General features: G+C 70.2%; 89 protein-coding genes, 1 tRNA gene, 2 rRNA genes and 2 pseudogenes (1 of these 94 running past the window's edge). 33 read left to right on the forward strand and 61 right to left on the reverse strand.

The features are described 5' to 3' along the window. From ACIBUY_RS07925 to ACIBUY_RS07945, 5 genes and pseudogenes are all read right to left on the reverse strand, one after another. Window positions 1-215: pseudogene (locus tag ACIBUY_RS07925) on the reverse strand (DUF485 domain-containing protein) (its annotated part extends 307 nt beyond the left edge of the window); the annotation flags it as partial. Between the two features lie 73 nt (window positions 216-288). Then, complete coding sequence (locus tag ACIBUY_RS07930) at window positions 289-996, reverse strand: response regulator transcription factor (RefSeq protein ID WP_365576982.1); 708 nt, start codon at window positions 994-996, stop codon at window positions 289-291. After that, a complete protein-coding gene (locus ACIBUY_RS07935) occupies window positions 993-2,150 on the reverse strand; it encodes a histidine kinase (RefSeq protein WP_365576984.1) in 1,158 nt (385 codons plus the stop codon). The genes ACIBUY_RS07930 and ACIBUY_RS07935 overlap by 4 nt, the downstream gene beginning before the upstream one ends. Next, window positions 2,147-2,653 (reverse strand): DUF1453 domain-containing protein, encoded by a 507-nt coding sequence (locus tag ACIBUY_RS07940; protein WP_365576985.1) that lies wholly within the window; start codon window positions 2,651-2,653, stop codon window positions 2,147-2,149. Before ACIBUY_RS07940 ends, ACIBUY_RS07935 begins: the two co-directional genes overlap by 4 nt. 137 nt (window positions 2,654-2,790) lie before the next feature. Continuing rightward, window positions 2,791-4,914, reverse strand: a complete 2,124-nt coding sequence (locus tag ACIBUY_RS07945) for a DNA topoisomerase IV subunit B (RefSeq protein WP_365576987.1) — start codon at window positions 4,912-4,914, stop codon at window positions 2,791-2,793. A gap of 441 nt (window positions 4,915-5,355) precedes the next feature. On the opposite strand from ACIBUY_RS07945, the gene ACIBUY_RS07950 reads away from it, so the two are divergent. Then, the gene (locus ACIBUY_RS07950; RefSeq protein ID WP_127825940.1) at window positions 5,356-5,586 is read left to right on the forward strand and encodes a hypothetical protein; all 231 of its coding nucleotides are present in this window, start codon (window positions 5,356-5,358) and stop codon (window positions 5,584-5,586) included. Between the two features lie 102 nt (window positions 5,587-5,688). Here ACIBUY_RS07950 and ACIBUY_RS07955 read toward each other — a convergent pair whose 3' ends face one another. The 7 genes from ACIBUY_RS07955 to ACIBUY_RS07985 form a co-directional block, all read right to left on the reverse strand. Beyond that, on the reverse strand, window positions 5,689-6,519 hold the full coding sequence (locus ACIBUY_RS07955; RefSeq protein WP_365576989.1) for a serine protease: 831 nt from the start codon (window positions 6,517-6,519) through the stop codon (window positions 5,689-5,691). Between the two features lie 170 nt (window positions 6,520-6,689). Continuing rightward, window positions 6,690-8,228, reverse strand: coding sequence for an RNA polymerase sigma factor (locus ACIBUY_RS07960; RefSeq protein ID WP_399152101.1), 1,539 nt, complete (start codon window positions 8,226-8,228; stop codon window positions 6,690-6,692). Window positions 8,229-8,707: 479 nt separating this feature from the next. After that, window positions 8,708-9,592 carry a FadR/GntR family transcriptional regulator gene (locus ACIBUY_RS07965; protein ID WP_365576993.1) on the reverse strand — a complete coding sequence of 295 codons (885 nt, stop codon included), beginning with the start codon at window positions 9,590-9,592 and terminating at the stop codon, window positions 8,708-8,710. Window positions 9,593-9,755: 163 nt separating this feature from the next. Then, window positions 9,756-11,711 (reverse strand): ATP-binding cassette domain-containing protein, encoded by a 1,956-nt coding sequence (locus ACIBUY_RS07970; protein ID WP_399152102.1) that lies wholly within the window; start codon window positions 11,709-11,711, stop codon window positions 9,756-9,758. 221 nt (window positions 11,712-11,932) lie between these two features. Continuing rightward, window positions 11,933-12,694 (reverse strand): NUDIX hydrolase, encoded by a 762-nt coding sequence (locus tag ACIBUY_RS07975; protein WP_365576997.1) that lies wholly within the window; start codon window positions 12,692-12,694, stop codon window positions 11,933-11,935. 107 nt (window positions 12,695-12,801) lie between these two features. After that, a complete protein-coding gene (locus tag ACIBUY_RS07980; RefSeq protein ID WP_399152103.1) occupies window positions 12,802-14,721 on the reverse strand; it encodes a glycogen debranching N-terminal domain-containing protein in 1,920 nt (639 codons plus the stop codon). Between the two features lie 554 nt (window positions 14,722-15,275). After that, on the reverse strand, window positions 15,276-16,697 hold the full coding sequence (locus tag ACIBUY_RS07985) for a DUF4192 domain-containing protein (protein ID WP_399152104.1): 1,422 nt from the start codon (window positions 16,695-16,697) through the stop codon (window positions 15,276-15,278). A gap of 133 nt (window positions 16,698-16,830) precedes the next feature. Between ACIBUY_RS07985 and ACIBUY_RS07990 the strand changes: the two genes are divergently transcribed. Both ACIBUY_RS07990 and ACIBUY_RS07995 read left to right on the forward strand, forming a co-directional pair. Beyond that, complete coding sequence (locus ACIBUY_RS07990) at window positions 16,831-18,993, forward strand: RecQ family ATP-dependent DNA helicase (protein ID WP_399152105.1); 2,163 nt, start codon at window positions 16,831-16,833, stop codon at window positions 18,991-18,993. 227 nt (window positions 18,994-19,220) lie between these two features. After that, entirely contained in the window at window positions 19,221-19,859 is a 639-nt protein-coding gene (locus tag ACIBUY_RS07995) for a hypothetical protein (protein WP_365577005.1), read from the forward strand. Window positions 19,860-19,940: 81 nt separating this feature from the next. Here the strand turns inward: ACIBUY_RS07995 and ACIBUY_RS08000 are convergent, their stop codons facing one another. From ACIBUY_RS08000 to ACIBUY_RS08010, 3 genes are all read right to left on the reverse strand, one after another. Further along, a complete protein-coding gene (locus ACIBUY_RS08000) occupies window positions 19,941-20,576 on the reverse strand; it encodes a hypothetical protein (protein WP_399152106.1) in 636 nt (211 codons plus the stop codon). Between the two features lie 68 nt (window positions 20,577-20,644). After that, window positions 20,645-21,346, reverse strand: coding sequence for a ribonuclease HII (locus ACIBUY_RS08005; RefSeq protein WP_399152107.1), 702 nt, complete (start codon window positions 21,344-21,346; stop codon window positions 20,645-20,647). Between the two features lie 51 nt (window positions 21,347-21,397). Next, on the reverse strand, window positions 21,398-22,024 hold the full coding sequence (locus tag ACIBUY_RS08010; protein WP_365577021.1) for a TetR/AcrR family transcriptional regulator: 627 nt from the start codon (window positions 22,022-22,024) through the stop codon (window positions 21,398-21,400). 852 nt (window positions 22,025-22,876) lie between these two features. Here ACIBUY_RS08010 and ACIBUY_RS08015 point away from each other — a divergent pair. The 3 genes from ACIBUY_RS08015 to ACIBUY_RS08025 all read left to right on the forward strand — a co-directional run bounded on the left by ACIBUY_RS08015 (window position 22,877) and on the right by ACIBUY_RS08025 (window position 25,945). Then, window positions 22,877-23,455 carry a sigma-70 family RNA polymerase sigma factor gene (locus tag ACIBUY_RS08015; RefSeq protein WP_365577011.1) on the forward strand — a complete coding sequence of 193 codons (579 nt, stop codon included), beginning with the start codon at window positions 22,877-22,879 and terminating at the stop codon, window positions 23,453-23,455. Continuing rightward, window positions 23,436-24,149, forward strand: coding sequence for a hypothetical protein (locus ACIBUY_RS08020; RefSeq protein WP_399152108.1), 714 nt, complete (start codon window positions 23,436-23,438; stop codon window positions 24,147-24,149). The genes ACIBUY_RS08015 and ACIBUY_RS08020 overlap by 20 nt, the downstream gene beginning before the upstream one ends. A 236-nt stretch (window positions 24,150-24,385) precedes the next feature. Then, complete coding sequence (locus ACIBUY_RS08025; RefSeq protein WP_399152109.1) at window positions 24,386-25,945, forward strand: MFS transporter; 1,560 nt, start codon at window positions 24,386-24,388, stop codon at window positions 25,943-25,945. Window positions 25,946-26,127: 182 nt separating this feature from the next. On the opposite strand, the gene ACIBUY_RS08030 is transcribed toward ACIBUY_RS08025, so the two are convergent. From ACIBUY_RS08030 to ACIBUY_RS08045, 4 genes are all read right to left on the reverse strand, one after another. Next, the gene (locus ACIBUY_RS08030; RefSeq protein ID WP_399152110.1) at window positions 26,128-27,036 is read right to left on the reverse strand and encodes an ADP-ribosylglycohydrolase family protein; all 909 of its coding nucleotides are present in this window, start codon (window positions 27,034-27,036) and stop codon (window positions 26,128-26,130) included. Between the two features lie 59 nt (window positions 27,037-27,095). Continuing rightward, window positions 27,096-27,749, reverse strand: coding sequence for a histidine phosphatase family protein (locus ACIBUY_RS08035; RefSeq protein ID WP_365577017.1), 654 nt, complete (start codon window positions 27,747-27,749; stop codon window positions 27,096-27,098). A 101-nt stretch (window positions 27,750-27,850) separates the two neighbouring features. Then, complete coding sequence (locus ACIBUY_RS08040) at window positions 27,851-28,456, reverse strand: YdbC family protein (RefSeq protein ID WP_365576041.1); 606 nt, start codon at window positions 28,454-28,456, stop codon at window positions 27,851-27,853. Between the two features lie 34 nt (window positions 28,457-28,490). Continuing rightward, window positions 28,491-29,312 carry an arylamine N-acetyltransferase gene (locus ACIBUY_RS08045; protein ID WP_365576039.1) on the reverse strand — a complete coding sequence of 274 codons (822 nt, stop codon included), beginning with the start codon at window positions 29,310-29,312 and terminating at the stop codon, window positions 28,491-28,493. 151 nt (window positions 29,313-29,463) lie between these two features. On the opposite strand from ACIBUY_RS08045, the gene ACIBUY_RS08050 reads away from it, so the two are divergent. Beyond that, window positions 29,464-30,000: a TerD family protein gene (locus ACIBUY_RS08050; protein WP_399152111.1), complete on the forward strand. Its 537-nt coding sequence runs from the start codon at window positions 29,464-29,466 to the stop codon at window positions 29,998-30,000. Between the two features lie 62 nt (window positions 30,001-30,062). Here ACIBUY_RS08050 and ACIBUY_RS08055 read toward each other — a convergent pair whose 3' ends face one another. Continuing rightward, window positions 30,063-32,957 carry a vitamin B12-dependent ribonucleotide reductase gene (locus tag ACIBUY_RS08055; protein ID WP_365576035.1) on the reverse strand — a complete coding sequence of 965 codons (2,895 nt, stop codon included), beginning with the start codon at window positions 32,955-32,957 and terminating at the stop codon, window positions 30,063-30,065. Window positions 32,958-33,095: 138 nt separating this feature from the next. Further along, window positions 33,096-33,641, reverse strand: coding sequence for a transcriptional regulator NrdR (gene nrdR, locus ACIBUY_RS08060; protein WP_399152112.1), 546 nt, complete (start codon window positions 33,639-33,641; stop codon window positions 33,096-33,098). A 516-nt stretch (window positions 33,642-34,157) separates the two neighbouring features. On the opposite strand from nrdR, the gene lexA reads away from it, so the two are divergent. Continuing rightward, window positions 34,158-34,943, forward strand: coding sequence for a transcriptional repressor LexA (lexA, locus tag ACIBUY_RS08065; RefSeq protein ID WP_365576031.1), 786 nt, complete (start codon window positions 34,158-34,160; stop codon window positions 34,941-34,943). Window positions 34,944-35,019: 76 nt separating this feature from the next. Here lexA and ACIBUY_RS08070 read toward each other — a convergent pair whose 3' ends face one another. The 5 genes from ACIBUY_RS08070 to ACIBUY_RS08090 form a co-directional block, all read right to left on the reverse strand. Next, window positions 35,020-36,993, reverse strand: coding sequence for an ATP-dependent DNA helicase (locus ACIBUY_RS08070; protein WP_399152113.1), 1,974 nt, complete (start codon window positions 36,991-36,993; stop codon window positions 35,020-35,022). A gap of 40 nt (window positions 36,994-37,033) precedes the next feature. Beyond that, on the reverse strand, window positions 37,034-39,067 hold the full coding sequence (locus ACIBUY_RS08075) for an IucA/IucC family protein (protein WP_399152114.1): 2,034 nt from the start codon (window positions 39,065-39,067) through the stop codon (window positions 37,034-37,036). A gap of 57 nt (window positions 39,068-39,124) precedes the next feature. Continuing rightward, entirely contained in the window at window positions 39,125-39,916 is a 792-nt protein-coding gene (locus ACIBUY_RS08080; protein ID WP_399152115.1) for a GNAT family N-acetyltransferase, read from the reverse strand. 56 nt (window positions 39,917-39,972) lie between these two features. After that, window positions 39,973-42,108, reverse strand: coding sequence for an IucA/IucC family protein (locus ACIBUY_RS08085; protein ID WP_399152116.1), 2,136 nt, complete (start codon window positions 42,106-42,108; stop codon window positions 39,973-39,975). Between the two features lie 106 nt (window positions 42,109-42,214). Next, window positions 42,215-43,654, reverse strand: a complete 1,440-nt coding sequence (locus tag ACIBUY_RS08090) for a diaminobutyrate--2-oxoglutarate transaminase family protein (protein ID WP_399152167.1) — start codon at window positions 43,652-43,654, stop codon at window positions 42,215-42,217. Between the two features lie 632 nt (window positions 43,655-44,286). On the opposite strand from ACIBUY_RS08090, the gene ACIBUY_RS08095 reads away from it, so the two are divergent. Together ACIBUY_RS08095 and ACIBUY_RS08100 are read left to right on the forward strand one after the other, a co-directional pair. Next, on the forward strand, window positions 44,287-45,510 hold the full coding sequence (locus tag ACIBUY_RS08095) for a hypothetical protein (RefSeq protein ID WP_365576021.1): 1,224 nt from the start codon (window positions 44,287-44,289) through the stop codon (window positions 45,508-45,510). A gap of 326 nt (window positions 45,511-45,836) precedes the next feature. Then, complete coding sequence (locus ACIBUY_RS08100; RefSeq protein WP_365576019.1) at window positions 45,837-47,036, forward strand: hypothetical protein; 1,200 nt, start codon at window positions 45,837-45,839, stop codon at window positions 47,034-47,036. A 96-nt stretch (window positions 47,037-47,132) separates the two neighbouring features. Here the strand turns inward: ACIBUY_RS08100 and hflX are convergent, their stop codons facing one another. The 6 genes from hflX to miaA form a co-directional block, all read right to left on the reverse strand. After that, on the reverse strand, window positions 47,133-48,641 hold the full coding sequence (gene hflX, locus ACIBUY_RS08105) for a GTPase HflX (protein ID WP_365576017.1): 1,509 nt from the start codon (window positions 48,639-48,641) through the stop codon (window positions 47,133-47,135). Between the two features lie 224 nt (window positions 48,642-48,865). Then, the gene (locus ACIBUY_RS08110) at window positions 48,866-50,338 is read right to left on the reverse strand and encodes a M1 family metallopeptidase (RefSeq protein ID WP_365576015.1); all 1,473 of its coding nucleotides are present in this window, start codon (window positions 50,336-50,338) and stop codon (window positions 48,866-48,868) included. A 101-nt stretch (window positions 50,339-50,439) separates the two neighbouring features. Further along, on the reverse strand, window positions 50,440-52,563 hold the full coding sequence (locus tag ACIBUY_RS08115; RefSeq protein WP_365576013.1) for an HD domain-containing protein: 2,124 nt from the start codon (window positions 52,561-52,563) through the stop codon (window positions 50,440-50,442). Between the two features lie 139 nt (window positions 52,564-52,702). After that, the gene (dapF, locus tag ACIBUY_RS08120) at window positions 52,703-53,581 is read right to left on the reverse strand and encodes a diaminopimelate epimerase (protein ID WP_399152117.1); all 879 of its coding nucleotides are present in this window, start codon (window positions 53,579-53,581) and stop codon (window positions 52,703-52,705) included. Window positions 53,582-53,615: 34 nt separating this feature from the next. Beyond that, window positions 53,616-54,101: a hypothetical protein gene (locus tag ACIBUY_RS08125; protein WP_365576047.1), complete on the reverse strand. Its 486-nt coding sequence runs from the start codon at window positions 54,099-54,101 to the stop codon at window positions 53,616-53,618. Window positions 54,102-54,208: 107 nt separating this feature from the next. Further along, window positions 54,209-55,147: a tRNA (adenosine(37)-N6)-dimethylallyltransferase MiaA gene (miaA, locus tag ACIBUY_RS08130; protein WP_399152118.1), complete on the reverse strand. Its 939-nt coding sequence runs from the start codon at window positions 55,145-55,147 to the stop codon at window positions 54,209-54,211. Window positions 55,148-55,344: 197 nt separating this feature from the next. On the opposite strand from miaA, the gene ACIBUY_RS08135 reads away from it, so the two are divergent. After that, window positions 55,345-55,605, forward strand: a complete 261-nt coding sequence (locus tag ACIBUY_RS08135; protein WP_399152119.1) for a hypothetical protein — start codon at window positions 55,345-55,347, stop codon at window positions 55,603-55,605. Window positions 55,606-55,628: 23 nt separating this feature from the next. Beyond that, entirely contained in the window at window positions 55,629-55,880 is a 252-nt protein-coding gene (locus tag ACIBUY_RS08140) for an antitoxin (protein ID WP_365576006.1), read from the forward strand. An 82-nt stretch (window positions 55,881-55,962) separates the two neighbouring features. Here the strand turns inward: ACIBUY_RS08140 and ACIBUY_RS08145 are convergent, their stop codons facing one another. Genes ACIBUY_RS08145 through miaB form a run of 3 tightly spaced genes read right to left on the reverse strand, consistent with a single transcriptional unit; the run spans window position 55,963 to window position 58,610 of the window. After that, complete coding sequence (locus ACIBUY_RS08145) at window positions 55,963-56,682, reverse strand: class III extradiol dioxygenase subunit B-like domain-containing protein (RefSeq protein ID WP_365576004.1); 720 nt, start codon at window positions 56,680-56,682, stop codon at window positions 55,963-55,965. A gap of 10 nt (window positions 56,683-56,692) precedes the next feature. Further along, a complete protein-coding gene (locus tag ACIBUY_RS08150) occupies window positions 56,693-57,067 on the reverse strand; it encodes a hypothetical protein (RefSeq protein ID WP_365576002.1) in 375 nt (124 codons plus the stop codon). 19 nt (window positions 57,068-57,086) lie between these two features. Next, window positions 57,087-58,610, reverse strand: a complete 1,524-nt coding sequence (gene miaB, locus ACIBUY_RS08155; RefSeq protein WP_365576000.1) for a tRNA (N6-isopentenyl adenosine(37)-C2)-methylthiotransferase MiaB — start codon at window positions 58,608-58,610, stop codon at window positions 57,087-57,089. 147 nt (window positions 58,611-58,757) lie between these two features. Here miaB and ACIBUY_RS08160 point away from each other — a divergent pair, with 147 nt between their 5' ends. Both ACIBUY_RS08160 and ACIBUY_RS08165 read left to right on the forward strand, forming a co-directional pair. Then, window positions 58,758-59,702, forward strand: a complete 945-nt coding sequence (locus ACIBUY_RS08160) for a TIGR01777 family oxidoreductase (RefSeq protein ID WP_365575998.1) — start codon at window positions 58,758-58,760, stop codon at window positions 59,700-59,702. Between the two features lie 78 nt (window positions 59,703-59,780). After that, window positions 59,781-60,776, forward strand: coding sequence for a TAXI family TRAP transporter solute-binding subunit (locus tag ACIBUY_RS08165; protein WP_365575996.1), 996 nt, complete (start codon window positions 59,781-59,783; stop codon window positions 60,774-60,776). Here ACIBUY_RS08165 and ACIBUY_RS08170 read toward each other — a convergent pair. Next, window positions 60,755-62,191, reverse strand: a complete 1,437-nt coding sequence (locus ACIBUY_RS08170) for a HAMP domain-containing sensor histidine kinase (protein WP_365575994.1) — start codon at window positions 62,189-62,191, stop codon at window positions 60,755-60,757. The genes ACIBUY_RS08165 and ACIBUY_RS08170 overlap by 22 nt on opposite strands. A 21-nt stretch (window positions 62,192-62,212) precedes the next feature. Next, a complete protein-coding gene (locus ACIBUY_RS08175; protein WP_365575992.1) occupies window positions 62,213-62,899 on the reverse strand; it encodes a response regulator transcription factor in 687 nt (228 codons plus the stop codon). A 254-nt stretch (window positions 62,900-63,153) separates the two neighbouring features. Here ACIBUY_RS08175 and ACIBUY_RS08180 point away from each other — a divergent pair, with 254 nt between their 5' ends. The 9 genes from ACIBUY_RS08180 to ACIBUY_RS08220 all read left to right on the forward strand — a co-directional run bounded on the left by ACIBUY_RS08180 (window position 63,154) and on the right by ACIBUY_RS08220 (window position 69,675). Further along, window positions 63,154-63,933, forward strand: coding sequence for an amino acid ABC transporter ATP-binding protein (locus ACIBUY_RS08180; protein ID WP_365575990.1), 780 nt, complete (start codon window positions 63,154-63,156; stop codon window positions 63,931-63,933). A 91-nt stretch (window positions 63,934-64,024) separates the two neighbouring features. Beyond that, window positions 64,025-64,855, forward strand: a complete 831-nt coding sequence (locus tag ACIBUY_RS08185) for a glutamate ABC transporter substrate-binding protein (RefSeq protein WP_399152120.1) — start codon at window positions 64,025-64,027, stop codon at window positions 64,853-64,855. Window positions 64,856-64,953: 98 nt separating this feature from the next. After that, entirely contained in the window at window positions 64,954-65,619 is a 666-nt protein-coding gene (locus ACIBUY_RS08190) for an amino acid ABC transporter permease (protein WP_365575986.1), read from the forward strand. Then, window positions 65,616-66,518, forward strand: a complete 903-nt coding sequence (locus tag ACIBUY_RS08195) for an amino acid ABC transporter permease (protein WP_365575984.1) — start codon at window positions 65,616-65,618, stop codon at window positions 66,516-66,518. Before ACIBUY_RS08190 ends, ACIBUY_RS08195 begins: the two co-directional genes overlap by 4 nt. Window positions 66,519-66,725: 207 nt before the next feature. After that, window positions 66,726-68,336 (forward strand): FAD-dependent monooxygenase, encoded by a 1,611-nt coding sequence (locus tag ACIBUY_RS08200; protein ID WP_399152121.1) that lies wholly within the window; start codon window positions 66,726-66,728, stop codon window positions 68,334-68,336. A gap of 32 nt (window positions 68,337-68,368) precedes the next feature. After that, entirely contained in the window at window positions 68,369-68,458 is a 90-nt protein-coding gene (locus tag ACIBUY_RS08205; RefSeq protein WP_365575980.1) for a putative leader peptide, read from the forward strand. 94 nt (window positions 68,459-68,552) lie between these two features. Further along, on the forward strand, window positions 68,553-69,098 hold the full coding sequence (locus ACIBUY_RS08210) for a cysteine dioxygenase (RefSeq protein WP_365575978.1): 546 nt from the start codon (window positions 68,553-68,555) through the stop codon (window positions 69,096-69,098). Further along, the gene (locus ACIBUY_RS08215) at window positions 69,095-69,499 is read left to right on the forward strand and encodes a rhodanese-like domain-containing protein (protein WP_399152122.1); all 405 of its coding nucleotides are present in this window, start codon (window positions 69,095-69,097) and stop codon (window positions 69,497-69,499) included. The genes ACIBUY_RS08210 and ACIBUY_RS08215 overlap by 4 nt, the downstream gene beginning before the upstream one ends. 44 nt (window positions 69,500-69,543) lie before the next feature. Continuing rightward, complete coding sequence (locus ACIBUY_RS08220; RefSeq protein WP_399152123.1) at window positions 69,544-69,675, forward strand: hypothetical protein; 132 nt, start codon at window positions 69,544-69,546, stop codon at window positions 69,673-69,675. Window positions 69,676-69,745: 70 nt separating this feature from the next. On the opposite strand, the gene recX is transcribed toward ACIBUY_RS08220, so the two are convergent. The 3 genes from recX to ACIBUY_RS08235 form a co-directional block, all read right to left on the reverse strand. Next, window positions 69,746-70,531: a recombination regulator RecX gene (recX, locus tag ACIBUY_RS08225; protein ID WP_399152124.1), complete on the reverse strand. Its 786-nt coding sequence runs from the start codon at window positions 70,529-70,531 to the stop codon at window positions 69,746-69,748. A gap of 3 nt (window positions 70,532-70,534) precedes the next feature. Then, the gene (recA, locus tag ACIBUY_RS08230; protein ID WP_365575972.1) at window positions 70,535-71,656 is read right to left on the reverse strand and encodes a recombinase RecA; all 1,122 of its coding nucleotides are present in this window, start codon (window positions 71,654-71,656) and stop codon (window positions 70,535-70,537) included. Between the two features lie 249 nt (window positions 71,657-71,905). Beyond that, complete coding sequence (locus tag ACIBUY_RS08235) at window positions 71,906-72,526, reverse strand: dihydrofolate reductase family protein (protein ID WP_399152125.1); 621 nt, start codon at window positions 72,524-72,526, stop codon at window positions 71,906-71,908. Between the two features lie 64 nt (window positions 72,527-72,590). On the opposite strand from ACIBUY_RS08235, the gene ACIBUY_RS08240 reads away from it, so the two are divergent. Further along, window positions 72,591-72,908 carry a hypothetical protein gene (locus ACIBUY_RS08240; RefSeq protein WP_399152126.1) on the forward strand — a complete coding sequence of 106 codons (318 nt, stop codon included), beginning with the start codon at window positions 72,591-72,593 and terminating at the stop codon, window positions 72,906-72,908. Window positions 72,909-73,046: 138 nt separating this feature from the next. Further along, window positions 73,047-73,868 carry a hypothetical protein gene (locus ACIBUY_RS08245; protein WP_399152127.1) on the forward strand — a complete coding sequence of 274 codons (822 nt, stop codon included), beginning with the start codon at window positions 73,047-73,049 and terminating at the stop codon, window positions 73,866-73,868. Window positions 73,869-73,943: 75 nt separating this feature from the next. On the opposite strand, the gene ACIBUY_RS08250 is transcribed toward ACIBUY_RS08245, so the two are convergent. Further along, window positions 73,944-75,227: an AI-2E family transporter gene (locus tag ACIBUY_RS08250; protein ID WP_399152128.1), complete on the reverse strand. Its 1,284-nt coding sequence runs from the start codon at window positions 75,225-75,227 to the stop codon at window positions 73,944-73,946. A gap of 59 nt (window positions 75,228-75,286) precedes the next feature. Further along, entirely contained in the window at window positions 75,287-75,481 is a 195-nt protein-coding gene (locus tag ACIBUY_RS08255; protein WP_365575962.1) for a DUF3046 domain-containing protein, read from the reverse strand. Between the two features lie 79 nt (window positions 75,482-75,560). Here ACIBUY_RS08255 and ACIBUY_RS08260 point away from each other — a divergent pair, with 79 nt between their 5' ends. Then, window positions 75,561-76,511: a hypothetical protein gene (locus tag ACIBUY_RS08260; protein WP_365575960.1), complete on the forward strand. Its 951-nt coding sequence runs from the start codon at window positions 75,561-75,563 to the stop codon at window positions 76,509-76,511. Between the two features lie 86 nt (window positions 76,512-76,597). On the opposite strand, the gene ACIBUY_RS08265 is transcribed toward ACIBUY_RS08260, so the two are convergent. Next, window positions 76,598-77,770 (reverse strand): PucR family transcriptional regulator, encoded by a 1,173-nt coding sequence (locus tag ACIBUY_RS08265; protein WP_399152129.1) that lies wholly within the window; start codon window positions 77,768-77,770, stop codon window positions 76,598-76,600. Window positions 77,771-77,961: 191 nt separating this feature from the next. Between ACIBUY_RS08265 and ACIBUY_RS08270 the strand changes: the two genes are divergently transcribed. Together ACIBUY_RS08270 and ACIBUY_RS08275 are read left to right on the forward strand one after the other, a co-directional pair. Continuing rightward, window positions 77,962-79,353, forward strand: coding sequence for an alkyl sulfatase dimerization domain-containing protein (locus ACIBUY_RS08270; RefSeq protein ID WP_365575956.1), 1,392 nt, complete (start codon window positions 77,962-77,964; stop codon window positions 79,351-79,353). Next, a complete protein-coding gene (locus ACIBUY_RS08275) occupies window positions 79,353-80,642 on the forward strand; it encodes an MFS transporter (protein WP_365575955.1) in 1,290 nt (429 codons plus the stop codon). The genes ACIBUY_RS08270 and ACIBUY_RS08275 overlap by 1 nt, the downstream gene beginning before the upstream one ends. Before the next feature lie 6 nt (window positions 80,643-80,648). Here the strand turns inward: ACIBUY_RS08275 and ACIBUY_RS08280 are convergent, their stop codons facing one another. From ACIBUY_RS08280 to ACIBUY_RS08290, 3 genes are read right to left on the reverse strand one after another with little or no spacing between them, the layout of a single operon-like run. Continuing rightward, window positions 80,649-80,957 (reverse strand): AzlD domain-containing protein, encoded by a 309-nt coding sequence (locus tag ACIBUY_RS08280; protein ID WP_365575953.1) that lies wholly within the window; start codon window positions 80,955-80,957, stop codon window positions 80,649-80,651. Next, complete coding sequence (locus tag ACIBUY_RS08285) at window positions 80,954-81,679, reverse strand: AzlC family ABC transporter permease (RefSeq protein WP_365576045.1); 726 nt, start codon at window positions 81,677-81,679, stop codon at window positions 80,954-80,956. The genes ACIBUY_RS08280 and ACIBUY_RS08285 overlap by 4 nt, the downstream gene beginning before the upstream one ends. Continuing rightward, window positions 81,577-82,641 (reverse strand): AraC family transcriptional regulator, encoded by a 1,065-nt coding sequence (locus ACIBUY_RS08290; protein ID WP_365575951.1) that lies wholly within the window; start codon window positions 82,639-82,641, stop codon window positions 81,577-81,579. Before ACIBUY_RS08290 ends, ACIBUY_RS08285 begins: the two co-directional genes overlap by 103 nt. A gap of 88 nt (window positions 82,642-82,729) precedes the next feature. Here ACIBUY_RS08290 and ACIBUY_RS08295 point away from each other — a divergent pair, with 88 nt between their 5' ends. The 3 genes from ACIBUY_RS08295 (at window position 82,730) to ACIBUY_RS08305 (ending at window position 89,119) form a co-directional block, all read left to right on the forward strand. After that, window positions 82,730-87,439, forward strand: coding sequence for an ATP-dependent helicase (locus ACIBUY_RS08295; protein WP_399152130.1), 4,710 nt, complete (start codon window positions 82,730-82,732; stop codon window positions 87,437-87,439). Window positions 87,440-87,478: 39 nt separating this feature from the next. Beyond that, on the forward strand, window positions 87,479-88,282 hold the full coding sequence (locus ACIBUY_RS08300; protein WP_365575947.1) for a DNA-formamidopyrimidine glycosylase family protein: 804 nt from the start codon (window positions 87,479-87,481) through the stop codon (window positions 88,280-88,282). Between the two features lie 63 nt (window positions 88,283-88,345). Beyond that, window positions 88,346-89,119 (forward strand): SDR family NAD(P)-dependent oxidoreductase, encoded by a 774-nt coding sequence (locus ACIBUY_RS08305; RefSeq protein WP_365575945.1) that lies wholly within the window; start codon window positions 88,346-88,348, stop codon window positions 89,117-89,119. Between the two features lie 234 nt (window positions 89,120-89,353). Here the strand turns inward: ACIBUY_RS08305 and ACIBUY_RS08310 are convergent, their stop codons facing one another. The 10 genes from ACIBUY_RS08310 to ACIBUY_RS08355 form a co-directional block, all read right to left on the reverse strand. Continuing rightward, window positions 89,354-89,701: a hypothetical protein gene (locus ACIBUY_RS08310; protein WP_365575943.1), complete on the reverse strand. Its 348-nt coding sequence runs from the start codon at window positions 89,699-89,701 to the stop codon at window positions 89,354-89,356. A gap of 155 nt (window positions 89,702-89,856) precedes the next feature. After that, window positions 89,857-90,330: a DNA starvation/stationary phase protection protein gene (locus ACIBUY_RS08315; protein ID WP_365575941.1), complete on the reverse strand. Its 474-nt coding sequence runs from the start codon at window positions 90,328-90,330 to the stop codon at window positions 89,857-89,859. 162 nt (window positions 90,331-90,492) lie between these two features. Next, window positions 90,493-90,873 (reverse strand): helix-turn-helix domain-containing protein, encoded by a 381-nt coding sequence (locus ACIBUY_RS08320; RefSeq protein WP_164301602.1) that lies wholly within the window; start codon window positions 90,871-90,873, stop codon window positions 90,493-90,495. A gap of 109 nt (window positions 90,874-90,982) precedes the next feature. Beyond that, the gene (locus ACIBUY_RS08325; RefSeq protein ID WP_365575939.1) at window positions 90,983-91,552 is read right to left on the reverse strand and encodes a CinA family protein; all 570 of its coding nucleotides are present in this window, start codon (window positions 91,550-91,552) and stop codon (window positions 90,983-90,985) included. Then, a complete protein-coding gene (gene pgsA, locus ACIBUY_RS08330; protein WP_365575938.1) occupies window positions 91,549-92,238 on the reverse strand; it encodes a CDP-diacylglycerol--glycerol-3-phosphate 3-phosphatidyltransferase in 690 nt (229 codons plus the stop codon). Before pgsA ends, ACIBUY_RS08325 begins: the two co-directional genes overlap by 4 nt. Continuing rightward, window positions 92,235-93,704, reverse strand: a complete 1,470-nt coding sequence (rimO, locus tag ACIBUY_RS08335; RefSeq protein WP_365575936.1) for a 30S ribosomal protein S12 methylthiotransferase RimO — start codon at window positions 93,702-93,704, stop codon at window positions 92,235-92,237. Before rimO ends, pgsA begins: the two co-directional genes overlap by 4 nt. A gap of 72 nt (window positions 93,705-93,776) precedes the next feature. After that, window positions 93,777-94,622, reverse strand: coding sequence for a RodZ domain-containing protein (locus tag ACIBUY_RS08340; protein WP_365575934.1), 846 nt, complete (start codon window positions 94,620-94,622; stop codon window positions 93,777-93,779). Window positions 94,623-94,849: 227 nt separating this feature from the next. Continuing rightward, window positions 94,850-97,606, reverse strand: a complete 2,757-nt coding sequence (locus ACIBUY_RS08345; protein ID WP_365575932.1) for a DNA translocase FtsK — start codon at window positions 97,604-97,606, stop codon at window positions 94,850-94,852. Between the two features lie 115 nt (window positions 97,607-97,721). After that, window positions 97,722-98,402, reverse strand: a complete 681-nt coding sequence (locus ACIBUY_RS08350) for a response regulator (protein ID WP_365575930.1) — start codon at window positions 98,400-98,402, stop codon at window positions 97,722-97,724. A 274-nt stretch (window positions 98,403-98,676) separates the two neighbouring features. Then, window positions 98,677-104,172, reverse strand: a complete 5,496-nt coding sequence (locus ACIBUY_RS08355; RefSeq protein WP_365575928.1) for a HAMP domain-containing protein — start codon at window positions 104,170-104,172, stop codon at window positions 98,677-98,679. Window positions 104,173-104,562: 390 nt separating this feature from the next. Between ACIBUY_RS08355 and ACIBUY_RS08360 the strand changes: the two genes are divergently transcribed. Then, window positions 104,563-107,184: a SpoIIE family protein phosphatase gene (locus ACIBUY_RS08360; RefSeq protein WP_365575926.1), complete on the forward strand. Its 2,622-nt coding sequence runs from the start codon at window positions 104,563-104,565 to the stop codon at window positions 107,182-107,184. Between the two features lie 76 nt (window positions 107,185-107,260). Here the strand turns inward: ACIBUY_RS08360 and ACIBUY_RS08365 are convergent. Together ACIBUY_RS08365 and ACIBUY_RS08370 are read right to left on the reverse strand one after the other, a co-directional pair. Beyond that, window positions 107,261-107,333 (reverse strand) — tRNA-Thr (locus tag ACIBUY_RS08365). 114 nt (window positions 107,334-107,447) lie between these two features. Next, window positions 107,448-108,686 (reverse strand): annotated as a pseudogene (locus ACIBUY_RS08370) (IS701 family transposase). 210 nt (window positions 108,687-108,896) lie between these two features. Between ACIBUY_RS08370 and ACIBUY_RS08375 the strand changes: the two are divergent. Next, window positions 108,897-109,229 carry a type II toxin-antitoxin system PemK/MazF family toxin gene (locus tag ACIBUY_RS08375; RefSeq protein WP_079076564.1) on the forward strand — a complete coding sequence of 111 codons (333 nt, stop codon included), beginning with the start codon at window positions 108,897-108,899 and terminating at the stop codon, window positions 109,227-109,229. A 115-nt stretch (window positions 109,230-109,344) separates the two neighbouring features. Here ACIBUY_RS08375 and ACIBUY_RS08380 read toward each other — a convergent pair whose 3' ends face one another. From ACIBUY_RS08380 to ACIBUY_RS08390, 3 genes are all read right to left on the reverse strand, one after another. Further along, complete coding sequence (locus tag ACIBUY_RS08380) at window positions 109,345-110,007, reverse strand: DegT/DnrJ/EryC1/StrS family aminotransferase (protein ID WP_399152168.1); 663 nt, start codon at window positions 110,005-110,007, stop codon at window positions 109,345-109,347. A gap of 118 nt (window positions 110,008-110,125) precedes the next feature. Continuing rightward, window positions 110,126-110,242 (reverse strand): 5S ribosomal RNA (gene rrf, locus ACIBUY_RS08385). Window positions 110,243-110,330: 88 nt separating this feature from the next. After that, window positions 110,331-111,078 (reverse strand): 23S ribosomal RNA (locus tag ACIBUY_RS08390); the annotation flags it as partial.

Genomic DNA, 111,078 nt, shown 5'->3' on the forward strand with positions numbered 1-111,078 from the left:
CCCGCCGCGCTTCGCTCCCGGTGCGCGGACTGGGCGGGCACGGCGGGTGCCGCTGCACCCGTGCCGTCCCACTCGCCCCACCCCGAGGCCAGCGCGTCGTACCAGGGATCGCCCATGCCTCCGCGATCACCGGCCCGGGGCTGCGCCGTCTCGCGCCCGTCGTGCTTCTCCACCGAACTCTCCTTGTCCGCGGCCCACTTCGGCCGCGTGCCCAAGGATGGACAGACCGGGAAGATCCCGGACTCTCCTCTCAAGCCCTTCACCCCATTAGGTGATGGGCGTCCCCGATCAGGTGATGGTCGTCCCCGGTGGCTTCGCGAGCCCGTGCCGATAGGCGTAACGGACCGCCTGGGCGCGGTCCTTGAGCCCGGTCTTCGCGAACAGGTTGTTGATGTGGGTCTTCACCGTGGCGGTGGAGACCTGGAGCGACCTGGCGATCTCCTGGTTGGTGAGTCCGTCCGCGATTAGGACGAGCACCTCCGCCTCGCGGGCCGTGAGGCCGTCCGGCGGCTCCTTGGGCTCGGGGGCGACGGTCTCGGGCTGCGACAGTCTCTCCAGGAGCCGCCGCTGGATCCTCGGCGAGAGCCCCGCGTCACCGGACAGCACGTCCGCCACGGCCCGGACGATCTCGTCTCCGCCGGCGTCCTTCGTCAGATAGCCGCGTGCTCCCGCCTTGAGGGCCGGGAAGAGCGACTCGTCGTCGGCGTACGTGGTCAGGATGACGACCTGCGTCCCGGGATACTCCGCGCGGATGCGCCGGGTCGCCTCGACCCCGTCGCAGCGCGGCATGCGCAGGTCCATCAGGACGACGTCCGGATCCAGCTGGGCCACGAGCGCGAGCGCTTCCTCGCCGTCACCGCCCGAACCGACCACCTCGAGCCCGGGCAACAGCCCGAGCAGCATCACGATGCCTTCGCGCACCACCGTCTGATCGTCGACCACCACCACACGGGCCGCCGGCCGCGCCCCGTCCGCCCCCGCCTCGGCCCCGCTCACAGGGGCACCTTCAACGTGACCACAAAACCCTCCTCGTACGGACCTGCCTCCAGCACGCCCCCCAACAACTCGGCGCGCTCCCTCATCCCCAACAGACCGTAACCGGAGCCACTGACAGTGAGCTCCTCATGAGGCCGGGACGCCCCCGAGTCCCGTATCTCCAGGGCCACTTCGGCCGGGCCGTATTCGAGACGCATCGCCGCCTTCGCCCCCGGAGCGTGCTTGCGTACGTTCGTCAGGGCCTCCTGTGCGACTCTGCGCACCGCCTGGGACGCCTCCGCGGACAGCGGCCTGCGCTCACCCGCCACGGAGAGCGAGGCCCCGTCCGAGGACGCGACCAGCTCGCGCAGGAAGTCCTCCAGCGGCGTCATGTCGCCGCGCAGCGCGGACAGGGCCTGCCGCGTCTCGGTCAGTCCGTCGCGGGCCATGCCGCGCGCCGCGACGACCCGCTCGAGGATCTGGTCCCGGTCGGCGCCCCGCTCGATCAGCAGCCGTGCGGCCTCCAGGTGCACGAGCTGGGCGGAGAGGCTGTGCGCGAGCACGTCGTGGATCTCGCGGGCGATGCGGGACCGCTCGGCCAGCGCAGCCGACTCGGCCTCGGCGGCCCTCGCCGCCCGCTCCTGCACCAGCAGCCGCTGGGCATTGCCCCTGGCCTCGGCGTCGAGCCGCAGGATGTACCCCGACAGGCACAGCCCCACGACGACGACCGCGGTGGTCAGCCAGGCGTCGTCGTTGACCAGGGCGAACCCCGTGAGGGACACCACCATGGCGGGCGCCGAGGCCGCGAGCGGCAGCCGCTCCAGCGCGGAGACGGCGCAGCCGCACCACAGCACGGTCGCCGGCCCGATGAATCCGGCCCATTGGGCGAGTATCGCGATGGCGACCAGGAACCCGAGCAGCCCGAGGGACGGCCACAGCCGATGGTCCAGGGTGGTGCGGAAGAAGGCCCATGCGGCCCCCGCACAGGCGATCAACAGCACCGGGGCCAGCACCAGCGCCCGGTCGTCGACGCCTTTCTGCGTGACGGCGGTCCACACCAGGATCGCGATCACGCTGAAGCGCACGAGGCGCGCGATCACCCGCCGGGCGCGCGTCAGCCCCTCGCGGGAGAGCGCCTCCCGCGAGGGCCATTCCGTCCAGTGCCTACGGGTCACCTGCGGTCCTCCCACACCGGCTGGCCAACGGGTCCGACGTACGCCGAGCGCTCGCCCTCGGCCCTGAGCATCAGCAGTCCGGAACGGACGAGCAGCGAGAGGGCGAAGCCCAGCATGAGGGTCGACATGCCGAGGTGAATACCTAGCGCCAGGCCGATGCCGACGACGCCCACCCGGGCGACCACGCCCCCGAGCCAGATGCCGGCGGTCGCGGCGGTGCCCTTGGTCCACACGTCGCCCCGATCGTCGCCCCAGACGCGGGTGGTGACGGCCCAGCCGATCCCTATGCCGACGCTGACCAGCAGCTCGACGACGAGCAGGGCCACGGAACCCGACACATGGTGCGCGTCCACCAGGGACCCGTTGTTGACGGCCGAAATGCCGAGAATCACGGGCAGCAGCCACCACTTGCGGTCAGCGGACAGGCGCTGCGTCCTGAACTGACGTACGAGAACGAGCGCGACGACTGCGACGATCACCAGCACGGTGCTCAGCCCGGACATGACGGCCTCCGTAAGGCGCTTGAGGGCGAACGGTTCAACGCCTTCGAAACTACGGAAACCAGCAGCTCAGCGGATCGGAGCCCAGGTGGATCGTGGGTGGATCAAGCGGCTCCACCCGTGGGTGGAGCCGCTTGATGTCACGCGTCGATGCGCGAGCGGTCGAGCGTCGCGGCGGAGCTGCTGATGAACTCCTTGCGCGGCGCCACGTCATTGCCCATCAGCAGATCGAAGACCTGCTCCGCGGCGTCCAGCTCACCGATGTTGATCCGGCGCAGCGTCCGGAAGCGCGGGTCCATCGTGGTCTCGGCCAGTTGGTCGGCATCCATCTCGCCCAGGCCCTTGTAGCGCTGGATGGAGTCCTTGTAGCGCACGTTCTTGCGCTGGAACTCGAGCAGCGTCTCGCGCAGTTCACGGTCCGAGTACGTGTAGACGTACTTGTCCTGGCCCTTCTTCGGCTGGACCAGCTCGATGCGGTGCAGCGGCGGCACGGCCGCGAAGACACGGCCGGCCTCGACCATGGGCCGCATGTAGCGCTGGAACAGGGTCAGCAGCAGGCAGCGGATGTGCGCGCCGTCGACGTCGGCATCGACGAGCAGGATGATCTTCCCGTAGCGCGCCGCGTCGATGTCGAAGGTCCGGCCGGACCCGGCTCCTATGACCTGGATGATGGCGCCGCACTCGACGTTCTTCAGCATGTCCGAGACGGACGACTTCTGAACGTTGAGGATCTTGCCGCGGATCGGGAGCAACGCCTGGAACTCGGAGTTCCGTGCGAGCTTGGCCGTACCGAGGGCGGAGTCCCCCTCGACGATGAACAGCTCGCTGCGCTCCACGTCGTCGCTGCGGCAGTCCGCGAGCTTCGCCGGCAGGGACGACGACTCCAGTGCCGTCTTGCGGCGCTGCGCGTCCTTGTGCTGGCGGGCCGCGATGCGCGTACGGGCCGCGGCGACGGCCTTCTCCATGACGGCGCGGGCCTGCGCCTTGGCATCGCGCTTGGTGGAGGTCAGGAACGCCTTGAGCTCCTTGGCCAGCACGTTGGCGACGATCCTGTTCGCCGCCGAGGTGCCGAGGACCTCCTTGGTCTGCCCCTCAAACTGCGGCTCCGCCAGACGCACCGTGACGACGGCGGTCAGGCCTTCCAGGGCGTCGTCCTTGACGATGTCGTCCTCGGCGACGCGCAGCAGCTTCTGGGAGCGCAGCACCTCGTTCATCGTCTTGGTGAGGGAGCGCTCGAAGCCGGTGACGTGGGTGCCGCCCTTGGGCGTGGCGATGATGTTCACGAACGACCTGATGGTCGTGTCGTAGCCCGTGCCCCAGCGCATCGCGACATCGACGCCCAGCTCGCGCGTCACTTCGGTCGGCGTCATCTGGCCGTGCTCGTCGAGGACGGGGACGGTCTCCTTGAAGGTGCCCTGTCCGCTGAAGCGGAGGACGTCGCAGACCGGCTTGTCCTGGGCCAGGTACTCGCAGAACTCGCTGATGCCGCCGTCGAAGCGGAAGGATTCCTCGCCCTTGCTGCCGCCGTCGCCGAGGCCCAGTTCGTCGCGGACGACGATGGTCAGGCCGGGCACCAGGAAGGCCGTCTGGCGGGCTCGCTGGTGCAGGTTCTCCAGCGAGAGCTTGGCGTCCTTCAGGAAGATCTGCCGGTCCGCCCAGTAGCGGACGCGCGTACCGAGCCGGTTCTTCGGGATCTTCTTGACCTTGCTCAGGCGCGCCGAGGGGTCGAAGGGAGCGTCCGGACCGGGCTTGGAGAAGGCGCCCGGCACACCGCGGCGGAAGCTGATGGCGTGCGTGTGGCCGCCGCGGTCCACCTCGACGTCGAGGCGCGCCGACAGCGCGTTCACCACAGAGGCGCCCACGCCGTGCAGACCACCGGAGGCGGCGTACGAGCCGCCTCCGAACTTGCCGCCCGCGTGCAGCTTGGTCATGACGACCTCTACCCCGGAGAGGCCGGTCTTGGGCTCGACGTCCACGGGGATGCCGCGGCCGTTGTCCCGCACCTCCACGGAGCCGTCGTCGTGCAGCACGACGTCGATGTGGTCGCAGAAGCCACCGAGGGCCTCGTCGACCGCGTTGTCGATGATCTCCCAGAGGCAGTGCATCAGACCGCGGCTGTCGGTCGAGCCGATGTACATGCCCGGGCGCTTGCGTACCGCTTCGAGCCCCTCGAGGACGAGGAGGTGCCGCGCGGTGTAGTTGGAACCGTCCCGGTCTGCTCCGGTCAGCAGCGCTGTGGACGGCACGGACGTTTCGGCGGTCACGCGGTTCGCTCCTCGCTGAATTTCAGATGGGGCCCTTGTGGGTAAAGGGCCGGCGTCGGTCGCCGCTCAGAGGGTACCGAGGCCTGGTAGAGCCGTTGTAACGCCACCCTCACCCTCAGCCCAGACTAGTCCACGGTCGCATGAGTGTTCGATCCCTCGTTGGAGTGAAGCACACATCACGTTCCCTTCCAGGCATGAACCATTTAGGCTCCGGGCACGTCCTCATGAACAACCGGCAACTCGCCGGGGAGGACCGACCTGACAGAACGCGCGAACCCGTAAGACACGTAAGAGACGCAATACGGCACATTCGCCGCCACCCGGTAGCAGCCGACCGGCCTCGAAGAAATTTTTCGAGGAAAAGCCGCGAGCGGGAACGTTTTCGGCCTGGTTGGATGTTGACCCTGGTACGACAGCTCGTCGAGCTAGAGAAGAGGCGACGTGACTACTGTTCTGACCCCCGCGAGCCCGCTGACGGCCGCTGACCGCTGTGACCGTTGCGGCGCCCAGGCATATCTGCGCGTCGTCCTCATCAGCGGTGGTGAACTGCTCTTCTGTGCCCACCACGGGCGCAAGTTCGAGCCGGAACTCAAGAAGATCGCCGCTGAGATACAGGACGAGACGGAGCGGCTCACCGCCGTGCCGGTAAGCGCCGAAACCGAGGAACGCTGACGCCTCGCACCCACGACGAGCCAGCTCCGGCATCAGGCCGGTGATCGGGCGGCCTTCCCCTCACCCGGGGAAGGCCGCCCGTCCTCGTATCCGCCGCGCGCGTCAGCCGTGCCGACGCAGCACCTGGACCACGTCCGAGACACGGGTGTAGACGCCGGGGCTTCCCGCCCGCCCGCACCCGCTGCCCCACGACACGAGACCGACGAGCCGCCCCTGGGCGACCAGCGGCCCGCCGCTGTCGCCCTGACAGGCGTCCCTGCCGCCTTCCAGCTCGCCCGCGCACAGCATCGACGAGGGCAGATACATCCCGTCCGAGCTGCCCGGGTACGCCTGTTCACACACGGCGTCGGCCAGGACCTGCACCCGTGCCGCGTGCAGCGTGCGCGCGTAGTCGCCCACGCCGGTCACGTCACCCCATCCGTAGACGGCGGCTCCCGTGCCGGCCAGATAGGCCGGGTCTCCTTCGTCCGCCATTGGGATCACGTATCCCCCGGGCAGCGGTGTGGCCAGTGTGAGGACCGCCACATCTCCAGAGTTCGTGTAGCCGTCGTAGTCCGGATTGATCCAGGCGCTACGGACGGGGATCTCGACTCCGTCCGCCGCCCGGAGGTCGTCCCGGCCGGCGATCACCTTGAGGTCGCGCACTTCGTTGCGCGGCACGCCGAGTACGTCCTCGCTGAGGCAGTGCGCCGCGGTGAGGACCGTCGACCGGGCGACGACCACTCCCCCGCAGAACTGTCCCGCGCGCGTACCCCCGAATCGGTCACGACTGGCGAGCGCCACGGCCCACGGGCTGTCGGACGCCTGGACCTGGCGGCCACCGATGACCCCTTCGTCGGCGACCGCGGGCGCCGACGAGGCCAGGGGCAGAGCGGCCGTCGCGGCCAGCACGGCCAGCCGCGCGGTCAGCGCTCTCGCGAAAGGGCGACGCATGCGGTCTCCTCACTCTGGGTTGCTATGGCACACCCAGAGTGATTCAGCGGTGCTCTGCACGCACCGCGAGGATCCGTCCGCGGTCCCCGTACGCAGAACGTACGCAGAAGGCCCGGCATGCCCGCGTACGGGGTGTGCCGGGCCTTCTGAGGGCCGTACAGCGGTGACGACTAGTCGAGGTAGTCGCGCAGCACCTGCGAGCGTGACGGGTGGCGCAGCTTCGACATCGTCTTGGACTCGATCTGGCGGATGCGCTCGCGCGTCACGCCGTAGACCTTGCCGATCTCGTCGAGCGTCTTCGGCTGACCGTCGGTGAGGCCGAAGCGCATGGAGACGACGCCCGCCTCACGCTCGGAGAGCGTGTCGAGGACCGAGTGCAGCTGCTCCTGAAGGAGCGTGAAGCTGACCGCGTCGGCCGGGACGACGGCCTCGGAGTCCTCGATGAGGTCACCGAACTCGCTGTCGCCGTCCTCGCCCAGCGGCGTGTGCAGGGAGATGGGCTCGCGGCCGTACTTCTGGACCTCGATGACCTTCTCGGGGGTCATGTCGAGTTCCTTGGCCAGCTCCTCCGGGGTGGGCTCGCGGCCCAGGTCCTGGAGCATCTGGCGCTGCACGCGCGCGAGCTTGTTGATGACCTCGACCATGTGCACCGGGATACGGATGGTGCGGGCCTGGTCGGCCATGGCGCGGGTGATCGCCTGACGGATCCACCAGGTGGCGTACGTGGAGAACTTGTAGCCCTTGGTGTAGTCGAACTTCTCGACCGCGCGGATCAGACCGAGGTTGCCCTCCTGGATGAGGTCCAGGAAGAGCATGCCGCGGCCGGTGTAGCGCTTGGCCAGGGAGACCACCAGGCGGAGGTTGGCCTCCAGGAGGTGGTTCTTGGCGCGACGGCCGTCCTCGGCGATGATCTCCAGCTCGCGCTTGAGCTTGGGGGCGAGCTTGTCGGCGTTGGCGAGCTTGTCCTCGGCGAACAGACCGGCCTCGATGCGCTTGGCGAGCTCGACCTCCTGCTCGGCGTTGAGCAGCGGGACCTTACCGATCTGCTTGAGGTAGTCCTTGACCGGGTCGGCGGTGGCACCGGCGGCCGCGACCTGCTGGGCGGGAGCGTCGTCCTCGTCCTCGTCGGACAGTACGAAGCCCTGACCCTCGGGGGTCTCCTCGCCCTCGCCCTTGGCGGCTGCGGGGGTCTCCTCGGCCGCCTCGTCCTCGAGAAGCTCGTCGTCCTTCTTGCCGGCCGTCTTCTTGGCGGCGGTCTTCTTGGCGACCGTCTTCTTGGCAGCGGCCTTCTTGGCCGTGGTCTTCTTTGCAGCGACCTTCTTGGCGGGCGCAGCGTCCTCGACGGCGTCCTCGTCGGCCACAGGCTCGGCGGCGGTGGTGGTGGCAGCGACCTTCTTGGCGGTGACCGTCTTGGCCGCGACAGTCTTGGTGGCGGTGCGCTTGACCGGACTCTTGGCTGCGACGCTCTTTCGAGGACGCTTGGGCTCAGCGGCACTGACCATCAGCGTCACACCCTCTTCCTCGAGGATCTGGTTGAGGCTGCGCAGAACGTTCTTCCACTGAGTGGCCGGAATCTGGTCGGCTTCGAACGCACGGCGCACGTCATCGCCGGCGATCTGGCCATCAGCCTTTCCCCGCTCAATGAGCGCCATGACAGAGACGGACTCGGCGATCTCCGGCGGGAGCGTACGGGATGTGCTGGCCGACACGAACAACCTCTCGGAACGTTGGAAAACGGCTTCCGGCCCCGTCCTGTGTGGACCGGAGCCGACGACCGCCGGCTTGGGGATGGGCCGACGGCGCGGGCGGGTACCGGGGAGAAGGACAGCGCCACGAACGGCGGCTGTATTCCCTCCTCGCCTGTCACCTCTTAGGTCATCGCGTGGCCCCGAGGAGCGTTACGCCCAATCTGCGTGGCCCGAGTCACACCCCGTAAGCGGTCAAAAACGGACGGATACCAGCAGAGTCGGTCATGCCGTGGATACATCCACACAGACAACGACCCGGGATCGGCGTCGGCCGCGTCGGCCGCGGCGGCCACAGCGGCCACAGCGGCCACATCCGGGGACAAGCCCTCCACGACCGAGTCGCCGGAGGGCGTCCGCCTCCACGCGCGCGGGGCGCATGGGGGACGCCGTCCGGCGACACCAGGTTCGTACTCCCTCGCTCCGCTACGGCCTCTGCACGATCAGTGCTCGCGGGGGGCCGGCACCACGCGCTCCACCTCGGGGTGGACGGTCAGCAGTTGACGCATGGCCGCCTCGGCACCGGAGCCGTCGCCCGCGGCGAGCGCGTCGGCGATGCGCCCGTGGTGGGCGACAGCGGTCTCGTTCGGGCGGTCACAGCCGGTGACCGGGCCGCCGGAGACCTGGAGGGCGGCGGAGACGATGCCGGAGAGGTGCTCCAGCATGCGGTTGCCGGCGAGCTGGATGAGCAGCGCGTGGAACTCGGCGTCGGCACGGGAGAACGTGATCGAGTCCCCCTGGCCGAGCGCGTGCCCCATGATCTCCACCATGTCGGCAACCCGCTGCTGCAGGTCCTCGCGGCCGTGCCCGGCGGCGAGGCGCGCGGCGAGCGGCTCGATGGTCCAGCGCAGCTCGCTCAGCTCCCGGCGCTGGTCGTCGCGCTGGGGCCCGAAGGCGCGCCACTCGATGATGTCCGGGTCCAGCAGGTTCCAGTCGCTGACCGGGCGCACGCGGGTGCCCACATTCGGCCGGGCGCTGACCAGGCCCTTGGCCTCCAGCACGCGAAGGGACTCGCGGACGACGGTACGGGACACCTCGAATCGCTGGCCGATCTCCTCGGGCACCAGCGGACGGTCGGCGCCCAGGTCTCCGGAGACGATCATCTGCCCCAACTGCTGGACGAGTTGGCCGTGCAGACCGCGGCCCCGGCTGCCCGCGGCGCGTCGGCCGACCCGGCCGAGGTCCTGGTCCGTGCTGTCCCAGACGGGGGCGCCGACGCGGTCGGCGGCCGACTCCGCGTAGGGGTAGCGGTCGAGTTCGCCCGGTCCTGCGAGGCCTGAGTCGGCGGAGCGGGCGGCGGTCATCATGGTGTGCGCAAGGGTACTCACGGAATGTGTTGTCGGCTCCGTTCTCAACTCCCTTGAGGTCTTTGGTGAAAAGCACACGAAAGGGTGATCGCCGCCCTCGCTGCAATTGACGCCTTATCGGAAAGAAATGGCCGTTCCCAGGGGAGTTGTGTGCGACGAGGGACCGGAAGGCACCGGACGGTCGTCATCGCACCCGCGGTCGCAGCACCATGAGCAGATATGCGCAGAGCAGAGCGCTGAGCGACAACATCAGTGCGCCGCCGACGGGTTGGGCGACCATGCGCACTCCGGCGGCGACGAACCGCTCCGCGCCGAACGGCCAGTGCACCAGGGCGAGATCACGCAGCCTGGTCGGAAGTCCCGCGGCCGTTCGCACAGATGGACCCTCCAAGGCCTTCTGTACGAGCGGCACGATGACGACGGGGACGGCCACCACGGCCGCGAGTCCGGCGGCGGTGGAACGGAACACACCCGAGGCCAGGACACCGGCCCAGGCGCACGCGACGACGAGGGCGAACCAACTCGCGGTCAGTGAAAGCCAGTCGGAGGGAACTTGTGTGAGCTCCGATCCGTATACGAGGTGGAGCAGCGCGGCGTCGCACCCGACGACGAGGACGCCCATGAGGACGGCGGTGGCGGCGCCGACGAGCAGCTTGGCTGTGAGCAGTCCCAGGCGGCGGGGGACGGTGCCGCGGTCGGCGGCGAGGGCGGGATGGCGGAACTCGTCACCGAAGGCGAACGCGCCGAGCAGCCCTGCACCAAGGGCTGCGGGCGGCAGGGGCAGTTCCTGCGGCCAGGCGGCGAGCAGGCGGGGTTGCGGGGTGTGTCCGATGCGCGCGAGCAGCACGGACAGGAGGGCGGAGACGGCGAGGACGAGGGCGATGGTGACGTACCCGGTGGCGATGCCGGTCGCACGGCGCAGTTCGTAGCGCAGGGGACGCAGCGGGCTGCGGGCGGGGCGTACGGTGATGGGTGGTGGCAGCGGGGCCAGTGACGATGCGGATCCGGGCTCGTCGTGCGCCGCGTCCCCCTGTCCGTCGGCGACGGTCCCGGGCCCCGCGGGCGCCGGCGTCGTGTCGACGAGCGGGACGAACGTGCTTGGTCCGGCTGGGTCGTTGAAGGCTTCGGCTGCCGCGAGCGCGCTCGCGGCAGCGTCACTGTGCGCGTCAGAGGTGTTGTCTGCGACGTTGGCGGGCGGAAACGGCGTCGTGTCGGCGGCACCGCGCTCGTCCCGTGGATCCGCGGAGAGGGTCCGGGCGACCGCGGGCCCCGCGTCCCCGACCTCGTCGGCGAGTTGGTGGACGAGGATGCCGTGCCGGAACGCGGTCTCCCCCACGTCCGCGCAGGTACTGCCGTACACGGAGAGACGGTTGCCGTCCTCGGGGACGACCTCGACCCTGCGCTTGGCGGTGCGCGCCTCCTTGGTCAACAGGACACCGAGGCGCACGGCGTGCGGGCTTCGGACGGCGACCCGGGGTCGCAGTCGGGTCCGGGCGAAGTCCGCGACGTCCTGGTCCGCGGCCACCTTGCCCTCGTCGAGCGTGACGATACGGTCCGCGGTGCGCGCCGCTTCCTTGGGGTCGTCGGTCGTGAACAGGACGGTGCCGCCGAGGCTCGCATGCGCCCGCAGAATCCCGTGCAGCCACTTGCCCTCCCGGGTCGACAGGCCGTCCGCGGGGCCGTCGAGCACCAGGGTGTGGGGATCCGCGAGCAGCGCGCAGGCCAGGCCGAGTCGCCGGTCCATGCCGCGGGACAGCGTGCCCAGTCGTTGGTCGCGCAGGCTCACCAGGCCCACGACTTCGAGCACTTCGTCGGCGCGCTGAACGGGTACGCCTGCCGCCGAGCACAGCATGCGCAGTTGCCCCTGGACCGTACGGGCCGGATGTCCGGGCACATCGCCGAGCAGTACGCCGACTTCGCGCGCGGGGTGGGCGAGGCGATGCAGGGGACGGCCTCTGAAGTAGGTGACGCCGCGCCCCTGTTGGAGCTCGAGCATGAGCCGCACCGCGGTCGTCTTGCCTGCCCCTCGAGCACCTAGCAGTGCCGTGACACGGCCCGCGTGCGCCTCGAAGGACACGTCGTCGACCGCGAGCGGGCTCTCCTTACGGGCGTTGCTGGTCAGTCCGATGGCCTGGATCATCGCTTCTCTCGCAGGATGGGCGACCGCGCGGCGGCCGGGGCCGGTCCTCCGCTGACGCGATGGGCGAACCCCGTGGGTACCGCAGCAAGATAACGCGATATTTCCGGCTTTTCGGGCAGGGTGTGGGCGTGGGTGTCCACGAATCGCGCTTCAGATCGCAGTCAGGACATCGCTGTGCCGCACGCCACTCGGGGAGTTGGCTTTGCCCTCTGGGGAGTTGGTCAGACTTCCGGTCGCAGCATCGGCGGGTTGAGGAGCGTGGCGCCACCCGCGCGGAAGAGCTGGGCGGGCCGTCCGCCCTGGCGGGTGGTGGTCCCCCCGGTCGGCACCAGGAAGCCGGGGGTCCCGGTCACCTTGCGGTGGAAGTTCCGCGGGTCCAGGGCGACGCCCCAGACCGCCTCATAGACGCGACGCAGCTCACCGACGGTGAACTCCGGCGGGCAGAACGCCGTGGCGAGCGAGGAGTACTCGATCTTCGAGCGGGCCCGCTCGACCCCGTCCGCGAGGATCTGCGCGTGGTCGAAGGCCAGAGGGGCGGCCAGCTCGCCCTCCCGCCCGTATCCGCTCTGGTTGAGCAGGGCCTCGACCGGTGCCCAGCGGGCGCTGTGCGCGTCGCCGCCCGCACGCGGGGCGGGCAGGTCGGGCGCGAGAGCGAGGTGGGCGACACTGACCACGCGCATCCGCGGATCCCGCTTCGGGTCGCCGTAGGTGGCCAACTGCTCCAGGTGTGCCCCGTTGTCCTGAGCGGGTGCGTCCGGGTCGTGGGCGCACAGGCCCGTCTCCTCGACCAGTTCGCGCGCGGCTGCCGCCGTCAGGTCCTCGTCGTCCCGTACGAAACCACCGGGCAGCGCCCACCGGCCCTGAAACGGCGGTTCGCCTCGGCGCACCGCCAACGCACACAGCGCATGACGGCGAACCGTCAACACGACCAGGTCGACGGTGACAGCGAAGGGCGGGAAGGCCGACGGGTCGTAGGGCGACATGGAACGATCATAGTCGTCTGCCTGACGATAAACACTCCCTTCGCTCGCCACTTCCCTACTTCGTGGCACGGCCCGCGCACGCTCCGAACCTGCCGCGACCGAGCCGGTCACACCCCCAACTGCAGGACGTCAGCGGCCTCCTCGACCATGGCGAGGCCGAGCCGGCTGACGCGCACGGAGAAGGCCTGTCCCGCCACGCGCAGCCCGGTCAGCCCGATCTCGCCCAGTGGGGCGCTGCGCATGGGTGAGAGCGTCACCGTCCCCGCGGGCACGTCCGGTCTGATGCCCGCGAGGGTGGTCAGCAGGTGCACGCCGGCGGCCGCCGCGGTCGCGGCCGGTCTGCAGGCGGCGGGATGGGGCAGCGGAGCCCCTCCGTCGACGCGCTGCTCCCCCGCGTACATCTCCGGCAGCCGGTACCCGAAGGTCTCCGCCGCGGCCAGGACACCGCTGAGCAGGGACGCCGCCTCCTTCTCGTACCCGGCGGCGGCCAGGCCCGCGACAGCGACCGCCGTCTCCTGCACGCGGACCACACCCGCGCGGTGCCCGAACGCGTTGTACGCGGCTTCCTTCACCGCCAGCGTCCGCAGCCCCCATCCCGAGTCCAGTGCGGGGCCACCGAGCAGGCGCGCCAGCTGCTCGGTCTGCACCTTGTCCAGCAGTCCGCGGGCGGACAGACCCGCGCCGAGCAGTCCGGTGTCCAGCAGATGGGCCGAGCCACTGCCCAGGTACGGGACCGTGCGACCGTCCGCGGTGCGCGCGGCCGCCGGTCTGCCGCCGCCCCGGTCGTCGACCCAGAAATCCTCCTGGAAGCGGCGTCGCAGTTCGTCCGACCACTGACGCAGCTCCGCGCCTCCGGGTCTGCCGTACGCATCGAGGAGATCCGCTCCGAGGACAGCCGCCCGATGGGCATGGGCCTGCGTCTCGCAGCGCAGCGGACCGCCGGGTCCCGGATCCGGCAGATAGGGACCGCCGTGGGCAGCGGCGCGCAGCCACTGCAGGCACCGCTCCGCCGTCGGAAGCAGCTCCGCCACCTCCTGCTCGGCCAGGCCCCAGCGTCTGGCCTCCGCCAGCAGGACAGGGAAGAGGAGGGTGGCTTCGATGCCGGTGCAACTCGGCGGCAGCGACGCACCCATGTGTCGCAGCGGCCCCGGCAGGCGGCCGAACTCACCGCCGGGTTCGATCAGTTGAGTACGTGCCAGAGCCCGCAGCGTGCCGGCTGCCAGGCGGGTACCGAGAGGCAGCGACATCCTGGCGGCCGCCAGCGCCTCGGCCGGGGCCGGAACGCACCGCCAGGGTGCGCCCGCGGCCGCCAGGACGTCCGACGGATGCTCCGGGTCACGCACCACGAGCGCCTGCAGGTCGTCGAGGCTGGTCTGCAGGAGCCGCCCCACCCGCGGGTCGTCCCCGCTCGCCCGGGCCTCGGCGAACGGCCGAACCGCACGGTGCCCCACGGCTCTCGCGGATCCCGATGCGTCGGCCCGCACCCTCAGCTCCACGGTGCACGCGCCTCCGGGCGGCAGATCGAACTCCCACCGAAGCAGACCCGCCGAGGCGAGCGCGTCCGTGGGCGGAGGGGACGCTGTGACGACGGTGTGGCCCGCGGGCGACGTCCACCGCATGCCCGAGTCGTGGACTGTCGCGGGCAGTTCGGGACCCGGGGTGCCTGCCGCCACCGCGCCGAGGTCGGCCAGGTCCGTGCCGAGCGCCACCTCCAGGGGCAGCCGCAGCGGCCGCTGCGCGGAACTGTGCAGGGTGATGCGCTCGGTACCGTCGGCATGCCGGATCCGCTCCACGACGACGTCCGGGTCGGGGCCCGCGTCGGGGGCCGCCCGCACACCGGCCACGAACCGGGCGCGGTCGGCCGAGACCATACGCCCCTGGACCGCGAGCGGCTCGCGCCCCGCCACGCGGATCTGGCAGCGCGACAGCAGCCGTCGGCCACCGCGATAGAAGCCTTCGAGCCCTTGGCCCGTGAGCTGCCCGTGATCGGCGGAGATCGCCAGCCCCGGCAGAGCGACGCAGATCAACGACCTGTGCGCGGGCGGGAGTTCGGAGGTTCGTCGGGGTATCGGTGGCGGCCCTGCCGAGGTCGCTTGAAGGGCGGGTCGGGCCGATGGAGGGTGGGGCCGTCCTCGAAGGGGCCTCGGCGGAGCTGCTTCGCTCACCGCGGCGAGGCCTCCTGTGGGCGCTGTCGGGCCGCCCGGTCGTGTGTCCTGCGCCGTCATGTCTGCCTCCACCCCGCTGCGAGGGCCCGACGGCATTCGGCCCCCTCGCCAAGTCCGCTCCGGTGGCGTCGACGCAGCCGGTCGCCGCGCTCGACACACCGCCCGCACGCGTCGTCCGATCGACGGCCAACGCCACCACCCGTGGTCGGCGGATGCTTCAACTCCGGCATGGGGCACCTCCTTTCGAGCGCGGCGGCACGGGACTCCGGCCCGCGATCGGACCGACCGACACGCCGACGGCCCGACCCGGCTGCCCCTACCGCCACTCAGGTGAACGGAGCCGCCCCGCCCCAAGTAACGCCACAGCAGCCCCAATCGGCCCCGTCCTCGCGGCCGGGTTCCCGCCGTGACCCGCCTCATCCGTCGCCCCTGGTGCGCTGCCGTCCCGCTCGGCGGTGACCGGACGGCCGTCGCGGCGCGCGTGCTCCCGCCCGACCAGGGCGCGTACCCGCCCGCTGACGGCGCTCGCCCCGGCGGCGCAGGGCGGCCTCCAGGCCACGTGCCGCGCGGGACACCCCGGGATCCACGGTGCCTCCCGGGGCGACGGCGGCCACGACCCCGGACCCCGCGGTGACGCTCGTCCCGCGCGAGGCCGCCGTCTCGTCTCCCTGCTCGGCCCGCTCGACCTCACCCGCGGCCGCCTCCGTCGCGCGCTCGGCCCGCTTCCCGCGCAGACAACGGCGCACCAGCTCCGGATCGAGCCCATCCGCACGCGCGTCGTTGAGGAGCTGGGCGAACGTGTACCGGGGGTCGGCCGTGAGCGCCATCTCCAGCGCCTGGTCCGCCTCGACGGTGTCACCGAGCGACCAGGCGACCCAGCCCGCGAGGGTCAGCGGCGCCGCGGCGTGCTCGCCGTAGGGCCCGACGCAGCGCCGAGCCAGCGCCCTCCACAGACGCAGTGCACCGTCGGCCTCCGCGCCCTCCATCCACTCCGCGGCCCGGTCCCTGGTCACGCGGTCCTGAAGGCCGAGGATCAGGGTCGCGGCCTCGTCGTGCGCCACGAGTTCGTCGTCCTTGAGATCCGCGTCCAAGTCGTCGTCCGTGCGCGGGGCATCCGCGAGGCGGCCCAGGACGCGCCGCGCCAGGTCGAGGGTCTCGGCCTCCACCACGTCGCGTGAGACGCCGGCGAAGATTCTCGGCACGAGGTCCATCGCGGCAGCGTCCAAGGCCCTCGTCTGGTCGGCGGCGAGCGCCGTCTCCAGGGGAGCCAGGCGGGCCCGCACCTCCTGCACCGATGCCCGCACCTGAATACCGGCGTACGCCGCTGTGGCCGCCATGACCGAGGTGCCCTCTGTGGCGATGGCGTTGCCCTCCGGCGGACAGCACTGTGGGCGCGGACAGCAATAGGACCAGTACCTGCCGCCCGACAGACAGAGCGCTTCCGTGACGGGCACGTCCAGGCTGCCGCACGCCGTGCGCAACAGCTGGGCAAGAGGGCGCAGCCGCTCCATCACCCGCTGCGCATGGTCGATGCCCGGGGCCGCTGCGTCCTGGCACAGGAACACGACGATGCTGTCCGGCTTCCCGTCCCTGCGCTCGCACTCGCCGATCAGACAACGGGCCATCTGCTGCGCCACCGGCCCCCAGTCCCGCGGACGCTCGGGAATACCGAGGCGGACGCGCCCACCGAACCGCCCCTTGTGCAGGGCCACCAGGACGACGCTGTCGTCCGGACGGAACCCGAGCAAGTACGGGAGCGCCTCGGCGAGTTCACCGGCCGTGCGCAGGGTGATCTTGGCCTCGCCGGTCGCACCGACGGGCTCGCTGTGATTCGTCATGGAACGACCATGCCGCGAATCGGCGAACTCCGTTTTGACCTGTGGATAACCTCGATCAGGGACACGACACGAGTTGTCCACAAGTCGGCGGGGGCGTTCGCGCGATGTCAGTCCCATCGGGTTGCATGGGGGCATGAGCAACGAAGACCTGCGGACGGCCGCCGATGCCGTACTCGCCCGCCTCGTCTCCGACCCGAGCGGGACCGCCCGCCTGCGCGAGGACCAGTGGCGCGCGATCGAGGCCCTGGTCGCCGAGCACAGACGCGCCCTCGTCGTGCAGCGCACCGGTTGGGGCAAGTCCGCGGTGTACTTCGTCGCGACCGCGCTGCTGCGGGAGCGCGGAAGCGGACCGACGGTGATCGTCTCCCCGCTCCTCGCGCTGATGCGCAACCAGGTGGAGGCGGCGGAGCGGGCCGGCATCCGTGCCCGCACCATCAACTCGTCGAACACGGAGGAGTGGGACGCCGTCCGTGCCGAGGTCGCGGCCGGGGAGGTCGACGTGCTCCTGGTCAGTCCCGAGCGGCTCAACAACCCGGACTTCCGGGACAACGTACTGCCTCAACTGGCCGCGGCCACCGGCCTGCTCGTCGTCGACGAGGCGCACTGCATCTCGGACTGGGGGCACGACTTCCGCCCCGACTACCGACGCCTGCGCACGATGCTCGCCGAGCTGCCGCAGGGGGTCCCCGTCCTGGCCACGACGGCGACGGCCAACGCGCGCGTGACGGCCGACGTCGCCGATCAGCTCGGCACCGGCGGCGGCTCGGACGCCCTCGTGCTGCGCGGCCCGCTCGACCGCGAGAGCCTGAGCCTCGGAGTGCTGCAACTGCCGGACGCCGCGCACCGGTTGGCCTGGCTGGCCGACCACCTCGACGAACTGCCGGGCTCGGGGATCATCTACACGCTCACGGTCGCCGCCGCCGAGGAGGTCACGGCGTACCTGCGCCAGTGCGGCCACACCGTGACCTCGTACACGGGCAAGACGGAGAACGCCGACCGGCAGCAGGCAGAGGAAGACCTGCTGGCGAACCGGGTGAAGGCGCTGGTCGCCACGTCCGCGCTCGGCATGGGCTTCGACAAACCGGACCTGGGATTCGTCGTGCACCTGGGCTCTCCTTCGTCCCCGATCGCGTACTACCAGCAGGTCGGACGCGCAGGACGCGGCGTCGAGCACGCCGAGGTCCTGTTGCTTCCCGGCAAGGAGGACGAGGCGATCTGGCGCTACTTCGCCTCGCTCGCCTTTCCGCCCGAGGAGCAGGTGCGGCGCACCCTGGACGTGCTCTCCCGGTCCGAGCGGCCGCTCTCGCTCCCGGCACTCGAACCCCTTGTGGAGCTGCGTCGTTCGCGCCTGGAGATCATGCTCAAGGTTCTCGACGTGGACGGCGCGGTGCACCGTGTGAAGGGTGGCTGGATCGCCACCGGGCAGCCCTGGGTGTACGACACGGAGCGCTACGCGTGGGTCGCCAAGCAGCGGGAGGCCGAGCAGCAGGCGATGCGCGACTACGTGACGACGACCGGCTGCCGGATGGAGTTCCTGCGCCGGCAGTTGGACGACGAGTCGGCGGCCCCGTGCGGACGCTGTGACAACTGCGCGGGAGGACGCTTCGAGACCTCCGTCTCCACGAGCGCACTGGATTCGGCGCGAGGCGAACTCGGGCGCCCCGGGGTCGAGGTGGAGCCAAGGAAGATGTGGCCCACCGGTCTCGCGGCCGTGGGCATCGACCTCAAGGGACGCATCCCGGCAAGTGAACAGGCGGGGGTGGGGCGGGCACTCGGCCGCCTCTCGGACATCGGCTGGGGCAATCGGCTGCGGCCGATGCTCGCGCCCCAGGCCCCGGACGGACCGGTTCCGGACGACGTCGCGCGGGCCGTCGTGGAGGTCCTGGCCGACTGGGCCAAGGGCCCGGGTGGCTGGGCCGGCGGGCGCCCCGACGCGCAGCCGCGCCCGGTGGGCGTGGTGACCCTGGCCTCCCACACGCGCCCCCGGCTGATCGAGTCCCTCGGTGCGGGCATCGCCCAGGTCGGACGCATGCCGGTGCTCGGCCGTATCGAGTACGTGGCGGACAGTGACACCACCCGCATCCCGCGGAGCAACAGTGCGCAGCGCCTGCGCGCCCTCGAAGGCACGTTGACGCTGCCGCCCGAGCTGGCCGAGGCCCTCGCGCGCGCGGGCGGCCCGGTGCTGCTCGTGGACGACTACACGGAGACGGGCTGGACGCTGGCGATGGCTGCCCGGCTGCTGCGCCGGGCGGGCGCCGAGGGGGTGTTGCCGCTGGTCCTGGCGGTACAGGGGTGACGCAGGCGTCGAGGACCCCATCTTTGGGCAGGGATGGAGCAGGGATATAGGCGACGCATCGCCAGATACCAACCCCGGGCCACAATTGCTCGTTGCCGTGCGCCAGTGCGACGGGAAGAATTGGCAGCGTTCCCCGCGCGGCTCCCGTGGTCCGGTAGGGCTGTGCCGTGGTGCGCTCCCCAGTCCGACCCCGCCCTCAGTGTGGGCGTGTAGCCGAAGGGAGGACCGTGACCTTCGGATTCGCTCCGTCCTCGGCGTCATCGATCTCCGCGTCATCGATGCGCACCGAGAGGTCCGCCGATTCCGTCAACCGACCGACCAGGCTGCTGGAACCCACGGAGTGGGCGGCCGCCGGAATCCCGCTGCTGCGCAATCCGCGCGAGGTCGTCAGCGGACTGCACGCCCGCCATCGCCCGATGCCCCGAACCGCCGTGGTGGCCGTACTCGATCCGGAGGAGCGGCTGCGAGCGAGCGCCTCGTTCGCCCGGCGGGAGACCGCCACCGACGGCTGGACGTTCCGCAACGCCCTGCTCTCCCAGCTGCGCCGGGTCATCCCGCACGACCTGCGCCGCCGCAACCCGGTCCGTACCGCGGTCCTGCTCTACTGCCGTGAGGGAGAGACGCGTTGGACCGAGGAGGACGGCGCCTGGATGTGGGGACTTCGGGACGCCTGTACGTTGCACGGCCTGCGCTGCGGGGCGTACATCGCGATGACCCGCGACGGCTGGCAGGTGCTGGGCGAGGGCCGGGGCGGTCGCCGTCCGAGTGTCGGATCCGTGGCCGAGGCCCTCGGCGGCGACGACCGGTCGGCGCCCAGGACCGGTGGCGCCGCGACGGAGATGCTCCGTCGCGCGGCGGCCCGCTGAGCCGCCCGGCCGCGGCCGCGCGCCGACCCGCCGGACTCCCCGGACACCGAGGGACGGTGCGGGCAGCCGGCAAGCGGCGCGTCAGACTCCGGCGCCCAGCAGCGAGTTGATCCGCTGCGGGTCACCGCACACGATCAGCAGGGCACCGGCCCGGCCGAGAGCGAGCGGCAGCGCCGTCGTGGTCGCCTCGTCGGCGCCGCCGTTCACGGCGACGACGACCACCGGGCGGGACCCGGCGCGCTCCAGGGCGGAGACATCGGCGTAGAAGACGTCGTCACCCGCGTCGTGCTGCGCCCAGTAGGCGCTCTCGCCGAACGACAGCTCGTGCGCGGTCCACGGGTGCGGCTCACCCGTGGTGATCACGAGGACGTCGCCGGGGGCGCGCCCCGAGTCGAGCAGCAGGTCGACCGCTTCCTCGGCGGCGTCCAGCGCGCCCTCGACCGAGGCCGGGATGAGCTGGATCTGCGGCTTGGCGGCCGAAGTCGACGGGACAGCAGGGGCGTTGGACCCCGGCTCGACGGCCGGCGCCGACTCGCGCGAGGTGCGCTGCGCGGGCGGTGCGGGCCGTGCGGGGCCCGGGCGACCGGGCCTGGGCGGCGCCGCGGGACGCGGGCCGGGTACGGGACGGGGGGTCGGCGCGGTGCGGCTGCTGGCAGGCACGGCGCGGGGACCCTGGGCACTCTCGTGAATCTGAGGCTCCTCGGGAATGAGAGGCATGAGCTGATATCTATCAAACGCAGGTGCGGATCGCGCCACCGGGTGGCACGTCAGTGCGAACGCGGTGGTCAGAAGTCGAAGCCGAGCTGGCCCTCGATTTCCGGAACGCTTGCGTCCGCCCAGCTGCGGGCCTTCTTGAGGTGCCGCCACTGGGGCAGCGCATCAAGATACGCCCACGAAAGCCGGTGGTGCGGGGTGGGCCCCCGCTCCTCCAGCGCGGCGCGGTGCACCGGCGACGGGTATCCGGCGTTGGCCGCAAACCCGAAGTCTGCATGGTCGATGCCCAGTTCGGCCATCATTTTGTCGCGGCGGACCTTGGCGATCACCGACGCCGCGGCGACGGCGATGCAGGAACGGTCCCCCTTGATCACCGTACGGACCTTCCACGGCGAGCCGAGGTAGTCGTGCTTCCCGTCGAGGATGACCGCGTCCGGTTGCACCGGCAGCGCCTCGAGGGCACGTACGGCAGCGAGCCGCAGGGCGGCCGTCATCCCCAGGTCGTCGATCTCCTCGGGCGAGGCGTGCCCGAGGGCATGGGCACTCACCCAGCTCTCCAGAGCGTCCGCGAGCGTCTCGCGTCGCTTGGGGCTGATGAGCTTGGAGTCGGTCAGCCCCTCTGGGGGGCGGCGCAGTCCGGTGACGGCGGCGCAGACGGTGACCGGGCCGGCCCAGGCACCGCGGCCGACTTCATCGACACCGGCGACGATCTTGGCTCCGGTGGTGGCGCGCAGCGAGCGCTCGACGGTGTGGGTGGGTGCTTCGTACGGCATGGCGGCAGACAGCGTACGCCGCCGGAGCCCCGCCGCGACACCCGGCGGGGGTCAGTCCGCGCGCCGCAGCAGCAGGGGCACCAGCACGAGGTCGATCAGCTCCACCAGATCGGCCTCCTCCCATTCGCTTCCGCACACCTTGGAGCGGTACATCATCATCGCGGGGATGACGTCGTACACGGACGCGTTCGCCGCGTCGGGCCGCACTTCACCGCGCTCGATCCCCCGGCGTACGACCTCCTTGATCAACTCCACGCTGGGCTCGATGACGCCTTCGACGATCACTCCGTGAAAACGCTCGGCCGTGAAGGTGTCGCACTCGTGAAGAACGGAACGCAGCGCATAGCCCGGACGCGAGTACATCCCCTCGCGGATCTGCCGGCACAGTTCCAGCAGGTCCTCGCGCACGCTCCCGAGGTCCGGGACGGCGTCCAGCTTGGGCAGCCCGGCCTGGAGCGCGTCCACGACCAGATCCTCCTTGGAGGGCCAGCGCCGATACACCGCGGCCTTGCCGGTCTGCGCACTCGCGGCGACACCTTCCATGGTGAGCCCGTTCCAGCCGACCGTACTGAGCTGGTCCAGCGCGGCGTCCAGGATGGCCCGTTCGAGCACGGGTCCACGCCTGCGCATGGAGGCGGCCGACTGAGCGGAAGCGGCCGTCCAGCGCGAAGTAACCATCGTCATCTCTCCGTTGAGCAGGGCGAGCGACACGAGACGCACGGCAGCGCTTTCAGTGAACGGCTGCGTTCACTGTAGGGGAGTCACTACCGTTGACGCGACAGTGAACGGGGTCGTTCACCAACTCACCCGTGGCGGATCCATAGTGACAACCTCCCAGTCAAAGCAAGATCAGTAACCGGGAGCGGCCCGCCGGAAGGGGCATGCCGGGATCGCGCTCCCCGTCACCGCCGCCTGCCAACGCGTGGTGGTCCTCGACGCGACCGTTCCGTCATCCGCTTCGTCGTCCCCGATGAACGGACGCGGCTCGATCGCTCCCTCAATGAGCATGTCAGGCAAGGCCAGTTCTGGCGATGGGCCGGGCGCGGCCCGAGCCGATCCGGGCCAGGAACCGGACAGACGAGCGCCTTCTCGGCCACGGCAACACGATTCAAGCCAGGTACACACACGCTCCGCGAAAGCACGCGCGTAAGGCGCACTCACGCGGTGCCTCATGTCACCGCAGGCCACTACCGCCCCACTCGAACGCAGGTAACCGACCAGTAGCTCTCTGTTAGATTTCTGGCGTCGGCTGATGCACAGGAGCCCACTCCCGATCGCTATTGAGGGCAGAGAGTCCAAACGCGACTCTCCGTGGTGCGGCTGGGGAACGCGCCGCCGACAACGATCCGAAGGGACCTGAAGGTCCGTGAATCTTGACCACGTACGCGATTGGGTCGTCGTTGCCCTGATGGCGCGCGTCCTCGGTGCCGACGTACGCATACTCCTGCGGCGTCTCGCCGCGACCTCCGTGCGGGTGGGGGCCTCTGAACTCGCCAGGCCTCAGGAGCACTTCCGACGGGAGGGGCGTCGGTGACAGAGGACCACAACAGTCGCCCGCCCGACGTGAGTTCCCTGCCGGGCCTCCCCGTGGACTTCCGCGCCTTCCACGAGCTCTACCGCCCCGCGTACATCAAGTGGGCGGAACCTTTCCTCGGATCCGCCGCCGACGCCGAAGAGGCCGTCGACCAGGCTTTTGAGCAGATCTACGTCGGCTGGTCCACCGTGCTGAAACAGCAGGTGCCCGAGGCCTACGCCTGGAAGGTGCTCAAGAACCGCTGCATCGATCTGGCACGCGCCCGGGGACGCCGGGCCACGGTCACCGACTTCGCGGCGTTCGAGACGAGGAGCCTGGACCACGCCGTGGACCCGATCAGCGAGTTCGAGACCTCGCTGAGCGTCTACCAGGCGATCCAGGCACTGCCGGATCGGCAACGGGACGCCATCCTGCTGACGTCCGCCCACGGATACGACTACGCCGACGCCGCCATGATCATGGGCATCACTCCGGCCGGCGTCCGCTCGAACGTCCGCAACGCCAAGCGCCGGCTCAAGCAGGCCCTCCACCTGAACGACGAGGAAGGAATCGCTGATGACCACCTCGCAAATTGACGGACTGCTCGCCAAGATCCGGCTCAGGGAACGCCCTTACGGCGCCGAGGAGATCACGGCAGCGGAGGCCCGGCTCACCGCCCGCATCGCCAACCGGATGTGGCACAGCGTGCTCACCTTCGACGACCACATCCAAGGCGCCGGAGTTCAGCTCCCCCGGCCCCAGCGGCGCCCCGACGCCCACGAGCGCGCGACTCAATCCGACTACGCCGCAAGCGACTTGCGGGTGCTCTGCCGCAGCCTGGTCGGCACACCGCAGTCCTTGCACGAGATGTCGTCCTTCATCAGCAATCGCATCCTGGAGCCGTCCGGAGCAGTGGTGCTCGGTTGCGTACTCCAACTGGCCGGCCGGGACGACAGCGCCCGCTTCTGGTGGCAGTTCGCGGCGGGCGCCGGGTGCCGGCCCGCCGTGCACTGCCTGTACCTGCACCACCTCTCCCTCGGTGAGACCCAAGAGGCCGACTGGTGGCGCGCGTTCCTCACCCAGGACCAGCCCGACGAGCCCGATCTGGTGATCTGCGAGAACGAGGATTTCCACCTCACCATGCCCTTGAGGCGCGCACCGCTTCCGCAGGCCGCCGAGGCAGTCGTCGGTTACGTACCCACCGCCATCGAGTACGTCGATGCCGTCGACCTCCCTCTCCCCACCGCCGGATTCGCCGAACGCATCGAGGAGTTGGCGGGCACGCCCTAGCCCTCGCGACCAGAAGGGCACGCATCCCGGCCCCGGGCGGACCACGCCCGGGGCCGGGGCATGCCACGCACCCGCGTCGGCGGCGGGCACGAGACGCAGTACCACGGGCCGCTCAACCCAGGAACCATTCCATGCGTCAACTCCTTTAGTGAACGCTTGCGTTCACGAAGTCGCCCTCGCTATGGTCCCGACTAGTGAACGAGTGCGTTCACTAAATCGTCTCTGGGGGACCTCCTGTGACGCATGATCAGATACAGGCGCAGCCACCCGCGCCAGCCGTCCCAGGGCCGGCCTCACGCCCGGCCCACCCCGGCATCGCGCTCACGGTCATCGCTGCGTGCCAGTTGATGGTGGTGCTCGACGCCACCATCGTGAACATCGCCCTGCCGCACATCCAGACCGCCCTCAACTTCTCGACCACCAACCTGACGTGGGTGGTCAGCGCCTATACCCTCACCTTCGGCGGCATGCTCCTGCTCGGTGGGCGGATCGGGGACATCCTCGGGCGCCGCAAGGTCTTCATCGCCGGCATCCTGCTCTTCACCTTCGCGTCACTGCTCGGTGGACTCGCCCAAGAGCCCTGGCAGTTGCTGGCCGCCCGCGTCCTGCAGGGGATGGGCGGCGCGATCGCATCACCCACGTCGCTGGCGCTCATCACCACGACGTTCCCCGAAGGGCCCGAGCGCAACAGGGCGTTCGGCATCTTCGCGGCCGTCTCCGCGGGCGGCGGCGCCGTCGGTCTCCTCGCAGGCGGACTGCTCACCGACTGGCTCGACTGGCGCTGGGTGCTCTTCGTCAACGTACCCATCGGCATCGTCATCGCGGCACTCGCACCACGCTTCATCAACGAGTCCGAACGGCACCCCGGGCGCTTCGACCTGACCGGTGCGGCCACCTCGACGCTCGGCATGGTCGCCCTGGTCTACGGGTTCATCCGGGCGGCGTCCGACGGCTGGCGGGACTCGCTCACGCTGGGGGCGTTCGGCGCGGCCGTCGTGCTGCTCGCCGCGTTCCTGCTCGTGGAGAGCCGCGCCAAGGAGCCGATCACTCCGCTGAAGATGTTCGCCAACCGGAACCGCTCGGGCACGTACATCATCATGATCAGCCTCGCCGCGGCGATGTTCGGCATGTTCTTCTACATCGTGCTGTTCGTGCAGAACGTGCTGGGCTATTCGCCGATCCAGGCCGGCCTGGCCTTCCTGCCCGTCACCGTCGTCATCGCACTCGGCGCGGGGATATCCCAGCGGCTGCTGCCCGTGCTCGGGCCCAAACCGTTCCTCATCACCGGGGCCGTCCTCGTCGCCGTCGGGCTGACCTGGCAGTCGCTCATCGACTCGGGCAGTTCGTACGCGGGTGGCGTGCTCGGCCCGATGCTGATCTTCGGCTTCGGCATGGGGCTCAACTTCGTCACCGTCACGGTGACCGCGGTATCCGGCGTCGCACCGAACGAGGCCGGCGCGGCCTCGGCGCTGCTCAACGCGACGCAGCAGGTGGGCGGTTCCATCGGGCTCGCCATCCTGACCACCGTCTTCGGCTCGGCCAGCCGCGACGAAGCGACCAAGCAGGTCGCCTCGTTCATGGCCCAGGCCTCGCCCGAGCAGAAGGCCGCATTCGCCAAGACCCACCAACTGCCCGCTCCGTGGAGTCACGAAGTACTGGCCCATGGGATCGCCACGGCGTTCATCCCGGCCGCCGCGATGGCTGTCCTCGCGCTCGTCGTCGCCACCGTCGTCATTCGGGTCCGCAAGAGCGACCTGGAAGCGCTCCAGGGCACGGGTGGCGCACCGGCGCTGTAACCCCTGTAACCCCTGTAACCCCTTACGAGGTTCCCCGACCACGGCGTCCGTGACCGACCGCCCCACTCACCGAGAGGGCCCGTCGGCACACGGGCGCCGTGCGGCGCTCCGAGCGGCCTGGACGCACTGGCACCGCAACGACCCGAACCGGCCCAGGTCACACCAGGTGAGACCTGACCTGATCAGACCGACGCGGTCGGCATCCAGGGCGCAAGCGCCTCGGTACGCTCCAGCCACTCCGTCGGGGGTGCCCCGCCCTTGGCGGAGGCGACGACGCCGCCCACGATCGCGCAGGTCGTGTCCATATCCCCGCCCACCTGGGCAGTGCTCCAAAAAGCGCTCTCGAAGTCCCCGAGGCCTCGTGCCGCCGACCACAGCGCGAAAGGCACGGTGTCGTGCGCCGTCGTCCGCCGACCGCACCCGAGTACGGCTGCCACGGTGGCCGGGTCTCCGTAGTCGAGCATGTCCCTGGCCCGGCGCAGACCCGCTCCCACGGCGCTGCGCGGCACGAGCGCGATCACTCCGTCCAGCAGGTCCCCCGGGGTCGGCGGCCCTGCCGGATCGGCCACGAGTGCCGCGGCAGCGGCCACGGCCATCGCACCGACGACGGCCTCGCGATGCTGATGCGTCGGATACGCCGAGATCTCGGCCTGGTGCGTGGCCTGCTCCGGATCATCGGCGTAGTAGGCGCCGAGCGGCGCGATGCGCATCGCCGCTCCGTTGCCCCACGAGCCCTGGCCCTTGAACAGCGCGGACGACAGCATCCGCCAGTCCCCGCCCTCGCGGATCTGCCGCAGCAATCTGTTGACCGCAGGTCCGTAGCCGCGATCGAAGTCGTGGTGCTCCGCGAACGAGCGCGCCAGGTTGTCCTGGTCGATGCGGTCGTGAGCGGCCAGCACAGCCACCACGGAGCACGCCATCTCGGTGTCGTCGGTCCACTGCCAGGTCCCGTCGGGGAGCGCGCGACGCTTGAGCAGCGGATAGTTCGCCGGAACGAAGTACTGCGAGCCCAGGGCATCGCCCACGGACAGTCCGCGCAGGCTGAACAGGGCGCGGTGCAGGCGCCCGGCGGGTGAGGAGTCAGCGGTCATCGCCCTGCCACTCTATCCGGTGACCGCACAAGCGTCCGGTTCGCGCGCGGCCGACGCGGCTAGAGCCCCCAGGGCCGCGGCTCGCACCAACGCTCGAACTGGCGGTCCAGGGTGTACTTGCCGTTCTCTCCCAGAACGAGCGACCGCGTCTCCGCGTTCCCGGGATTCGACAGCGACTCGAAATCCTGCACGGTCCAGTGGAACCACCGCATGCAGAACAGCCGCATCGTCAGGCCATGGGTCACGAGCAGCACGTTCGGCGGATGGTCCGGCTCCTCGAAGCTCCGGTACAGGCTCTCCAGGAACGCGCCGACCCGGTCGTACACGTCCGCGCCGGACTCGCCCTGCGCGAAGCGGTAGAAGAAGTGGCCGTATGCGTCGCGGTACGCCTTCTGGAGCCGCACGTCGTCGCGGTCCTGCCAGTTCCCCCAGTCCTGCTCCCTCAGCCGCGGCTCCTCCCGTACGCGCACGAGGTCGGGGTCCAGACGGAACGCCCGGAGCGTCTCGTGGGTGCGCCGGTACGGCGAGACGTAGACGCTGACCGGCTCGCGGCCGAACAGCTCACGCAGTCCGCTGCCGGTCTCCTCGGCCTGGCGCCAGCCCTTCTCCGTGAGCGCCAGGGCATGGTCGGGCTCACGCTCGTACACGGTGTCGTCGGCGTTCCCCTCGGACTCCCCGTGCCGGACGAGAACGATGCGCTGCGGTCGTGCCATGTCATGACCCTAGATCGGTCCGGCCGGGTTCGAGCACCGGTACGAGCTCCATCCGGCGTAGATCGGGCGGCCACGCGCGCGTGGCCGCCCGATCTACGCGGTCAGACGGTCCAGGTCGGCTCGAGCTGCACGATGTCACCGCTGACGTCCGCGACGTCGGCCTCGGTCTGAGCGCGCAGGGACAACCGCTCCACGCGGTCGACCTGGTACTTGCCGTGCTCGGCGGCCGACCGCCACATCGACAGGACCAGGAACTCGTCGCCGGGCGCCTCTCCGAACAGGCCACGGACCATCCCCGGCGAGCCCGCCATCGCCGGGTTCCAGACCTTCTGCTGCATCACGGTGAAGTGCTCCGCCCGCTCGGCGTGCACCTGGCAGAGCGCGACCCGTACGACGTCCGCGTCCGTGAACCTCGGCTCGAACCCGGTCTTCACGTCGAAGAGGTGGTCGAAGAGCTTCACTTGAATGTCCTTGTACGTCCCCGACTGCGAGGCCGCCAGCCGGTCGTGGGACCGCGCCATGAAGGAGTCGTAGAAGGCACGGCTCTCCCAGAAGCCGAAGACGTGGGCGACATCGGGTCGTTTCCTGCTCCAGCCCCCGCCCTGCCCCCGGAATCCCGGCTCCCCCAGGAGCCCCGCCCATTTCCGCTGTCCCCGCTCGAACCCCCGACGGTCCACCACGGTGCAGCGAATCCACTTGACCAGCACCGCGCCATCGTACGGCGCGGTGCGTGACGCCGGGTCACTCTCCGGTGTAGTGCGCGCGCTCCAACGCGGCCAGATCGTCGTCACTCAGCTCGACCCCGAACTCGCGGTCGAGCACCGACCTCAACTCCCCTTCCACGAGCTCCCGTTCGACCCGCTCCCCGTCCGCGTACTCGATGACGAGCTCCCGCCCGGTGAGCATCCGCCGGGCGTCCTCGGCGGCGTACTGCACGACCGGGCGCCTGATGAAAGTGGACCTCGGATGCGTGGAGGTGTAGTGATTCAGCACTACGTAGTCGACAGGATGGCGCTCTTCCGACGTGAAGGCATACACATCTCGCCAACCGTCGGGCCGCATCGCGCGCAGCACCCACACGTCGGCGCTTTCCTTCCTGACACTGAACTCCCCCGTGCCGACACCTACTTGTGCCCCGTCCCGAAGAGGAATTGGTTCGCGCAGTCCCGACGCACCAAATCCGACGTCGCAGAGCCATTCCTCCCCGCCCGCTTCGACACGCGTCAGCATGTGGGTAACCGGACGCAGCGCATCAGTGCCCCAACGCACGCGTGCCCCAAGTCCTCGTACGCGGAAGCCGATTCGCTCCAGCACGGCGGCGAACAGCAGGTTCTGCTCGTAGCAGTAGCCACCACGCCGACGGCGCACCAGCTTGTCCTGCAGCGCGGGCAGGTCGAGCGGCACCGGTCTGCCCAGCATCATTTCGAGATTCTCGAACGGAATCGCCGCTACGTGGGCGCGATGCAGGCCCTGCAGCGTCCCCACGTCCGTCTTCAGGTCCCCCTTGAACCCGATTCTCGCCAAGTAGGCCTCGACATTCAGTTCTTCCGAGCTCCAGGTCATTCCCCAATGATCGACACGGCGGCGCTCTTCACCAACCCGATATCGGCCCGGCCGCCCTCCCCTACCGACGGGGGGGAGGGCGGCCGCCCTGTCAGTGGGACGACGTAGCGTGTCAGGAGCACTCAACATCGCACCGAGAAGGGGGAGTTCGGTGAGCAGTCTCCGCAAGGGCGTCGAGAAGGCCGAGGTCGGCCTGAAGTGGGATCCGAGCCCGTTGGGTTCACCGCCCCATGACCTGGACCTCGTGGCCGCGACGTACACGCGCGACGATCCGCACGGCCGCCCCGCGTACCTCGTCCACTTCGACAGCCGCTCCCCCGACGGGACCATCACCCTCAACCGGGACAGCAGGACGGGACAGGGCTTCGGGTTCGACGAGGTGATGACGCTCGAACTGGAGCGTCTCGGTGCGCAGTACGCGCGCGTGGTCGTGGGCGTGGCCATCCAGCAGAGCGAGCAGCAGTCCGGACGGGCGACCGTGTTCGGCGACGTGGCGAACACCGGCGTACGCATACGTGAGAACTACGCGGATCTGTCACAGCACGACCTCTCCGCCGTGCACGACAGACCTGCGGCCGTGATCGGCGAGTTCACCCGGGACGGCGACGGCGAGTGGTCGTTCCGTGAGGTGATACGCGGCTTCGACGGCGACCTGCCCGCGTTCGCCGCCGCGATGGGCGCCCTCTAGCGCCCGCCTACGCCGAAGGGCGGCGGAACCGGAATGGTCCCACCGCCCTTCAGGTCAGTCGATCAGCTGCAACCGCTGGTCGAGCCGCAGCCCTCGCAGATGTAGCAGGATCCGGCGCGCTGCATCTTCGTACCGCAGGAGAAGCAGAGCGGGGCGTCCGCCTGGATGCCCAGCTGCATCTCGACGAGCTCGGCGCTGGTGTGCGCCTGCTTCGGGGCGGGCTGCACGGTGGCGGCCTCGACCTTCGGCGTCTCGACGGCCTTCAGCTCCTGGGCGCGCGGGGCGGACTGGGCCAGACCCTCGACGTCGACCTCGTCGTCGGCGGGCTCATAGGAGCCCGTCTCCAGGTGACGCTGGCGCTCCTCGGCGGAGTGGATGCCGAGCGCGGAGCGCGTCTCGAAGGGCAGGAAGTCCAGCGCCAGGCGGCGGAAGATGTAGTCGACGATCGACTGCGCCATCCGCACGTCCGGGTCGTCCGTCATGCCGGCCGGCTCGAAGCGCATGTTGGTGAACTTCGAGACGTAGGTCTCCAGCGGCACGCCGTACTGGAGGCCGACCGAGACGGCGATGGAGAAGGCGTCCATCATGCCCGCGAGGGTGGAGCCCTGCTTGGACATCTTCAGGAAGACCTCGCCGAGACCGTCGTCCGGGTAGGAGTTGGCGGTCATGTAGCCCTCGGCGCCACCCACGGTGAAGGAGGTGGTGATGCCGGGACGGCCCTTCGGGAGGCGCTTGCGGACCGGGCGGTACTCGACGACCTTCTCGACGGCCTCACGGATCGTCGCCTCGGTCTTCGCGGTCACCTCGGCCTTCTCGTCCTCCTTCTTCTTGGCGGAGAGCGGCTGGCCGACCTTGCAGTTGTCGCGGTAGATCGCGAGCGCCTTGACGCCCATCTTCCACGCCTCGAAGTAGACCTCCTCGACGTCCTCGACGGTCGCCGTCTCCGGCAGGTTGACCGTCTTGGACAGGGCGCCCGAGATCCACGGCTGGATGGCGGCCATCATGCGGACGTGGCCCATCGCGGAGATGGAGCGCTCGCCCATGGCGCAGTCGAAGACCTCGTAGTGCTCGGTCTTGAGGCCGGGGGCGTCGATGACGTTCCCGTTCTCGGCGATGTGCGCGACGATCGCCTCGATCTGCTCCTCCTGGTAACCCAGGCGGCGCAGGGCCTGCGGCACGGTGCCGTTGACGATCTGCATCGAGCCGCCGCCGACCAGCTTCTTGAACTTGACCAGGGCGAGGTCGGGCTCGAGGCCGGTGGTGTCGCAGGACATCGCGAGACCGATGGTGCCGGTCGGCGCGATGACCGAGGCCTGCGCGTTACGGAAGCCGTTCTTCTCACCGAGGCGGACGACGTCCTGCCAGGCCTCCGTGGCGGCGGCCCAGATCGGGGTGTCCAGGTCGTCCATGCGGACGGCCACGGTGTTGGCGTCGGCGTGCTGCTTCATGACGCGCTGGTGCGGCGTGGCGTTGCGGGCGTAGCCGTCGTAGGCGCCGACGACCGCGGCGAGCTCGGCGGAGCGCTTGTACGACGTACCCGTCATCAGCGACGTGATGGCGCCGGCGAGGGCGCGGCCGCCGTCCGAGTCGTAGGCGTGGCCGGTCGCCATGAGCAGGGCGCCCAGGTTCGCGTAACCGATGCCCAGCTGGCGGTAGGCGCGGGTGTTCTCGCCGATCTTCTGCGTCGGGAAGTCCGCGAAGCAGATCGAGATGTCCATCGCGGTGATGACCAGCTCGACGACCTTCGAGAAGCGGTCCACGTCGAAGGACTGGTGGCCGAGGCCGTCGTCCTTCAGGAACTTCATCAGGTTCAGCGAGGCGAGGTTGCAGGACGTGTTGTCCAGGTGCATGTACTCGCTGCACGGGTTCGAGCCGTTGATCCGGCCGGACTCCGGGCACGTGTGCCAGTGGTTGATGGTGTCGTCGTACTGGATGCCGGGGTCGGCACAGGCCCAGGCGGCCTCGGCCATCTTGCGGAAGAGCGACTTGGCGTCGACCTCCTCGATGACGTCACCGGTCATGCGCGAGGTGAGGCCGAACTTGCCGCCCTCCTCGACCGCCTTCATGAACGTGTCGTTCACACGGACCGAGTTGTTGGCGTTCTGGTACTGGACGGACGTGATGTCGTCGCCGCCCAGGTCCATGTCGAAGCCCGCGTCGCGCAGGGCGCGGATCTTCTCCTCTTCCTTCACCTTGGTCTCGATGAAGTCCTCGATGTCGGGGTGGTCGACATCCAGGATGACCATCTTGGCCGCGCGGCGCGTGGCGCCACCCGACTTGATCGTTCCTGCAGAGGCGTCGGCACCGCGCATGAAGGAGACGGGACCCGAGGCGTTGCCGCCGGAGGAGAGGAGCTCCTTCGAGGAGCGGATGCGCGAGAGGTTCAGGCCGGCGCCGGAGCCGCCCTTGAAGATCATGCCCTCTTCCTTGTACCAGTCGAGGATCGACTCCATGGAGTCGTCGACGGCAAGGATGAAGCAGGCGGAGACCTGCTGGGGCTGCGGCGTGCCCACGTTGAACCACACCGGCGAGTTGAAGCTGAAGATCTGGTGCAGGAGGGCGTACGCCAGCTCGTGCTCGAAGATCTCGGCGTCGGCGGGCGAAGCGAAGTACTTGTAGTCCTCGCCGGCCTTCCGATACGTCTTCACGATGCGGTCGATGAGCTGCTTCAGGCTCACCTCACGCTGCGGGGTGCCCACAGCACCGCGGAAGTACTTGCTGGTGACGATGTTGACCGCGTTCACCGACCAGAACTCGGGGAACTCGACGCCACGCTGCTCGAAATTGACCGAGCCGTCGCGCCAGTTGGTCATGACGACGTCACGACGCGCCCATTCCACCTCGTCGTACGGATGCACGCCGGGGGTGGTGTGGATGCGCTCGATGCGCAGACCCTTGGTGGCCTTGGAACCCTTCGCGCGGGAACCTCGTGCCGGGCCGCTCGCCGTCTCTGTCATGCCGCCTCCCATTTACTGGGCTAAAACGCCCTAAAGTGCCACGTTCTTCCCGAGGCACGATGTGTGTCTTGTGCTGCGGACGCCGCTCACGCCGCCCGCAACAGGTCTGTGGATCGCCGCCGTCCGGCCTGTGGCCGGCTAGTCGGCGGCGTGGGCGGGCACGGGGACTTCGACAGTCCCTCCGGGCCCGCTGTCGCTCTCTACGCGCTCTCCGCCCGCGCCGGCCGCCTCCGTGCCGGGCGCTTGTTCCCTCAGTTCCGCGATCGCCGACTCGAAGTCCTCGAGCGAATCGAACGCCCGGTACACGGACGCGAAACGCAAGTAGGCAACGAGGTCCAGCTCCTGAAGCGGGCCGAGTATGGCCAGGCCCACGTCATGGGTGGTCAGTTCGGCACTTCCGGTGGCCCGCACCGCTTCTTCGACCCGCTGGCCGAGCAGGGCGAGGGCGTCCTCGGTCACCGGCCGCCCCTGGCACGCCTTGCGTACGCCGTTGATCACCTTGGTGCGGCTGAAGGGCTCGGTCACCCCGCTCCGCTTGACCACCATCAGTGAGCACGTCTCCACCGTCGTGAAACGACGGGAGCAGTCCGGACACTGACGGCGTCGGCGGATCGACGTGCCGTCGTCGGTGGTGCGGCTGTCGACGACACGGCTGTCGGGGTGCCTGCAGAAGGGGCAGTGCATGAACTCCCAACCCTCCTTCACGGCACGACTCGATGGCCCCGAGAGGCTGGTCCCGCCCCTCGAAGCAGCCCCAAGCATAGGCGATGCCCGCGGCCCCGAAAGACCGGGGACCACAACTTCTGGGCTGCTGTTGCAATCCAACCACTACATCTGGGGTTTGGGCGCCTTTTACGACCTAGCGCGTGTCGCACGGGGCGAGTTCACCGCACTCAGGCCCGGAAACCTCACGGGCCGCAGCCGCCAACCGGCACGACGCACGAAAAGAGGGGCGGTGCCTGGTTGACGGGACCAGGAATGGCAGACTGGAGTGGCCTTCGGAGCGGGCCTTGGTCCCGGCGGTGAAGCGTACCGGATTGAACCGAATTGCCACTCCGCTCGAGCGTCAGCCATACACCTACGCGCATGATCACGACAAGTAATCTGCGATTTTTCACTCGAACGTGTGTTTGGCGCAACCTTTCGAAAGGAACTACCGTTGGCTAGCTAGGGAGACATTCTCGAGAGGGGCCGACCGACGTGACCACCACCGCAGACAGTGCCACCATCACTGCCCAGGGCCGCGCCCAGGGCCGACTCGAGCCGGTGCATGCCATGAATGACGCAGCCATGAACCAGGAGGGGCCCAAGCCCGGGCGCTCCCTGCCCGGCCGACCTCCAGGGATCCGGGCGGACAGCTCCGGTCTCACTGACCGCCAGCGCCGCGTGATCGAGGTCATCCGGGACTCGGTGCAGCGCCGGGGGTACCCGCCGTCGATGCGGGAGATCGGCCAGGCGGTGGGCCTGTCCAGCACGTCTTCGGTCGCGCACCAGCTCATGGCTCTCGAGCGCAAGGGCTTCCTGCGCAGGGACCCGCACCGTCCGCGCGCGTACGAGGTCCGGGGTTCCGACCAGCCGAGCTCGCAGCCCACGGACACGACGGGCAAGCCCGCCGCCTCGTATGTGCCGCTGGTCGGCCGGATCGCCGCCGGTGGCCCGATCCTGGCCGAGGAGTCGGTCGAGGACGTCTTCCCGCTCCCCCGGCAGTTGGTCGGCGACGGCGAGCTCTTCGTCCTGAAGGTCGTCGGTGACTCGATGATCGAGGCCGCGATCTGCGACGGCGACTGGGTCACAGTCCGCCGCCAGCCCGTCGCGGAGAACGGTGACATCGTCGCGGCGATGCTCGACGGCGAGGCCACCGTCAAGCGCTTCAAGCGCGAGGACGGCCATGTCTGGCTCCTCCCGCACAACTCCGCGTACCAGCCGATCCCCGGTGACGAGGCGACGATCCTCGGCAAGGTGGTGGCCGTACTGCGCCGGGTGTGACTCCTCCCTGACCGGGCCCCGGGACCAACTGCGCCGGTTCCGGGGCCCAGCGCTGTCCGCGCCGAGCCCCGCAGAGCTACTTCTCGTCCGCCTTCGCCGCCTCGTCGATCGCCGCGAGTGAGCGTCGTACCTGACTGCGGTCCGTCGTGTACCAGAAGTTCGGCATCGAAGCCCGCAGATAGCTGCCGTAGCGGGCCGTCGCCAGACGGGGATCGAGGACCGCGACGACACCGCGGTCCCCCGTGGCACGTACGAGACGGCCCGCGCCCTGCGCCATGAGGAGCGCCGCATGGGTCGCCGCGACGGCCATGAAGCCATTGCCGCCCGCATCCTCGACCGCCTTCTGGCGGGCGCTCATCAGCGGGTCGTCGGGCCGGGGGAACGGGATCTTGTCCATGATCACCAGCTGGCAGCCGGCGCCGGGGACGTCCACGCCCTGCCACAGCGACAGCGTGCCGAACAGGCAGGTCTTCGGGTCCGCGGCGAATCCCTTGATCAGTTCACCGAGGGTGTCCTCGCCCTGCAGCAGGATCGGGAACTCGGGGACGCGGGTGCGCAGTTCCTCCGCGGCAGCCTGAGCGGCGCGCATCGAGGAAAACAGCCCGAGTGTGCGTCCGCCTGCCGCCTGCATCAGCTCGGCCAGCTCGTCCATCATGTCGCTCCGCGTGCCTTCGCGCGCGGGGCGGGCCAGGTGCTTGGCGACGTAGAGGATGCCCTGCTTCGGGTAGTCGAACGGCGAACCGACGTCGAGGCCCTTCCAGACGGGCAGGTCCTCGCCCTGTGTGCCCTCGGGGGCCAGGCCGAGCGACGCTCCCACCCCGTTGAAGTCGCCGCCCAGCTTCAAGGTCGCCGAGGTCAGGGTCACGGAACGGTCGGAGAACAGCTTCTCCCGGAGCAGTCCCGATACGGACATGGGCGCCACGCGCAGCGACGCCCCGAAGCGGTCGTGGCGCTCGTACCAGACGACGTCCCACTCCGACCCGTTCGTGATCCGCTCCGACACGTCGTGGATCGTCTCCACGGAGGCGAGGGCCTGCTTGCGTACGGCGTCCTCGTCCTGAACAGACTTGTCACGGGTGGAACCCAGGGCCGTGATCACGGTCCGTGCCGCGTCGCGCAGCGCCATGAGCGCATAGCCGAGGTCTTCCGGGATCTCTTCGAGACGGCCGGGCAGGGCCAGCTCCATGAGCCGCTCGAAGCCCTCGGCGGCGGTCTGCAGCTGGTCGGCGGCCTTCTCGTTCACGAGCTTCGCCGCGCGGCGCACCGCCCGGTTGACCTGCCCCGGGGTGAGCTCGCCCGTCGCCACTCCGGTGACGCGGGAGACCAGCTCGTGGGCCTCGTCCACGATCAGCACCTCGTGCTGCGGCAGGACCGGCGCGCCCTCGATGGCGTCGATCGCGAGCAGTGCGTGATTGGTGACGATGACGTCGGCGAGCTTGGCGCGCTCGCGGGACATCTCGGCGAAGCACTCCTGTCCGTACGCGCATTTCGACGCGCCCAGACACTCGCGCGAGGAGACGGACACCTGCGACCAGGCCTTGTCCGAGACACCGGGGGTGAGGTCGTCCCGGTCGCCCGTCTCCGTCTCGTCCGCCCAGTCCCGCATGCGCAGCAGATCCTGGCCCAGCTTGCTGGTGGGAGCGGCGGCCTCGAACTGGTCGAAGAGGCCCTCCTCCTCGTCCTGCGGGACGCCCTCGTGGAGGCGGTGCAGACACAGATAGTTCGACCGGCCCTTGAGCATGGCGAAATTGGGGCGGCGGCGCAGCAGCGGATGCAGCGCCTCCACGGTGCGCGGCAGATCCCGCTCGACGAGCTGGCGCTGGAGGGCCAGCGTGGCCGTCGCCACCACGACGCGCTCCCCGTGTGCCAGGGCCGGCACCAGGTAGCCAAGCGACTTTCCGGTGCCGGTGCCCGCCTGGACAAGCAGATGGGAACCGTCGTCGATCGCCTCGGCGACGGTCTCGGCCATGGTCACCTGGCCAGGGCGCTCCGTGCCGCCGACGGAGGCGACGGCGGCGTGCAGGAGCTCGGGGAGTGAGGGCTTCGTCATAGCTCGACCACCCTAAAGGTCACCACTGACAATCCCGCGATCAAGGCTGGTGCAGGGGATTGGCCACGGTGCCGTGCACGGCGGCGTGCGGGCGGTGGGAGCGGTCACGGTAGCCGTCGAGGTGCAGGCGGTTGCGGTTGAGGCACAGCCGCTCGATGTGTGGAGTGAGCAGGTCGAACATTTCGTACCGCTCTTTCAGCTCGGGGAAGCGGACCTGATGCCGCAGGATCTCGGCGCGCACGAGGGACCAGAAGTCCGCTTCCGGAACACCGAGTTGTTCCTCGCACAACGGCGCCAGGTAGCGGAACACACCGATGAAGAGTCCTGAGTGGATGAACTGCGTCAGAAAGGCGGGGCTCTCCGTCAGCAGGACGTTCCGTACGTCCTGCGGCATGGTGGCGTGCTCGGGGAGGCTCTCCGCACTGACGTTCACGTCGTCCACGAAGTCCTTGACGGCCAGGCGCACGGGAATGTCGTGCTCGTCGAAGATGACGATGGCGTTCTCCCCGTGGGGCGAAAACACGGTCCCGTACCGGTAGAGGAAGCGCAACAGGGGCGGAAGCAGTGCGGCGAAGAGCCTGCGCAGCCAGGCTTTCGGGTCCAGCGGTGAACGGGCGACGAGTTCTGCCGTGAACGCGCGGCCTTCAGGGTCGACGTGCAACAAGGAGGCGAGAGTGCGGGCGCGCTCCCCAGGTGCGAGGTGTCGTGTGACGGGCTCACGCCAGATCGCTCCCAGCAATTCCCTGTACTGATAAGGGACTTCGTCCAGTCCGTCGTACAACGGGTGCTGGACGGCAACAGAGGCGACCTCCCCCAACAGGACGACTGCGCACTCGTCCTTGAGGAAGGGGTCGGCGTCGCGCAGGGACAGCATCCACGTGGTCACGGCAGGCGCGGCCAAGGTGCGCTCTGTCGGGAGTCCGCGCCATACAAGGGTGTTGAGAACGGACAGCGGGAGTTTGACGGTGTGCCGTTCCGGGCGGCTGGTGTTCAGGAACGTACGGATCGACTGCTGTGGCAGTCGCTGGTCGCCGTCGGTCGGGAGGGGGACGATCGCGTTCGCGGCGACGGAAGGCGCGAAAAGCGGGAGGACGATGTCGTCCCACTGCCAGGGGTGCACCGGCAGATAGAGATACGTGGCAGGGTCCAGGCCGCGTTTGCGCAACGTCTCGGCGAACAACTGCCGCGTCGGGGCGTCGAGTTCGCGGGAGTATAGGGCTTCCGCGGACTCGAGGCCCGCGGCGCCGCGATAGGTGGCGAGGTTGGTGTGCACCGCGATCCAGGGGAGGCTGGTGTGGCGGCGTGCTTCCGGGGCCCAGCGCGAGGCGTCGGTCGCTGAGAAGCCGAGACGGCCCTTGTTGAGGACGAGCCAGGGGTGACCGGTCTGGTGGCCCTCGAGTTCCGCGTAACCGAGGTCGGCGAGCCGGGTCGCGGGCAGCGCGGTGTGGTCGAGGCGGGCGTCGGCGGCCAGGGTGACGGTGAGTTCGCGGATGATGTGGCCGAGCGTGGTGCCGTCGAGGTTGAGGAGGTGCTTGGTGCGCAGGAGAAAGGCGAGCGGGTCGGTAAGCCGCTTGGGAGGAAGCGGGGCGTCGACGGCGCCGCCTGCACCGCTCGGACCGGCAGTCCCGCTCGATCCGCCCGTCTCGCTCCATCCGACCGTCTCGCTCGGACCAGGCCTCCTGCTCGGATCAGTCTCCTCGCTCTGGTCTGCCGTCTCACTCTGGTCTGTCATCCCGCTCTGATCTGCTGTCCCGCTGGGATCAGACGTCCACTCGAGGCTGTCCGCGTCGACCTGCCAACTGCCGTACGCGCCACGGCGGGCACGGAATCGGACGGTGCCGCCGACCGACGCGCCCTGACCAGGGACGGCGAGGGTGTAGAAGGAGTGGCCGGGACCGGCGGCCGGCGCACCGTCCGCGGGGAGCGGCCGGAAGATTTCCTCGTAGGCGAATTCGCCGATGAGCTTGGCCAGCAGGCGTGCTCCCGCCCTGTCCCAGTTCTCGCGCGTGAGCTCGGGCGGGTCGTACAGCACGGGCGGCTCGGCGGAACTTGGGACGCCGGGCGGATTCGGCACGGGGACTCCTCGAGAGGGAACCGGATCGGGTCGAGCGGTGTACTAAGAGTGACGCGCTCACAGCACGGTGCGCAGGGCGCGGTCACGGACCATGAGCGCGGCCCGCTTGTCGGGCAGGTCCACCTCGGCAGAGAAGCGGAAGCCGGCACTCAAGAAGGCGGAGACGGAGGGGGTGTTGCGAAGGTCTGGTTCGGCGATGACACGGGCGCACGGCGGCCGATGATCGAGTACGAGGTCTGCGACGGCTTTGAGCAGCGTGGTTCCGAGCCCGTGTCCGCGGTTGGCGACACCACCGATGAGGAGGTGGACTCCGGTGTCGTGCGGTCGCGCGGGGTAATGGCGGGCCAGTGGGTCGAGGTCGGCGCGGTAGATCTCCCAGTAGCTCATGGGCGTGCCGTCGAGGACGCCGAGGCAGGGGACGCTGCGTCCGTCACCCTCGAGTTGGGGCCGGAGGTGATCCACGGTGACGGCCTCGGGGCCCGCGAGTTCCCAGAAGGCCGCTACGGCAGGGTCGTTCATCCAGCGGCAGATGAGTGCGACGTCGCGCTCGATGCGCGCCGGGACGAGTTGGAACACGCCTGAGGGAGTGGTGACCGGTCCCCACTCCCCCACGTTGTCGAGCAGATCGGGTTCCACCGGGCCGGTCGGGGTGTCAGTGATCCGGTGCTCACTGGCCGTCCCGACGGCGGACGCCGGTCCGTCCTGCTCGGCGATGAGTGCCAGCAGTTCGTCGGGAAGGCGCAGGTCGAGGGTGTCCTGGCCGTCTGTGTTCTCCGCGCGGGCGGTGATCTCGCCGGTGGCGACGGGAGTTGGGGTGTCGGCGTCGGTGCTCGCATCGGTGGGGGGCACGGCGACGCTCCTCTCAGGAAGTGGTGCGGGACGTGGTCCTCGTGGTCTCGGGGGCCTCAGGAATGAAGGGGGTTGGCGATGGTGACGTAGACGGATTGGGTGTCGACGGGGCCGACGAGTTCATCGAGGCCGTGCAGTCGGGTGAGGAGGTTGGCCTTGCAGCGCAGGGTGGGTGAGTCGAGGAGTCGGCCCGGCAGCGGGCTGCGCAGTCGGCGGGGGCCGGTTGCGGCTTCGGCGAGGAAGCGACGGAAGGCGGCGAGCAACAGACGTTCGTCGGCGAGGTGTTGGGATCCGAAGGCGCCGATCAGTCCGAGGACGTTGTTGATGGCGAGGTAGTAGGCGAACCGCTCGTCGGTGACGTCGTCGGAGACGAAGGTGTCGCTGCGCGCGCCGATCCCGGGCAGCCTCTGGTCCAGTTCGGCGCGGCGGGACTCGCGGAAGTAGTAACCCTGGTTGTCGCGGTAGCGCCCGCCCGTGGGCCAGCCGTCGACGTCGAGCAGCAGCAGCGTGTTCTGCTGATGCGCTTCGAGGGCGATGCCGGCCTCGCTGTCGAGCCAGAGCACGGGCCGCACGACGTGGTGGAGGTAGCGCAGGAACCACTCGGCGGCCACGGCTCCGCGGGGGCGGCCGGTGCGTGCCGCGAGGCCGGTGACGGTATCGGCGAGGCGGGAGCGCATCGGGGCGCGGTCGGCAGGGCCCGACAGGTCGTGCGGGGGCCGGGGCGAGACGAAGCCGGCGATGCAGGACGCATCGTCACCGGGAGCGAAGGGGTTGTTGCGGATCATGACGTCGAGGCCGGGGACGGGTGCACCGTCCGCGTCGTCGACGGCGAGCCAGGCGGGGTCGCGGACGATGTCGAAGCCCGGATGGGCGGCGTGCCATTGCTCGGCGAGTCCGTTGCGAAGCAGTCGGTGGACCTCGACGCCCCGGTGGAGTTCCTTGCGGAGGTTCTCGCGGCGGGAGTTGGTGATGCGCAGGCCGAGGGAGAGCTTGAGCATCGCGGGTGCGCCGGGTCGGTACAGGGTGCGGACGGAGGAGGTGGGGTACCAGGGTTCGCCGTGCGGGCCGAGATCGCGCAGCAGGCCGGCGTCGAGGAGAGCTGCGGTGCCGGGGCGGTGCCGGAGTTCGCGGATCTGCCACGGATGCAGGGGCAGGGCGGCGTAGCCGTCGGGCAGCGGGAGTTCGGGACCGGCGAGTCGCGAGGTGAGGAGGGCGGCGGAGACGGTGCGGCCGCGCTCGGTCCAGGCCGAGTCGTGGGCGAGTACGTCCGGGGCGACGGCGATCCAGTGCAGGGGGAAGGCGCCGCGCAGTTCCGGTGAGTAGAGATGGGACTCCGCCTCGGAGAGGCCCTCGCGGCTCTTCGGGGTCGGGTGCAGCGGGTGGCCGAGGAGGAGGGACTGTTCCGCTGCCAGGAAGCGGTCGGGGTTGTCCGCGCGGCGGCGGCGCCGGTCGGCGATGAACTCGGCGGTGCGGCGCACGGAGTCGGCGACGCGGCCGACGAGGTCGCCTCCGTCGCCGGAGGGGACTGCCAAGCCGTAGGCGTCGGTGGCGGGAGCCGTGGCTGAGGCTGAGGCTGGGGCTGGGGTGTCCGCCTTCGGGGCCGGAGCGGGCTGATCGGGCTGTGCGGCACCGTGTTCACGGGCGCTCAGTCCGACGGTGTCGGCGATCAGCGGTTGCTGTTCGTCGTCGGCCTCGATGAGGCCGCGCGAGTCGGCAGTGCCGGTAGCCGTCGGCGCCGCGACGGCCAATTCGCCTTCCGGCTGGGCGGATTCACGGCTCAGGAGGGCGGCAAGGGTCACCGCGTCGACGCTAGGCGCTCCGACGGGGCCGTCCTCCAGGTAGGGCAGGGAGAAGCGGTGCCAGCCGGTAGGTGACCAGTACAGGACGGGGACGAGGAGGGCGGTGCCGCTCGCGGGCAGGGGGACGCGCAGGGCGCCGACGGAAGAAGGGGCGATGTTGTTCTCACGAACCCAGCAGCGCAGCAGGTTCTCGACGGCCGCTGCCTGGGCGGCAGTTGCCGGATCCGGATGCTCGAGGAGGTCGACGGTGGGGTTGCTCAGACGCTCGGCCTCCTGGCCCCCGCCCTTCTGCCGGGGGACCGATTCGCGCTCCGGCCCGCGCGGGTCCTGCGTGTCGCAGGACCCGCCGGCAGGGGTGCGGGGACGGTCGTCGGATGCGGGAGTGGCGTTCAAGAGTGCTTCCTTGCGTGGGGTGGTGGGCTCCGTGAGGCGGTGGTCCGGCTGGTCCGGTTGCCGCGGCTGTCGCTGGTGGCAGGCGTGCTGTCGGGTACCGGTGCGGCTAGGCCTGGTACGGCTGGGCCTGGTGGGCTCTGGCCACGGCGGCGAGGGCGTCGGCGAGCCGGTCGACGACGGCGGCGGCCTGTTCGTCGGAGATGGTGAGGGGAGGCAGGAGGCGTACGACGCTGGAGTGGCGGCCTCCGAGTTCGACGATGAGGCCCCGCTCGAGGCAGGCGTCGCGGACGGCAGCGGCGAGGGCGGGGGCGGCGGGCAGCGGTGTCGCGGCCGGTCCGCCGAGGCCCGCGTCCGCCGTGGGGTCGGCGGAGTCCGTGCCGGGGCAGACCGCGACCGCGCCCTCCGGGTCGACGAGCTCGACGCCGATCATCAGGCCCCGCCCGCGCACATCGCCGATGCACGGGAATTCCTTGGCCAGGGACTGGAGTTGTCCGGTCATCCGGGCGCCGAGGGCGGCGGCGCGCTCGGCGAGGCGGTGCTCGCGGACGTGGGCGAGGGTGGCGGCGCCTGCGGCCATCGCAAGCTGGTTGCCGCGGAAGGTGCCGGCGTGGGCGCCGGGGCCCCAGACGTCGAGGTCGTCGCGGTAGACGATCACGGCGAGCGGAAGACTGCCGCCGATCGCCTTGGACAGGACCATCACGTCCGGGACGACACCGCTGTGGTCCATGGCCCAGAAGGCGCCGGTGCGGCCGACACCGGTCTGCACCTCGTCGGCGATCAGAGGGATCCCCCGGTCCTCGGTGATCTTCCGCATGCGGCGCAGCCAGGAGTCGGGTGCGGGGATGACTCCGCCCTCGCCCTGGACCGGTTCGAGGATCATGCCCGCGGGGTGCGGCACGCCGGACTTGGTGTCGTCGAGGAGCGACTCGGTCCATCGGGCGCCGAGTTCGGCGCCCTGCGGGCCGCCGATGCCGAAGGGGCAGCGGTAGTCCTGCGGATACGGCAGGCGTGTGACGCGGACGTCCTGCGCCCCGCCCGATGCCTCGAGCGCCCCGGCGGTCATCCCGTGATACGCGCCGGTGAAGGCGAGGAGGCCGGAGCGGCCGGTGGCGGTGCGCACCAGTTTCAGGGCGGCTTCGACGGCATCGGTGCCGGCCGGTCCGCAGAACTGGATGCGTGCCCGGTCGGCGAGCGCGGGCGGCAGCGTGCGGAACAGCTCGGTGGTGAAGGCGTCCTTGACGGGCGTGGCGAGGTCGAGGACGTGGAGCGGGGCACCGGAGTCGAGCACCTTGCGGATGGCTTCGAGCACCACGGGGTGGTTGTGGCCGAGGGCGAGGGTGCCCGCGCCGGAGAGGCAGTCGAGATAGCGGCGGCCGTCGGCGCCCTCGATGGTGAGGCCGCGGGCCCGCACCGGCACGATCGGCAGGGCGCGCGCATAGGTGCGCGCCGCCGACTCCCGCGCCGACTGGCGGCGCAGGATCCCTTCGTGCGCGGCACCTTCGCGTGCGGCTGTCCCACGCGCCTCCCCGTCGTACGGGGCGGGCACCGTCACGGGCGCAGGGTCGGTCACGGCCACGGCTGCTGGTCCTCCCGCTGGAAGTGCGGCCGACTGGGCTCGTCGACTCGCCGGTGGGCGGGGCGCGTTGGCGTCCAGAGCGTCGAAGGACCGCCCTGGTGGCACACCAGGACGGTTCGAGGACTGAGCGCCTACTGCGGATCCCCCGTACGCACTAACGAGGAGGAGGCGGGAGGAACACGGGTCGTGCGGAGACTCGTGACGAGACGTGCGCCACAGATCGCCGGCAGCGTCGACTGCCGTGCCGAAACCGGCATCTGTGGCGGAATCGGGACCGGAGGCGTGGGCTCGCGCGGCTCGGCCGGGTTGGCTCGGCCGGCGCCGGTTGAACACCGGGCCCGGAGGTCGCGTACGTACGCCCAGCGAGAGGGCGCAGCATGCGTCGCCGTACGGCACGGCACTCCGCCGGAGCCCTGTCGGAAGCGGGTGGAACGTTCGGGGGCGGCGCCAAGATCCCGCCGTGACGGAACCGTTGCTGTTCCGTCGGCCGTCCCCGACGGCACCGGCATAGTGTGGGGTGCCGTTCGGGGGAAGGGCCACGCCGCTCCTCCACCGCACCCGTTCGGTAGTGCAACGATTCGAAGCCCAGGGGGATTCACGACATGCGACCCATACGCCCACTGTTCGCCGCTCGCCGCGCCCGGAGCGTGCGCGGCAGAACGTCCCCCGTGGCGGCGGCAGTTGCGCTCGGCGCGGCGCTCGCCCTGACCGCCACGGCGTGCGGTCCGAGCGACGACAACGCCAACGACAAGCCGTCGTCCTCCGCGACCGCGGGCGACGACGAGCTCAAGATCCCGGACGACATCAAGGACCGGCTCAAGGACCACGGGATCGATCTGGACAAGTGGAAGAACGGCGAGTGGAAGAACTGGGACAAGGACAAGTGGCTGCGTGAGGCGCAGGACTTCGTCAACCCGATCATCGACGGTCTGTGGGACTCGGACCGGATGCGCGACGCCGACAAGAACCCGGACAACGAGGTCGACGACAACGACCTCTCCGGTGACCAGGGCGTGACGGACCCGACCCCGCAGCCGGTGAAGGCCGCGGCCGTCGAGAGCCCGTACCACGACAGCGCGCCGTACGCGGGGAAGCTGTTCTTCGACGGGCCCGAGGGGTCGATGGTGTGCTCCGCCACCGTGGTCACCGATCCCGCGCACCCCGGTAAGTCCGACATGATCTGGACGGCCGGTCACTGCGTGCACGCGGGCAAGAGCGGCGGTTGGTACCGCAACATCGCGTTCGTGCCCTCGTACAACAACAGCGGTAAGTCGGCCGCCGAGTTGCAGGGTGCGCCCAAGGAGGAAGTCGCTCCGTACGGCGTGTGGTGGGGCGACTGGGCGCAGACGTCCGATCAGTGGATCGAGCAGGGCGGCCCGACCGGCGGTCAGGGTGCGCCGTACGACTTCGCCGTGATTCACGTGACGCCGGAGAAGGGCAGCACCGGCAAGTCCCTTGAGGAGACGGTGGGTTCGGCGCTCCCGGTGAACTTCAATGCGCCTGCGGTGCCGAAGATCTCCCAGCTGACGGCGAAGGGGTACCCGGCGGCGCCGCCGTTCGACGGGCAGAAGCTGTTCCAGTGCGCGGACAAGCCGGGGCGTCTGTCGCTGAACAAGACGGACCCGACGATGTATCGGGTCGGCTGCACGATGACGGGCGGTTCGTCCGGCGGCGGCTGGGTCGGGCAGGGCTCCGACGGCAAGCCGGCGCTGGTGTCCAACACCTCGATCGGCCCGGTGACGGCGGGTTGGCTCGCCGGCCCCCGGCTGGGCAAGGAGGCCAAGGGGATCTATGACGCCGTGAGCAAGAAGTTCGCCGGACAGTAGCGGCGCGAGCGGTTCGCCGGACGGGAGCGGCAACGCTCCTGTCCGGAGACCGAGTTGCACCAGGACGGCGGCGGTGAGGTGCCGGAACCGGCAGGGGTCCTCCTCAGGGGCCCGGTGGGAATCCGCGAGGAACCCGCGTGTCGAACCTTCACCACCCCGCCGCTGTTCGTCCCCAACCCCACAGGCATAGTGGGGTGCTGTGTCGAAGCCGGTCCGGGCGGACGCCCGATCCGCGGATGACACGCTCATGACAGATAGCGCGCGTCGAGCGACGGCACCGGCCGTCCGTGAACCGCGCACCGCATTTCTTCGGGGGTACTCGCACCATGCGTTCCATACGTCCGTCCGTCGTGCGCGGCCGAGGGCGGCGCTCCGTCCTCGCCACGACCGGACTCGTCGCGGTCCTGGCACTCACCGCCACCGCGTGCAACGACGACAGCAAGGACGCCGCCGGTGACAAGCCGTCGGCCACCGCGTCGCAGGGCTCCGGCAGTGACGCGAAGCTGCCCAGCGACCTCGCCGACCAGTTGAAGAAGCACGGCATCGACCCCGACAAGTGGAAGAACGGGGCCTGGAAGAACTGGAACAAGGACGACTGGCTGCGCGAAGCCAAGGACTTCGTCAACCCGGTCATCGAGGGCCTGTGGAAGCCCGAGCGGATGAAGTCGGCCAAGGATCCGAACAAGACGATCGCGGCGAAGGACTTCTCCAACGACCAGGGGGTGACCGACCCGGAGCCCGCTCCCGTACGGGCGCAGCGGGAGAAGCTGCCGTACCACGAGAACGCGGCACCGGTCGGCAAGGTCTTCTTCGACTCCCCCGAGGGCTCGATGGTCTGCTCGGGCACCGTCGTGAAGGACCCGCGCAACCCCGGCAAGTCCAACCTGGTGTGGACCGCGGGGCACTGTGTGCACGCGGGCGCGGCCGGCGGCTGGTACCGCAACATCGCGTTCGTGCCGTCGTACAACGACCAGGGCCTGTCGGCCGACGCGCTGCGCAATGCGACGCAGCAGCAGATCGCTCCGTACGGGACGTTCTGGGCGGACTGGGCGTCGACCTCCAACGAGTGGATCAGCCAGGGCGCCGAGTCGGGCGGTGCGGGCGCGCCGTACGACTTCTCGGTGCTGCACGTCAAGCCGGAGCAGGGCACCAAGTCCCTCGAGGAGACGGTGGGGAACGCGCTGGAGGTGGACTTCTCCGCCCCCTCCGTCCAGTCCATCGGCACGATGGGCGCCTGGGGCTACCCGGCCGCGCCGCCGTTCGACGGTCTGCTGATGAACAAGTGCCTCGACCGGCCCGGCCGGCTCTCGATCGCCCCTGAGCAGCCGACGATGTACCGGATCGGCTGCACGATGACCGGTGGTTCGTCCGGCGGCGGCTGGTTCCGCGTCAAGGACGGCAAGACCGTCCTGGCGTCGAACACGTCGATCGGCCCGGCCTCCAACACCTGGCTCGCCGGACCGCAGTTGGGCCAGGAGGCCCAGCAGGTCTTCGACTCGATGAGCGAGAAGTACGGCAGCCAGTAAGGCAGTTGTACGCCCAGCACAGCGATGAGCCCCGCCGGTTCGAACCGGCGGGGCTCATCCGCGTACGGACGGAGCGGAAGCAGCTGGGCCGTCAGCTCAGCTCGTGGCCACTGTCGGAACGTACGGCGCGAATTCCGCCGCGAGCTCCTCGTGGACACGGGCCTTCAGCAGGGTGCCCTCCGCGGTGTGCTCCTCGGAGATCACCTCGCCTTCGGTGTGCGCCCGCGCGACCAGCTTGCCCTGCGTGTACGGCACGAGGGCCTCGATCTCGACCGAGGGCCGCGGCAGTTCGGCGTCGATGAGCGCGAGGAGCTCGTCGATGCCGGCGCCGGTGCGGGCCGAGACGGCGATCGCGTGCTTCTCGTTGCGCAGCAGCCGCTGGAGGACCAACGGGTCCGCCGCGTCCGCCTTGTTGACCACCACGATCTCGGGCACCTGGGTGGCGCCGACGTCGCGGATGACCTCGCGCACGGCGGCGAGCTGCTCCTCCGGCGCCGGGTGCGAACCGTCGACCACGTGCAGGATCAGGTCGGAGTCGCCGACCTCCTCCATCGTGGAGCGGAACGCCTCGACGAGGTGGTGCGGCAGGTGCCGTACGAAGCCGACCGTGTCCGCCAGCGTGTACAGGCGACCGCTCGGCGTCTCGGCCCGGCGCACGGTGGGGTCGAGGGTGGCGAACAGCGCGTTCTCCACCAGGACGCCCGCGCCCGTCAGACGGTTGAGCAGGGACGACTTGCCCGCGTTCGTGTAGCCGGCGATGGCGACCGACGGCACCTTGTTGCGCTTGCGCTCCTGGCGCTTGATCTCGCGGCCCGTCTTCATCTCCGCGATCTCACGGCGCATCTTCGCCATCTTCTCGCGGATCCGTCGCCGGTCCGTCTCGATCTTGGTCTCACCGGGACCGCGGGTGGCCATGCCACCGCCGGAGCCGGAGGAGCCACCGCCACCCATCTGCCGGGACAGCGACTGACCCCAACCACGCAGGCGCGGCAGCATGTACTGCATCTGCGCGAGCGCGACCTGTGCCTTGCCCTCTCGGGACTTGGCGTGCTGGGCGAAGATGTCGAGGATCAGGGCGGTCCGGTCGACCACCTTGACCTTGACGACGTCTTCGAGGTGGATGAGCTGGCCGGGGCTGAGCTCACCGTCGCACACGACGGTGTCCGCTCCGGTCTCGAGGACGATGTCCCGCAGCTCCTGGGCCTTGCCCGAGCCGATGTACGTCGCCGCGTCGGGCTTGTCCCGGCGCTGGATGACGCCGTCGAGCACGAGCGCGCCCGCGGTCTCGGCGAGGGCGGCCAGCTCCGCGAGGGAGTTCTCCGCGTCGTGCACCGTGCCCGACGTCCAGACACCGACGAGGACGACGCGCTCCAGGCGGAGCTGCCGGTACTCGACCTCGGTGACGTCCTCGAGCTCGGTGGACAGGCCCACCACACGGCGAAGAGCCGCGCGCTCGGAGCGGTCGAACTGGTCGCCGTCCCGCTCTGTGTCGATCTCGTGGCTCCAGGCGACGTCCTCTTCCATCAGGGCATCGGCCCGAAGACCTTCGGTGTGGTTCTGCGCGAAGCGCTGCGCGTCCTGGGAAGGGGAAGAAGAGGAGGTCATTGGATCCTTTACGTCGCTGGGATTCGGGGAAATGTGACGGACGCCTCGTCCGTCATCACTGACAACGCACGGCCGCGCCCCGAGATTCCCGAGTGGGCCGATGGCCCGCGCCGTCGACCTGAAGATGGTCGCACGGTACGGGACGTCTCGTCACCCGAGTTATTTCCCGCGGTCACCGGGCCGAAGCCCGGTTCTCCGCTCCGAATTCCACGCTCCTGGCAGCCCTACTCCCCGGAGGCCGGCTCGCTCTTCCAGTCCGGGTGCCCCGGCATCGGCGGCGTCTTCGTGCCGTACAGCCACGCCGTGAAGAAGCCGTCCAGGTCACGCCCCGCGATCCGCGAGGCGAGGCGGGTGAAGTCCGCGGTGGTGGCGGTGGAGTCGCGGTACGTACGCACCCACTGCCGCTCGAGGCGGTCGAAGGCCTTCGGGCCGATCTCCTGGCGCAGCGCGTACAGGACAAGGGCGCTGCCGTCGTAGACGACCGGCCGGAAGATGCTGATCTTCTCGCCGCCCTCGGGCCCCTTGGGTGCGGCGGGCGCGCCGCCGGAGGCCCGCCAGGCGTCGGAGTCGCGGTAGGCGTCGCGCATCCGCGCCTCCATGGGCTGGTGCGCCTTCTCCTGCGCGTACAGGGCCTCGTACCAGGTGGCGTGTCCCTCGTTGAGCCACAGGTCGGACCAGGTGCGGGGGCTGACGCTGTCGCCGAACCACTGGTGGGCCAGTTCGTGGACCATGATCGAGTCGACGTACCACTCGGGGTACTCGGGGCGCAGGAACAGCTCTCTCTCGAAGAGAGAGAGCGTCTGCGTCTCGAGTTCGAAGCCGGTGGTCGCCTCGGCGACGAGCACCCCGTAGTTCTCGAAGGGGTAGCGCCCGACCTTCCCTTCCATCCAGGCGAGCTGCGCCGGCGTCTTCTTCACCCACGGCGCCAGTGCCTTGGCGTCCTTGGCCGGTACGACGTCGCGCACGGGCAGGCCGTGCGGGCCTTCCTGCCGGATGACGGAGGAGTGCCCGATGGAGACCTGGGCGAGTTCGGTGGCCATGGGGTGGGCGGTGCGGTAGGCCCAGTTCGTGGCACCTCCTTGTCGCGTCTGCGCCACAGGGAGGCCGTTGGCGACGACCGTGTACCCCTTGGGGGCGGTGACGCGGAAGGTGAAGTAGGCCTTGTCGGCGGGGTGGTCGTTGCACGGGAACACCCGGTGGGCGGCGTCCGCCTGGTTCGCCATGGCGAGGCCGTCCTTGGTGCGGACCCAGCCGATCTCCTCCTTGCCAGGAACGGGGTTGCTGGTGTGGCGCACCGTGATGTGCAGCGGCTGTCCGGCCGCGACGGGCCGGGAGGGCGTGACGATCAGGTCCTCGTCACTGGTCGCGAATCCGGCGCGGGCCCCGTTGACCTCCACGGAGCGCACGGTGCCGTGCGAGAAGTCCAGGTTGACCTGCTCGAGCCGGGAGGTCGCACGGGCGTCGATCTTGGTGACGGTGTCGAGCGGCTTGCTGTTGTCGCCCTGATAGGTGAAGGCGATGTCGTACGACTGGACGTCGTAACCGGGGTTGCCCAGATGCGGGAAGAGACGGTCACCGATGCCGAGGGGTGTCACCGGCCGGGGCGCGGCCGCGGCTAGGAGGGCGACAGAGGCACCGACGGCGAGCAGCGCGGCGGTGCGGGGCGTTCGGGCCCGAAGACGGGGGGTGAGCAGCATGACCTACGGCTATCAGCGCGCCGCCCCACGACTGGGGCGGCACACCCCGCACCCACCCGAACGAGACCTGCTCGGGCCCGCCAAACATCCGCCAGGTGCCCTCAGAGCGCTCCTGCCGCCGCGTGCTGGGCGCGCCCGACGTCGTACACCCCCGGCACGTTCCGCATCGCCCGCATCAGTCCCTGGAGGTGGGCGGCGTCCGGGAGTTGGAGCGTGTACGTGTGCCGGACGCGGCCCTGTGCGGGCGGCTCGACGGTCGCCGAGATGATGGCGACGCCCTCCAGCGCTATGGCTTCGGTGAGGTCGGCCAGCAGGTGCGGGCGGCTGAACGACTCGGCGACGAGCGTCACCCGGTACTCGGCGGTCTCCGCGTCGGCCCAGCGCACGCCGACCTCTGCGCGCCCGGCGCTCTTCATCCGGGCCGCCCCGGAGCACTCGACGCGGTGCACGGTGACGACCCCGCCGCGTACGGCGAAGCCGGTGACCGAGTCGGGCGGTACGGGCGTACAGCAGCCGGCGAGGCGGACGGTGGCGCCCGGCTGGTCCACCACCGCGTTCGCCGCCGCGGGGCGCGCCGAGGGCCCGCTGTAGGGCGCGCGAGGGGCCGCCTCGGTGGCGCTCGGGCCCTCCGGGTGAGCTGCGATCCAGCGGCGGATGGCGATGCGTGCGGCGGGCGTACGGGCGTGGTCGAGCCAGTCTCTGGACGGCTCGGAGGCGGCGGCGCCCTCCATGCGGTCCATCAGCAGCTGCACGGTGTCGCCGTCGCGCAGGACGGTACCGAGCGTCGCCAAGCGGCCGTTGACCCGAGCGCCGATGCAGGCGTGGGCGTCCTCGCCGTACTGCGCGTACGCGGCGTCCACGCAACTGGCGCCCGCGGGCAGCCCGATGGTGCCGCCGTCGGGCCGGAAGACGGTGATCTCGCGGTCCTGGGCGAGGTCCTCGCGCAGCGTGGACCAGAACATGTCGGCGTCGGGCGCGGACTGCTGCCAGTCGAGGAGGCGGGAGAGCCAGCCGGGGCGCGTGGGGTCGGAGCGCTCGCCGACGGTGTCGAGGTGCTCCTCGCCGGACGGCGTGTACGGGTTGCCGAGGGCGACGACGCCCGCCTCGGCCACCTTGTGCATCTGGTGCGTACGGATGAGGACTTCGGCGACCTCGCCGTCACCGCGGGCGACGGCGGTGTGCAGTGACTGGTACAGGTTGAACTTCGGTACGGCGATGAAGTCCTTGAACTCGGACACCACCGGGGTGAAACAGGTGTGCAGCTCACCGAGGACGCCGTAACAGTCGGCGTCTTCGGAGACGAGGACCAGCAGGCGGCCGAAGTCGGCGCCGCGCAATTCGCCGCGCTTGCGCCACACCCGGTGCACCGACACGAAGTGCCGTGGCCGGATGAGGACTTCGGCGCTCAGGCCCGCCTCCCGCAGGACGCCACGCACCTCTTCGGCGATCGCGGCGAGCGGCTCGTCCTCGCGTGCCGCGTTGGTCACCATCAGGGCGCGTGTCTGCGCGTACTCCTCGGGGTGCAGGATCGCGAAGACGAGGTCTTCCAGTTCGGTCTTCAGCGCCTGTACGCCGAGGCGTTCGGCGAGCGGGATGAGGACGTCGCGGGTGACCTTGGCGATCCGCTCCTGCTTCTCCTGGCGCATGACGCCGAGGGTGCGCATGTTGTGCAGGCGGTCGGCGAGTTTGATCGACATCACGCGGACGTCGTTGCCGGTGGCGACCAGCATCTTGCGGAAGGTCTCGGGCTCGGCAGCCGCTCCGTAGTCGACCTTCTCGAGTTTGGTGACGCCGTCGACGAGATAGGCGACCTCTTCGCCGAACTCCGTACGGACCTGATCGAGCGTCACGTCCGTGTCCTCGACGGTGTCGTGGAGCAGGGAGGCGGTCAACGTCGTGGTCTCCGCGCCCAGTTCGGCCAGGATCAGCGTGACCGCGAGCGGGTGCGTGATGTACGGCTCGCCGCTCTTGCGCATCTGGCCGCGGTGCGAGGACTCGGCGAGCACATAGGCGCGGCGCAGCGGGTCCAGGTCGGCGTCCGGATGGTGCGCGCGGTGCGCCTCGGCCACGTGGCCGATGGCGTCGGGCAGCCGGCCCCGGGCGGCAGGGCCCAGGAGCGCGGCACGGCCCAGGCGCCGCAGGTCGATCCGGGGGCGGGCACGCCTGCGCGGTGCTCCGGGCGTGATCGGCCCCGGGGTGGCGGGGTTGGTCGCCTCCGCACTCATGAGCACCTCCGGCTTTCTCTACCGGCGGCGGGCTGGCGGGGGCACCCGTCCGGACCGGTGCTTGATGCTACCGAGCCCATCACGTGGCGCAGTCCCGCTCTCGCCCAGCGTGAAACGGATCACCCATTCGAGCGAAGGTTCACGGGTTTACGGTTTCGAGGGCCGCGAACCAGTCCGCGTCGAGCTCGCCCTCGGCCACGATCACGGCCGGTCCTGTCATTTCGATCTCGCCGTCGGGCCGCTCGGTGATGGTGAGCCGGCCTCCGGGCAGGTCGATCTCGTACGTCGCCGGCACTCCCGTCGCGGCCGGGTCGAGGCCGTCCCGGCGGGCCGTGGCGACGGCCACCGCGCAGGCACCGGTGCCGCACGAGCGGGTCTCGCCCGAGCCGCGCTCGTGCACGCGCATGGCGACGTGCTGGGGGCCGCGGTCGACGACGAATTCCACGTTCACACCCTGCGGGTAGGCGTTGGCCGGGGCGAAGGGCGGCGGGTCGAGCAGCCGGCCCGCGTGCGCGAGGTCGTCGACGAAGGCGACCGCGTGCGGGTTGCCCATGTTCACGTTCGTCGCGGGCCAGGTGCGGTCGTCGACGGTGACCGTGACGTCGGCCTCGGGGCCCGCGGGGAGCACGGCCTTGCCCATGCCGACCGTGATCAGGCCCTCCTTGTCGATGTGGACCGTCTTGACGCCGCCGCGCGTGGCCACGGCGAGGTCTCCCTCGGTGACGTGTCCCGCGTGCTGGAGGTAGCGGGCGAAGACCCGCACCCCGTTGCCGCACATCTCGGCGATCGAGCCGTCCCCGTTGCGGTAGTCCATGAACCACTCCGCCTCGGCGGCGAGGTGCCGCACCTCGGGGTGGGCGGCGGTGCGCACGACATGGAGGACGCCGTCGGCGCCGATGCCCGCGCGGCGGTCGCACAGGACCGCCACAGTGGCCGGGGACAACGCGATCGCGTTCTCCGGGTCCGGGATGATCACGAAGTCGTTCTCGGTCCCGTGACCCTTGAGGAAGGTCGTCATTTCTCGATCGTACGAGATGGGTCGGACAGCGCGGTCAGCGGAGGCGGGCCACGCGCCAGACGGCGAGCACCGCCACCGCGGCGACGACCACGACGTATGCGCCGACGACCCGCCAGTCCGGCCATCTGCCCGAGCCGCGGGGCGGCAGGCCGGGCAGCGTGTAGCCCACCCGGCGGGCGGCCATCATGCCCCAGCCGGCCGCGCACGAGCTGATCAGCAGGCCGAGCATGGCGACGACCGCGCCGCCGTCGCCGAACTCGAAGAACAGCGGGAACGCGAACATCAGCGAGCCGATGGTGGCCAGCATCACGATGGGGGCGAGCTGCCAGATGCGCAGCCTGCGCTGCGGGCGCAGCTCGACCTGGACCTCGGCCGCCGCGTCCTGCGCGGTGATCTCGTCGGTGGTCGGTCCGTCGGCGATCACGCCGTCCGGGAGCCCGTCGGGCCCGACAGGTCCCACAGGTCCGTCCGAGCTCAGCTGCTCGCCGCCTGGTGCGGTGTCACGAGGGCCGGCCTCCATCGCCACGCGCCCTCCCACTTCGGACTCCACTGGTCGATCGATGGTCGATGATGGCACGCCCGGCGAGGCCGGGATGACCGCCCGGGCGTCCCGATGCCATCACGTGATCAGGCTGTAACCGGTCGTTCGACCAACGCCATTGCCCGGGCCGGGAGTTCCCCGCGCTCGGAGAGTGCCCCACTGAGCCAGTGCACGCGCGGGTCGCGCCGGAACCACGAGTCCTGGCGGCGCGCGAAGCGCTTGGTGGCGCGGACCGTCTCCGCGCGCGCCTCGTCCTCGGTGCACTCGCCGGCGAGTGCGGCGAGGACCTGCTGGTAGCCGAGGGCGCGGGCCGCCGTACGTCCTTCACGCAGGCCCTGGGCCTCCAACGCGCGCACCTCGTCGACGAGGCCCGCCTCCCACATGCGGTCCACGCGCGTGGTGATGCGTTCGTCGAGTTCCGGACGCTCGACGTCGACGCCGATCTGGACGGTGTCGTAGACGGAGTCGTGTCCCGGCAGGTTCGCCGTGAACGGCTTGCCGGTGATCTCGATGACCTCCAGGGCACGCACGATGCGCCGGCCGTTGCTCGGCAGGATCGCGGCGGCGGCCTCCGGGTCGGCCGCGGCGAGGCGGGCGTGCAGGGCGCCGGAACCGCGCAGCGCGAGTTCGTCCTCCAGGCGGGCCCGGACCCCGGGGTCGGTGCCGGGGAACTCCATCTTGTCGACGGCGCCCCTTACGTAGAGGCCTGATCCGCCCACAAGGATGGGCCAGCGCCCCTCCTTAAGGAGGCGGTCGATCTCGGCGCGGGCGAGCCTTTGGTACTCGGCGACGCTCGCCGTGACCGTGACGTCCCAGACGTCCAGGAGGTGGTGCGGAACCCCGGCGCGCTCCTCGGGCGTCAGCTTGGCGGTACCGATGTCCATCCCTCGGTACAGCTGCATGGAGTCGGCGTTGACGACCTCGCCGCCGAGCTCCTTGGCGAGGAAGACACCGAGATCTGACTTTCCCGCCGCGGTGGGACCGACGACGGCGATGACCCGCGGGGCGGGAGCTGCGCTACTCACCGCCCCAGTCTCGCAAACCCCGGCACCTCTTCTCGAACGAGCTACGTGACGCCACAGATTCGGGGTCGTTGCCTGTTGCGAGGTTCCAGCCGCCGGTTTTGAGGACCGGTGACCCGGGCGGCGCAATGGGACGCACCGGGAAGGGCGGGATTTCGCCCACACGAGTAACGTATGGAGTTGAAATGGGCGTTTTTGCCATGTTTCGCCGGAAGGCCAAGGACAGCGTCGAGGTGTCAACCGTCGAGGAGCAGGCCGGCACTCTGACGGCCGAGCCGGAGACGGAGGGCCCCGAGGCCATGCCCGAGGCCGCCGAAGCCGCCACGGCCGACGAGAAGGCCGAGGAGGCACAGGCCGGCGAGAGCGCCGAGGCCGCCGCACCGGAGAGCGTGGAGATTCCGAAGCAGCAGTCCGCGGAGCAGGCCGCCGACAACGAGGCCGGCGAGGGCGCCCGCAAGTAGCTTCCGCGAGGGAAGGTGAATCCATGGGCTTCCTGGACAACTTGAAGGCCAAGCTCAGCCCCGCCAAGGACAAGGTCAACGACCTCGCGCAGCAGCACGGGGACAAGATCGACCAGGGCCTGGACAAGGCCGCCAAGATGGTCGACGACAAGACCAAGGGCAAGTACAGCGACAAGATCCAGCAGGGCACGGACAAGGCGAAGGACGCCGTGGACAAGCTCTCCGGACCGGACAGCAAGGACGGCGGCACTCCGCCTCCTCCCGCGGCGTCCTGACGCCGCAGCGACAGACACACGGCGGACGGCCGCGAAGCTCCCGGGCTTCGCGGCCGTCGCCGTACCTGGAGGGGCCTCGGGCCTACGTCCAGGAGGCCACGAAGTAGCCCACTCCGTAGGGGGCGTCCTCGTACAGGAGGCGGGCGGTGGCGCTGCCGTCGTCCCACTGGTCGCCGTCGCAGGCTCCGAGCAGGACCTGCCACGGGGAGCGGCCGGAGATCTTGAGTTCGCGGGCCAGGTCCACGTCCAGGTTCGGGAAGCAGCCCTCGCTGTCGAGGCTGCGAAGGGCGGCGGCGATCTCCGCGTCGACGCCCTCGGCGCGCTCGTCCAGGTAGCCGGGGGCCTTCAGGGTGCGACAGGCCGTGCCGTCGCCCATCACCAGCAGGCCGACCCGGTCCGCCCAGGACGCGATGTGCACGCCGTCCTCGCCGTTGGCGGGCCACGAACGGTCGTCCCGCACCTCGTAGCCGCGCACGGGTCCCTCCCAGCCCGCGCGCGCGAGCAGCCAGGCGCCTACGGACAGGGACGGCGGGAGCGTGGCCTCGGCAGCGCCGGACGGGGCCCCGAGGTGGACGTCGACGTCCACGCCGAAGGGCCGGAACGAGCCGCGGGCGCCCTGCTCGTGGCGAGCGGTGCGCGGGCCCGTGCCGACCACCACGACCAGGTCGGGTGCGGCGGCGAGCACCGCGCCGATGGCCTCGCCGCAGGCCGCGCGGGCGGCGTCCAGCTCGGGAGCCGCGCCCGCAGCGACCTCGGGCACGAGCAGCGGCGGGCAGGGGCAGACGGCGGCGGCGACAAGCATGATCGTCAGCCTACTGCGGGGGTGGCGCCCCGGGGCCGTCCGGCCCCGCGTCCCGCGGCTCGCTGCCCGTCGGCGACGGGAGGGCCGAGTACGCGGGCGGGTGGGGCGACTTCTCCGAGTCCCACACCAGCTCGGCCAGGTGGAAGCGCAGGTCGTGCGCGGACATGCGCCCCTCGATCCGGACGTAGTACGCGTCGGCGCCCTGCCGGTACACCCGGCGGCTGCGCTCGCGCAGGCCCGCCTTGTGCCGGTGGGCGCACGCCACCTCGTAGAGCCGCTGCCGGGCCGTCTCGCCCGGCGCCCTGAAGCGCTGGAGCACCTCGAAGAAGTGGTACTCCCCCGAGTCGTACGCCACCGTGATCGCCCAGTAGGCCGTGCCTGGCATGCGTCCCCCGTGGTGTCGGTCAGTCGACGGCGCAGCCCCCGGTCACGGCCGGAAGCGGCTCGGGCACGCCCACCTTGGGGAGGCCGAGCAGCACGCCCTGCTTCTTGTCCGCTGCTTCCTTGTTGCGCTTTTCCCAGGCGTCGCCCGCGCGCGTGGGGCGCACGTTCAGCACGGGGCCTTCCGCGAGGAGGTGGTGCGGGGCGGCGTACGTGATCTCGACGGTCACGACGTCGCCGGGGCGCACCTCGGTGTCCGGCTTGGTGAAGTGGACCAGGCGGTTGTCGGGGGCGCGGCCGGACAGGCGGTGCGTGGAGCCGTCCTTGCGGCCCTCGCCCTCGGCGACCATGAGGTCCAGGGTGCGGCCGACCTGCTTCTTGTTCTCCTCCCAGGAGATCTCCTCCTGGAGGGCCACGAGACGCTCGTAGCGCGCCTGCACGACCTCCTTGGGGACCTGGTTCTCCATGGTCGCGGCCGGGGTCCCGGGGCGCTTGGAGTACTGGAAGGTGAAGGCCGCGGAGAAGCGGGCCTCGCGCACGGCGTGCATCGTCTGCTCGAAGTCCTCCTCGGTCTCGCCGGGGAAGCCCACGATGATGTCGGTCGTGATGGCCGCGTGCGGGATGGCTGCGCGGACCTTGTCGATGATGCCGAGGAAGCGCTCCTGGCGGTACGAACGGCGCATCGCCTTGAGGACCGTGTCCGAGCCGGACTGCATCGGCATGTGGAGCTGCGGCATCACGTTCGGCGTCTCGGCCATGGCGGCGATCACGTCGTCGGTGAAGTCGCGCGGGTGCGGCGAGGTGAAGCGCACGCGCTCCAGGCCCTCGATCTGCCCGCAGGCGCGCAGCAGCTTGCTGAAGGCCTCGCGGTCGCCGATGTCGCTCCCGTACGCGTTCACGTTCTGCCCGAGCAGCGTGATCTCGGAGACGCCCTCGGCGACCAGGGCCTCGATCTCGGCGAGGATGTCGCCGGTCCTGCGGTCCTTCTCCTTGCCGCGCAGCGCGGGGACGATGCAGAAGGTGCACGTGTTGTTGCAGCCCACGGAGATCGACACCCAGGCCGCGTACGCGCTCTCGCGACGGGTCGGCAGCGTGGAGGGGAAGGCCTCCAGCGACTCGGCGATCTCGACCTGCGCCTCTTCCTGGATGCGGGCGCGCTCCAGCAGGACGGGCAGCTTGCCGATGTTGTGCGTGCCGAAGACGACGTCCACCCAGGGCGCCTTCTTCACGATGGTGTCGCGGTCCTTCTGGGCGAGGCAGCCACCGACGGCGATCTGCATCCCGGGACGCGAGGTCTTGCGGGGAGCGAGTCGGCCGAGGTTCCCGTAGAGCTTGTTGTCCGCGTTCTCCCGCACCGCGCACGTGTTGAAGACCACGACGTCGGCGTCGCCGTCGGAGCCCTCGGGGGCACGGACGTAACCCGCGTCCTCCAGGAGGCCGGACAAGCGCTCGGAGTCGTGGACGTTCATCTGGCACCCGTAGGTGCGCACTTCATAGGTCTTGGGTGAACGATCGTCCACGGACGGACGCGGGTGGCTGCTGCTCATAACAACAAGGGTATGGGGTGCGCGGAGTACCCCGGTGCGGCGGAGGCCCCCCGGAGCCCCCTGCAGTCCACTCTTCCGACGCCCTGCGGTATTTTGAACGCGTTCAACTCATCGTAGGGGAACGCGTTGGGAAACGAAGGGGGCGTCATGAAGGTCGTACTGGCGGGCGGAACGGGGCAGGTCGGCGGCGTCCTTCGTCGCGCACTGAGCACGGCGGGACACGAGGTCGTCGTGCTCAGCAGGCGACCCACGCGCGCGGGCGAGGTGTTCTGGGACGGCCGCACTCCGGGGGCGTGGATCAAGGAGATCGACGGCAGCGACGTCGTCGTCAACCTGGCCGGGCGCAGCGTCAGCTGCCGCTACACCCCCGCGAACCTGCAGGCGATGATGGACTCGCGCGTCGAGTCGGCCCGTGCCGTGGGCGAGGCCGTCGCCGCCGCGGACCAGCCGCCCGGGCTGTGGCTGCAGATGAGCACGGCCACGATCTACGCGCACACCTTCGACGCCGCGCACGACGAGGCGAGCGGCGTCCTCGGCGGCACGGAACCGGGTGTCCCGCGCTACTGGGAGTACAGCGTGCGCATCGCGCGGCAGTGGGAGCGCGCGCAGGAGGACGCGGACACCCCGCACACGCGCAAGGTGGCCCTGCGCGCGGCGATGGTGATGAGCCCGGACCGCGGGGGCGTCTTCGACGTGCTGTCGTGGCTGACGCGGCTCGGCCTCGGCGGTCCGGTCGCGGGCGGCAGGCAGTACCTGTCGTGGATCCACGACCAGGACTTCGTGCGGGCGGTCGAGTTCCTGATCGAGCGGGACGACCTCGCGGGTCCGGTGAACCTCGCGGCGCCCGGCCCGCTCCCCCAGCGGGACTTCCAGCGCATCCTGCGCCGCGCCCACCGGATCCCGGTCGGCCTGCCCGCCACCCGCGCGATGGCCGAGCTCGGCGCGTTCGCCCTGCGCTCGGACACGGAGCTGCTGTTCAAGAGCCGCCGCGTGGTGCCCGGCCGACTCCTGGACGCGGGGTTCGCCTTCCGTTACGAGGACTGGGAGAGCGCGGCGCGTGATCTCGTACGCCGCTCGCGCCGGCGCCGCTGAAATCGTCGCCGAGGTGTGACGCCCGCAGCCGTCTGCGGGCCTGGTCAGCGCCCGGCCCGAGCTGGCAGGATCGCGCCCATGCCCCAGCCGTTCGCCCGCGTCACCCGCCGCCGCGCCCTCACCGGCGCCGCGGCCGGGCTCGTGGCGTTCGGGCTGCTGCTGTGGTGGCTGTTCCCGTTCGGTGAACCCGCGCCGAAGGGCCGGGTCACCATCAGCACCGGCGCCCACCGCGGCGTCTACGCGACCTACGGGACCCTGCTCAAGAAGGCCCTCGCCCGCGACGTCCCCACCCTCGACGTGACCCTCACCAGCAGCGAAGGCTCGTGGGACAACGTGGAGCGGGTCGCCACCGGCAAGGCCGACTTCACCATCGCCGCGGCGGACGCGGTCGCCAAGTACCAGGCCGAGAAGCTGCCGGGCGCGGACCGGCTGCGCGGCTGCGCACGGCTCTACGACGACTACATGCACCTCGTCGTACCCCGGTCCTCGACCGTGAAGTCGGTCGCGGACCTGAAGGGCAAGAAGGTCGCCGTGGGCGGGGCGCGTTCGGGCGTGCGGCTCATCGCCGACAAACTGCTCCGCGCGGCGGGCCTGGACATCGACGCGGACATCACCCCCGTGGGGATCGGCATAGACACCATGCCCAAGGCCCTCACGTCCCACAAGATCGACGCGTTCTTCTGGTCGGGCGGTCTGACCACGACCAATGTCCGCGAGTTGTCGAAGGAGTTCCCGATCCGCCTGGTCGAACTCGGGAGCCTGGTCGACAAGATCCACAAGCAGGACAAGTCCTCCCGCTACTACCGGGCCGCGGTCATGCCCGCCGACGCCTATCCGGAAGCCCAGCAGGGCGAGCCCGTCAGCACGCTGGCCGTCGCGAACCTCCTGGTGACCACCGACCGCACCGACCCGGGCCTCACCGAGGCGATGACCCGCACCGTCATCGACAGCCGCGACCACATCGGCGCCCAGGTGCACGCGGCCCAACTCGTCGATCTCAGAACGGCCGTGTACACGGACCCGCTCGCGCTGCACGAGGGAGCGCGCCGCTACTACCGCTCCGTCAAGCCCTGAGGAGCGGTCGCCGCCGGCTCGGTGCGCGGCACCCGCACCGTCACCTTGAGTCCGTGCGGCTCGGCCTGCGCGTACGCGATGGAGCCGCCGCCCGCGGTCAGCAGCGCGCGCGAGATGGACAGGCCGAGGCCGGACCCCTTGATGTTCTGGTGCTGCCCGCTGCGCCAGAACCGGTCGCCGATCCTCGCCAGCTCCTCCTCGCGCAGACCCGGTCCGCCGTCGGCGACCTCGACGGCGGTCGTCCCGCCGCCCGCCGTGACCGTGATGCGGACCGTCTCGCCGCGCGGCGTGAACTTCAGCGCGTTGTCCACGACCGCGTCCAGGGCGCTGGACAGCGCCACCGGGTCGGCCCAGCCGGTCACCGCCGGGCAGTCGGCGACCAGGCGCACACCCTTCTCGTCGGCCGTCAGGCGCCATGCCTCGACCCGCTCGGCGGCCAGCGCGCCGATGTCCGTCAGCTGCAGGTCCGCGGGCGCGTGCTCGGCCAGCGCCAGATCGAGCAGGTCGTCCAGGACCCGGGCCAGGCGCTTGCCCTCGGCCTGCACGGACGCGATCTCCTCATTGCCCTCCGGTAGCTCGTACGACAGGACCTCGATGCGCAACATCAGGGCGGCGAGCGGATTGCGCAGTTGGTGCGAGGCGTCGGCGACGAAGGCGCGCTGCTGTTCCAGCACGTCCTCGACGTTGTCCGCCATCTCGTTGAACGACCGGGCCAGGCGCCGAAGTTCCGGCGGACCACCAGCAGCCGCGACGCGTGACTTGAGGCGCCCGGTGGCGATGTCGTGAGTGGTGGCGTCCAGCACGCGTACGGGCCGCAGGACCCAGCCGGTCAGGCGCAGCGCCGCACCCACGGCGAGCAGCATCGCGGCCACCTCGCCCGCGGCGATCACGGCCCAGCCGCGCACCGTCGCGGCCCGCATCGCACCGGTGGGCGAGTCGGTGACGACGACCGCGACGACGTCGCCGTCCCGGATCACCGGTGAGGCGACCACGATCCGGCCGCCCCGCTGCCAGGGCCACACCTGCGGCGGATCATGGCTGCCGCGCGAGTACAGCGCCTCGTCGAACGCCTCGCGCACCTGGCCCCGCTCGGGCACCGCGAAGTCGTCCGGCGCCTGCCCCATGGGCACGTCGTTGCGGTAGAAGACGCCGGCCCTTATGCCGTACACGTCGTGGTAGCGGGCGAGTTCGGTCTGCAGCGTCTGCTGCCGTTCGTCCGGCGTCTGCGGCACATCGTCGTCCGGACGTGTCGTGACGAACTGCGCGAGCGAGGCGAACCGGGCGGTGTCGTCGATCCGGTCGACGACGACCTTCTGCTGCTGCGCGGAGGCCACGCTGACCGCGAGCGGGAAGCCGAGCGCGAGCAGCACGCCCGCCATGAGGACGATGAGCAGCGGAAGCAGACGGGCGCGCACCCGGGGACTCTACGGCTTCCGCTACGCGGCCGGGGCGACGAGCCGGTACCCGACGCCGCGCACGGTCTCGATGAGGGCGGGCATGCGCAACTTGGAACGCAGGGAGGCGACGTGCACCTCCAGGGTGCGCCCCGTCCCCTCCCAACTGGTGCGCCACACCTCGCTGATGATCTGTTCCCGGCGGAAGACGACGCCGGGGCGCTGCGCGAGCAGGGCGAGCAGGTCGAACTCCTTGCGGGTGAGCTGGACGACGGATCCGTCCACCGTCACCTGCCGCGTGGGCAGTTCGATGTGCACGGCGCCGAGCCGCAGCCCGTTCTCGGCCGCGGGCGCGCTCTCGCCGCCGGCCGTGCGACGGCTGACGGCGTGGATACGAGCGAGCAGTTCCCCGGTGTCGTACGGCTTCACCACGTAGTCGTCGGCACCGAGGTTGAGCCCGTGGATGCGCGAGCGTACGTCCGCGCGCGCGGTCACCATGATGACGGGGGTCGAGGTGCGCTTGCGGATCTTGCCGCACACCTCGTAGCCGTCCTGGTCGGGCAGTCCGAGGTCGAGCAGGACGACACCGAAGGCGTCGGGTTCGGGGACGAGCGCCTGCAGCGCCTCCTCGCCGTTGCGCGCGTGGTGCACCGTGAAGCCGTGCCGGGACAGCACGGCGGACAGGGCCGCGGCGACGTGGTCGTCGTCCTCCACGAGCAGCAGTCTCATTCCGGCCCCCTCTCACGTCCCGGCCTCTTCAGGTTCACCAAGGCATCCACGCCGATACATAAGTACGACGTCAAGAGCCTCCCGGTTACGTCCGTGTTCCGTTATGCACCCGGTACGCGGGGCGGCCGCCCCCTTCACCCATAGTGTCCGGTTGCAGCCGGATCGTTATGCTCAATTTCCCCTCAGATGTAATGACGCTGGTCGTACGGCGTTATTACTGTCCTCCCAACCGAGGAGGATGGAGCAAGACCCCGATGACCGAAGTTTCGGTGACCAAGGACGCCACTCCCCCTGCGGGCGACGCGCTGGTCACGCTGAGCCGAGTCAACAAGCACTTCGGCGCGCTGCACGTGCTCCAGGACATCGACCTGACCATCACGCGGGGCGAGGTCGTCGTCGTCATCGGCCCGTCGGGCTCCGGCAAGTCGACGCTGTGCCGCACGATCAACCGCCTGGAGACCACCGACTCCGGCTCCATCACGATCGACGGCAAGCCGCTGCCGCAGGAGGGCAAGGAGCTCGCGAAGCTCCGTGCCGACGTGGGCATGGTCTTCCAGTCCTTCAACCTCTTCGCGCACAAGACGGTGCTCGAGAACGTGACGCTGGGCCAGGTCAAGGTCCGCAAGACGGACAAGAAGCAGGCCGAGGAGAAGGCCCGCGCGCTCCTCGACCGCGTCGGTGTGGGTGCGCAGGCGGACAAGTACCCCGCACAGCTCTCCGGCGGTCAGCAGCAACGCGTCGCCATCGCAAGGGCGTTGGCGATGGACCCGAAGGTGATGCTCTTCGACGAGCCGACATCGGCGCTCGACCCGGAGATGATCAACGAGGTCCTCGAGGTGATGCAGCAGCTCGCCCGGGACGGCATGACGATGGTGGTGGTCACGCACGAGATGGGCTTCGCCCGCTCCGCGGCCAACCGCGTCGTCTTCATGGCGGACGGCCGCATCGTCGAAGAGGCCGCGCCCGACCAGTTCTTCAGCAACCCGCGCAGTGATCGGGCCAAGGACTTCCTGTCGAAGATCCTGCACCACTAGACGCGCGCCGCACGTGCGCCCTCAACGGAGGCCCCGCGCGCGCGTGTTGAGTTTTTCTCTGCCGAATCTGCCGACACAAAGGATGTTCACCATGATGCTCCGCAAGATCACCGCGGCGACCTCCGTCGCTCTCGCGCTCGCCGTCACCGCCACTGCGTGCGGCGGCAGCGACGACGACAAGGGCTCCGGCGGCAAGAAGATCACCATCGGCATCAAGTTCGACCAGCCGGGCATCGGTCAGAAGACCCCGGAGGGCAAGTACACGGGCTTCGACGTCGACGTCGCCACGTATGTCGCCAAGCAGCTCGGCTACGACGCCGGCGACATCGAGTGGAAGGAATCCAAGAGCGCCGACCGCGAGACGATGCTGCAGCGCGGTGACGTGGACTTCATCGCCGCCTCGTACTCGATCAACGACGAGCGCGCCGCCAAGGTCGACTTCGCGGGTCCGTACCTCCTCGCCCACCAGGACGTCCTGATCCGGGCGAACGACAACTCGATCAAGTCCCCGGCGGACCTGAACAACAAGAAGCTGTGTTCGGTGACGGGCTCGACGTCCGCGCAGAACGTCCACGACAAGCTCGCCCCCAAGGCCCAGCTCCAGAGCTACGGCGGCTACTCGGAGTGCCTGACCGGTGTCGAGAACAACGCGATCGACGCCCTCACCACCGATGACTCGATCCTCGCCGGTTACGCCTCGCAGTCCCAGTTCAAGGGCAAGTTCAAGCTGGGCGGCTTCAAGATGACCAACGAGAACTACGGCATCGGCGTCAAGAAGGGCAGCGACCTCAAGGCCAAGATCAACACGGCCCTGGAGAAGATGGTCTCGGACGGTTCCTGGGAGAAGGCCGTGAAGGCCAACTTCGGCCCGGCGGGCTACAAGAACGAGCCCGCGCCGAAGATCGGCAACATCGTCAAGTAACGCGGTGAAGCAGGGCTTGGCGGTCCGTCCGGCCGGATGGACCGCCAAGCCCTGACCACATCTGGCAGCCCTCCACATACGCGGAAGCGCGGGAGATCGTGTTCGACTTTCTTGAAGGTTACGACCTGCTGGGAGCGTTCTGGGTGACGGTGAAACTCACCGCTCTCTCAGCCGTCGGCTCCCTCATATGGGGAACCGTACTGGCCGGCATGCGCGTCAGTCCGGTGCCTTTGATGCGCGGCTTCGGCACCGCGTACGTCAACATCGTGCGGAACATCCCGCTGACGATCATCATCGTGTTCACGTCGCTCGGCCTGTTCCAGACGCTGCAGATCAGCCTCGGCGCCTCCGACTTCAACACGATCAACTTCCGCCTCGCGGTGCTCGGTCTGACCGCCTACACCTCGGCGTTCGTCTGTGAGGCACTGCGCTCGGGCATCAACACGGTGCCCGTCGGCCAGGCGGAGGCGGCCCGCGCGCTCGGCCTCAGCTTCAACCAGGTGCTCGGCCTCGTGATCCTGCCGCAGGCCTTCCGCTCGGTCGTGGGTCCGCTGGCCAACGTACTGATCGCGCTCACCAAGAACACGACCGTGGCCTCCGCCATCGGTGTGGCCGAAGCCGCGGCGCTGATGAAGAGCATGATCGAGAACGAGGCCCAACTCATCCTGATCTCCGCCGTCTTCGCGTTCGGCTTCATCGTCCTGACGATGCCGACCGGTCTGCTCTTCGGCTGGCTGAGCAAGAAGGTGGCGGTGAAGCGATGACCTCGGTCCTCTACGACGCCCCCGGCCCCCGGGCCAAGCGGCGCAACATCCTCTACTCGATCCTCTTCCTGATCGCCTTCGCCGCCGTGATCTGGTGGGTCGTCGTCGCACTGAACGACAAGCACCAGCTCGACTGGGAGAAGTGGAAGCCCTTCTTCACGGACAACCTGCCGTGGAAGACCTACATCTGGCCGGGCCTTCAGAACACCCTGAAGGCGGCAGCGCTGGCGATGGTCATCGCCCTGCCGCTGGGCGCGCTCTTCGGCATCTCGCGCCTCTCCGACCACCTGGCGGTACGCCTCCCTTCGAGTGTGGTCATCGAGTTCTTCCGCGCCATCCCGGTGCTGATCCTGATGGTGTTCGCGAACGCGGCGTTCGCCGAGTACACGGACATCCCCACGGACGACCGCCCGCTCTACGCCGTCGTCACGGGCCTCGTGCTCTACAACGCGTCCGTCCTCGCCGAGGTCGTCCGCGCGGGCATCCTGTCCCTCCCCAAGGGCCAGTCGGAGGCCGCGTACGCCATCGGCCTGCGCAAGGGTCAGACGATGCGCTCGATCCTGCTGCCGCAGTCGGTGACGGCCATGCTGCCGGCCATCGTCAGCCAGCTGGTCGTGATCGTGAAGGACACCGCCCTGGGCGGTGCGATGCTCACGTTCTCCGAACTCCTCGCGTCCGTACGCCCGATGAGTGCCGCATATGGAGCAAACACGATCGCCTGCTTCACGATCGTCGCGGTCATCTTCGTGGCCATCAACTTCTCGCTCACGACCTTCGCGTCCTGGCTCGAGGGGCGGCTGCGCCGCGGCAAGAAGTCGACCGGTGCGGTGCTGCCTGCGGCAGCCGTCGGCGGAACGGAGTCCACGGGCGCGGGCGGCGGGTTCGGCACCGCCCTTTAACGGGTCGTCCTACGGTCACACGACCGTTCCGGTACCACGGAGGCAGTGGCGTGATCGCCACTGCCTCCGTCACTTGACGCAAGCACCGGCAATGGGTTGCATACGCTCTGTGAACGCGCACCCCGCTCCAACTGCCCGTCCCTGTACGTCCAGTACGCCGCCCGCACCGTCTCACGGGCCGCTTCTCGGGGCAGGAGGAGCCGCGCCGTGGATCCGGTGATCGTCGTCGGCGCGGGCCCTGTCGGGCTCACGCTGTCCCTCGCCCTCGCCCGCCACGGCGTCCCTTCCGTCGTGCTCGACGAGGGCTCCGGCAAGGACGAAGAGCGCCCCGCGCGCACGGTCGTCCTCCGGGAGGACACCGCCGCGCTGGTCGAGCGTCTGGCCGGTACGTCGTTCGACGGAGTGGGCGCCCGCTGGGCCGGTTGGCGTTCGCTGCGCCGCAAGCAGGAGATGCGTACGCTCACCTTCGGTGAGCAACTGCCTGCTCCGCTGCACCTCGCCCAGCACGAACTGACCGGAGCACTGCGCGAGGCCGTCGCCCAGGAGCGGCTCGTCAAGGTCGCCGTCGACAGCCGCCTCGACTCGATCGAGGAGGAGAGGTCCGGCCTCACCGCGCACACCCGCGGCCCCAAGGGCACGTGGTGGCGCGGCAGTTACCTGGTGGGCTGCGACGGCCCGCGCTCCACGGTCCGCAAGCTGCTCGACATCCGCTTCCCTGGACGCACCGCCGTCGAGCGCCACGCGGTCGCCGCCCTGCGCACGGAACTTCCGTGGCCCGGTGAGGCGTTGCTCCATCGGAGCCCTCCGTGGCGGACCTCGGGCCCTTCGGGTGCGGAGGTCGTCGGCCGCCCCCTCGCCGACGGCGTCTGGCGCGTGGACTGGCTGCTGCCGCCCCGCAGCGACCTGGTCACCCCGGACGTGCTGGTGGCGCGCATCCGGGAGACCCTCGCGGGCTGGTGCGGAGGCTCCACCCCGCCGTACGAGCTGCTGGACACGGGCGTCCACACGGTTCACCACCGGCTCGCCCGCCGCTGGCGCGTGGGCCGCGTCTTCCTCGCCGGGGACGCCGCTCACCTGCTGGGCGCACTCGGCACCCAGGGCCTGGACGAGGGGCTGCGCGACGCGGACAACCTGGCGTGGAAGCTGGCCCTGGCCTGGCACGACGGGCCGCGCCCCGCCCCGGATGCGCTGCTCGACAGCTATCAGGCCGAGCGCCGCGCCGTCGTCGCCGGCCGGCTGCGCGCCGCCGACCAGGCGCTGCCGATACTGCGTGGTGGCGGCGGGCTCCGTTCGTACGTGCCGGGCTCGGCACGCGGGCACGACGCGCTGCTCGCCGACGGTCACCTGGGGCACGGCCCGCTGGGCGCGCCCGGGGCGTACGCCGACTCGCCGCTCGCGCCCCCGCCCACCGAGTCGCAGGTGGACGTGGGCACGGCACCGGGCGCCCCGGTCGCCGACGTCCGCGTGACGGCACCCGACGGCTCCTTCGTACGGCTGCGGGACCGGCTCGGCCTCGGACATCTGCTGGTCGTCCTCGTGGCCCCCGGAACCGGCGTGTGGGAGCGCAAGCACTGGATGTCCGCAGGTCTGATGCCCCGCCTCGCGGCCGCCGTCGCGGCGCTGCCCCACGAGGCCGAACTGCTCGTCGCGGAGGACTATCCCGGGGCCGCCGCCCACTCGGTGCTGCTGATCCGGCCCGACGGACATCTGGTGACGGCGCAGGGCGGCGTGCGTCCGGCAGAGCTGTACGAAGCGGCGCAGACGGCTCTCGGCGGAGCCGCGGTGGAGCGTGAGGAGGAGGCCGCAGACGTGGGTTGACCAGCGCACACCGTCATGGTGTACTCCGGAACGTGACGATCGACACCGATGTACGCCTGTGGCGGAGGGTCCATATGGACCTGGTCCGCTACGCGGGCTGCATGTGTCGCCCGTCCTGCTGAATTCGCCTTCTCTTCCTTCCGCGTGCCCTGTCTCGTGGTGCCCTCTCGTCGGCACTTGCGGCACGCGTCCTTTGCGAACTCCAGGACGGTACCCGTGTCACTTCCCACGTCCCCCCTCGCGTCACCCGGGGCCGCCGCTGCCGAAGCGGCGCCCACCCAGGCCGATCTGCTCGACTTCGTCCGCCGCACTGCCGCCGACCGCGAACTGATCGCCTCGCTGCCCCTCGATCCCGAAGGCCGTACCTGGGTACGGCTCGAAGGGCCCGGCGGCAGCGAGGCCTGGCTGATCGGCTGGCCGCCGGGCACCGGCACCGGCTGGCACGACCACGCCGAGTCCGTCGGCGCCTTCCTCACCGCGTCGGGCGAGTTGAAGGAGTACTCCCTCGCCGCACGGCTGCCCGCCGACGGCTGGAAGACCCTGGAACTGTCCGAAGGGGTCGACAGGGAACGCCGGTTGACGGCCGGTCAGGGCCGCGCCTTCGGCCGCCACCATGTGCACGAGGTCCTGAACGAGTCCCCCACCGAGCACGCCGTCTCGGTGCACGCCTACTACCCGCCGCTCCCGCAGATCCGCCGCTACAGCCGCAGCGGCCCGGTACTGCGCCTGGAGACCGTCGAGCGCCCGGAGGACTGGCAGTGAGCACCCCTTCCTCTTCGCCCGTGGGCATCGACGAGTTGCTGGAACAGGTGCGCTCCGGGCTCGATCGGGTCGAGGCCCGGGAGGCGTTCGACGCGGCATCGTCGGGCGAGGCGCTCCTGGTCGACATCCGGTACGCGGCCCTGCGCGAGCGGGACGGTCTGATTCCCGGCGCCCTGGTGGTCGAGCGCAACGAACTGGAATGGCGCCTCGATCCCCGGGGCAGCCACCGCGCCCCCGAGGCGACGGGTCACGATCTGCGCGTCGTGGTCATCTGCAACGAGGGCTACGCCTCCAGCCTCGCGGCCGCGTCCCTGCGGCAGTTGGGACTGCACCGGGCGACGGACCTGGTGGGCGGATTCCAGGCGTGGCGGTCGGCCGGGCTTCCAGTGACGTCGGCGTGACAGTGGGTGCCTCTTGCCGTAAGGGGCACCCACTATTGCGCGACGTGGGCAATCGGCACGCCGGTGGCCGCGCCGCAGCGGGCCATGCAAGCAGACCGCCCTCGCCCGAATCCGGCATCGGCATCGGCATCGGCATCGGCATCGGCATCGGCCCACGATTTGCCTGCACCACGTGACGAACCGTTCACCACCCTGTGGCCGGCTCCCCGAGCCGAACCCGCTACCCGGCGTCCAGCGACAGCCCACCTACTCCCCGAACTCCAAGTCCTCGGTCTCCTCCCCCTCTTCCTCCAGCGCCTGACGCACCACCCGCAGCGCCATCCCCTCGGGATACCCCTTGCGGGCGAGCATGCCCGCGAGGCGGCGCAGCCGCTTGTCACGGTCGAGTCCGCGCGTGGAGCGGAGCTTGCGGGCGACGAGTTCGCGCGCGGTCTCCTCCTCCCGCTCGGTGTCGAGCTGCCCGACCGCCTCCTCGATCACCGTGGAGTCCACGCCCTTGGTACGCAGCTCGCGGGCGAGTGCCCGTCTGGCCAGACCCCGCCCGTGATGGCGGGACTCCACCCAGGCGTCCGCGAAGGCACTGTCGTTGATCAGCCCGACTTCCTCGAACCGGGACAGCACTTCGTCCGCGATCTCGTCCGGGATCTCCCGCTTGCGCAGGGCGTCGGCCAACTGCTTGCGCGTGCGCGGGGTCCCGGTGAGCAGGCGCAGACAGATGTTCCGCGCCCGCTCCGCCGGGTCCCCTGACGGCTCCCCTCGCTCGGCCCTCGACGAGTCAGGGGGGCCGTCGTCTGGTGCGGCGCCGGACGGATCCCCGAATCCGCCCCTGCGCCGACGCCCGCGCGACGCGGCCCCGCCCCGTGAACGTCCCCCGCGGCGCGGCCCGTCCGCCGCGCCGTCCCCCGGCGCGCCGTCGTGCCCGTCTTCCCCGTACGCGGCCTCGTCGTACGCCCTGTGGTCGCCCCCGCGCCCCGGCCCCTCAGGGGCGGCGGGGCGGGCGTCGTACTCGGCCCATTCGGTTCGGCGTGTCACGGACTAGCTCTTGGCCGCCGCGGCCTTGGACTTGGCGGCCTTGGGCGCGGGCACCGTCTTGGCCGCGTCCTCGGCGGGGGCCTCCGCCACCGCGTCCGCGCCCGGCTCGCTGCCCGGCTCCTCCGTCTTCCTCACACCGACGCCCAGCTTCTCCTTGATCTTCTTCTCGATCTCGTTGGCCAGGTCGGGGTTGTCCTTCAGGAAGTTGCGCGCGTTCTCCTTGCCCTGGCCGAGCTGGTCGCCCTCGTACGTGTACCAGGCGCCGGCCTTGCGGACGAAGCCGTGCTCCACGCCCATGTCGATCAGGCCGCCCTCACGGGAGATGCCCTGGCCGTAGAGGATGTCGAACTCGGCCTGCTTGAAGGGCGGCGCGACCTTGTTCTTGACGACCTTGACGCGGGTGCGGTTGCCCACCGCGTCCGTGCCGTCCTTCAGGGTCTCGATGCGGCGGATGTCCATGCGCACGGAGGCGTAGAACTTCAGCGCACGACCACCGGTCGTGGTCTCCGGCGAGCCGAACATCACGCCGATCTTCTCGCGGAGCTGGTTGATGAAGATCGCGGTGGTCTTCGACTGGTTGAGCGCGCTGGTGATCTTCCGGAGCGCCTGGCTCATCAAGCGGGCCTGCAGACCCACGTGCGAGTCACCCATCTCGCCCTCGATCTCCGCACGCGGCACGAGCGCGGCGACGGAGTCGATGACGATGAGGTCGAGGGCGCCGGAGCGGACCAGCATGTCGACGATCTCGAGAGCCTGCTCACCGTTGTCCGGCTGCGACAGGATCAGGTTGTCGATGTCGACGCCGAGCTTCTTCGCGTACTCGGGGTCGAGGGCGTGCTCGGCGTCCACGAAGGCCACCGCGCCGCCCGCCCGCTGGGCGTTGGCCACGGCGTGCAGGGTCAGGGTCGTCTTACCGGAGGACTCCGGGCCGTACACCTCCACCACGCGGCCCCGAGGGATGCCGCCGACGCCGAGCGCGACGTCGAGCGCGGTCGACCCGGTGGGGATGACCTCGATGGGCTCATTCGGCCGCTCGCCCATGCGCATCACTGCGCCCTTGCCGAACTGCCGTTCAATCTGTGCGAGCGCGGCGTCGAGCGCCTTCTCGCGGTCGGTTCCTGCCATGGGTTCCACCCGGTTTGCTTGAGTCGATCGCTTCACGTCAAAGACGCTAACGCCTGCCACTGACAATCGGCCTCGACGCCCGTCCGCCTGTGGATAACTCGAGGCTCTTCGCCCGGCCACTGTCCCCGGATCCCTTGGGATTCCCGGGAAGTGAGCTCCTGGACACTCCATAAGAATGGATGTTCGATTTTAGTGTCAAGCGCACCACGCGGCGCTTGCCCCTCGTCTTCCGCCGGTACGGGCGGCGCTTCAGCCTCCGGTGCCGACCGGCCGATACCTCAGGTCCACAGCCGCCAGGCGATCGTCACCGTTGAGCGACTCCAACCGGACCGGGACGCCTCCGGGCCGGTCGAAGAGCCGGATCCCGTCACCGAGCAGTACCGGAGCGACATGCAGGTCGATGCGGTCGATCAGGCCGCGCTCGAGGAGTTGGCGGCCGATCGTGGGCGAGAAGACCTCGAGGTTCTTGCCGCCGGCGGCCTCGAGCCCGATCCGGACCGCCTCGGCCACGTCACAGCTCAGGAACGTCACACCGGCGACGGGCCGCGCGTCCTCAGGATGGTGCGTCAGGACGAAGAGCGGTCCCTGCCACGCACCGCCGTAGATGGCGCCGGGGTCGGGGCAGGCGTCCCAGCCCTCCCGGCCGCCCAGCACGGCGCCGGTCGTCCCCGCGTACTCCTCGACGAGGCCGGGCCGCAGCGAGAAGCCCGTCATCCAGTCCATCGCATGGTCCGGCCCGGCCACGAAGCCGTCCAGCGACATGGTGAAGTGCCAGAGCACCTGCCCCTGACAGGCACGTTCTGGGGAAGTCTCCGCGGTGTCCGCGGAGACTTCAGTGTTCGCGATGCCTGTGACATCCGCGATATCCATGGGCGTTCCTCTCGCCGGTATCCCTCGGGAGCCCTTGGAGCTCTAGGAGCTCTAGGAGCCCTCGGTGTCCTCGATCTCCCTCCTACCGGTCGACCCGATTCCCCCGCAGAACTCATCGCCGGCCTGGAGAAATCCCACCGCCGACACCGGCCGGGAACTGCGCTGGATCGGCCACCTCTTCGTGCCCGGCATCTTCGACGGCGAGCACCGCTTCGTGCTCACCGCCACGCCCTCGGGCGGGACGCGCCTGGAGCAGAGCGAGCGGTTCTCCGGGCTGCTCATCTCCTTCACGGGCAAGCTGATCGAGCACACCAAGGCCGACTTCGCCCGGCTCAACACCGCCCTGAAGGAACACGCGGAATGCAGCCGCGCCGCACCCTGACCGCCGAGCTTGGCCGCCGAGCACGGCCGCCAAGCGGTCAAGTCCGGCCGCCACCCACGGCCGTACTCCCCACGTCGTACGACAGATGTCTTCGGCCGGACGACGACCACGAGGGGCGACAGGACGAGCCTTGACGGCATGCAGACCTCCGCACGTCGAGAAGCGAACCCTGAGGCAGCCGGCCTCTCCCGGGCCCCAGCCGGCACCGGCGCCCCGTGGCGCGCGGCCCGTCCCGCCGAGCGCCTGTGCCACGCGGTCGGTGTCGCCCTGGTCCTGTCCGGCCTCGTCCACCTCGTCGTCTACGCGGTCGACGGCGGCCCGTGGGACGGTCCCGTCTCCTGGCGCAAGCCCATCACCTTCGGGCTCTCCTTCGGACTGACGCTGATCGCCCTGACCTGGGTGACGTCGTACGTGCGCGTCGGCGCGCGGCTGCGGGCCGTCCTGCTCGTCGTGTTCGCGGCCGACTGCGTCCTGGAGGTCGGTGGCATCACCCTTCAGGCGTGGCGCAGGGTCCCCTCGCACCTCAACATGGAGACCGCTCTCGACACGGCCGTCTCCATGTCGCTCGCCGTGGGCGGCGGCATCCTTGTGGTGCTCCTGACGGTCTTCGCCGTCGCCTCCTTCAAGAGGCCCCCGAGCGGCCCTACGGGGATGCCCCTCGCCGTCCGCGCGGGCTTCGCCGTCCTTCTGGTCGCGCTCGCGTCCGGAGCGGCGATGATCGCGCGCGGTGTGGCGCTCACGAAGACCGGCCACCAGGAGGTGGCCTATCACTCGACAGCCGCCTTGAAGCCACTGCACGGGGTGAGCCTGCACGCCGTGCTCGTCCTGCCCGTCCTGGCCTGGCTGATGTCGCGTACGGCATGGAGTGCGCGGACCAAGGAGCGCGTGATGTATGCGGCGGTCGGCGGCTACGCGGCCGCGGTCCTCGCCGTAGGCGCGTGGGCAGCCGTCACGTACTGACCGGAGTACTGACCGGAGTACTGATCGCAGTACAGACCGGAACGTGCCCACCGGTCTGACGTGTGTCCAACGCGCCTACTGGTCCTCGGAGTTCGACGCCGCCGACCGGCTCGATGTGTCCGACGGACCCGGCGCACCCGGCTCGTTCGGTCCCCGCAGGGCGCCCCTCACGCGCGCGAGGACCGTCGCTCCGCCGCGTCTGCGGTGCCCGTGCACGCGCGGGTCGTCGGTGACGTCGTACCGCTTCACATACGCCCCCAGGAACGCCTGGAGCGTCGCGACGGCAGGGATCGCGATCAGCGCGCCCACGGCGCCGAGCAGGGCCGTGCCCGCGATGACCGACCCGAAGGCGACCGCGGGATGGATGTCCACCGTCTTCGAGGTCAGCTTCGGCTGCAGCATGTAGTTCTCGAACTGCTGGTACACGACTACGAAGACGAGCACCCACAGCGCGTACCAGGGGTCCACTGTGAAGGCGATCAGCATCGGCAGGGCGCCCGCCAGGTAGGTGCCGATGGTCGGGATGAACTGCGAGACCAGGCCGACCCACACACCGAGCACCGGCGCGTACGGAACACCCAGGGCCTGCAGCAGGATGTAGTGCGCGACTCCGGAGATCAGCGCCATCAGGCCGCGCGAGTACAGGTAGCCGCCGGTCTTGTCGACGGCGATCTCCCAGGCGCGCAGCACCTCCGCCTGCTTGGCGGGCGGCAGCACCGAGCACAGAGCGCGCCGCAGCCGGGGCCCGTCGGCGGCGAAGTAGAACGAGAACAGCCCGATCGTCAGCAGCTGGAACAGCCCGCCGAGCACCTGCGCGGACACGTCCAGGACGCCGCTCGCGCTGTTCTGGACGTACTTCTGGAGCCAGTCCGAGTGCAGCAGGCTGTCCTGGACCTCGACCCTGTTGAGCTCCGTGTGGAAGGTCTCGTTGATCCAGTTGATGACCTGGTCGAGGTACTTCGGGAAGTCCTCGACCATGTCCACGATCTGGCCCGCGAGCATCGACCCCATCAGGAAGACGAAGCCCGCGCCCGCGATGAACACGGCGAGGAAGACGAGGAACGTGGCGAGTCCGCGGCGCAGGCCGCGTCCCGACATCCAGCTCACCGCGGGCTCCACCGCGAGCGCGAGGAAGAACGCGATCAGTACGTTGATCAGCAGGCCGGTGACCTGGTGGAAGGCCCAACTGCCCAGCTGGAAGCAGGCGATGAGGGCAAGCGCGAGCACCATGGCGCGCGGCAGCCAGCGCGGCATGCCCGCGCGCGGGCTCGGCGCCGGGGCCGGCGGCCGCTCGGGGGGCGTCGTGCCGGGCGGTGCGGCGTCGGCCGTCACGTGAGGGGTCTCGTCTGTCGCTGCCACGGTGCCAGTCTCGCCCACGCCGCCGACAATCTGTCCACACTCCCGGTCGGGCACCTCGGTCACTGCTTGTCGTAGGGCACGTCCATGGTGGTGCACACCACACGCCAGACGTCCTTCGCCTCCCAGCCGGAGTCGAGCGCCTGGTGGATCGTGCGTCCGCCGAGCCCCGCCATCACGTGGTCGCGCGCGAACGTGTCGGCGTACCCGGACCCGAAGTGATCCGCCATCCGCTGCCAGAAGACCGTCAACCGCATGACTCCAGTATCCCGCCCCTGAGAGTGCAGCCCTGCCCGGGAGGCTTCCCGAGAACGCTTTCCGCCCTACGGTCGGTGCATGGCCGAAACCGGAGCTTCCCCACTCCCCTCATCGCCGTCGGCACTCTCCCCGCTCTCCCGTGCCGAATCCTTCGTCTGGCAGACCGCGCGCGCCCTGGAACAGCGTCGCTTCGCCTATCACTTCCTGGAGGGCTCGGCCGCCGCGGCCGACGCCGTCGAGACCGCCCTGGCCGCCTACCGCAACGAGGACGACGGGTACGGGTACGCCCTGGAACCCGATCTGCGCGGCCCCGTCAGCCAGCCCCTGCACACCGCTCTCGCACTGCGCGTCCTGGACTCGATCGGGCGCTGCTCGGGTCAACGCGTGGACCGTGTGTGCCGGTATCTGACGGCCGCCTCCACCCCGGAAGGCGCCCTTCCGGCGGTGCATCCCAGCCAACGCGGCTATCCGCACGCCCCCTTCGTGCCCGTGGTGGACGACCCGCCGAGCGAACTGCTGGCCACCGGGCCCGTCGTCGGCCTCCTGCACCGCAACGAGGTGTGGCACGCCTGGCTGTTCCGGGCCACCGACTTCTGCTGGTCCGCCGTCGAATCCCTGAAGACGTCGCATCCGTACGAGGTCGAGGCGGCGGTCGCCTTCTTGGACGGCGTCCCGGACCGCTCGCGCGCGCGGGCGGCCGCCGACCGCCTTGGCCGCCTCGTACGCGAGCAGCGACTGGCGGTGCTCGATCCGGACCGCAGGGACGACTACCCGGTCGCCCCCGGCTACGCGCCGGGCGAGCACCACTACCCGTGCGACTACGCGAAGGCGCCCGAGTCGCTGGCCCGCTCCTGGTTCACCGACGAGGAGATGTCCCGCGCGCTCGACCACCTGGAGAGCGAGCAGCAGGAGGACGGCGGCTGGCCGGTCAACTGGCGCCAGTGGGCACCCGGGATCTCCGCGGAGGCGCGCCCCATGGTGACGATCGAGGCACTGCGCACACTGCGCGCCTACGGACGCGCCTTGTAGTTCTGCGAGTCTCGTTCTAGGAGCCACGTTCAACGAGTCGCGCTCTATGCGTCGTGCTCTATGCATCGCGTTCTACGGGTCACGTTCTATGCGTCGCGCAGCAGGAGTGCCGCGATGGCGAGCGCCGTGCCGCGCGGTGACGACAAGTCGATGCCCGTCTGCTCGGCGATCTTCGCGAGCCGGTTGTCGACCGTGTTCGGATGCAGCGCGAGCGCGGCGGCGGTGGCCCGGCGGTCCTGCTGGTGGGACAGGTGGGTGCGCAGCGTCTCCAGGAGTTCGGGCCGTTCGGCGACCGGGTCGAGAAGCGCTGCGATGCGGTGACTGCTCTCGTTGCGCCGCGAGAGGTGGTACTCGAGCAGGACGTCGTCGAGGCGGTGCAGCGCGGGCGGCAGACCGCACACACGCGTGATGCGGAGAATCTCGGTCGCGGTGCGGGCCGCGTCGGTGATGTGCTCGGGTCCGTCCGCCCGTACGGCGGCCACGCGCACGTGCAGCCCGCTGGCCTTGCTGAGGTGCTGCGGCAGATCCTCGGGAGGGGTGCAGTCCCGGGGCACGATGACGCGCCCGCCGTCGCCGTCCAGGAGCGCCAGCACGTCCACGCCGAAGGCCCGGTCCAGCACCGTCTGCACGCGCCTCAGGCGGCGCCGCACGGCGACCGGCCCCTCGGCCGGCGGCGAGTCCAGGCCGAGCGCGAGGACGAGGGCGGGGCCTTCGAGGCGGAGCTGGTCGAGCAGCACGTGGCCCGGCGGCACCATGCCGTCGAGCAGGCCGCGCACCAACGACCGCTGCTGCGCGCGCTGTTCGGCCTCCAGGGCGGAGCGCTCGTCCAGGTACGTCTCGGCGACCGCACCCACGACGGCGGGATGGCTCTGCAGCAGGATGTCGACCAGTTCGACGAGGGCGGCCTCCTCGCCCGGCCGCGCCACGTCGCGCAGCGCCTGCCACAGGACGTAGACGCCGAGCGCGTGGGTCCGCAGCAGCAGGTGCAGCGGCATGCCCTCCTCGGCGCGCTGGGCGGCCCTCTCGCGGAACAGCCGGTGACCGCCGGGCTCGTCCAGGTCGGGGTCGCTGACACGGCGCAGGAACAACCGTACGCCGTACCTGGCGGTCGCCGCGATCTCCAGGTCCTTCACGTCGTCGGGCAGGTCCCCGTACCCGGGCAGTTCCTCGAAGGAATCGCGGGCCATGCGGCGGGCCAGTTCGTTGACGCGCGGCTCACAGCGCGCGGCGAGGGAGCGCGCTTCGGGGGACAGCGTCATGGTTCCTCCCTCGGCCGTCTACGTCTCAGCCGTCTACGTAGTGGCCCGTTGTGACGCGTCACATTACCCAGGCGACCTGTGTGTGACGTGGGGCGGTGTTCCACGTCACAGATGGCGCCTTAACTCGTGTGCGGCCGCGGACGACATCTGCGTTCGCCGGCGGACCGCCCGCACATGGAGGAGCCGCACACATGACAGAGCACAACGCAGCCGAGAACGGACCTGCGGACTACGCCGCCTATGCCGACCGGGTCTGGCAGGGCACGGAGACCCTCCTCCCGCATCTGTCGGGTGCGTACACCGGGGACGGGCTCGTGCGCCTGCACGCGCGCGTGGGCTTCTTTCCGGCTTTCGCCAACGTGACGGCCTTCGACACCAGCGACGGGGTCGTCCTCGTCGACTCGGGCGACTTCCGCACGGCGACCCAACTGCACGCTGCGGTCCGCGAGTTCGGGGCCGGGCCCGTGCGCTCCGTGGTGTACACGCACGGGCACGTGGACCACGTCTTCGGGGTCTTCCCCTTCGACAAGGAGGCGGCGGAAACGGGGACGGCCCGCCCCGAGGTGGTCGCGCACGAGGCCGTCCCGGCCCGCTTCGACCGCTACATACGGACGGCCGGTTACAACTCCTGGATCAACCGCAGGCAGTTCGGCGTGCCCTCCTTGGAGTGGCCCACGACGTACCGCTACCCGGACACCGTCTACCGGGACCGGTTGACGCTGCGCCAAGGGGAGTTGACGTTCGAGCTCGTCCACGCGCGTGGGGAGACCGACGACCACACCTACGTATGGGTGCCGGAGGTGAAGGCCCTGTGCACGGGCGACCTGTTCATCTGGAACACCCCGAACGCGGGCAACCCCCAGAAGGTGCAGCGCTACCCGGAGGACTGGGCCCGTGCTCTGCGCGCCATGCAGGAGTTGGGCGCCGAGCTGCTGCTGCCCGGGCACGGCGTGCCGATCGTGGGCGCCGCGCGCGTGCACCGGGCGCTGGACGACACCGCGCGCCTCCTGGAGTCGCTGTGCGAGCAGACGCGGGCCCTCATGAACGCCGGCCACCGGCTCGACGCGGTGATCCACGGGGTGAAGGTCCCCGAGGAGCTGCTGTCCCGGCCGTATCTCCACCCGGCGTACGACGAGCCCGAGTTCGTCGTACGCAACCTGTGGCGGCTGTGGGGCGGCTGGTACGACCAGAACCCTGCGCACCTCAAGCCGGCCCCCGAAGCCTCGGTCGCCGCCGAGTACGCGCGGGCCGCGGGCGGTGCCCCCGCACTGGCCGCGCGAGCCCTGGAACTGCTCGCGCAGGGTGAGGTGCGGCTCGCCTCGCACCTGGCGGAGACGGCGGCCCTGGCGGCGCCCTCCGATCGGGAGGTGGCACGCGCGCGTGCCGAGGTTTTCGAGCAGCGTGCCCTGAAGGAGACCTCCACCATGGCGCGCGGAGTCTTCAACTGGGCGGCCGCCGAGTCCGCCGCGGTGGCCGAAGACACCGATGTGGCCACGGAGTTGACGCGCTCCCCCGAAGGCCGCAAGCGCGCCGAAGGCATGATCAGCGTGGGCGTGGTCGACGACGAGGACGGGTGCTGCTGATGCCCGGCGCCTGGCGCACCACCTGGCTGCTGCTCACCTTCATGGTGGTGAATTTCGCCGACAAGGCGGTCCTCGGGCTCGCGGGCCCGGAGATCAGGGCCGACTTCGGCATCACCCGCCAGGAGTTCGGCACCGCCCAGTCCGCGTTCTTCGCGCTCTTCTCGATCGCGGCTCTCGGGGTCTCCGCCCTCACCAAACGCGTCCGTACGACGACCCTGTTGCTGGTCCTCGCCCTGATGTGGTCGGCGGCGCAGCTGCCGATGCTGTGGGGCGCGGCCGGGTTCGGCACCCTGGTCGCCACCCGGGTCCTGCTCGGCGCCACCGAGGGCCCCGCGTCACCGGTCGCGATGCACCACGTGCACGGCTGGTTCCCGCAGCGCGAGCGGACCCTGCCGACCGCGATCCTGCTCGTCGGCGCGGCGGCCGGGGTCGCCGTGGCCTCGCCGGTCCTGAGCTGGGTCATCACGCACTGGGGCTGGCGCTGGTCGTTCGGCGTGGTGGGCCTGGTGGGCGTCGTCTGGGCGACGGCGTGGCGCATCTGGGGCGCGGAGGGTCCGATGGCCCCCTCGGTCGCCAAGGCGGCCCGCGGAGCCGCACAGGACACGCTCGCCGTGCCGCTGCGCCGGATCCTGCTGTCGCCCACGTTCCTGACCTCGGCCTTCGGTTCGTTCGCCGCCTACTGGTCGATGAGCACGCTGCTGACGTGGACGCCGGACTACTTGGAGAGCGTCGTCGGCTGGGACCTGCACCAGGCGAGCACCATGGTCGGCGTCGGCGCCCTCGCCAATGGCGCGGTCCTCCTGGTGCACGGTCTGCTCGCACGCCGCTCGGCCCTGCGGGGCGCCGAACCGCGCATCCCTGTAGGCGCGGGTGCGGGCATCCTTGTAATGATCGCGGGCTGCGCCACAGCGGTCTACGGAACGACCGACTCCCTCGCGGTGAAGGTGCCCATGATGATGGGCCCCATGGCGCTCGCCATGGTGATGCTCACCGTCGCGTCGACCGCGTGCGCCCGCATCACCCCGGCTTCCCAACGAGGCGTCGTCCTGGGCGCGTTGACCTTCGTGTTCGCCCTCGGGGGCATCCTCTCGCCGCTCGTGCTGGGCGGCATGGTCGACAGTGCCGCCACGGCTTCCGCCGGGTACCGGCACGGCTGGCTGCTCACCTCCGGCCTCCTGGTGGCGGGCGGCGTGCTCGCGGCGCTCTTCTGCCGCCCCGAGCGCACCGCCCGACAGCTGGGCGTCCAGGAGACGCCGGGAGCGGCGGCACCCGTCCCGGTGGCGCACTGACGGACGTCACCCCGTGAGCGCCCGCACCCCGGCGGTGACCACCACGGCCACACCGACGACCACCAGGAAGGGCGCACGCAGGACCAGCGCGAGCGCCGCTGCGGCGAGCCCGGCGGCCTTCGCGTCGAGGACCAGGACGCGCCCGTCGGCGAACGTCTGCTGGGCCGTGAGGGCGGCGAGCAGCGCGACGGGCAGCAGGGCAGCGAGCCGCTTCACCACGGGCCGCTCCAAGGCGCCTGCGGGCACGAGCAGACCGATGAGCTTGACGGCGTAGCAGCCCACTGCGGTGACGCCGATGGCGATCCAGATGTTCAACGGTCTCCTCCTTCTTGCGTGGCGTCGGAGGCAACAGCGCGGCGGCGCCCCTCTACGTAGAGCACGGCCGGCGCAGCGAGTGCGGCCACCAGTACCGGAACTCCGGCGGGCAGCACGGGAAGCAGCCCGAGCATGAGCACCACGGCGAGGCCCGCGACGGCCCGCTCCGTCGTGCTCTTCAGCATCGGCGCGAGCAGCGCCAGGAAGACGGCCGGACCGGCCGCGTCGATCCCCCAGGCGTCGGTGTCCCCGATGGCTTCGGCGCCGAGGGCACCAAGGAGGGTGGTCAGGTTCCACAGGACGTACAGAGTCAGCCCGGTGACGGTGAAGCCAATGCGGGCGCTGCGCCGGTCCGGCTGGGCCAGGGAGACGGCCGACGTCTCGTCGATCACCCAGTGTGCGGCGAACGGCCGCACCGCGCGCGGGAGGGCAAGGAGTTGGGAGAGCCGCAGCCCGTAGAACGCGTTGCGCACCCCCAGGAAGAACGCGCCCGCCGCCGCGGTGAACGGATTGCCGCCTGCCGCGAGCGCCCCGACGAGGGCGAACTGCGAGGCCCCGGTGAAGACAAGAAGGCTGAGCGCGCAGGTCTGCAGCACACTGAGGCCGCTGCCGGCCGAGGTCACGCCGAAGGCGAATCCGGACAGGCCGACGGCGATGCCGACGCCGAGCGCGTCACGGACGACGGCGCCGTCGGTCTTGCCGCCCCCTTCGGAGTGCTCGATGCGGGTGCTGCCGGCTGTCCGTCGGGCTCCGTCCGACCGCCGTGCGTCTGTGTCTGCTGCAGGTATGTCTGCGGGTGATGTCGTCTGTTCTGCTGCCACGCCTCGGACGGTACGAGGAGACCGCTGTCGGGGTCTTGTACGTTCTTGCGCTCGCGCTGGTACGCCCCTGGCGGCACCCCGACGATCCGCGTGAAGTGCCGGTTCAGATGCGGCTGGTCGGTGAAGCCGACGGCCACGGCGGCGTCGGCGGGGGCAGCGCCCTGTTCCAGGAGGCGGCGTGCGGAGCGTACGCGCGCATTGGTGAGCCAGGTGTGCGGCGGCATGCCGTAGGCGTCACGAAAGGCCCGCAAGAGCGCGAACGGGCTGGTGCCCAGGTCCGCCGCGAGGGTCTCCAGGGGCGGCGGGTCGATCATGCGTTCCTCGAGGAGCTCACGCGCGCGTGCCGCCGCCTTGGCCCCCGCGGACCGGCGCGGCCGCTGGGCCAGCGCCGTTCCGTGGTCGCGCAGCAGCCGGGCGAGCACGACCCGCAGCAGGCTGTCCGCGGCCAGCGCGTTGCCCTGCTCGGCCGCCCGGTGCACCTCGCTGATCAGCCGGGCCGCCTGCGGGTCGGTGACGATGGTCTCGCCGAACCCCGCGGTGCCGCGCACCGTGGTGATCTCCGCGGCCACCTCGGCGACGACCTGGGCCGACGGATACAGCGTGGAGTACGACCAGCCGTCGGGCCCGCCCGCCCGCGCGGTGTGCGCCACCTCGGGGTTGATCATGACGACGCTGCCGGGCCCCGCGTACACGGTGCCCTCGGGAACCCCGACCTCCTCGACGCCCTGCGTGACCGCGCCGAACACGTAGCCGTCGTGGCTGTGGCGCGGGAAGGTGTGCCGCAGGTAGCGGGCCCGCAGCAGGTCGAGCCCCGGCACTTGCTCGTACCGCCAGTGCCGCGCCCATTCGCCCTTTCCCGCCATGCCCCCATTCTGCGCCACGCCCCCTCCGAGCACCTCACCGTTTTCGCAGGTCACAGCCATTGTCAGTGGTGGGGTGCAGGATAGGGACATGGTCAGGTCCAGGCAGGGTGCCGACGGTGCCCTTGACGGGTTCTCCCCCGCGACCCGCGGTTGGTTCACGGGGGCCTTCTCCGCGCCCACCTCCGCCCAGGCGGGTGCGTGGCGGGCGATCGGCGCGGGTTCGGACGTGCTGGTGGTCGCGCCGACCGGCTCGGGCAAGACGCTCGCCGCGTTCCTCGCCGCCCTGGACCAGCTGGCCTCCACACCGCCGCCCGCCGACCCCAAGAAGCGCTGCCGCGTCCTGTACGTGTCACCGCTGAAGGCCCTTGCGGTCGACGTGGAGCGCAATCTGCGCAGCCCGCTGACCGGCATCCGCCAGGAATCGGTGCGGCTCGGGCTGCCCGAGCCGGAGGTCAAGGTCGGCATCCGCTCCGGTGACACTCCGCCCGCCGAGCGGCGCGCCCTGGCCACACGCCCGCCGGACATCCTGATCACGACTCCCGAGTCGCTGTTCCTGATGCTGACGTCGGCCACGCGCGACGCACTGACCGGGATCGAGACGGTGATCCTGGACGAGGTGCACGCGGTCGCGGGCACCAAGCGCGGCGCCCATCTGGCGCTCTCCCTGGAGCGGTTGGACGAGCTGCTGCCCCGTCCCGCCCGCCGCATCGGCCTGTCCGCGACGGTCCGCCCGGTCGACGAGGTGGCGCGCTATCTGTCGCCGCAGCGCAAGGTGGGGATCGTCCAGCCGCCGTCCGGCAAGGAGTTCGACCTCTCGGTGGTCGTCCCGGTCGAGGACCTGGGCGAGCTCGGCGGTTCACCCGTGGCCGATTCCGACCAGGGGGCCGAGCGTCCGTCGATCTGGCCCCATGTCGAGGAGCGCATCGCCGACCTCATCGAGGCACACCGCTCGACCATCGTCTTCGCCAATTCGCGCCGCCTGGCGGAGCGCTTGTGCAACAGGCTGAACGAGATCGCGTACGAGCGCACGACCGGAGAGGCGCCGCCCGAGAACCACTCCCCCGCCGAGCTGATGGGCGGCTCCGGCGCGGCCTCGGGCGCGCCCCAGGTCATCGCCCGCGCCCACCACGGCTCGGTCTCCAAGGAGCAGCGCGCCCTTGTCGAGGAGGACTTGAAGGCGGGCCGCCTGCCCGCTGTCGTCGCCACCTCCAGCCTCGAGCTCGGCATCGACATGGGTGCGGTGGATCTCGTCGTCCAGGTCGAGTCGCCGCCCTCCGTGGCCTCCGGACTGCAGCGCGTGGGCCGCGCGGGGCACCAAGTGGGCGCGGTGTCCACGGGAGTCGTGTTCCCGAAGTACCGCGGCGACCTGGTGCAGTCGGCGGTGGTCACCGAGCGGATGCGGTCGGGCTCCATCGAGTCGCTGCGCGTCCCGGCCAACCCTCTGGACGTACTGGCACAGCAGTTGGTCGCGATGACCGCCCTGGACCCCTGGCAGGTCGACGACCTCCTCGCGCTCGTCCGCAGGGCGGCCCCCTTCGCCTCCCTCCCGGAGTCGGCGTTCACCGGCGTCCTCGACATGCTCGCGGGCCGCTATCCGTCGGACGCCTTCGCCGAGCTGCGGCCCCGCGTCGTCTGGGACCGCGTCGCCGGCACCGTCACCGGCCGCCCCGGAGCGCAGCGCCTGGCCGTCACGTCCGGAGGCACGATCCCAGACCGGGGCCTCTTCGGCGTCTTCCTCGCGGGAGCCGACCCCAAGAAGGGCGGCGGTCGCGTCGGAGAGCTAGACGAGGAGATGGTCTACGAGTCGCGCGTGGGGGACGTCTTCACCCTCGGCACCAGCTCCTGGCGCATCGAGGACATCACCCGCGACCGCGTGCTGGTCTCCCCCGCCCCCGGAGTCCCCGGCCGGCTGCCCTTCTGGAAGGGCGACCAGCTGGGCCGCCCGCTCGAACTGGGGCGCGCGGTGGGCGCGTTCCTGCGCGAGGTCGGCTCCATGAAGCCCGACGACGCGCGCGTGCGCCTGCGCGCCGCGGGCCTCGACCAGTGGGCCGCGGACAATGTGCTGTCGTACCTGGCGGAGCAGCGCGAGGCCTGCGGCCACATTCCGGACGACCGCACCATCGTGGTCGAGCGTTTCCGCGACGAGCTGGGCGACTGGCGCATCGTCGTGCACTCCCCGTTCGGCGCCCAGGTGCACGCTCCCTGGGCGCTCGCCCTCGGCGCCCGGCTCAGCGAGAAGTACGGCATGGACGCCCAGGTCATGCACGCCGACGACGGCATCGTGCTGCGGCTGCCCGACGCCGACCTGATGGGCCTGGACCTGCTGGACCAGGAGCCGTCGAAGCCGGGCATGGAGTGGGACTCCGAGCAGGCCCCCATCGGTGCCGCGGACGTCGCCTTCGACAAGGGCGACGTCGACCAGCTCGTCACCGACCAGGTGGGCGGCTCGGCCCTATTCGCGTCCCGCTTCCGCGAGTGCGCCGCCCGCGCGCTGCTGCTCCCCAAGCGCAACCCTGGCAAGCGCACCCCCCTGTGGCAGCAGCGTCAGCGCGCCGCCCAACTGCTCCAGGTGGCCAGCGAGTTCGGCTCCTTCCCGATCGTGCTGGAGGCGGTGCGCGAGTGCCTCCAGGACGTCTTCGACGTACCGGGTCTCGCCGAGCTGATGGGCGACATCGAGGCCCGCAAGGTCCGACTCGTCGAGGTCACCACCCCGGAGGCGTCCCCCTTCGCCCGCTCGCTCCTGTTCGGATACGTCGCACAGTTCCTGTACGAAGGCGATTCCCCGCTCGCCGAGCGCCGCGCGGCGGCGCTGTCCCTGGACTCCCGCCTCCTCGCCGAGCTCCTCGGCCAGGCCGAGCTGCGGGAGCTGCTCGACGCGGACGTCCTGGCCGAGCTGGAGCAGGAGCTGCAGTGGCGCACGGAGGACCGCCGCGTCAAGGACGCCGAAGGCGTGGCGGACCTGCTGCGTCTGCTCGGGCCGCTCACGGACGCCGAGTTGACGGAGCGCGGCGCCGAGCCGGGCTGGGCCGAGGACCTGGCGTCCGCCCGCAGGGCCATCCGCGTCCGCATCTCCGGCACCGACCACTGGGCGGCGATCGAGGACGCGGGCCGCCTGCGCGACGCCCTCGGCACGGCGCTCCCGGTCGGCGTCCCCGAGGCCTTCACGGAACCGGTCAAGGACCCGCTCGGCGACCTCCTGGCCCGCTTCGCCCGCACGCACGGCCCGTTCACCTCGAGCCGGGCAGCCGCCCGCTTCGGCCTCGGCGCGGCCGTCACCGAGGGCGCTCTGCAGCGCCTCGCGGCCAACGGCAGGGTCGTACAGGGCGAGTTCCACCCCGCGGGCATCGGCCAGGAATGGTGCGACGCCGCCGTCCTGCGCCGCCTGCGCCGCCGCTCCCTGGCCGCACTCCGCCACGAGCTCGAACCCGTGCCACCCGCCGCCCTGGCTCAATTCCTGCCCCAATGGCAGCACTTGGGCGGCCACGGCCTGCGCGGCATCGACGGCCTGGTCCGCGCCGTCGAGCAGCTGCAAGGCGCCTCGGTCCCCGCCTCCGCCCTGGAGAAGCTGGTCCTGCCCTCCCGCGTCTCCGGCTACGTACCGGCGATGCTGGACGAACTCACCGCTTCCGGTGAGGTGTTGTGGGCGGGTGCGGGTTCGCTCCCCGGCAAGGACGGCTGGGTCTCGCTCTATCTCGCCGACGCCGCGCCCCTCCTCCTGCCGCCCGCACACCCCCTGGAACTCACCGCCCTCCACCAGTCGGTCCTGGACAGCCTCTCCGGGGGCTACGGCCTGTTCTTCCGCCAGATCTCCGACCAGGTCCGCGCCACCACGCACCCCGAGGCGACGGATCCCCAACTGGCCGACGCCCTCTGGGACCTGGCCTGGTCGGGCCGCCTCACGAACGACACGCTCGCCCCGATGCGCGCCCTCCTCGGCTCGGGCCGCACCGCCGGCTCCACGGCCCACCGCGCCCGCAGAGCCGTCCCGCGCGGCCGCTACGGAGGCCTCACGGCCGCCGCCCGCCCCGCCTCGCGCACCGGCCCGCCCACGGTCGCAGGCCGCTGGTCCCTGCTGCCCGACCAGGAGCCCGACCCGACCCTGCGCGCCCACGCCCTGGCCCGCACCCTCCTGGACCGGCACGGCGTGGTCACCCGCGGCGCGGTCGCCGCCGAGGGCGTCGAGGGCGGCTTCTCTGCGACGTACCGGATCCTGTCCGTCTTCGAGGAGAGCGGCCAGGCCCGGCGCGGCTATGTGGTGGAAGGGCTCGGTGCCGCCCAGTTCGCGATGGACGGCGCGGTGGACCGCCTGCGCGCGGCGGCCAACGCGCGGGATCGGGGCGCGCCCCCGCCCGATCCGTACGGGCCGGTCGACGCCCCCGCCCCGAAGACCGCGTCCCCCCGCGCCCTGGTCCTGGCCGCCGCCGACCCGGCCAATGCCTACGGAGCGGCTCTGCCCTGGCCCGAGCCGCCCACGGGAGCCGGCTACAAGGCGGGCCGCAAGGCGGGCTCCCTCGTGGTCCTGGTCGACGGCGAGCTGACGCTCTACATGGAGCGCGGCGGCAAGACCCTCCTGGCCTGGCCAGCCACAGAGGAAGCCCCGACCGCCTCACACCTGGCGGACGACCCCCGCCTGCCCGCCGCGGCCCAGTCCCTCGCCGACGCGGCCCGCTCCGGCGCCCTCGGCACGATCACGGTGGAGCGGATCAACGGCGAGGCGGCGCTCACCTCCCCGTACGCCCCCCTCCTGGAAGGAGCCGGTTTCCACGCGACCCCCCGCGGCCTGCGTCTGCGCGCCTGAGGCCGCCCACGCGCCGGACACGACACCTAGGCTTGAGCCATGCCCGAAGGAGACACCGTCTTCCAGGCCGCGAAGCGGCTGCACACCGCGCTCGCGGGCCAGGTACTCACGCGCTTCGACCTGCGGGTGCCCCGGTTCGCGACGGCCGACCTCACCGGCCGTGCGGTGTTGGACGTCACCCCGCGCGGCAAGCACCTGCTGACCCGCGTCGAAGGCGGCCTCACCCTCCACTCGCACCTGCGGATGGACGGCTCCTGGAAGATCTACGCCCCGGGCGAGCGCTGGCGCGGCGGCCCCACCCACCAGATCCGCGCCGTCCTCGCCAACGAGCACCACGCGGCCGTGGGCTACCGCCTGCCGGTCCTCGAACTGCTGCGCACCACCGAGGAGTTCAAGGCCGTCGGCCACCTCGGCCCCGATCTGCTCGGCCCGGACTGGGACCCCGACAGGGCCCTGCGCAACCTCCGCGAGGACCCCGCCCGCCCCCTCGGCGAAGCCCTCCTGGACCAGCGCAACCTCGCCGGCATCGGCAACATCTACAAGTCCGAACTCTGCTTCCTCCTACGGGCCACCCCCTGGCTCCCGGTCGGCGAACTGCCGCCCGAAACAGCCGAGCACCTCCCTGCCCTCGCCAAGAAGCTCCTGGAAGCCAACCGCGACCGCCCCGCCCGCATCACCACCGGCCGCACCCGCCCCGACGAGCGCCTCTACGTCTACGGACGCACCCAGCGCCCCTGCCTGCGCTGCCGCACCCCCATCCGCACGGCGAACCAGGGCGACGGTTCCCGCGAACGCCCCACCTACTGGTGCCCCGCCTGCCAACCGGGCCCGGCCCCGTCCTAGCCCGGACACCCAACCCCCGCACGGCAATTGACGACCCGTCAGAAAAGCTCGTACGGTCCCTTCATGCCCGTCAAGGCGTACGACCTCACCGGACGCACCGCATTCGTCACCGGCGCGGCGAGCGGCATCGGCCGCGCCACGGCCGCCCTCCTCGCGGAGGCGGGTGCCACCGTGCACTGCGCCGACCGCGACGCACAGGGCCTGCACGAGACGGCGGCCCTCATCAAGGAGGCCGGCGGCACGGCCCACACCCACACCCTCGATGTGAGCGACCGCGCACAGATCACCGAGGCCGTCGCCACCGCGAGCGCCACCGGCCCGCTGCACATCATGGCCGCCATCGCCGGGATCATGCACAACAGCCCCGTCCTGGAGACCAGCGACGAGGACCTCGACCGCGTCCTCGCCATCAACTTCAAGGGCGTCCTGTACGCATGCCAGGCCGCGGCCCACACCATGATCGAGACCGGCACCCACGGCAGCATCGTCACCATGGCCTCGGGCGCCATCGACACCGGCGGCTCCGGCCTGTTCTGCTACGGCGCAGCCAAGGCGGCCGTCGTCCAGCTGACCAAGACCCTCGCGACGGAGGTCGGCCCGCACGGCATCCGCGTCAACGCGGTCGCGCCGGGCTGGATCCGTACGCCGATGACGACCCGCCACGACGAGAGCGCCCAGGCCCACACGGAGTCGCTGATGGTGCGGATGACCCCGCTCGGCCGGGTCGGCGCCCCGGACGACATCGCACACGCGGTACTGCACCTCGCCTCGGACGCCGCCGGGTTCACGACGGGCCAGATCCTCCGCCCGAACGGCGGCGTCGCCATGCCTTGGTGACCGCCGCACACCTGAAGCCCATGAAGCCCACGAAGCCCACGAAGCCATGAAGCTTTTGTAGCCCCCGTAGCCCCGAACCCCCTCGGGATCCATCCCAGACCAAACCAGACCAGACCAGACCAGAACCTCGCCCAGGCTCGACTCCAAAGACTCAGCCCCTCAAACTCAGCCCCTCAAGCCCCACCCGTCACTCATTCCCCACCGCACCCCGACCGCACCCCGACCGCGCCCCGCTCACCCAGACCGCCCCGACCCCTTGGAACCTCCCGACCGCCCCCGCCCGGACATCCGCCCCCAAACCCCGCCGACCCACCCCCACACCCCGGCCCCGACCTCCCGCCCCGCCCGAACGGCCCGCGCCCGCACCCGCCGCGCACCGTGGTGCCCCGGCGCCCCCGCGACACCGGCCGCCCGCGCCTTCGGCAGCGCGTGCACCGGCAACAGGCTCAGCCCCCAGCCACCGGCCGCGACCGCCCCCTCGAAAGCCCCCGCGTCCGGCGCGAAGGCCAGCCGCAGCACGCCCCACCACCACAGCGCCCCCAGCGCCACGGCCGGTATCCAGCGCAGCAGCCGTCGTGTCACCGACCGCTCACCTCCGCCCGTCACCGGCATCACACGGCATCACACCTCGACGCTAATCGGCTGCCCTCGACCTCGGCAGGGCGCACCGGGGGCGCGCCACACTCCCCGTGACGCGCCCCCGAACCTGTGCACAAGGCCGACCTCGACGTCGCGCCTCAGCCGCCGTTCTCGGCCTGGAACATCCAGTGGTGCTTCTCCAGATCGGCCGTGATGCCGATGAAGATGTCCTGGCTGACCGGGTCCGCGTCGCCCGTCGCCTCGATGCGCTCGCGCATCCGCGTGATGACCGAGCCGAGCGCCGCCACGAGCGTGGCCACTCCGTCCGTGTCCTTCACCCAGCCGTCGGCGACCGCACCGATGCCGCTCGTCGCGGCCACGGTCCCCGCCCGTCCGTCCGGCGGGACACCCAGCGTCGAGGCCCGCTCCGCCACCGTGTCGGAGTGCAGCCGAGCAGTGTCCACGACCTCGTCGAGCTGAAGATGCACCGACCGGAACCGGGGGCCGACCACGTTCCAGTGCACCTGCTTCGCCACGAGCGAGAGGTCCACGAGGTCCACGAGCGCGCCTTGCAGCGCCTCGGACACGGTCTTCAGGTCAGCATCGGACAGCGGGCTCTTCACGACGTACATCCGTCACCTCCGTATCGAAACCACCATCAACGATGGCACACATGCACTATTGCGGACACAGGAGCATCAAGCCGTGGACTTTTGGCCCCGGTCCGTACAGCAGAAAGCCCCGACCGGGTTCCCCGGTCGGGGCTTTCGCACACTTCGCGCTGGGCGCGGCCGCTATGCCGCTACGACGTCCACGGCCTCCGCCGGCGCCTTGATGGTCACCCGTTCCGGCGGGACGCCGGTCACGGAGACCGCATTGAGCATCGGACGAACCGGTGATGGCACCGGCTCCGACGGGACCGCTGCTGCCGACACAGCCAGCTCGGCGAGGGCGAGCTCGTCGCTCACCTCGCGCATCAACTCGGACATCCGTACGTCAAGCGCGTCGCAGATCGCGGAGAGCAGCTCGGAGGATGCCTCCTTCTGCCCCCGCTCCACCTCGGAGAGATAGCCGAGCGAGACTCGGGCGGACGAGGAGACTTCGCGCAGAGTACGGCCCTGGCGCTGGCGCTGCCGACGCAGCACGTCACCCAGCAGGCGACGGAGCAGAATCATCGGTGGCTCCCTCCTCGGACCGCGTAGCCGCATCCTTCACGCCCCACCGTACCGCCTCGTGCCGCGGCCGTGCGGGGAGCGATGTCGTGTTCACTCAGGGCTGCAAACATCAAAACCCCCCGTTCTGTTCCGTATCCTGTGCCCGCGCATTCTCAGTACGTTCGCCGAAATGCCCTCCGACCAGCTCTTCCACGAGCAGGTTGAGCACGCTCCGTACACTCTCCCTACGGATTTCCTCCCGGCCGCCGTTCAACCGCAGCTCGACCACTTTGCGGCTACCAGCGAAATTCCGTACACCCGTCGAAGCGGTGTTCCCGGGCCCTGCACAGGCCACGTAGACGGTGCCCACGGGCTGCCCGTCCTGCGGCTCGGGCCCGGCGACTCCGGTCGTGGCGATCCCCCAGTCGGCGCCGAGCGCCGCGCGCACACCGTCCGCCATCTGCAGCGCGACCTCGGGATGGACCGCGCCGTGGGCCGCCAGCAGACCGGCGTCGACACCGAGCACAAGGTGCTTGAGCTCCGTGGCGTACGCCGTCACGGAGCCGCGGAACGCCTTCGAGGCACCGGGGACGGACACCAGCTCCGCGGCCACGAGACCGCCGGTGAGCGACTCGGCGACGGCAAGGGTCTCCCCTCGCTCCGTCAACAGCCGCAACGCCCCGGCAGCCCCGTTCGTCACTTCTCAGCAGCCTCCGAAGCCGCCTGGGACGCGGCCGCGGCGGCCTGCGCCTCCGCCAGGCCCGCGCGCCGCAGGACGACCGCCTGTCGCACGTAGTCGAGCCCGGTCACCACGGTCAGTACGACGGCCACCGCCATCACCCAGAACCGGAAGGTGGCGAGCGGCCCGGTCAGCGCCAGCACGTACATGCCGACGGCGGTGCCCTGCGCGAGCGTCTTCAGCTTTCCGCCGCGGCTGGCCGGAATGACTCCGTACCGGATCACCACGAACCGCAGCAGCGTGATCCCGAGCTCACGCCCGAGGATCACGCCCGTCACCCACCAGGGCAGATCGCCCAGCGACGACAGACAGATCAGCGCCGCTCCCATGATCGCCTTGTCGGCGATGGGGTCGGCGATCTTCCCGAAGTCCGTGACCAGGTTGTACGTCCGCGCGAGATGACCGTCGAAGACGTCCGTGATCATGGCGACGGCGAACGCCGCCCAGGCCCACGCCCGCCACACCGGGTCGTACCCGCCGTCGGCGAGCATCAGCATCACGAATCCGGGCACGAGCAGCAGCCGGATCATGGTCAGGATGTTCGCGATGTTCCACAGGCTGGCCTGATTGACGGCCGCAGCGCCCAGCTTGCCGCCGGGCGCCGGCGCACCGGTCCCGCCCGTGGCGGATGCCGGGACTCCGGTCATCTGCCTGCCTCCTCGAGCCCGTCGAGCGGCTCGGCGACGAGGTCCACGCCCTCGGTGCCGACCACCTTTGCCTCGACGATACGGCCGATCGTCAGGCCCTCGCCGCCCGTGAGCCGCACCTGCCCGTCGGTCTCGGGCGCCTGGTGCGCACCCCGTCCGACGACCCCGTCCTCGGCGTCCACGGACTCGACGAGCACCTGCACGGTCTCGCCCACGCGCTCCTCGGCGCGCTGCGACACCAGCTGCTCGGCGAGGCGCGACACGCGCGCGAGGCGCTCGGCGACGACGTCCTCGGCGAGCTTGTTCTCGTACGTCGCCGCTTCCGTGCCCTCTTCGTCGGAGTACCCGAAGACGCCGACGGCGTCCAGGCGCGCCCCGTTCAGGAACCGCTCGAGCTCGGCCAGATCGGCGTCGCTCTCGCCCGGGAAGCCCACGATGAAGTTCGACCGGACGCCGGCCTGCGGCGCCTTGCTCCGAATGGTGTCGAGCAGCTCCAGGAACCGGTCGGTGTCACCGAAGCGCCGCATCGCGCGCAGCACGCCGGGCGCGGAGTGCTGGAAGGACAGGTCGAAGTACGGCACGACCTTCTCGGTACCGGTCAGTACGTCGATCAGGCCCGGCCGCATCTCGGCGGGCTGCAGGTAGCTGACGCGCACCCGCTCGATCCCGTCGACACCGGCCAGCTCGGGCAGCAGCGACTCGAGGAGCCTGATGTCGCCCAGGTCCTTGCCGTACGAGGTGTTGTTCTCGGAGACCAGCATGATCTCCTTGACGCCCTGCTCGGCGAGCCACCGCGTCTCGTTCAGGACGTCCGAGGGGCGGCGCGAGATGAACGAACCGCGGAACGACGGAATCGCGCAGAAGGAGCAGCGCCGGTCGCAGCCGGAGGCCAGCTTCACGGAGGCGACGGGCGCCCCGTCGAGCCGGCGCCGCAGCGGCGCGCGCGGCCCGGATGCGGGCGCGACACCTTCGGGCAGCTCGGGAACCTCCACGGGCGCATGCCCCGGCAGGGCGATCCCGGAGCCCGCCTCCTGGCGCTCGGCCGGGCTGATGGGCAGCAGCTTGCGCCGGTCACGAGGGGCGTGCGCCTCCACGCTGCCACCCGCGAGGATGGTCTGGAGGCGGCCGGAGATGTCCTCGTAGTCGTCGAAACCGAGCACACCGTCGGCCTCGGGCAGCGCGTCAGCCAGCTCCTTGCCGTACCGCTCGGCCATGCAGCCCACGGCCACGACGGCCTGCGTTCTCCCATGGCCCTTGAGGTCATTGGCTTCGAGGAGGGCGTCGACGGAGTCCTTCTTGGCGGCTTCGACGAAGCCACAGGTGTTCACGACGGCGACATCGGCGGACTCGGCGTCCTCGACGAGCTCCCAGCCGTCCGCCTCCAAGCGGCCTGCGAGCTCCTCCGAGTCCACCTCGTTACGAGCGCAGCCAAGGGTGACAAGTGCGACGGTACGGCGTTCGGGCATGGACTCAAGACTACTTCGTTCCACTGACAGCCCTCGCCGCGAGGGTTACCGAAGGATCGCGCAGGTCACCCGTCAGCCGACTTCGGGATCACCCTTCGTGTACGAGAGCCGCTCGACCTGGCCGGGCTGGAACTCGTCCTCGATCTGCTTGCCGTTCACGTACAGCTGGATCGCACCCGCGTCACCGAGGATCAGATCGATCTTCTGGTTGTCCTGGAACGTCTTCGACTGGCCCTTCTTGAGCAGCCCGTCGAAGATGGTCCGCCCGTTGTGGTCCTTCGCGGCGATCCAGCTGCGTCCGTCCGCCGCGTTGACCTGGACGGTGACCTTGTCCCGGGGAGCAGCCGCGATCGCGCTGTCGGACGGGTCCGGCTTCGGGTCGGCGGGCTTCTTGGTGGGAGTCGGCTTCGGTGCGGGCTTGCTGGTGGCGGGCGTGGCGCCCTCGGCGGCCTGCTGCTTGTCGCCGCCGTCGTCCCCGCCGTTCACCGCCGTGTAGCCCACGAAGGCGATGACCGCGACGATCGCGGCGACCATGGCGGCGGTCCAGTTGGGCCGGCGCGGCTCGGAGCGGATGCGCTCGGCCTCGAACAGCGGGGCGGCCGGCGTCGGCGCGGGCCGCCCGCCGTGCTCGGCGCCGTACTGCGCGAGCAGCGGCTCCGGGTCGACCCCCACGGCGCGCGCGAGGGTCCGGATGTGGCCACGCGCGTACACGTCGCCGCCACAGCGGGAGAAGTCGTCCTGCTCGATGGCGTGCACGATCGGGATGCGCACCCGGGTCGACTGGCTGATCTCGTCGACGGTCAGCCCCGCATCGATGCGTGCCTGCTGAAGGGCACGACCGATCGAGGGACGGTCGTCCGCGGGCGGGATGCGGTCTTCCGAAGGGCGGTCGTCTTCAGGGGAGTTGCCGATGGACACGGGGGCGCCTTTCGAGCGTGTAGCCACCTGCTGGAGGTTCAGTCTAGGGGGGGTGCGAAAGGGTGGGGCAACCGGGCGGTCGGACTTTGTACGCCATCAGTGCCATCTGGATGGCCCGACATCCAGATGGTGGGACAAGGAGCTGTCCCCTCCCTCAACTTGACGTACTCGTTGAGGAAACGGTTGCCCCGGATCCTCGTCCGAGTGACATCACCGGCGAGATTTCCTCACCCCTGAGCCTCCCCGCGGATCACCGCGAGCACTCCATCCAGTTCGTCCGGTTTCACCAGCACGTCGCGCGCCTTCGAGCCCTCGCTGGGGCCGACGATGCCGCGTGACTCCATGAGGTCCATCAGCCGCCCGGCCTTGGCGAAGCCCACCCGCAGCTTGCGCTGCAGCATGGAGGTCGACCCGAACTGCGTGGACACGACCAGCTCGGCCGCCGCGCACAGCAGCTCCAGGTCGTCGCCGATGTCCTCGTCGATCTCCTTCTTCTGCTTGGTGCCCACGACGACGTCTTCCCGGAAGACGGGGGCCATCTGGTCCTTGCAGTGCTGCACGACGGCGTGGATCTCGTCCTCGGTGACGAAGGCGCCCTGCATACGAGTCGGCTTGTTCGCGCCCATGGGCAGGTACAGGCCGTCGCCCTTGCCGATGAGCTTCTCGGCGCCGGGCTGGTCGAGGATGACGCGACTGTCGGCGAGCGAGGACGTGGCGAAGGCGAGACGCGAGGGGACGTTGGCCTTGATGAGGCCGGTGACGACGTCGACCGAGGGGCGCTGGGTGGCGAGCACCAGGTGGATGCCGGCCGCGCGCGCAAGCTGCGTGATGCGCACGATCGCGTCTTCCACGTCCCTCGGCGCCACCATCATCAGGTCGGCGAGCTCGTCGACGATCACCAGCAGATACGGGTACGGCTTCAGCTCCCGCTCGCTGCCCTCGGGCGTCTTGAGCTTGCCGTCCTTGATGGCCTGGTTGAAGTCGTCGATGTGCCGGTAGCCGAAGGCGGCGAGGTCGTCGTAGCGCAGGTCCATCTCGCGCACGACCCACTGGAGCGCCTCTGCGGCCCGCTTCGGGTTGGTGATGATCGGCGTGATGAGGTGCGGAATCCCCTCGTACGCCGTCAGCTCCACGCGCTTGGGGTCGACGAGGACCATCCGTACGTCGTCGGGGGTCGCCCGCACCATGATCGAAGTGATCAGGCAGTTGATGCAGGAGGACTTGCCGGAGCCGGTGGCACCGGCGACCAGGACGTGCGGCATCTTCGCCAGGTTCGACATCACGTAGCCGCCCTCGACGTCCTTGCCGAGCGCGACCAGCATCGGGTGGTCGTCCTCGGCCGCGTCCGCGAGGCGCAGCACGTCGCCGACGTTGACCATCTCGCGGTCGGTGTTCGGGATCTCGATGCCGACCGCGGACTTGCCGGGGATGGGGCTGATGATCCGGACGTCCGGGGATGCGACGGCGTACGCGATGTTCTTGGCGAGGGCCGTGATCTTCTCGACCTTCACGGCGGGGCCGAGCTCGACCTCGTAGCGGGTGACCGTCGGACCGCGGGTGAAGCCGGTGACGGCGGCGTCGACCTTGAACTCGGTGAAGACGTTCGAGAGCGAGTCGACGACGGCGTCGTTGGCGGCGCTGCGCGACTTGCCGGGCCCGCCCCGGGTGAGCAGGTCGAGCGACGGCAGCGCGTAGGTGATGTCCCCGGCGAGCTGGAGCTGCTCGGCGCGCGGCGGCAGGTCCCGCATCTGGTCCGGCGCGGACTTGGTCAGATCGGGCACGGCGAGCTTGGACGGGGTCGGCTCGGGCTCGGCGACGGGCGACTCGGCCTTCTTCGCGCGGGCGGTCGGCACGGGCGCCGTGCGCTCGGGCGCGGGCGCCTCTCCCGTACGCTCCCCGCGCTCGCGCTCGATGCCCACGCCCTGCGTGAGGTCGGCGACGAGCGGCGACGGCGGCATGCCGTGCAGGACGGCACCGTCGAGCGCGGCAGCGGCAGCAGCGGCCACGTCGACGGCGTCCATCGGCCGCTCCATGGCGGGCTGCACGGACGTGCGCCGGGGCCTGCGCCGCTTGGACAGCGCCTCTTGCTCGGCGTGGTCCGGGTCGTACGCCTCCGTGGCCGCGGGGCGCCGCCGCACGCGCGCGGGCGTGGCCTCGCGCCACTCCTCGTCGTACTCCCCCGCGACGGCCTCCTCGACGGGCGTGTCGTCCTGCAGGACGCCGAGCTTCACGCCGAGCAGGCGCAGCCGTTGCGGGATCGCGTTGACCGGCGTGGCCGTCACGACGAGCAGCCCGAAGACGGTGAGCAGGACGAGCAGCGGAACCGCGAGCACCTCGGTCATCGTGAAGCTCAGCGGTGTCGCGGCGGCCCAGCCGATCAGCCCGCCCGCGTCCCTTATGGCCTGCATGCCGTCGCTGCGCGCGGGCGAGCCGCACGCGATGTGGACCTGGCCGAGGACGCCGACGACGAGCGCGGACAGGCCGATGACGATGCGTCCGTTGGCCTCGGGCTTCTCGGGGTGCCGGATGAGGCGTACGGCGATGAGGCCCAGCAGTATCGGCACCAGCAGGTCGAGCCGGCCGAAGGCGCCGGTCACCAGCATCTCGACGAGGTCGCCGACCGGGCCGCGCAGATTGGACCAGGTGCCTGCCGCGCAGATCAGCGCGATGCCGAGCAGCAGCAGCGCCAGGCCGTCCTTGCGGTGCGCCGGGTCGAGCCCCTTCGCGCCACGCCCTATGCCGCGGAACATCGCCCCGACGCTGTGCGCGATGCCGAGCCACAGGGCGCGTACGAGCTTGTACAGGCCGCCTGTGGGGTTCGGCGCCGGCTTGGGTGCGGGCTTCGGCGCGGCCTTCTTGGCGGGCGCCTTCGCCGCACTCTTCTTCGCGGGGGCTTTTTTCGCAGGGGCCTTCTTCGCCGGAGCCTTGGTCGGCGCGGCCGCCTTTTTTGCGGGCGTCTTCTTGGCTGCGGGACGTGAGGCCATGGGTGTGAGGTTACCGGGGGAGACGACTGCGGACACGTGTGCCCAGTGCTTCACCCGTTTGTGTCGCGATCTGACGACGTGTGAGCTGACGCGGGCTCAAAGCCCGCGCCACGCTTCAGTTCTGGGACGGCAGGGACGGCGTACCGCTGCCCGTGCCGGGCTCCAGAGCGTCAAGAGCCCTGCGCAGACCGGTGAGTTTGCGCTCCAGGTGTGCGGCCGTGGCGACGGCCGCCGCGTCCGCCGACTCGTCGTCGAGCTGCTTGGACAGCGCCTCGGCCTGCTCCTCGACGGCGGCAAGACGGGCCGACAGCTCGGCGAGCAGCCCCGCGGGCTCCTTCGCGTCGCCGACGGACCTGCCGCCGCCCTCCAGCTGGAGCCGCAGCAGTGCGGCCTGCTCACGGAGTTGGCAGTTCTTCATGTACAGCTCGACGAAGACCGAGACCTTCGCGCGCAGCACCCACGGGTCGAACGGCTTCGAGATGTAGTCGACCGCACCGGCGGCGTATCCGCGGAACGTGTGGTGCGGACCGTGGTTGATCGCGGTGAGGAAGATGATCGGGATGTCCCGTGTCCGCTCGCGTCGCTTGATGTGCGCCGCGGTTTCGAAACCATCCATTCCCGGCATCTGGACGTCCAGCAGAATGACCGCGAAATCGTCCGTGAGCAGTGCTTTGAGCGCTTCCTCCCCGGACGATGCCCGCACCAGCGTCTGATCGAGCGCGGAGAGGATGGCCTCCAGCGCCAGCAGATTCTCCGGCCGGTCATCGACCAGGAGGATCTTGGCCTTCTGCACCATGGCCCGCCCTCCTCGCCCCGGCATGGGGCCGCCCCTGTCCGCAGGATTCGGGGAGGCTCCTTTCGCCGCCCCAGGGGACGACTCCCTTGCGCCGTCCGTCCTTGTGCCGGTCATCGTAGCCGCACCCCGCCTGTCGCCACACCCTGTCACCGAGATGTCACTGTGCACGTAGCAGAAACGCAGCAGGAGACCAGAAGGTTCCCCGGTTACCGCACTTCTACACGGCCGTGGCCACACTCAGTCAGCAACTCCGCGTGAATGTTTCGCCTTCCGGTCACTCACCGCGCATCCACTGCTCCATCACAGACAGCAGGTGGTCGGGATCCACCGGCTTCGTCACGTAGTCGGACGCACCGGACTCGATGGCCTTCTCCCGGTCGCCCTTCATGGCCTTCGCGGTGAGCGCGATGATCGGCAGCCCGGCGAACTGCGGCATCCTGCGGATCGCCGTCGTCGTCGCGTAACCGTCCATCTCCGGCATCATGATGTCCATCAGCACGACCGTCACATCGTCGTGCTGCTCCAGGACTTCGATGCCCTCGCGCCCGTTCTCCGCGTACAGGACCGAAAGGCCGTGCTGCTCAAGGACGCTCGTGAGCGCGAAGACGTTGCGGATGTCGTCGTCGACGATGAGCACCTTCTCGCCGCCGAAGTGGAACGAGCGCCGCACCTTGGGCGCGTTCTGCGCCTCGCCGTCGTCCCACTGCTCCTGCCCGGGCGTCGGCTGCCCGGGCAGGGCGGGCCGGTACTCGGATGCCGCGGCCCTGCGCCGGCGCCTGAAGAGCGCCGCAGGACCGTTCTGCGTCTCCTGGTACGACTTCACCTCCGCCGGGGTCTCCACCTCGGCGGGCGGCTCGGGCGCGGCGTCCAGGGCCAGCGGGCGCCCCGGTTCGACGGCCGGCGCGAGCTGCGCGTATCCCTGGGGCGGCAGTTCGCTCGGGTGCAGCGGCAGGTACAGCGTGAACGTGGAGCCGCGTCCGGGCTCGCTCGCCGCGTGGATCTCACCGCCCAACAGGCGGGCGATCTCGCGGCTGATGGACAGGCCGAGGCCCGTGCCGCCGTACTTGCGGCTGGTCGTGCCGTCGGCCTGCTTGAACGCCTCGAAGATGACGCGCATCTTGCTGGCCGCGATCCCGATGCCGGTGTCGGTCACCGAGAAGGCGATCAGATCCGCGTCCGCGTCCCGCAACGACCCTGCCTCCAGGAGCTGTTCACGGATCGCGTTCGGTACGTCGGTGCCGGCGGGCCGGATGACGAGCTCGACGGCTCCGGAGTCGGTGAACTTCACCGCGTTGGAGAGCAGGTTGCGCAGCACCTGAAGGAGGCGCTGTTCGTCGGTGTGCAAGGTGGTGGGCAGTTCCGGCGACACCCTTACGGAGAAGTCGAGTTGCTTCTCCGCGGTCAACGGCCGGAACGTGGCCTCTACGTAGTCGACGAGTTGCACGAGGGCGATGCGCGTCGGCGAGACGTCCATCTTGCCCGCCTCGACCTTCGACAGGTCCAGGATGTCGTTGATCAGCTGGAGCAGGTCGGAGCCCGCACCGTGGATCGTCTCGGCGAACTCGACCTGCTTGGGGGTGAGGTTCGCGTCGGCGTTGTCCGCCAGCAACTTGGCCAGGATGAGCAGCGAGTTGAGCGGCGTACGCAGCTCGTGCGACATGTTGGCGAGGAACTCGCTCTTGTAGCGCATCGACACGGCGAGCTGCTCGGCACGCTCCTCCAGGACCTGCCGCGCCTCTTCGATCTCGGTGTTCTTGACCTCGATGTCGCGGTTCTGCTGGGCGAGCAGTTCGGCCTTCTCCTCCAGCTCGGCGTTGGACGCCTGGAGGGCCTTCTGCCGGTTCTCCAACTCGGCCGAGCGCTCCCGGAGTTGCTCGGTCAGCTCCTGCGACTGCTTGAGCAGCACCTCGGTCTTGGTGTTCACGGAGATGGTGTTGACACTGGTCGCGATCATCTCCGCGATCTGCCCCAGGAAGTCCTTCTGGATCTGCGTGAACGGCGTGAAGGACGCCAGCTCGATCACGCCGAGCACCGTGCCCTCGAAGAGCACGGGGATCACGATGACCTGTGCGGGCGGCGCCTCGCCGAGCCCCGAGGCGATCTTCAGATAGCCGCTGGGCGCGTTGTCCACGAGGATCGTGCGCTTCTCCTGCGCGGCCGTCCCGATGAGCGTCTCGCCGGGCCTGAAGGACGTCGGCATGGAGCCCATGGAGTAGCCGTAACTGCCCAGCATGCGTAGCTCGTACGCATTCTCGTCCGCGGCACCGGCATCGGCGCCGTCGTCCAGGGGCAGCGCCATGAAGAACGCGCCGTGCTGCGCGGAGACCACCGGCGTCAGCTCGCTCATGATGAGGGAGGCCACGTCGTCGAGGTCGCGGCGGCCCTGGAGCAGACCCGAGATGCGCGCCAGGTTGCCCTTGAGCCAGTCCTGCTCCTCGTTGGCGATCGTGGTGTCGCGCAGGTTCGAGATCATCTTGTTGATGTTGTCCTGCAAGACCTGGATCTCGCCCGCCGCGTCGACGTCGATCTTGAGGTTGAGGTCGCCGCGGGTCACCGCGGTGGCGACAGCCGCGATGGCGCGCACCTGACGGGTCAGGTTTCCGGCCATCTCGTTCACGGACTCGGTCAGGTCGCGCCACGTGCCGTCGACGTCACGCACGCGTGCCTGTCCGCCCAACTGGCCTTCCGTGCCCACCTCTCGGGCGACCCGGGTGACCTGGTCGGCGAACGACGACAGCTGGTCGACCATCGTGTTGATCGTCGTCTTGAGCTCGAGGATCTCGCCGCGCGCGTCGATGTCGATCTTCTTGGTCAGGTCGCCCTTGGCGATGGCGGTCGTCACCATCGCGATGTTGCGCACCTGGCCGGTGAGGTTCGAGGCCATGCCGTTCACGGACTCGGTGAGGTCCTTCCACGTGCCGGCGACGCCGGGGACGCGGGCCTGACCGCCGAGGATGCCGTCCGTGCCCACCTCGCGGGCCACCTTGGTGACCTGGTCGGCGAACGAACTCAGCGTCTTCACCATCGTGTTGAACGTGTCGGCGAGCTGCGCGACCTCGCCGCGCGCCTCGATGGTGACCGTACGGGTCAGGTCGCCGTTGGCCACGGCGTTGGCGACCTGGGAGATGTTGCGCACCTGCATGGTCAGGTTGTTGGCCATCAGGTTGACGTTGTCGCTCAGGTCCTTCCAGATGCCGGTGACGCCCGGAACCCTTGCCTGACCGCCCAGTTGACCCTCGGTACCCACCTCGCGGGCCACCCGGGTCACCTGCTCGGCGAACGACGACAGCTGGTCCACCATCGTGTTCACGGTGGTGACGAGTTCGAGGATCTCGCCCTTGGCGTCGACGGTGATCTTCTTGGACAGGTCGCCCTTGGCGACGGCCGTGGTGACCTCGGCGATGTTGCGCACCTGAAGGGTCAGGTTATTGGCCATGCCGTTCACGGACTGCGTCAGGTCCTTCCACGTACCCGACACACCCTGCACCTCGGCCTGACCGCCGAGGATGCCGTCCGTACCCACCTCGCGGGCCACCCGCGTCACCTGCTCGGCGAAGGCCGACAGCTGGTCCACCATCGTGTTGAGGGTGTTCTTCAGCTCGAGGATCTCGCCGCGCGCGTCCACGTCGATCTTCTGCGACAGGTCACCGCGGGCCACCGCGGTCGCGACCTGCGCGATGTTGCGCACCTGCGCCGTGAGGTTGCCGGCCATGCCGTTCACGGAGTCGGTCAGATCGCGCCACACACCGGCGACGCCGGGCACCTGCGCCTGACCGCCCAGGCGGCCTTCCGTGCCCACCTCGCGGGCCACCCGGGTCACCTGGTCGGCGAAGGCGGAGAGCTGGTCGACCATCGTGTTGATGGTGTTCTTCAGCTCCAGGATCTCGCCGCGCGCATCCACGTCGATCTTCTGCGACAGGTCACCGCGCGCCACGGCCGTGGTGACCTGAGCGATCTGCCGCACCTGTGAAGTCAGGTTCCCGGCCATGAAGTTGACGGAGTCGGTGAGCTCCTTCCACGTACCGCTCACACCGTCCACACGGGCCTGACCGCCGAGGCGGCCCTCCGTGCCCACGTCACGCGCCATACGGGTCACCTGGTCGGCGAAGCTCGACAGCTGGTCCACCATCGTGTTCACGGTGTTCTTCAGCTGGAGCATCTCGCCGGACACGTCGACGGTGACCTTCTGCGACAGGTCACCGTTGGCCACCGCCGTCGTCACCTGCGCGATGTTGCGCACCTGACCGGTGAGGTTCCGGAAAGCCGTGTTCACGGAGTCCGTGAGGTCCTTCCACGTCCCGGCCGCCCCCGGCACCAGTGCCTGGCCGCCCAGTTCACCCTCGACACCGACCTCGCGCGCCACACGCGTGACTTCGGAGCCGAAGGCCGACAGCTGGTCGACCATCGTGTTGACGGTGTTCTTCAGCTCCAGCATTTCACCGGCGACATCGACGGTGACCTTCTGCGACAGGTCACCGCTGGCCACCGCCGTCGTGACAGTGGCGATGTCACGCACCTGAGTCGTCAGGTTCCGGAAGACCGTGTTGACGGAGTCCGTGAGGTCCTTCCACGTCCCGGCCGCCCCCGGCACATTGGCCTGGCCGCCGAGCTGCCCCTCGGCGCCCACCTCGTTGGCGACGCGGGTGACCTCGTCCGCGAACGTGCGCAGCGTCTCGGTCATCTGGTTGATCGTCTCGGCGAGCTGAGCGACCTCGCCACGCGCCGACACGGTGACCTTCTGCGAGAGGTCACCGTTCGCTACAGCTGTAGTGACCTGAGCGATCCCCCGCACCTGGGCCGTCAGGTTGCCGGCCATGAGGTTCACCGAATCGGTGAGGTCCTTCCACACGCCGGCCACACCGGGCACCTGCGCCTGCCCGCCGAGCTCACCTTCCGTACCCACCTCGCGGGCCACACGCGTGACCTCGGACGAGAAGGACGACAGCTGGTCCACCATCGTGTTCACGGTGTTCTTCAGCTCGAGCATCTCGCCCGCGACGTGAACCGTGACCTTCCGGGACAAGTCACCCTTCGCCACTGCCGTGGTGACGAGAGCAATGTCACGCACCTGAGCGGTGAGCCGGTACGCCATCGTGTTGACGGAATCCGTGAGGTCTTTCCACGAACCGGACATTCCGCGTACGCGCGCCTGCCCGCCCAGCTTGCCCTCGGTACCGACCTCGCTGGCCACGCGCGTGACCTCGTCCGTGAAGGTGGACAACTGGTCGACCAGGTTGTTGACCGTCCGCCCGACCTTCAGGAACTCGCCGCGCAGCGGATGCCCCGCCCCCTCCGGCACCTGGGCGCGCAGTTCCATCCGCGGCGACAGATCGCCCTCGGCGACCGCCGTGAGCACCCTGCCGACCTCGGAGACGGGTCGTACGAGATCGTCCACGAGGGCGTTCGACGCGTTGATGGCGGAGGCCCAGGAGCCCTCGCAGGCGCCCGTCTCCAGGCGCTCGGTGAGCTTGCCCTCCCGGCCGACCATGCGCCGCACCCGCGACAACTCGCCGGTCAGGTGCAGATTGCGGTCCGCCACCTCGTTGAAGACGGCCGCGATCTCCGACATCACGCCGTCGCCGTTGACCGTGAGCCGCTTGCGGAAGTTGCCGTCCCGCATCGCGACGAGACCCGCCAGCAGCCTGTTCAGCGCTGCGGTGTCCACCGTAGTGGTGCCGTTTCGCGACTTGTGCTGTTTGGAAAGGGACTGCCCGGACTGTCCGCCTTCCGCGCGCGCTTTCCTGCCCCGCGTCGCTGCGCCAGACTCCACTGTGTCCCTCCCGCAAGGGTCGACCGGTACTGCTCGGGTTGCTCGGGTTCGCTTCTACCGCCGCATCGGCTACTCAATGCGTTCTTCCCAGGAAGCTTGCCCAGTGTTTCACCATGGCTGAACCCGGCCATAACAGTTCGGCAGCTTCGCACACCGTCCGCACACCCTCCGGGCGGAAACACTGACGACCGGCATCCGCATGGACGGCGAAGGTAAGTAACCTTGGCAGCGGCTGTCCACCCACCCGGTCCGCCCGGCCTGGGCGGTGGCGGAAAACGAGCGGGCTATCGAGCAGGCATTCGGAGGGGCGGCCGAGACATGGGTACGGGAGACCTGGGCCTCGACACTCGTACAGCGAGTACAGCAAGTACGACTCGTACAGGGAGTTCTGTGATCACCGCGCGCGCGGCTGCGACCTTCGACCCCGTCGGGCGATCCGTCGCGACCGCCCGCTCCTTCGTGCGCGACACGCTCCAGGGGTGGGGCCACGCCGACATCATCGACGATGCGGTGGTCCTGACCAGCGAACTCGTGACGAATGCCGTGGTTCACGCGGGCACATCCGCGGAGGTTCTGTGCCTGCGCAGTGACGACCACGTCCGCATCGAGGTCTCCGACCGCTATCCGGAGCGAGAGATCCCGCTTCAGTCGGCCGCGATCAACATGGGCAGCCCCGACCGCGAGGGCGGCCGCGGACTCCAGCTCTGTGCGGCGCTCGCGGGCCGCTGGGGTGTGGACTATTCGGCCACGCACAAGCAGGTCTGGTTCCAACTCGACCTCCCCGAGCGCTCGGTGGGCACCCGCTCCGCGGGCCCTGCCCTCCCCACGGAGCTCCTCCCCCTCGCCGACGAGCGGGTCCGCGTAGCCGTCGTACAGATCGACAAGACCGGCGCGATCACGTCGTGGAACGAGGACGCGGACCACCTCTTCGGCTACGCGCCGGAGCAGGTCATCGGCAAGCCCCTCACCGACCTGGCCGCGTGGCCGCACACCCCGGGCACCAGCACGGGCATCGTCGACGCGCTCCAACTCTCGCGCTGGGAGGGCAGTTACGGCATCCGCAGCGCGAGCGGCCGCGTGACCCCGGTGTACGCCTCGCATCTGCGCGTGCGCGACACGGACGGCGATCCGTCAACCGTCTGCCTCCTCGTACGCGACCACGAGCGCGCGGTGCTCCAGACCCCGGTCCGCGTCCCCTCCCCCGACAGCGGAACCCACTCCGACAGCCAGGGCGCCGACGCCTTCGAGGGCTTCATCGGCACCCCGGCCCCCGACGATCTCGACGGTCTGCTGCAGCGCACGGTGGAGCGCGCCCGCGACATGCTCGACGGCGACTCGGCGTTCCTGCTCCTGGCCACGGACGACGAGACGGAGCTGGAGGTCCGCGCCTCCACCGGCCTGCCCTCCGCCCGCCAGCGCTTCGCCCGCGTCCCGGTCGAGGTCGGGCCCGGCCGCTACGGCTCCGCGCGCATGCCGGCCGTCCACGAGGACCTGACCCAAGTCCCGGGCGCCGTCCCCTTGTTGAGCGGCACGGGCATGCGCTCGGTCGTCACGGTCCCACTGAAGGTCGAGGGCCGCCTGACCGGCTCCCTCGGCGTCGCGGCGGAGTCCCCCGACCGCTACTCGAACGAGGAGGCCCTGCGCCTCCAGTTCGCCGCCGACCGCATCGCGATGGCCGTGGAGTCGGCCCGCCTCGGCGAGCTCGAGAAGCTCCGCCGTGGCTCCCTCAGCTTCCTCGTCGAGGCCTCCGACCTGCTGGCCGGCACCCTCGACCGCGACCAGACGCTGGCCCTCATGGCCCAGATGACGGTCCCGACCCTCGCCACGTGGTGCGCGGTCTACATGATCGCCGACCAGGCCTCGGAGCCGTACCTCTCCTACGTCCTGCACGAGGACGAGGACCGCATCGACGGCCTCAAAGCCCTGCTCTCCAAGATCGCCCCACCGGACCCGGTGCCGACCCCGGGCGCCCGCGTCTGGCCGGCCCCGGCCGAAGCGGCCCACCAGGCAGCGCTCCGTACGTCGATGAGGAGCCTGGGTCTGAACGAGCCGACCAATCTCACCTCGGGCATCGGCACCACGCTCGCCACGGCCTCCGCGGTCGGCGGCGAGACGGTCGTCCTCCCGCTGGTCGCCCGCAACCGTGTCATCGGCATGCTGACCCTCGGCAAGCCCACGGACGAGCACTTCCGCCAGGAAATCCTCGAACTGGCCGAGGACTTGAGCCGCCGAGCGGCCCTCGCCCTCGACAACGCCCGCCTGTACTCGGAGCGCATGGCGATCAGCCAGTCCCTCCAGCGCAGCCTCCTGCCGCCCGAGCTCCCGGACGTCCCCGGTGTCGAGGTCGAGGTCATCTACCGAGCGGCCGGCGAAGGCAACGAGGTGGGCGGCGACTTCTACGACCTCTTCCCGATCCGCGACGGCGCGTACGGCTTCGCGATCGGCGACGTCTGCGGCACGGGTCCGGAGGCGGCGGCCGTCACCGGCCTGGCCCGCCACGCCCTGCGCCTGCTCGCCCGCGAGGGCTTCGGCGGCCCGGCGGTCCTGGAGCGCCTGAACGCGGCGATCCTCGACGAGGGCGCCCGCAGTCGCTTCCTCACGCTCCTGTACGGGGAGTTGTGGCCGCAGGAGGACGGCTCGGCGGTCCTCAAGATGGTCTGCGCCGGCCACCCCCTCCCGCTCCGCCTGCAGCAGAACGGCACGGTGGAGCCGTACGCGGAACCGCAGCCGCTGCTCGGCGTCATGGACGACCTCGAGCTGTACGAGCAGACGATGACGCTCGACCCCGGCGACGTCCTGCTCTGCGTCACGGACGGCATCACGGAGCGCCGCGAGGGCACGCGCATGCTCGGCGACGACGGCCTGGCCGAAGTCCTGTCGGGGTGTACGGGCCTGACGGCCGGTGCGGTCGCCGCTCGCATCATGCGCGCGGTCGAGCGCTTCGCCGCGGACGCCCCGTCGGACGACATGGCGATCCTCGCGATGCGCGTCCCCGGCATCCACCACGACTGACGGCGGGCCGGGGAGAGGAAAGCGGGGGCAACAAAAAAAGGCCCCCGCCCGATCAGGGCGAGAGCCTCAATTCAAGAGCCCCCAAGCGGAATCGAACCGCTGACCTTCTCCTTACCATGGAGACGCTCTACCGACTGAGCTATAGGGGCCTGTCGCTTTCGAGGTTTCCCTCGCGGCAACGAAATAGATCATACCCGAAGTTCAGGCCCTCTCGAAACGCCCTTCGCCCCGCTGCCTAGTACTCCAGCCGTAGATCGTGATCTTCATGTCTGATTCGCGGCTTGTCGGCGGTAATGGCTGGCCTGCGCTCGGGCCTGGTGGCGGCGGCGCCAGGCGGACCAGCGGAGTCGGTGGGCTGCATGGTGCACTGGCCGGACGATCAGCGTCGTAAACAGTCGCTGGATCTCGTTGCAGGTGAGCGGGATCAGCTCGCCCGGGGCGGGATGGCGGGCGTGTTCGTCGGCGCGGACGACGGCGAGGAAGGCGTGAGCGAGCATGGCGAGGGTGACCCAGCGGGACCAGGAGGTATAGCGGCGAACCTGGTGCTCGTCGAGTGCGGCCAGGCCCTTTCCGGATTGGAAGAACTCCTCCACCCGCCATCTTGATCCAGCGCCTCTGACCAGCACGACCAACGGCACGGACGCGGGCGAGTAGCAGCGGTAGTAGGCGAGTTCACCGGTGCTGCGGTTACGGCGGATCAGCAGCTGACGACTCCCGGGGCGGGGGTCGGCGAGGTCGATGACTGCCCAGTTGTAGAAGCGGTGCCCCTTGGCCCCGGCCCCTGCCGATAGCTTCTGCCAGGCCCGCTTGGGCACCTTCTTGGACAAGATGTCCGCACGGAACTTCCCCGCACCGGTGGTGACTTCGTGCGAGCAGGCCACCGCGAGGACGTAGCCGGTGCCACGTTCCTCCAGTGCGGTTCGCAGCTTCGGGTTGCCGCCGTAGACCTCGTCCCCCGCCACCCAGGCAGCCTGATGGCCGGCGTCCAGGAACCGGGCGACCATACGAGTGGCCAGCTCCGGCTTGGTCGCGAAGACGGTGTCCTCGTCCAGACCCGCAGCCCGGCAGCGGTCGGGGTCCAAGGTCCAGGAGCGCGGAACGTAGAGTTCCCGGTCCACGGCGGCGTGGCCGCGCTGACCTGCGTAGACCAGATAGACAGCGACTTAGGAGTTCTCAATCCTGCCGGCGGTGCCGGTGTACTGGCGCTGCACCCCGACCGTGCTGGTGCCCTTCTTCACGTCCCCGGTCTCGTCGACCACCAGTACCGCCCGGTCGTCGTTCAGATGCTCCACCACGTACTCCCGTACGTCATCGCGTACCGCATCGGCATCCCACTTGGCCCGGCCCAACAGGTGCTGCATTCCGTCCGGAGTGGTCTCGCCGGCCCACTCCGCGATTGTCCAGCAGTTCTTGCGTGGCAGGTCGGCCAATAGACCGAGCACCAACCGCGCCGCCCTGCGCCGGGGTTCGACCCGCGCGAAGCGCCCCGCGATCCGGCCCATCAGACCCTCGAACGCGTCCCGCCAACGGGCGGGTTCTATGCTGTGACCTGCGGCCACCGTCTCTTCGTCAGTCCACACAACTCACGATGATCAACGGTGGCCGCAGCCGTCTTATCGTCGGCCCTGACCAGCCAACATTACGATCTGTGCCTGGAGTAGGCGGCGGTCGAACGGGCGACGCAGGCGCGCCGTCCCGTATCAGGAGGACATATGCGACGTGGCGAAGTCTGGTGGGCAGATTTCAACGAGCAGCGGGCAGTCGTACTGCTATCGGGAGAAGAGGCGTCCGGTTTCTTGGCGATGCAGGTCGTCGCTCCCGCGGGCACCGATCTCAGCGGCGTGGCCGTTGAGGTGGCAGTAGGTGCCCCCGAAGGACTGCCTCTCGAAGGCGTCCTGAGAGTCGCACTTCCACGTCCCGACCTCATCCCTTGCACTTGGCTGGTCACCCTGGCCAGGGAAGACCTGATCGGGCAGGCGGGCGTCCTGCCGTCCGCGAAGCTCAGCGAGATCGAGGATGCCCTTCGTCTCGGTGGACTCAAGTAGGCAGAGAGGGATGGACGCCGCCGATGGCGCGGCCGGTCTCGTCGAGATGGTCAATGGTGGCCGCGTCATATCAGCGGCGCCCCCACTCACAAGATCACGATCTACGGCTGGAGTACTAGAAGGCCGGCTGGAGCAATCCCCCGAGCGCATTGCAGGCCGACACGACCCGCTGCAACTGCCTGCGCGACATGCCCGCGTCGAGCGGCAGCGCCAACGTCTCGTCGGCTGCCCGCTCGGTCTCGGGCAGTACCGCATCGCAACGGAACTCCGGCAGCCGGTGCACGGGCGTCTTCACCGGCACCTGACACCCAACTCCCTTGCCCCGCAGCACCCGAGCGAAGGCGTCCCGATCGGGACGCCCGTTCCCCGGCACACGCACGACATACTGCTGGTAGGTGTGCTGCTCATGCCCGACCGGCGTCCGCACCCCGCTCAACCGCCCACTCAAGTAGGCGGCGTGAGCCCGCCGTTGAGCCACGTCTCCGTGTGGCTTCATGGACTCGCCCTGTTCGAGAACCAACAGCCCACGCCGACGCCCGAGCTCCCGCAACCGTACGACGTCAGCCCGCTGCCCGAAGCGGTGGACGGCGACGACGGCCGCGGTACGCTCACCCACCTGTTCGGCCACGGACGTGGGATCGATGCAGTACGTATCGGGGTCGATGTCCGCAAAGACAGGGGCCGCACCGGCCCGCACAACAGCCTCGGCGGCCTCGGCATCGCCATAGGCCGGCACGATCACTTCGTCTCCGACACCGACACCCGCGGCCTGCAGCATTGCAACTGTGCCCATGGCCAGGATCGTGGTCGCAGAACGTGAACGACAAGTGACGCACAACAAAAAAGCCTCTGGCCCCGAGCAAAATGCTCGGGGCCAGAGGCTTTTATCAAAAATAGTTCGGCGGCGTCCTACTCTCCCACAGGGTCCCCCCTGCAGTACCATCGGCGCTGTAAGGCTTAGCTTCCGGGTTCGGAATGTAACCGGGCGTTTCCCTCACGCTATGACCACCGAAACACTATGAAACTGTCAACCGGAGTCGTGGCCTATGACTACGACGGTTGTTCGTGGTTTCAGAACCAACACAGTGGACGCGAGCAACTGAGGACAAGCCCTCGGCCTATTAGTACCAGTCACCTCCACCCGTTACCGGGCTTCCAGATCTGGCCTATCAACCCAGTCGTCTACTGGGAGCCTTAACCCCTCAAAGGGGGTGGGAGTCCTCATCTTGAAGCAGGCTTCCCGCTTAGATGCTTTCAGCGGTTATCCTTTCCGAACGTAGCCAACCAGCCATGCCCTTGGCAGGACAACTGGCACACCAGAGGTTCGTCCGTCCCGGTCCTCTCGTACTAGGGACAGCCCTTCTCAAGACTCCTACGCGCACAGCGGATAGGGACCGAACTGTCTCACGACGTTCTAAACCCAGCTCGCGTACCGCTTTAATGGGCGAACAGCCCAACCCTTGGGACCGACTCCAGCCCCAGGATGCGACGAGCCGACATCGAGGTGCCAAACCATCCCGTCGATATGGACTCTTGGGGAAGATCAGCCTGTTATCCCCGGGGTACCTTTTATCCGTTGAGCGACGGCGCTTCCACAAGCCACCGCCGGATCACTAGTCCCGACTTTCGTCCCTGCTCGACCCGTCGGTCTCACAGTCAAGCTCCCTTGTGCACTTACACTCAACACCTGATTACCAACCAGGCTGAGGGAACCTTTGGGCGCCTCCGTTACTCTTTGGGAGGCAACCGCCCCAGTTAAACTACCCATCAGACACTGTCCCTGATCCGGATCACGGACCCAGGTTAGACATCCAGCACGACCAGAGTGGTATTTCAACGACGACTCCCC

This window comes from Streptomyces sp. NPDC050085 (assembly GCF_044460595.1).
Lineage (GTDB): Bacteria > Actinomycetota > Actinomycetes > Streptomycetales > Streptomycetaceae > Streptomyces.

What these genes read in the sequence shown, in the direction of transcription:
- ACIBUY_RS08195 (WP_365575984.1), top strand. Translation starts at nt 65,616, where the DNA reads ATGACCTCGGTCCTCTACGACGCCCCCGGCCCCCGGGCCAAGCGGCGC.
- ACIBUY_RS08125 (WP_365576047.1), bottom strand. Translation starts at nt 54,101, where the DNA reads ATGGAGGCCGGCCCTCGTGACACCGCACCAGGCGGCGAGCAGCTGAGC.
- ACIBUY_RS08245 (WP_399152127.1), top strand. Translation starts at nt 73,047, where the DNA reads ATGCAGACCTCCGCACGTCGAGAAGCGAACCCTGAGGCAGCCGGCCTC.
- ACIBUY_RS08165 (WP_365575996.1), top strand. Translation starts at nt 59,781, where the DNA reads ATGCCCCAGCCGTTCGCCCGCGTCACCCGCCGCCGCGCCCTCACCGGC.
- rimO (WP_365575936.1), bottom strand. Translation starts at nt 93,704, where the DNA reads ATGCCCGAACGCCGTACCGTCGCACTTGTCACCCTTGGCTGCGCTCGT.
- pgsA (WP_365575938.1), bottom strand. Translation starts at nt 92,238, where the DNA reads ATGACCGGAGTCCCGGCATCCGCCACGGGCGGGACCGGTGCGCCGGCG.
- ACIBUY_RS08115 (WP_365576013.1), bottom strand. Translation starts at nt 52,563, where the DNA reads ATGAGTGCGGAGGCGACCAACCCCGCCACCCCGGGGCCGATCACGCCC.
- ACIBUY_RS08160 (WP_365575998.1), top strand. Translation starts at nt 58,758, where the DNA reads ATGAAGGTCGTACTGGCGGGCGGAACGGGGCAGGTCGGCGGCGTCCTT.
- ACIBUY_RS08270 (WP_365575956.1), top strand. Translation starts at nt 77,962, where the DNA reads ATGACAGAGCACAACGCAGCCGAGAACGGACCTGCGGACTACGCCGCC.
- ACIBUY_RS07990 (WP_399152105.1), top strand. Translation starts at nt 16,831, where the DNA reads ATGAGCAACGAAGACCTGCGGACGGCCGCCGATGCCGTACTCGCCCGC.
- ACIBUY_RS08315 (WP_365575941.1), bottom strand. Translation starts at nt 90,330, where the DNA reads ATGTACGTCGTGAAGAGCCCGCTGTCCGATGCTGACCTGAAGACCGTG.
- ACIBUY_RS07975 (WP_365576997.1), bottom strand. Translation starts at nt 12,694, where the DNA reads ATGTCGCCCTACGACCCGTCGGCCTTCCCGCCCTTCGCTGTCACCGTC.
- ACIBUY_RS08185 (WP_399152120.1), top strand. Translation starts at nt 64,025, where the DNA reads ATGATGCTCCGCAAGATCACCGCGGCGACCTCCGTCGCTCTCGCGCTC.
- recA (WP_365575972.1), bottom strand. Translation starts at nt 71,656, where the DNA reads ATGGCAGGAACCGACCGCGAGAAGGCGCTCGACGCCGCGCTCGCACAG.
- ACIBUY_RS08345 (WP_365575932.1), bottom strand. Translation starts at nt 97,606, where the DNA reads ATGGCCTCACGTCCCGCAGCCAAGAAGACGCCCGCAAAAAAGGCGGCC.
- ACIBUY_RS07955 (WP_365576989.1), bottom strand. Translation starts at nt 6,519, where the DNA reads ATGCGTCGCCCTTTCGCGAGAGCGCTGACCGCGCGGCTGGCCGTGCTG.
- ACIBUY_RS08260 (WP_365575960.1), top strand. Translation starts at nt 75,561, where the DNA reads ATGGCCGAAACCGGAGCTTCCCCACTCCCCTCATCGCCGTCGGCACTC.
- ACIBUY_RS08100 (WP_365576019.1), top strand. Translation starts at nt 45,837, where the DNA reads ATGCGTTCCATACGTCCGTCCGTCGTGCGCGGCCGAGGGCGGCGCTCC.
- ACIBUY_RS08095 (WP_365576021.1), top strand. Translation starts at nt 44,287, where the DNA reads ATGCGACCCATACGCCCACTGTTCGCCGCTCGCCGCGCCCGGAGCGTG.
- miaB (WP_365576000.1), bottom strand. Translation starts at nt 58,610, where the DNA reads ATGAGCAGCAGCCACCCGCGTCCGTCCGTGGACGATCGTTCACCCAAG.
- ACIBUY_RS08055 (WP_365576035.1), bottom strand. Translation starts at nt 32,957, where the DNA reads ATGACAGAGACGGCGAGCGGCCCGGCACGAGGTTCCCGCGCGAAGGGT.
- ACIBUY_RS08175 (WP_365575992.1), bottom strand. Translation starts at nt 62,899, where the DNA reads ATGAGACTGCTGCTCGTGGAGGACGACGACCACGTCGCCGCGGCCCTG.
- ACIBUY_RS08045 (WP_365576039.1), bottom strand. Translation starts at nt 29,312, where the DNA reads ATGACCTGGAGCTCGGAAGAACTGAATGTCGAGGCCTACTTGGCGAGA.
- ACIBUY_RS08380 (WP_399152168.1), bottom strand. Translation starts at nt 110,007, where the DNA reads ATGCTGCAGGCCGCGGGTGTCGGTGTCGGAGACGAAGTGATCGTGCCG.
- ACIBUY_RS08135 (WP_399152119.1), top strand. Translation starts at nt 55,345, where the DNA reads ATGTTTCGCCGGAAGGCCAAGGACAGCGTCGAGGTGTCAACCGTCGAG.
- ACIBUY_RS08150 (WP_365576002.1), bottom strand. Translation starts at nt 57,067, where the DNA reads ATGCCAGGCACGGCCTACTGGGCGATCACGGTGGCGTACGACTCGGGG.
- ACIBUY_RS08030 (WP_399152110.1), bottom strand. Translation starts at nt 27,036, where the DNA reads ATGACCGCTGACTCCTCACCCGCCGGGCGCCTGCACCGCGCCCTGTTC.
- ACIBUY_RS07940 (WP_365576985.1), bottom strand. Translation starts at nt 2,653, where the DNA reads ATGTCCGGGCTGAGCACCGTGCTGGTGATCGTCGCAGTCGTCGCGCTC.
- ACIBUY_RS08375 (WP_079076564.1), top strand. Translation starts at nt 108,897, where the DNA reads ATGCGACGTGGCGAAGTCTGGTGGGCAGATTTCAACGAGCAGCGGGCA.
- hflX (WP_365576017.1), bottom strand. Translation starts at nt 48,641, where the DNA reads ATGACCTCCTCTTCTTCCCCTTCCCAGGACGCGCAGCGCTTCGCGCAG.
- ACIBUY_RS07985 (WP_399152104.1), bottom strand. Translation starts at nt 16,697, where the DNA reads ATGACGAATCACAGCGAGCCCGTCGGTGCGACCGGCGAGGCCAAGATC.
- dapF (WP_399152117.1), bottom strand. Translation starts at nt 53,581, where the DNA reads ATGACGACCTTCCTCAAGGGTCACGGGACCGAGAACGACTTCGTGATC.
- ACIBUY_RS08255 (WP_365575962.1), bottom strand. Translation starts at nt 75,481, where the DNA reads ATGCGGTTGACGGTCTTCTGGCAGCGGATGGCGGATCACTTCGGGTCC.
- ACIBUY_RS08110 (WP_365576015.1), bottom strand. Translation starts at nt 50,338, where the DNA reads ATGCTGCTCACCCCCCGTCTTCGGGCCCGAACGCCCCGCACCGCCGCG.
- ACIBUY_RS08180 (WP_365575990.1), top strand. Translation starts at nt 63,154, where the DNA reads ATGACCGAAGTTTCGGTGACCAAGGACGCCACTCCCCCTGCGGGCGAC.
- ACIBUY_RS08235 (WP_399152125.1), bottom strand. Translation starts at nt 72,526, where the DNA reads ATGGATATCGCGGATGTCACAGGCATCGCGAACACTGAAGTCTCCGCG.
- ACIBUY_RS08290 (WP_365575951.1), bottom strand. Translation starts at nt 82,641, where the DNA reads ATGGCGGGAAAGGGCGAATGGGCGCGGCACTGGCGGTACGAGCAAGTG.
- ACIBUY_RS08020 (WP_399152108.1), top strand. Translation starts at nt 23,436, where the DNA reads ATGACCACCTCGCAAATTGACGGACTGCTCGCCAAGATCCGGCTCAGG.
- ACIBUY_RS08350 (WP_365575930.1), bottom strand. Translation starts at nt 98,402, where the DNA reads ATGGTGCAGAAGGCCAAGATCCTCCTGGTCGATGACCGGCCGGAGAAT.
- ACIBUY_RS08005 (WP_399152107.1), bottom strand. Translation starts at nt 21,346, where the DNA reads ATGCCGTACGAAGCACCCACCCACACCGTCGAGCGCTCGCTGCGCGCC.
- ACIBUY_RS08145 (WP_365576004.1), bottom strand. Translation starts at nt 56,682, where the DNA reads ATGCTTGTCGCCGCCGCCGTCTGCCCCTGCCCGCCGCTGCTCGTGCCC.
- ACIBUY_RS08265 (WP_399152129.1), bottom strand. Translation starts at nt 77,770, where the DNA reads ATGACGCTGTCCCCCGAAGCGCGCTCCCTCGCCGCGCGCTGTGAGCCG.
- ACIBUY_RS08070 (WP_399152113.1), bottom strand. Translation starts at nt 36,993, where the DNA reads ATGACGAAGCCCTCACTCCCCGAGCTCCTGCACGCCGCCGTCGCCTCC.
- ACIBUY_RS07970 (WP_399152102.1), bottom strand. Translation starts at nt 11,711, where the DNA reads ATGATCCAGGCCATCGGACTGACCAGCAACGCCCGTAAGGAGAGCCCG.
- ACIBUY_RS08320 (WP_164301602.1), bottom strand. Translation starts at nt 90,873, where the DNA reads ATGATTCTGCTCCGTCGCCTGCTGGGTGACGTGCTGCGTCGGCAGCGC.
- ACIBUY_RS08000 (WP_399152106.1), bottom strand. Translation starts at nt 20,576, where the DNA reads ATGCCTCTCATTCCCGAGGAGCCTCAGATTCACGAGAGTGCCCAGGGT.
- ACIBUY_RS08035 (WP_365577017.1), bottom strand. Translation starts at nt 27,749, where the DNA reads ATGGCACGACCGCAGCGCATCGTTCTCGTCCGGCACGGGGAGTCCGAG.
- ACIBUY_RS08295 (WP_399152130.1), top strand. Translation starts at nt 82,730, where the DNA reads ATGGTCAGGTCCAGGCAGGGTGCCGACGGTGCCCTTGACGGGTTCTCC.
- ACIBUY_RS08305 (WP_365575945.1), top strand. Translation starts at nt 88,346, where the DNA reads ATGCCCGTCAAGGCGTACGACCTCACCGGACGCACCGCATTCGTCACC.
- nrdR (WP_399152112.1), bottom strand. Translation starts at nt 33,641, where the DNA reads ATGCACTGCCCCTTCTGCAGGCACCCCGACAGCCGTGTCGTCGACAGC.
- ACIBUY_RS08275 (WP_365575955.1), top strand. Translation starts at nt 79,353, where the DNA reads ATGCCCGGCGCCTGGCGCACCACCTGGCTGCTGCTCACCTTCATGGTG.
- ACIBUY_RS08010 (WP_365577021.1), bottom strand. Translation starts at nt 22,024, where the DNA reads ATGGTTACTTCGCGCTGGACGGCCGCTTCCGCTCAGTCGGCCGCCTCC.
- ACIBUY_RS08140 (WP_365576006.1), top strand. Translation starts at nt 55,629, where the DNA reads ATGGGCTTCCTGGACAACTTGAAGGCCAAGCTCAGCCCCGCCAAGGAC.
- ACIBUY_RS08300 (WP_365575947.1), top strand. Translation starts at nt 87,479, where the DNA reads ATGCCCGAAGGAGACACCGTCTTCCAGGCCGCGAAGCGGCTGCACACC.